At 67.0% G+C, this 111736-nt stretch carries 106 protein-coding genes, 2 tRNA genes and 1 pseudogene (2 of these 109 only partly in view); 58 read left to right on the top strand and 51 right to left on the bottom strand.

The window, feature by feature from the left end:
* The 5 genes from prfB to gyrA all read right to left on the bottom strand — a co-directional run.
* On the bottom strand, positions 1-694 hold the 5' portion of the coding sequence (gene prfB / locus G481_RS0102165; RefSeq protein ID WP_028028539.1) for a peptide chain release factor 2. It extends 434 nt beyond the left edge of the window; 694 of the gene's 1128 nt are visible here — the first part of the coding sequence; the start codon lies at positions 692-694; its stop codon lies beyond the left edge, outside the window.
* An 86-nt stretch (positions 695-780) separates the two neighbouring features.
* Positions 781-3327 carry a penicillin-binding protein 1A gene (locus tag G481_RS0102160; protein ID WP_028028538.1) on the bottom strand — a complete coding sequence of 849 codons (2547 nt, stop codon included), beginning with the start codon at positions 3325-3327 and terminating at the stop codon, positions 781-783.
* Between the two features lie 92 nt (positions 3328-3419).
* Complete coding sequence (locus tag G481_RS0102155) at positions 3420-4505, bottom strand: PA0069 family radical SAM protein (RefSeq protein ID WP_028028537.1); 1086 nt, start codon at positions 4503-4505, stop codon at positions 3420-3422.
* 342 nt (positions 4506-4847) lie between these two features.
* Positions 4848-5426 (bottom strand): retropepsin-like aspartic protease family protein, encoded by a 579-nt coding sequence (locus G481_RS0102150; protein WP_028028536.1) that lies wholly within the window; start codon positions 5424-5426, stop codon positions 4848-4850.
* Positions 5427-5490: 64 nt separating this feature from the next.
* Positions 5491-8220: a DNA gyrase subunit A gene (gene gyrA / locus G481_RS0102145; protein WP_028028535.1), complete on the bottom strand. Its 2730-nt coding sequence runs from the start codon at positions 8218-8220 to the stop codon at positions 5491-5493.
* A 204-nt stretch (positions 8221-8424) separates the two neighbouring features.
* Between gyrA and G481_RS0102140 the strand changes: the two genes are divergently transcribed.
* Positions 8425-8700 carry an usg protein gene (locus G481_RS0102140; protein ID WP_028028534.1) on the top strand — a complete coding sequence of 92 codons (276 nt, stop codon included), beginning with the start codon at positions 8425-8427 and terminating at the stop codon, positions 8698-8700.
* Between the two features lie 273 nt (positions 8701-8973).
* Here the strand turns inward: G481_RS0102140 and G481_RS0102135 are convergent, their stop codons facing one another.
* Entirely contained in the window at positions 8974-9537 is a 564-nt protein-coding gene (locus tag G481_RS0102135; RefSeq protein WP_051294243.1) for a lipid-binding SYLF domain-containing protein, read from the bottom strand.
* 109 nt (positions 9538-9646) lie between these two features.
* Positions 9647-10645, bottom strand: a complete 999-nt coding sequence (hemB, locus tag G481_RS0102130) for a porphobilinogen synthase (protein ID WP_028028532.1) — start codon at positions 10643-10645, stop codon at positions 9647-9649.
* Between the two features lie 124 nt (positions 10646-10769).
* Here hemB and G481_RS0102125 point away from each other — a divergent pair, with 124 nt between their 5' ends.
* Genes G481_RS0102125 through G481_RS22625 form a run of 3 tightly spaced genes read left to right on the top strand, consistent with a single transcriptional unit; the run spans position 10770 to position 15660 of the window.
* Entirely contained in the window at positions 10770-11297 is a 528-nt protein-coding gene (locus tag G481_RS0102125; RefSeq protein ID WP_028028531.1) for a hypothetical protein, read from the top strand.
* Positions 11298-11299: 2 nt separating this feature from the next.
* Positions 11300-14887 carry a transcription-repair coupling factor gene (mfd, locus tag G481_RS22630; protein ID WP_084450586.1) on the top strand — a complete coding sequence of 1196 codons (3588 nt, stop codon included), beginning with the start codon at positions 11300-11302 and terminating at the stop codon, positions 14885-14887.
* On the top strand, positions 14884-15660 hold the full coding sequence (locus G481_RS22625; RefSeq protein ID WP_051294242.1) for a heme-dependent oxidative N-demethylase family protein: 777 nt from the start codon (positions 14884-14886) through the stop codon (positions 15658-15660). The genes mfd and G481_RS22625 overlap by 4 nt, the downstream gene beginning before the upstream one ends.
* Here the strand turns inward: G481_RS22625 and dusA are convergent.
* Both dusA and G481_RS22620 read right to left on the bottom strand, forming a co-directional pair.
* Positions 15657-16667, bottom strand: a complete 1011-nt coding sequence (gene dusA, locus G481_RS0102110; protein ID WP_281171633.1) for a tRNA dihydrouridine(20/20a) synthase DusA — start codon at positions 16665-16667, stop codon at positions 15657-15659. The genes G481_RS22625 and dusA overlap by 4 nt on opposite strands.
* Positions 16668-17113: 446 nt before the next feature.
* Positions 17114-17488: pseudogene (locus G481_RS22620) on the bottom strand (transposase); the annotation flags it as partial.
* Between the two features lie 74 nt (positions 17489-17562).
* On the opposite strand from G481_RS22620, the gene G481_RS0102100 reads away from it, so the two are divergent.
* The gene (locus G481_RS0102100; RefSeq protein WP_051294241.1) at positions 17563-17868 is read left to right on the top strand and encodes a YciI family protein; all 306 of its coding nucleotides are present in this window, start codon (positions 17563-17565) and stop codon (positions 17866-17868) included.
* Positions 17869-18008: 140 nt separating this feature from the next.
* Here G481_RS0102100 and gstA read toward each other — a convergent pair whose 3' ends face one another.
* On the bottom strand, positions 18009-18623 hold the full coding sequence (gstA, locus tag G481_RS0102095) for a glutathione transferase GstA (protein WP_028028528.1): 615 nt from the start codon (positions 18621-18623) through the stop codon (positions 18009-18011).
* Between the two features lie 500 nt (positions 18624-19123).
* On the opposite strand from gstA, the gene G481_RS25805 reads away from it, so the two are divergent.
* Positions 19124-19288 (top strand): hypothetical protein, encoded by a 165-nt coding sequence (locus tag G481_RS25805; RefSeq protein ID WP_154664501.1) that lies wholly within the window; start codon positions 19124-19126, stop codon positions 19286-19288.
* 216 nt (positions 19289-19504) lie between these two features.
* Entirely contained in the window at positions 19505-19780 is a 276-nt protein-coding gene (locus G481_RS26610; protein WP_245594910.1) for a hypothetical protein, read from the top strand.
* Between the two features lie 602 nt (positions 19781-20382).
* On the opposite strand, the gene G481_RS0102075 is transcribed toward G481_RS26610, so the two are convergent.
* Together G481_RS0102075 and G481_RS0102070 are read right to left on the bottom strand one after the other, a co-directional pair.
* Positions 20383-20458 (bottom strand) — tRNA-Ala (locus tag G481_RS0102075).
* Positions 20459-20570: 112 nt separating this feature from the next.
* Positions 20571-20894, bottom strand: a complete 324-nt coding sequence (locus tag G481_RS0102070) for a TIGR02300 family protein (protein ID WP_028028527.1) — start codon at positions 20892-20894, stop codon at positions 20571-20573.
* 110 nt (positions 20895-21004) lie between these two features.
* Between G481_RS0102070 and G481_RS0102065 the strand changes: the two genes are divergently transcribed.
* Both G481_RS0102065 and G481_RS0102060 read left to right on the top strand, forming a co-directional pair.
* Positions 21005-21697, top strand: coding sequence for a M48 family metallopeptidase (locus tag G481_RS0102065; protein ID WP_028028526.1), 693 nt, complete (start codon positions 21005-21007; stop codon positions 21695-21697).
* Positions 21698-21727: 30 nt separating this feature from the next.
* Entirely contained in the window at positions 21728-22378 is a 651-nt protein-coding gene (locus tag G481_RS0102060; RefSeq protein ID WP_028028525.1) for a GntR family transcriptional regulator, read from the top strand.
* Positions 22379-22630: 252 nt separating this feature from the next.
* Here G481_RS0102060 and ruvB read toward each other — a convergent pair whose 3' ends face one another.
* The 4 genes from ruvB to meaB all read right to left on the bottom strand — a co-directional run bounded on the left by ruvB (position 22631) and on the right by meaB (position 27154).
* Entirely contained in the window at positions 22631-23659 is a 1029-nt protein-coding gene (ruvB, locus tag G481_RS0102055; protein ID WP_028028524.1) for a Holliday junction branch migration DNA helicase RuvB, read from the bottom strand.
* A gap of 174 nt (positions 23660-23833) precedes the next feature.
* Complete coding sequence (locus tag G481_RS0102050; protein WP_425402448.1) at positions 23834-24898, bottom strand: sensor histidine kinase; 1065 nt, start codon at positions 24896-24898, stop codon at positions 23834-23836.
* Between the two features lie 88 nt (positions 24899-24986).
* Positions 24987-26165, bottom strand: a complete 1179-nt coding sequence (locus G481_RS0102045) for a trans-sulfuration enzyme family protein (protein ID WP_154664499.1) — start codon at positions 26163-26165, stop codon at positions 24987-24989.
* Positions 26166-26176: 11 nt separating this feature from the next.
* The gene (meaB, locus tag G481_RS0102040; protein ID WP_028028521.1) at positions 26177-27154 is read right to left on the bottom strand and encodes a methylmalonyl Co-A mutase-associated GTPase MeaB; all 978 of its coding nucleotides are present in this window, start codon (positions 27152-27154) and stop codon (positions 26177-26179) included.
* A gap of 140 nt (positions 27155-27294) precedes the next feature.
* Between meaB and G481_RS0102035 the strand changes: the two genes are divergently transcribed.
* The 3 genes from G481_RS0102035 (at position 27295) to G481_RS0102025 (ending at position 31367) form a co-directional block, all read left to right on the top strand.
* On the top strand, positions 27295-28026 hold the full coding sequence (locus tag G481_RS0102035) for a DUF3108 domain-containing protein (protein WP_028028520.1): 732 nt from the start codon (positions 27295-27297) through the stop codon (positions 28024-28026).
* Between the two features lie 98 nt (positions 28027-28124).
* A complete protein-coding gene (locus tag G481_RS22605; RefSeq protein ID WP_084450581.1) occupies positions 28125-29915 on the top strand; it encodes a SulP family inorganic anion transporter in 1791 nt (596 codons plus the stop codon).
* Between the two features lie 33 nt (positions 29916-29948).
* Positions 29949-31367 carry an amidase gene (locus G481_RS0102025; protein ID WP_035024788.1) on the top strand — a complete coding sequence of 473 codons (1419 nt, stop codon included), beginning with the start codon at positions 29949-29951 and terminating at the stop codon, positions 31365-31367.
* 181 nt (positions 31368-31548) lie between these two features.
* Here G481_RS0102025 and G481_RS22600 read toward each other — a convergent pair whose 3' ends face one another.
* Genes G481_RS22600 through purM form a run of 3 tightly spaced genes read right to left on the bottom strand, consistent with a single transcriptional unit; the run spans position 31549 to position 34043 of the window.
* Positions 31549-32340, bottom strand: coding sequence for a serine hydrolase (locus G481_RS22600; protein ID WP_051294240.1), 792 nt, complete (start codon positions 32338-32340; stop codon positions 31549-31551).
* A gap of 60 nt (positions 32341-32400) precedes the next feature.
* Positions 32401-32988, bottom strand: a complete 588-nt coding sequence (gene purN, locus G481_RS0102015; protein WP_028028518.1) for a phosphoribosylglycinamide formyltransferase — start codon at positions 32986-32988, stop codon at positions 32401-32403.
* Positions 32985-34043, bottom strand: coding sequence for a phosphoribosylformylglycinamidine cyclo-ligase (gene purM / locus G481_RS0102010; RefSeq protein ID WP_035024916.1), 1059 nt, complete (start codon positions 34041-34043; stop codon positions 32985-32987). The genes purN and purM overlap by 4 nt, the downstream gene beginning before the upstream one ends.
* 253 nt (positions 34044-34296) lie before the next feature.
* Here purM and G481_RS0102005 point away from each other — a divergent pair, with 253 nt between their 5' ends.
* From G481_RS0102005 to rnd, 4 genes are all read left to right on the top strand, one after another.
* On the top strand, positions 34297-35442 hold the full coding sequence (locus tag G481_RS0102005) for a Ppx/GppA phosphatase family protein (protein ID WP_028028516.1): 1146 nt from the start codon (positions 34297-34299) through the stop codon (positions 35440-35442).
* Positions 35439-36176: an RlmE family RNA methyltransferase gene (locus G481_RS0102000; RefSeq protein ID WP_028028515.1), complete on the top strand. Its 738-nt coding sequence runs from the start codon at positions 35439-35441 to the stop codon at positions 36174-36176. Before G481_RS0102005 ends, G481_RS0102000 begins: the two co-directional genes overlap by 4 nt.
* Positions 36177-36263: 87 nt before the next feature.
* Positions 36264-37115 carry a methylenetetrahydrofolate reductase gene (locus G481_RS22595; protein ID WP_035024787.1) on the top strand — a complete coding sequence of 284 codons (852 nt, stop codon included), beginning with the start codon at positions 36264-36266 and terminating at the stop codon, positions 37113-37115.
* A 190-nt stretch (positions 37116-37305) separates the two neighbouring features.
* Positions 37306-38463, top strand: a complete 1158-nt coding sequence (gene rnd, locus G481_RS0101990; protein ID WP_028028514.1) for a ribonuclease D — start codon at positions 37306-37308, stop codon at positions 38461-38463.
* 81 nt (positions 38464-38544) lie between these two features.
* On the opposite strand, the gene G481_RS0101985 is transcribed toward rnd, so the two are convergent.
* Positions 38545-38997: a type II toxin-antitoxin system RatA family toxin gene (locus tag G481_RS0101985; protein WP_028028513.1), complete on the bottom strand. Its 453-nt coding sequence runs from the start codon at positions 38995-38997 to the stop codon at positions 38545-38547.
* Positions 38998-39071: 74 nt separating this feature from the next.
* Between G481_RS0101985 and hpt the strand changes: the two genes are divergently transcribed.
* The 4 genes from hpt to G481_RS0101965 all read left to right on the top strand — a co-directional run bounded on the left by hpt (position 39072) and on the right by G481_RS0101965 (position 41325).
* Complete coding sequence (hpt, locus tag G481_RS0101980) at positions 39072-39614, top strand: hypoxanthine phosphoribosyltransferase (protein ID WP_028028512.1); 543 nt, start codon at positions 39072-39074, stop codon at positions 39612-39614.
* 27 nt (positions 39615-39641) lie between these two features.
* A complete protein-coding gene (locus G481_RS0101975; protein WP_245594908.1) occupies positions 39642-39800 on the top strand; it encodes a hypothetical protein in 159 nt (52 codons plus the stop codon).
* A gap of 99 nt (positions 39801-39899) precedes the next feature.
* Positions 39900-40796, top strand: a complete 897-nt coding sequence (locus G481_RS0101970; protein WP_051294270.1) for a c-type cytochrome — start codon at positions 39900-39902, stop codon at positions 40794-40796.
* Positions 40797-40929: 133 nt separating this feature from the next.
* Positions 40930-41325, top strand: coding sequence for a (R)-mandelonitrile lyase (locus G481_RS0101965; protein ID WP_028028509.1), 396 nt, complete (start codon positions 40930-40932; stop codon positions 41323-41325).
* A 36-nt stretch (positions 41326-41361) separates the two neighbouring features.
* On the opposite strand, the gene G481_RS0101960 is transcribed toward G481_RS0101965, so the two are convergent.
* Both G481_RS0101960 and G481_RS0101955 read right to left on the bottom strand, forming a co-directional pair.
* On the bottom strand, positions 41362-42222 hold the full coding sequence (locus G481_RS0101960; RefSeq protein WP_245594907.1) for an SDR family NAD(P)-dependent oxidoreductase: 861 nt from the start codon (positions 42220-42222) through the stop codon (positions 41362-41364).
* Positions 42215-43411: an acyl-CoA dehydrogenase family protein gene (locus G481_RS0101955; protein ID WP_028028507.1), complete on the bottom strand. Its 1197-nt coding sequence runs from the start codon at positions 43409-43411 to the stop codon at positions 42215-42217. The genes G481_RS0101960 and G481_RS0101955 overlap by 8 nt, the downstream gene beginning before the upstream one ends.
* Before the next feature lie 235 nt (positions 43412-43646).
* On the opposite strand from G481_RS0101955, the gene G481_RS0101950 reads away from it, so the two are divergent.
* Genes G481_RS0101950 through G481_RS0101920 form a run of 7 tightly spaced genes read left to right on the top strand, consistent with a single transcriptional unit; the run spans position 43647 to position 51216 of the window.
* A complete protein-coding gene (locus tag G481_RS0101950; RefSeq protein ID WP_051294239.1) occupies positions 43647-44426 on the top strand; it encodes an enoyl-CoA hydratase-related protein in 780 nt (259 codons plus the stop codon).
* A 2-nt stretch (positions 44427-44428) separates the two neighbouring features.
* The gene (locus G481_RS22590; RefSeq protein WP_035024913.1) at positions 44429-46231 is read left to right on the top strand and encodes an acyclic terpene utilization AtuA family protein; all 1803 of its coding nucleotides are present in this window, start codon (positions 44429-44431) and stop codon (positions 46229-46231) included.
* Positions 46228-47709, top strand: coding sequence for an acetyl-CoA carboxylase biotin carboxylase subunit (locus G481_RS0101940; RefSeq protein ID WP_028028505.1), 1482 nt, complete (start codon positions 46228-46230; stop codon positions 47707-47709). Before G481_RS22590 ends, G481_RS0101940 begins: the two co-directional genes overlap by 4 nt.
* Positions 47709-48170 carry an acyl-CoA carboxylase biotin carboxyl carrier protein subunit gene (locus G481_RS24960; RefSeq protein WP_051294238.1) on the top strand — a complete coding sequence of 154 codons (462 nt, stop codon included), beginning with the start codon at positions 47709-47711 and terminating at the stop codon, positions 48168-48170. The genes G481_RS0101940 and G481_RS24960 overlap by 1 nt, the downstream gene beginning before the upstream one ends.
* A complete protein-coding gene (locus tag G481_RS0101930) occupies positions 48167-49771 on the top strand; it encodes an acyl-CoA carboxylase subunit beta (protein ID WP_028028504.1) in 1605 nt (534 codons plus the stop codon). The genes G481_RS24960 and G481_RS0101930 overlap by 4 nt, the downstream gene beginning before the upstream one ends.
* Positions 49772-49783: 12 nt before the next feature.
* Complete coding sequence (locus tag G481_RS0101925; protein WP_028028503.1) at positions 49784-50554, top strand: enoyl-CoA hydratase-related protein; 771 nt, start codon at positions 49784-49786, stop codon at positions 50552-50554.
* Positions 50554-51216: a transglutaminase domain-containing protein gene (locus G481_RS0101920; RefSeq protein WP_028028502.1), complete on the top strand. Its 663-nt coding sequence runs from the start codon at positions 50554-50556 to the stop codon at positions 51214-51216. Before G481_RS0101925 ends, G481_RS0101920 begins: the two co-directional genes overlap by 1 nt.
* Positions 51217-51368: 152 nt before the next feature.
* Here G481_RS0101920 and G481_RS0101915 read toward each other — a convergent pair whose 3' ends face one another.
* Positions 51369-52247 (bottom strand): NAD(P)-dependent oxidoreductase, encoded by an 879-nt coding sequence (locus G481_RS0101915; protein WP_028028501.1) that lies wholly within the window; start codon positions 52245-52247, stop codon positions 51369-51371.
* A gap of 75 nt (positions 52248-52322) precedes the next feature.
* On the opposite strand from G481_RS0101915, the gene G481_RS0101910 reads away from it, so the two are divergent.
* A complete protein-coding gene (locus G481_RS0101910; protein WP_028028500.1) occupies positions 52323-54782 on the top strand; it encodes a penicillin acylase family protein in 2460 nt (819 codons plus the stop codon).
* A gap of 174 nt (positions 54783-54956) precedes the next feature.
* On the opposite strand, the gene G481_RS0101905 is transcribed toward G481_RS0101910, so the two are convergent.
* Complete coding sequence (locus G481_RS0101905) at positions 54957-57485, bottom strand: ABC transporter permease (RefSeq protein WP_028028499.1); 2529 nt, start codon at positions 57483-57485, stop codon at positions 54957-54959.
* Positions 57486-57723: 238 nt separating this feature from the next.
* Here G481_RS0101905 and G481_RS0101900 point away from each other — a divergent pair, with 238 nt between their 5' ends.
* The 3 genes from G481_RS0101900 (at position 57724) to G481_RS0101890 (ending at position 60693) form a co-directional block, all read left to right on the top strand.
* Complete coding sequence (locus G481_RS0101900) at positions 57724-58581, top strand: hypothetical protein (protein WP_028028498.1); 858 nt, start codon at positions 57724-57726, stop codon at positions 58579-58581.
* 142 nt (positions 58582-58723) lie between these two features.
* Entirely contained in the window at positions 58724-59572 is an 849-nt protein-coding gene (locus G481_RS0101895; RefSeq protein ID WP_028028497.1) for a glucosamine kinase nucleotide-binding domain-containing protein, read from the top strand.
* Positions 59569-60693 (top strand): N-acetylglucosamine-6-phosphate deacetylase, encoded by a 1125-nt coding sequence (locus G481_RS0101890; RefSeq protein WP_028028496.1) that lies wholly within the window; start codon positions 59569-59571, stop codon positions 60691-60693. Before G481_RS0101895 ends, G481_RS0101890 begins: the two co-directional genes overlap by 4 nt.
* Positions 60694-60803: 110 nt before the next feature.
* Here the strand turns inward: G481_RS0101890 and ygfZ are convergent, their stop codons facing one another.
* From ygfZ to G481_RS0101875, 3 genes are read right to left on the bottom strand one after another with little or no spacing between them, the layout of a single operon-like run.
* On the bottom strand, positions 60804-61559 hold the full coding sequence (ygfZ, locus tag G481_RS0101885) for a CAF17-like 4Fe-4S cluster assembly/insertion protein YgfZ (RefSeq protein ID WP_028028495.1): 756 nt from the start codon (positions 61557-61559) through the stop codon (positions 60804-60806).
* A gap of 37 nt (positions 61560-61596) precedes the next feature.
* A complete protein-coding gene (thpR, locus tag G481_RS0101880) occupies positions 61597-62139 on the bottom strand; it encodes an RNA 2',3'-cyclic phosphodiesterase (RefSeq protein ID WP_028028494.1) in 543 nt (180 codons plus the stop codon).
* Positions 62136-63242 (bottom strand): acetoin utilization protein AcuC, encoded by a 1107-nt coding sequence (locus tag G481_RS0101875; protein ID WP_028028493.1) that lies wholly within the window; start codon positions 63240-63242, stop codon positions 62136-62138. Before G481_RS0101875 ends, thpR begins: the two co-directional genes overlap by 4 nt.
* Before the next feature lie 153 nt (positions 63243-63395).
* On the opposite strand from G481_RS0101875, the gene G481_RS22580 reads away from it, so the two are divergent.
* Positions 63396-63908, top strand: a complete 513-nt coding sequence (locus G481_RS22580; protein WP_154664498.1) for an NUDIX hydrolase — start codon at positions 63396-63398, stop codon at positions 63906-63908.
* A complete protein-coding gene (locus G481_RS0101865; RefSeq protein ID WP_028028492.1) occupies positions 63905-64312 on the top strand; it encodes a DUF1178 family protein in 408 nt (135 codons plus the stop codon). Before G481_RS22580 ends, G481_RS0101865 begins: the two co-directional genes overlap by 4 nt.
* A gap of 314 nt (positions 64313-64626) precedes the next feature.
* Here G481_RS0101865 and G481_RS0101860 read toward each other — a convergent pair whose 3' ends face one another.
* The gene (locus tag G481_RS0101860) at positions 64627-65844 is read right to left on the bottom strand and encodes a glycosyltransferase (protein ID WP_028028491.1); all 1218 of its coding nucleotides are present in this window, start codon (positions 65842-65844) and stop codon (positions 64627-64629) included.
* Between the two features lie 125 nt (positions 65845-65969).
* Here G481_RS0101860 and G481_RS0101855 point away from each other — a divergent pair, with 125 nt between their 5' ends.
* Together G481_RS0101855 and G481_RS25800 are read left to right on the top strand one after the other, a co-directional pair.
* The gene (locus G481_RS0101855; protein WP_028028490.1) at positions 65970-66941 is read left to right on the top strand and encodes a phosphoribosylaminoimidazolesuccinocarboxamide synthase; all 972 of its coding nucleotides are present in this window, start codon (positions 65970-65972) and stop codon (positions 66939-66941) included.
* A gap of 51 nt (positions 66942-66992) precedes the next feature.
* Positions 66993-67136, top strand: a complete 144-nt coding sequence (locus G481_RS25800; RefSeq protein WP_154664497.1) for a hypothetical protein — start codon at positions 66993-66995, stop codon at positions 67134-67136.
* Positions 67137-67211: 75 nt separating this feature from the next.
* Here the strand turns inward: G481_RS25800 and G481_RS22575 are convergent, their stop codons facing one another.
* Positions 67212-68426 (bottom strand): aminotransferase-like domain-containing protein, encoded by a 1215-nt coding sequence (locus tag G481_RS22575; protein WP_035024781.1) that lies wholly within the window; start codon positions 68424-68426, stop codon positions 67212-67214.
* A gap of 65 nt (positions 68427-68491) precedes the next feature.
* Complete coding sequence (locus G481_RS0101840; protein WP_028028489.1) at positions 68492-69667, bottom strand: phenylacetate--CoA ligase family protein; 1176 nt, start codon at positions 69665-69667, stop codon at positions 68492-68494.
* Positions 69668-69947: 280 nt separating this feature from the next.
* On the opposite strand from G481_RS0101840, the gene G481_RS0101835 reads away from it, so the two are divergent.
* From G481_RS0101835 to G481_RS22570, 8 genes are read left to right on the top strand one after another with little or no spacing between them, the layout of a single operon-like run.
* Positions 69948-70760, top strand: coding sequence for an ABC transporter ATP-binding protein (locus G481_RS0101835; protein WP_028028488.1), 813 nt, complete (start codon positions 69948-69950; stop codon positions 70758-70760).
* A complete protein-coding gene (locus tag G481_RS0101830) occupies positions 70757-72694 on the top strand; it encodes an AMP-binding protein (RefSeq protein ID WP_051294236.1) in 1938 nt (645 codons plus the stop codon). Before G481_RS0101835 ends, G481_RS0101830 begins: the two co-directional genes overlap by 4 nt.
* A gap of 3 nt (positions 72695-72697) precedes the next feature.
* On the top strand, positions 72698-73585 hold the full coding sequence (locus tag G481_RS0101825) for a branched-chain amino acid ABC transporter permease (protein WP_028028486.1): 888 nt from the start codon (positions 72698-72700) through the stop codon (positions 73583-73585).
* A gap of 1 nt (position 73586) precedes the next feature.
* The gene (locus G481_RS0101820) at positions 73587-74660 is read left to right on the top strand and encodes a branched-chain amino acid ABC transporter permease (RefSeq protein ID WP_028028485.1); all 1074 of its coding nucleotides are present in this window, start codon (positions 73587-73589) and stop codon (positions 74658-74660) included.
* Positions 74661-74684: 24 nt separating this feature from the next.
* Positions 74685-75953 carry an ABC transporter substrate-binding protein gene (locus G481_RS0101815; protein WP_028028484.1) on the top strand — a complete coding sequence of 423 codons (1269 nt, stop codon included), beginning with the start codon at positions 74685-74687 and terminating at the stop codon, positions 75951-75953.
* Between the two features lie 56 nt (positions 75954-76009).
* Complete coding sequence (locus G481_RS0101810; protein ID WP_028028483.1) at positions 76010-76804, top strand: ABC transporter ATP-binding protein; 795 nt, start codon at positions 76010-76012, stop codon at positions 76802-76804.
* Positions 76805-76813: 9 nt separating this feature from the next.
* The gene (locus G481_RS0101805; protein ID WP_028028482.1) at positions 76814-77599 is read left to right on the top strand and encodes a DUF169 domain-containing protein; all 786 of its coding nucleotides are present in this window, start codon (positions 76814-76816) and stop codon (positions 77597-77599) included.
* Positions 77600-77628: 29 nt separating this feature from the next.
* Positions 77629-78339, top strand: a complete 711-nt coding sequence (locus G481_RS22570) for a TetR/AcrR family transcriptional regulator (protein ID WP_051294235.1) — start codon at positions 77629-77631, stop codon at positions 78337-78339.
* Between the two features lie 153 nt (positions 78340-78492).
* Here the strand turns inward: G481_RS22570 and G481_RS0101795 are convergent, their stop codons facing one another.
* Entirely contained in the window at positions 78493-79272 is a 780-nt protein-coding gene (locus tag G481_RS0101795; protein ID WP_028028481.1) for an SDR family oxidoreductase, read from the bottom strand.
* Between the two features lie 123 nt (positions 79273-79395).
* Between G481_RS0101795 and G481_RS22565 the strand changes: the two genes are divergently transcribed.
* The gene (locus tag G481_RS22565) at positions 79396-80436 is read left to right on the top strand and encodes a Hint domain-containing protein (RefSeq protein ID WP_084450578.1); all 1041 of its coding nucleotides are present in this window, start codon (positions 79396-79398) and stop codon (positions 80434-80436) included.
* Here the strand turns inward: G481_RS22565 and G481_RS0101785 are convergent.
* The 4 genes from G481_RS0101785 to G481_RS0101770 are packed head-to-tail and all read right to left on the bottom strand — an operon-like array spanning position 80433 to position 83057.
* Complete coding sequence (locus G481_RS0101785) at positions 80433-80960, bottom strand: GNAT family N-acetyltransferase (protein ID WP_028028480.1); 528 nt, start codon at positions 80958-80960, stop codon at positions 80433-80435. The two genes, G481_RS22565 and G481_RS0101785, sit on opposite strands and share 4 nt — an antisense overlap.
* A complete protein-coding gene (locus G481_RS0101780) occupies positions 80957-81430 on the bottom strand; it encodes a CinA family protein (protein WP_028028479.1) in 474 nt (157 codons plus the stop codon). Before G481_RS0101780 ends, G481_RS0101785 begins: the two co-directional genes overlap by 4 nt.
* Positions 81427-81924 carry a phosphatidylglycerophosphatase A family protein gene (locus G481_RS0101775; RefSeq protein WP_211235171.1) on the bottom strand — a complete coding sequence of 166 codons (498 nt, stop codon included), beginning with the start codon at positions 81922-81924 and terminating at the stop codon, positions 81427-81429. The genes G481_RS0101780 and G481_RS0101775 overlap by 4 nt, the downstream gene beginning before the upstream one ends.
* The gene (locus G481_RS0101770; RefSeq protein WP_028028477.1) at positions 81921-83057 is read right to left on the bottom strand and encodes a bifunctional 2-C-methyl-D-erythritol 4-phosphate cytidylyltransferase/2-C-methyl-D-erythritol 2,4-cyclodiphosphate synthase; all 1137 of its coding nucleotides are present in this window, start codon (positions 83055-83057) and stop codon (positions 81921-81923) included. The genes G481_RS0101775 and G481_RS0101770 overlap by 4 nt, the downstream gene beginning before the upstream one ends.
* A gap of 206 nt (positions 83058-83263) precedes the next feature.
* Here G481_RS0101770 and dusB point away from each other — a divergent pair, with 206 nt between their 5' ends.
* From dusB to ntrX, 5 genes are all read left to right on the top strand, one after another.
* Positions 83264-84274 carry a tRNA dihydrouridine synthase DusB gene (dusB, locus tag G481_RS0101765; protein WP_028028476.1) on the top strand — a complete coding sequence of 337 codons (1011 nt, stop codon included), beginning with the start codon at positions 83264-83266 and terminating at the stop codon, positions 84272-84274.
* The gene (locus G481_RS0101760; protein WP_028028475.1) at positions 84271-85350 is read left to right on the top strand and encodes a two-component system sensor histidine kinase NtrB; all 1080 of its coding nucleotides are present in this window, start codon (positions 84271-84273) and stop codon (positions 85348-85350) included. The genes dusB and G481_RS0101760 overlap by 4 nt, the downstream gene beginning before the upstream one ends.
* Positions 85350-86729, top strand: a complete 1380-nt coding sequence (locus G481_RS0101755) for a sigma-54-dependent Fis family transcriptional regulator (RefSeq protein WP_028028474.1) — start codon at positions 85350-85352, stop codon at positions 86727-86729. Before G481_RS0101760 ends, G481_RS0101755 begins: the two co-directional genes overlap by 1 nt.
* 134 nt (positions 86730-86863) lie before the next feature.
* Positions 86864-89122 carry a sensor histidine kinase NtrY-like gene (locus G481_RS0101750; RefSeq protein ID WP_028028473.1) on the top strand — a complete coding sequence of 753 codons (2259 nt, stop codon included), beginning with the start codon at positions 86864-86866 and terminating at the stop codon, positions 89120-89122.
* A gap of 11 nt (positions 89123-89133) precedes the next feature.
* The gene (gene ntrX / locus G481_RS0101745; RefSeq protein WP_028028472.1) at positions 89134-90510 is read left to right on the top strand and encodes a nitrogen assimilation response regulator NtrX; all 1377 of its coding nucleotides are present in this window, start codon (positions 89134-89136) and stop codon (positions 90508-90510) included.
* Between the two features lie 2 nt (positions 90511-90512).
* Here the strand turns inward: ntrX and G481_RS0101740 are convergent, their stop codons facing one another.
* The 5 genes from G481_RS0101740 to G481_RS22555 all read right to left on the bottom strand — a co-directional run bounded on the left by G481_RS0101740 (position 90513) and on the right by G481_RS22555 (position 95133).
* Positions 90513-91691: an MFS transporter gene (locus G481_RS0101740; RefSeq protein ID WP_028028471.1), complete on the bottom strand. Its 1179-nt coding sequence runs from the start codon at positions 91689-91691 to the stop codon at positions 90513-90515.
* Positions 91692-91753: 62 nt separating this feature from the next.
* Positions 91754-92113 (bottom strand): CopM family metallochaperone, encoded by a 360-nt coding sequence (gene copM, locus G481_RS0101735; protein WP_028028470.1) that lies wholly within the window; start codon positions 92111-92113, stop codon positions 91754-91756.
* Positions 92114-92179: 66 nt separating this feature from the next.
* Entirely contained in the window at positions 92180-93286 is a 1107-nt protein-coding gene (locus tag G481_RS0101730) for a pyridoxal phosphate-dependent aminotransferase (RefSeq protein WP_028028469.1), read from the bottom strand.
* 46 nt (positions 93287-93332) lie between these two features.
* Positions 93333-94220: a lysophospholipid acyltransferase family protein gene (locus G481_RS22560; protein ID WP_245594906.1), complete on the bottom strand. Its 888-nt coding sequence runs from the start codon at positions 94218-94220 to the stop codon at positions 93333-93335.
* Between the two features lie 16 nt (positions 94221-94236).
* Positions 94237-95133 (bottom strand): DMT family transporter, encoded by an 897-nt coding sequence (locus G481_RS22555; protein ID WP_035024774.1) that lies wholly within the window; start codon positions 95131-95133, stop codon positions 94237-94239.
* 182 nt (positions 95134-95315) lie between these two features.
* On the opposite strand from G481_RS22555, the gene G481_RS0101715 reads away from it, so the two are divergent.
* Both G481_RS0101715 and G481_RS0101710 read left to right on the top strand, forming a co-directional pair.
* Positions 95316-95951 (top strand): hypothetical protein, encoded by a 636-nt coding sequence (locus G481_RS0101715; RefSeq protein WP_154664495.1) that lies wholly within the window; start codon positions 95316-95318, stop codon positions 95949-95951.
* Positions 95952-96008: 57 nt separating this feature from the next.
* Complete coding sequence (locus G481_RS0101710) at positions 96009-96476, top strand: hypothetical protein (RefSeq protein WP_028028467.1); 468 nt, start codon at positions 96009-96011, stop codon at positions 96474-96476.
* Positions 96477-96495: 19 nt separating this feature from the next.
* Here the strand turns inward: G481_RS0101710 and ilvN are convergent, their stop codons facing one another.
* The 5 genes from ilvN to G481_RS0101685 all read right to left on the bottom strand — a co-directional run bounded on the left by ilvN (position 96496) and on the right by G481_RS0101685 (position 102735).
* Complete coding sequence (gene ilvN, locus G481_RS0101705) at positions 96496-97056, bottom strand: acetolactate synthase small subunit (protein WP_028028466.1); 561 nt, start codon at positions 97054-97056, stop codon at positions 96496-96498.
* 70 nt (positions 97057-97126) lie between these two features.
* A complete protein-coding gene (locus tag G481_RS0101700) occupies positions 97127-98875 on the bottom strand; it encodes an acetolactate synthase 3 large subunit (RefSeq protein ID WP_028028465.1) in 1749 nt (582 codons plus the stop codon).
* 340 nt (positions 98876-99215) lie between these two features.
* On the bottom strand, positions 99216-100778 hold the full coding sequence (locus tag G481_RS24955) for a calcium-binding protein (protein WP_051294234.1): 1563 nt from the start codon (positions 100776-100778) through the stop codon (positions 99216-99218).
* Positions 100779-101109: 331 nt separating this feature from the next.
* A tRNA-Leu gene (locus G481_RS0101690) sits at positions 101110-101196 on the bottom strand.
* Positions 101197-101283: 87 nt separating this feature from the next.
* Positions 101284-102735 (bottom strand): peptidoglycan-binding domain-containing protein, encoded by a 1452-nt coding sequence (locus tag G481_RS0101685; RefSeq protein WP_028028464.1) that lies wholly within the window; start codon positions 102733-102735, stop codon positions 101284-101286.
* A 97-nt stretch (positions 102736-102832) separates the two neighbouring features.
* Between G481_RS0101685 and lipB the strand changes: the two genes are divergently transcribed.
* Together lipB and G481_RS0101675 are read left to right on the top strand one after the other, a co-directional pair.
* A complete protein-coding gene (lipB, locus tag G481_RS22545) occupies positions 102833-103531 on the top strand; it encodes a lipoyl(octanoyl) transferase LipB (protein WP_051294268.1) in 699 nt (232 codons plus the stop codon).
* Between the two features lie 86 nt (positions 103532-103617).
* On the top strand, positions 103618-104028 hold the full coding sequence (locus tag G481_RS0101675; protein WP_028028463.1) for a c-type cytochrome: 411 nt from the start codon (positions 103618-103620) through the stop codon (positions 104026-104028).
* Positions 104029-104080: 52 nt separating this feature from the next.
* Here the strand turns inward: G481_RS0101675 and G481_RS0101670 are convergent, their stop codons facing one another.
* The 3 genes from G481_RS0101670 to G481_RS0101660 are packed head-to-tail and all read right to left on the bottom strand — an operon-like array spanning position 104081 to position 105293.
* The gene (locus G481_RS0101670; RefSeq protein ID WP_028028462.1) at positions 104081-104437 is read right to left on the bottom strand and encodes a DUF1428 domain-containing protein; all 357 of its coding nucleotides are present in this window, start codon (positions 104435-104437) and stop codon (positions 104081-104083) included.
* A 3-nt stretch (positions 104438-104440) separates the two neighbouring features.
* On the bottom strand, positions 104441-104902 hold the full coding sequence (locus tag G481_RS0101665) for a VOC family protein (RefSeq protein ID WP_028028461.1): 462 nt from the start codon (positions 104900-104902) through the stop codon (positions 104441-104443).
* Positions 104895-105293: a VOC family protein gene (locus G481_RS0101660; protein WP_035024771.1), complete on the bottom strand. Its 399-nt coding sequence runs from the start codon at positions 105291-105293 to the stop codon at positions 104895-104897. The genes G481_RS0101665 and G481_RS0101660 overlap by 8 nt, the downstream gene beginning before the upstream one ends.
* A gap of 162 nt (positions 105294-105455) precedes the next feature.
* On the opposite strand from G481_RS0101660, the gene G481_RS0101655 reads away from it, so the two are divergent.
* From G481_RS0101655 to G481_RS0101635, 5 genes are all read left to right on the top strand, one after another.
* Positions 105456-105929 (top strand): Rid family hydrolase, encoded by a 474-nt coding sequence (locus G481_RS0101655; protein ID WP_028028459.1) that lies wholly within the window; start codon positions 105456-105458, stop codon positions 105927-105929.
* A gap of 38 nt (positions 105930-105967) precedes the next feature.
* The gene (locus G481_RS0101650) at positions 105968-106393 is read left to right on the top strand and encodes a MarR family winged helix-turn-helix transcriptional regulator (RefSeq protein ID WP_051294267.1); all 426 of its coding nucleotides are present in this window, start codon (positions 105968-105970) and stop codon (positions 106391-106393) included.
* 154 nt (positions 106394-106547) lie between these two features.
* Positions 106548-108224 carry a cytochrome c oxidase subunit I gene (gene ctaD / locus G481_RS0101645; RefSeq protein ID WP_028028457.1) on the top strand — a complete coding sequence of 559 codons (1677 nt, stop codon included), beginning with the start codon at positions 106548-106550 and terminating at the stop codon, positions 108222-108224.
* A gap of 48 nt (positions 108225-108272) precedes the next feature.
* On the top strand, positions 108273-108692 hold the full coding sequence (locus tag G481_RS0101640; RefSeq protein WP_028028456.1) for a bleomycin resistance protein: 420 nt from the start codon (positions 108273-108275) through the stop codon (positions 108690-108692).
* 21 nt (positions 108693-108713) lie between these two features.
* Positions 108714-109202 (top strand): DUF2244 domain-containing protein, encoded by a 489-nt coding sequence (locus G481_RS0101635; protein WP_028028455.1) that lies wholly within the window; start codon positions 108714-108716, stop codon positions 109200-109202.
* 103 nt (positions 109203-109305) lie between these two features.
* On the opposite strand, the gene G481_RS0101630 is transcribed toward G481_RS0101635, so the two are convergent.
* The 3 genes in view from G481_RS0101630 to G481_RS0101620 are tightly spaced (at most 59 nt apart) and all read right to left on the bottom strand, a layout consistent with a single transcriptional unit that may run on beyond the window.
* Positions 109306-110565: a vWA domain-containing protein gene (locus G481_RS0101630; RefSeq protein WP_028028454.1), complete on the bottom strand. Its 1260-nt coding sequence runs from the start codon at positions 110563-110565 to the stop codon at positions 109306-109308.
* Positions 110566-110624: 59 nt separating this feature from the next.
* Positions 110625-111434, bottom strand: coding sequence for a F0F1 ATP synthase subunit gamma (locus G481_RS0101625; protein WP_028028453.1), 810 nt, complete (start codon positions 111432-111434; stop codon positions 110625-110627).
* Positions 111431-111736: the 3' end of a F0F1 ATP synthase subunit alpha gene (locus G481_RS0101620; RefSeq protein WP_028028452.1), read on the bottom strand. 1188 nt of this gene lie beyond the right edge of the window; only the last 306 of its 1494 coding nucleotides appear in the window; the start codon falls outside the window, past its right edge; its stop codon occupies positions 111431-111433. The genes G481_RS0101625 and G481_RS0101620 overlap by 4 nt, the downstream gene beginning before the upstream one ends.

The following is a 111736-nucleotide window of genomic DNA, read 5'->3' as shown; positions in this document are numbered from 1 at the left end:
TCTCGATCTCGATATTGTCATCGACCACCGGATAGACCCAGACCGAGGCAAACGAGGTCTGCCGCTTGTCGCCCGAGCCGAAGGGGCTGATGCGCACCAGGCGGTGGACGCCCGATTCCGATTTCAGCCAGCCATAGGCATTGAGGCCCGAGACCCGATAGGACACCGACTTGATCCCCGCCTCTTCGCCCGGCGTTTCGGATTGCAGTTCGACCTTGTAGCCCTTGCGCTCGGCCCAGCGGGTATACATCCGCGCCAGCATCTCGGCCCAGTCCTGGCTTTCGGTGCCGCCGGCGCCGGCGTTGATTTCCAGAAACGTATCGTTGGCGTCTGCCTCGCCATCGAGCAGCGCCTCGAGTTCCTTTTCGGCGGCGTCCTTGACCAGATCCTTGATCGCGCTTTCGGCTTCGGAGACGATCTCGTCATCGCCCTCCATCTCGCCCAGCTCGATCAGTTCGACATTGTCCTTGAGACCTTGCGCGATGCGCTTGTAGGTCGCCACGGCGTCGATCAGGGCCTGACGTTCACGCATCAGCTTTTGCGCCTTGGCCGGATCGTTCCACAGATCTGGCGCCTCGATGAGGGCGTCGAATTCCTCCAGCCGGTGCGGTGCGGTTTCCCAGTCCATCCGCTGGGCGAGCAGCTTCAACGACTTTTCGATCGCTGCGACATTGTTCAGAGTTTCAGCGCGCACGGGACTATCCAGACTGTTCAGATCCGGCCCCTAGATACTCATTCGCAGCGAAAGGACAAGGGCCGACGGGGAACCAGGGGCGGGCTCTAGTAGAGCCCACCCGATGAAACGGTGCCAAAGTCGGCCTTTTTCGGGATGGCCTTGGTCTTGCCGCTGGCGGTGGTGACGGTTGTCGTCGCCTCGGACCCGTCGGTTTCGCCATAGGCGAACAGCGGCAGGTTAGATCCCATGGCGAAGCCGCCATCGACCATCACGCCAAAGCCATAGATGTCTTCCTGGCCTTCGCGGAAATATTCGGCGACGACATTGTCGCCCGAGGCGGTATCGGGCAGCCGAGAGCCGCTGAAACGGTCGACCTTGACCCAATAGCCCCCCGGCGGGACCTTGAATTTGGTTCCACCGTATTTCTTGACGGCCTCTTGCATGAAGCTTTGGAACACCGGGCCGCACATGCCGCCACCCGAGGCGCGGCCAAGGCTGCGCGGCTGGTCATAGCCGATGTAGCACCCCGCAACGATGTTCGAGGTATAGCCGATGAACCACACGTCCTTGGCATCGTTCGTGGTGCCGGTCTTTCCGGCCACCGGGGCGCCCACGGAAATGCCCCGCGCGGTGCCGCGCTGAACGACGCCTTCCATCATCGAGGTCAGCTGATAGGCGGTGATCGGGTCCATCACCTGTTCACGCTTGGCCACGATCCGCGGCGCGGCGCCCGGATCAAGGCTGGCCAGCCGGCAATCGCGGCACTCGCGCTGGTCATGGCGATAGATCGTCTTGCCCCAGCGGTCCTGCACCCGGTCGACCAGCGTGGGTTCCACCCGCTCGCCACCATTGGCGAACATGGCATAGGCGGCAACCATCTTGAACAGCGTGGTTTCCTCGGACCCCAGCGCATTGGCCAGGAAGGCGCCCATGCGGTCATAGACGCCAAAGCGTTCGGCATAGGCGGCGACCGTATCCATGCCGATTTCCTGCGCGATCCGCACGGTCATCAGGTTCCGCGACTGTTCGATCCCGGTGCGCACGGGCGTCGGGCCATAGAACTTGTTCGACGCGTTCTTGGGCTTCCACAGGCCTTGCGGGGTGTTCACCTCGATCGGGGCGTCGACGACGATGGTGGCCGGGCTGAAGCCATTGTCCAGCGCCGCCGCATAGACGAAAGGCTTGAAGCTGGATCCGGGCTGGCGCTGCGCCTGGGTCGCACGGTTGAACACCGTGTCCTGATAGGAAAAGCCCCCCTGCATCGAGATCACGCGGCCGGTGTTCACGTCCATCGCCATGAAGGCGCCTTGAATTTCGGGCACCTGGCGCAAGGACCAGCGCTGGAACTGGCCCTTGTTGTCAGTGACGGCGCGCACCAGCACCACATCGCCAACCTCCAGCAGATCCGACGGCACGCGCGCCTTGTCGCCCAGCCGGCCATTGGCCAGCCGCTTGCGGGCCCAGGTCACGTCATTGGCGGGAATTTCGTGGTCGGTGCCGTCCAGCCCCTCGATCCCGATGCGGGCGGTGGACTTGGTGGTTTCCAGAACGACCGCCGGATACCAGCCCTCGACATCGCGGGGCAGTTCCAGATTGGCCAGCGCCTCGCGCCAGCTGGCGTCCTTGGCCAGCAGCGCAGGGTCGATGGTCTTGCGGGTGCCGCGCCAGATGCCAAGGCCGCGGTCATATTTTTCCAGCCCGTCGCGCAGCGCCTTGGCGGCGATCTGCTGCATCTCGGGGTCGATGGTCGCGCGAATGGTCAGACCGCCGCCAAAGAATTCCTGCTCGCCAAAGCTCGAGGACAGCTGGCGGCGGATTTCATCGGTGAAATAGTCGCGCGGCGGCATGACGGACCGGAACGAGGCATAATCCCCGCCCTGCACCGTCTTGAGGGGCGAGGCGGTGGCGGTCTCCATCTGCTCGCGGCTGATGTAGCCATCCTCGAACATCCGGCGCAGCACATAGGCGCGGCGTTCCAGCAGCCGGTCACGGTTGCGCACCGGGTGAAAGTTCGACGGCTGGGTCGGCAGGCTGGCCAAAACGGCGGCCTCTTCGATCTTCAGCTCGTGCAGCGGCTTGTTGAAATAGGTCTGCGCCGCAGCAGTCACGCCATAGGAATTCTGGCCAAGGAAAATCTCGTTCAGATACAGCTCGAGGATCTTGTCCTTGGGCAGCGTTTCCTCGATCCGCGTGGCAAGGATGATCTCCTTGATCTTGCGCTCGCCCGTCCGCTCGCCGCCCAGCAGGAAGTTCTTCATCACCTGCTGCGTGATGGTCGAGGCCCCGCGCACCCGCTGCCCGCGCGAGCGCACCGCCTCGACAAAGGCCGAGACCATGCCTTTGGCGTCATAGCCATGGTGGGTGTAGAAATTCTGATCCTCGGCCGCGATGAAGGCCTGCTTGACGATGGCCGGCACATCCTCGATCGGGGTATAAAGGCGCCGCTCATGAGCGAATTCGTCGATGATCCGGCCTTCGGCCGAATAGATCCGGCTGATCGTCGGCGGCGTATATTGCGCCAGCGAGTCATGGCTGGGCAGATCGCGGGAATAGAACCACAAAACGCCGCCCACCATCAGCGCGCCAGCCAGCGCGCCAAGGGTGACGAAGGTGAAGATGGCCCCGAAGAAAGAGCCGACAAACCGGATCACGCGCCAAAACCCCCGAATGGCCTGAGGGTTTTCCATACAACGCACGGGCTGCCGGGTCAAAGCCCGAGGCAGGATGCGCTTTCACATCCCGTTCACCTGAGGTCGAACAGGCCCAGCTGATCGCCCGGCCGCGGTGGCGGGCGAAAGAGGTCGGTGCGAAAGGCGGTGCGCGGCGCCTCAAGGCCAAGGCGGCGGACAGCCGCGGCAAAGCGGCGGGCCAGCAGATCGGCCCACAGCCCCTGCCCCTTCATCCGGGTGCCGAAATTCGCGTCATAGTCCTTGCCGCCGTGCCATTCGCGGACCCGGCCCATGACATGGGCGGCCTTGCCGGGCGCGTGGGTCAACAGCCAGTCGCGGAACAGATCCGCCACCTCCAGCGGCAAGCGCAGGCCGATGTAGCTGGCATTGCGCGCGCCGGCCTCGCGCGCGGCCTGCATCAGCGATTCCAGTTCGTGATCGGTCAGGCCGGGAATCACCGGGGCTATCATGGCGCGCACCGGAATGCCGGCGGCGCTGAGGCGGCGGATGGTTTCCAGCCGCCGTTCGGGCACGGGCGCGCGCGGCTCCAGCCGGCGGGACAGGGCGCCGTCCAGTGTGGTCAGCGACACGCCTACCCCGACCAGCCCTTGCGCGGCCATGGGTGCCAGCAGATCAAGATCGCGTTCGACCAGGGTGCCCTTGGTGGTGATGCCGACCGGGTGGCGAAAGGCGGCCAGAACCTCGATCACCTCGCGCATCACGCGGTGGTCCCGCTCGCAGGGTTGATAGGGGTCGGTGTTGGTGCCGATGCCGATGGGCGCCGGGACATAGCCCTTGCGCCGCAGCTCGCGGTCAAGAACCTTGCCGATGCCGGGCCGCGCGATCAGCCGGGTTTCGAAATCAAGGCCAGGCGAAAGGCCAAGATAGGCATGGGTCGGCCGGGCGAAACAGTAGATGCAGCCATGCTCGCACCCGCGATAGGGATTGATCGAGCGGTCGAAATAGAGATCGGGCGAGCGGTTCCACACCAGCGCCGAGCGCGGGGTTTCCAGCCGCACATCGGTGGTCAGGCGCCGCTCTTCCTCGGGGATGTCCCAGCCGTCATCGAAGGCCGCGCGCGTTTCCCGCTCGAACCGGCCCGAGGCGTTCGAGCCGGCACCACGGGCGCGCAGGCGCAGATGTGGGGGTATGGTGGACATGATCCAGCATACGAACAAATGTGGAACACTTGCAAGTGGCGTTGGGGCGCGAGGGGGCGCTGCCCCCTGTTGCTGTCCCGCCCGTGACCCGCGTGCACTTGCCCCCGGGATATTTTTATCAAGGCGAAAGGGGGGCCGGGATTTTCGCACCCAGACTGTCCACCAACGGCGCCGGATCCGGCAATGTTCGCAGCGGACCGCGGGGGGTTCATCTGTCCGAAAGTATCCACTGGATTTTCAAGGGGTGTGCCCCCTTGAAGCGGGGGGGCGCCATTGGTGCGCCATTGGTTCGAGACCCATTGGCGCCGGGCGGCCTCCCCCGCCACCCTAAGCCAATGTCGATCAGCGCGTCAGGACAAGCCGGTCGCGCGACATTTCGACCTTTTCGAAGCGGTTCAGGAAGTCCATTCCCAGCAGCGAGATGCCAAGCGGCCCATCGCCCACCGAGGCCGGCAGATCGCCCAGCGGCTCGCCGTCCAGGCGCACGTCCCTGAGCGTGATGCGGGCGGTGCGGATGGTGCCGTTCGCCGTCTGGGCCGAGCCGAAGAACGCAAGGCCGCGCCGGTCGATGCCCAGCCGGTCGGTATCGCGGTCCGACAGAACGACGGTGCTTGCGCCGGTATCGACCATGAAGCGCACCGGCGTGCCGTCAATGTCCAGCGTGAGATAGAAGTGATCGTCGGGCGCGCGGGCCACGACGATCTGGCCATCTTGCCGCAGCACCGCCTGATCGGGGGCGCGCAGGCTGAAATCCTTCCAAAGCCCGTATCCGGCCGCCAGCCCGACGACGATCAGCAGCCAGGCCAGTGACTGACGCGCCATCTGGCCCAGGCGGCCCCGGCTTTCGACGACCAGCCAGCCGATCACCGCCGAGCCCAGAACGACCAGATAGGCCAGCCTTGCGAAATCGTCACCGCTCATGCGCGCACCTCCTGTGTTTCCCCTAGATGGGAAGCCCAAGGGGCGCGCGCCAGTTGCCGATGGATCATTCCTCGGCGTCGTCCTCGGCCGCCTCGGCGATGCGGGCGACCGAGGCCACCTCTTCGCCCGATCCGTTGAGGTTGAGCACCCGCACCCCGCCGCCCGAGCGGGCCATGAAGCGGATCCCATCGACCGGAATGCGGATCGACTGGCCCGAGGAGGTTGCAAGCATCACCTGATCCGACATCTCGACCGGGAAGGCCGCGACCAGCGGGCCGCCGCGCATCGCCGCATCCGAGGCCCGCACGCCCATGCCGCCGCGCCCGCGCACCGGGTAGTCGTGGCTGGAGGTCAGCTTGCCAAGGCCCCCGGCGGTGATGGTCAGGATCAGATCCTCGGCCGCCGACATTTCGGCATAGCGTTCGGGCGACAGCTGGCCGGCCTCGACCGCCTCGTCCTCGTCGTCTGCGGTTTCATCCTCGAGAGCGCCAGCGATCAGGCGGCGCTGCTTGAGATAGGCCGCACGTTCCTCGGCGCTGGCGTCGAAGTGGCGCACCACGGCCATGGACACCACACGATCGCCCGTCGCCAGCCGAACGCCGCGAACCCCGGTCGAATCGCGGCCCTTGAAGACCCGCACGTCGGTCGTCTGGAACCGGATCGCCCGGCCCAGCGAGGTGACCAGCAGCACATCGTCGCCTTCATCGGCGATCCGGGCATTCACCAGGCTGACGCCATCCGGCAGCTTCATGGCGATCTTGCCGTTGCGCATGATGTTGGTGAAATCCGACAGCGCATTGCGGCGCACATCGCCATCCGAGGTGGCAAAGACGATCTGCAGATTGTCCCATTCCACCTCGGGCGCATCCACCGGCATCAGGGCGGCGATGGAAACCCCTGGCTGGATCGGCAGGATGTTGACGATGGCCTTGCCCTTGGCGGTGCGCCCCGCCAGCGGCAGGCGCCAGCATTTCAGCTGATAGACCATCCCGTCGGTGGTGAAGAACAACAGCGCCGTATGGGTGTTGGCCACGAACAGCGTCGTGACGACATCGTCTTCCTTAGTCTGCATCGAGGCCAGGCCCTTGCCACCCCGGCGCTGCGCGCGGAATTCGGCCAGCGGCGTGCGCTTGATGTAGCCGCCCGAGGTGATGGTGACGACCATGTCCTCGCGCTCGATCAGATCCTCGTCTTCCAGATCGCCGCCCCAATCGACGATCTCGGTGCGGCGCGGCACGGCGAACTGGTCTTTGACGTCGCGCAGCTCGTCCGAGATGATCGCCATGATCCGCTCGCGCGAGCCGAGGATGGCCAGGAAATCCTTGATCTTGGCGGCCAGCTCTTCCAGCTCGTCGGTGACTTCCTTGACGCCCAGTTGGGTCAGGCGTTGCAGGCGCAGCTCCAGGATGGCGCGAGCCTGGGTTTCCGACAGGTTGTAGGTGCCGTCGTCGTTCATCTTGTGGGTCGGATCATCGACCAGACGGATGTAATCGGCGATCTCGGCGGCCGGCCAGCGGCGCGTCATCAGGCGGTCGCGCGCCTCGGCGGCATCGGCGCTGGCGCGGATGGTGCGCACAACCTCGTCGACGTTCGACACGGCCACGGCCAGACCGCACAGGATATGGCTGCGATCGCGCGCCTTGTTCAGTTCAAACGCAGTGCGGCGCACCACGACTTCCTCGCGGAAGGTGATGAAATGCGTCAGGAAATCGCGCAAGGCCAGCGTTTCGGGCCGCCCGCCGTTCAGCGCCAGCATGTTGCAGCCAAAGCTGACCTGCAGCGGCGTGAAGCGGAACAGCTGGTTCAGCACGACATCGGGCGTTGCATCGCGCTTGAGTTCGACCACCACCCGCACGCCGATCCGGTCGGATTCGTCGGCCACCCCGGCGATGCCTTCGAGCTTCTTTTCGCGCACAAGTTCCGCGATCTTCTCGATCATCGCGGCCTTGTTGACCTGATAGGGGATTTCATCGACCACGATGGCAAAGCGGTCCTTGCGGACTTCCTCGACATGGGTTTTCGCCCGGATCAGCACCGAGCCGCGCCCCTCAAGATAGGCCTTGCGCGCACCGGACCGGCCAAGGATCTGCCCGCCGGTCGGGAAATCGGGGGCCGGAATGATCTCCATCAAGCGTTCGCTGGACAGATCGGGGTTTTCGATCAGGGCCAGCGTGCCGTCGATCACCTCGCCCAGATTGTGCGGCGGAATGCGGGTGGCCATGCCGACGGCGATCCCTTCGGCACCGTTGACCAGCATGTTGGGATAGCGCGCCGGCAGGACCACCGGCTCGCGGTCCTTGCCATCGTAGTTGTCCTGGAAATCGACCGTGTCCTTGTCGATATCGGCCAGGAGGAAGGCGGCGGGCTTGTCCATCCGCACTTCGGTATAGCGCATCGCGGCGGCCTGATCGCCATCCATCGAGCCAAAGTTGCCCTGCCCGTCCAAGAGCTTGAGCGACATGGAAAACGGCTGTGCCATGCGCACCAGCGCGTCATAGATCGCGCTGTCGCCATGGGGGTGGTATTTCCCCATCGTATCGCCCACCGGACGCGCCGACTTGCGATAGGGTTTGTCGTGGGTGTTGTTCGTCTCGTGCATCGAGAACAGGATGCGCCGGTGCACGGGCTTGAGCCCGTCGCGCAGATCGGGGATCGCGCGGCTGACGATCACCGACATCGCATAGTCGAGATAGGCCGAACGCATCTCGGCCGAGATATCGACCTGCGGGCCGGAATGGGTGGGGCGCTCCGGCATTTCCGGTGCGGTATCAAGGTCTTCCGGGCGGTCGCTCACGTTCGCTCGATCTCTGGCTGGAAGGGGGCCTTGCGGCCCCAGATTTGGTTGCGCGGACTATAGACCATGCAAGGGCTTGGGTGCAAGGCAAGGTGCCCCGGCCATGCTGGCAGCCACGGCGCGTGAGTGACAACATATTGTTTTCATTGATTAACAACCCGAATCTGGCAATCTGGAAGCAGGAGGACAGATACGGAGACAGGAATGCGAGACAGTGCAAGCGAGACGGAGCTGATGCTGAAGGGCTATGGGCTGACAACGGCAGAGTTCTTTTACCGGATGCCGGATTACCAGAGGGTGCTGAACAGCTATATCTGGCAAGAGTACGATCTGGCCCCCGATCACCCCCGGCTGTTCGCCTTTATCGAGTTCTGGCAGAAGAACATCGAAGGACCGCTGCATTCCGTGCGCTTCACCCATCGCAAGCTGATCTCGCCGGGGGAATGGCGCAATGTGACGGGGGAATTCACGTTGCATTGAGCGAGGCGAGGGGGCGCGCCCCCTCGCGCTCCCTGCCCAAGGGGGCTGTCTGCCCCCTTGGAACCCCCGAGGGTATTTGGAAAAAGGCAAAGTTGGACAGTGAGTTCACAGTCCCTGCGCCGCGCCCGATGTTTCGGGCACAGCAGCCATCCGGGCGGGGCACGGGGGGCTATTCGCCTTGATCCAAATATCCCCGCCGGAGGCTTCGGCCCCAACCATCCGCGCCAGCGCCTGGCAGAAGAGCCGCCCGCCCGAAAGCGGGTTCTGGCAAGGTCAGGGAATGATGCGGGTATATTTGATCCCGGCCAGCGTGGCCCCGGCGATCAGGCCCGACTGACCAAAGACCAGCGCCACGACCGGCGCGTTCTCGGTGGTTTCCTTGCCGATGCTGGCGCCCTGTTCGGGCAGTGCATAGCGGGCATCTGCCCCGACCGCCCAGCCATCGGCGCGGCGGAACTGGCCAAGTGCCTCTTCGGTCATGAAGAACAGCGCATGGGCATATTGCTGGGCGCCGATCTGAAAGCCGATCGTGGCGCGCACGGCGGCATAGTAATCCACCGTCACGTTATTGATCCGCAGCGCGCCGCGCCCGAAGCCGCCACCGATGCCCAGCCCGGCCTCGGTCACCAGAGGGATGAACAGCACGCCCGCGGCCTTGGCCGCCAGATCGCGTGTGCCGGGGTAGCGGCTGAACAGGAAATCGCGGGTCGCATCGACGCGGGCGTCGATCGTCTCGCCGCCGCGCGAGCCAAGGCCGTTGCCGCAGGCTGCCAGGGCAAGACTGGCGCCAAAGCCCGTCAGAAGGCCGCGCCGGGGAAGGCTGGTGAAATGGGTCATCGGGTGCTCCGCCTCTGGTTGGGGCTTTGATGCCCCTTGAGCGGCACAGTAACAAGCCTGCGCGGCCCTGTCATCGGTTCCGTGCGGCGCTGCGCGGCAAGTTGCCGCGTCAGCCTTGCAACATGCGCGCCATGGCCGGGGCGAAATAGGTCAGGATGCCATCACAGCCGGCGCGCTTGAAGCACAGCAGGCTTTCGGCCATCGCCTTGTCGCCATCGATCCAGCCGTTCTGCGCCGCCGCGCGGATCATCGCATATTCGCCCGACACCTGATAGGCATAGGTCGGCGCGCCGAAGGCATCCTTGACCCTGCGGCAGATGTCCAGATAGGGCATGCCCGGCTTGACCATGACCATGTCGGCACCTTCGGACAGATCGCGGGCCACAAGGCGCAGCGCCTCGTCGGAATTGCCGGGGTTCATCTGGTAGGTCTTCTTGTCGCCCACCAGCCGGCCCGAGGCGCCGACCGCATCGCGGAACGGGCCATAGAAGCAGCTGGCGTATTTCGCGGCATAGGACATGATCGTCACATCCTTGTGGCCCGCGGCCTCCAGCGCCGCGCGCATCGCACCGATCCGCCCGTCCATCATGTCGGACGGGCCCAGGATATCGGCCCCCGCCTCGGCCTGAGCCAGGGCCATCTTGACCAGCGCCTCGACCGATTCATCGTTGAGGATGATGCCATCGCGGACCAGCCCGTCATGCCCGTTGGCATTATAGGGGTCGAGCGCGATATCGGTCATCACGGCCAGATCGGGCAATTCGGCCTTGAGCGCGCGGATCGCCCGGTTGGTCAGGTTCTCGGGGCTCCAGGCCTCGGCGCAGTCTTCGGTGCGCAGGGCAGCGTCGGTATAGGGAAAGAGGCAGATCGCCGGGATCCCCAGCGCATGGGCCTCGGCGGCACGCACAAGCAGGCGGTCCAGCGACAGGCGCGCGACGCCAGGCATCGAGGGGATCGGCTCTTCGATCCCCTGCCCGTCGCGGATGAACACCGGCCAGATCAGGTCGGCCACCGACAGCCGGTGTTCCTGCACCAGATCGCGCAGCGCAGGCGTGCGGCGCAGGCGGCGGAAGCGGGTGGTGGGATAGGGCGCAAAGGTCGGGGTCATGGCAGGTATCCGGCGTGACGGGCAACACTGCCTGCCTGCCACACATGCCCGCGCATCTCAAGGCTGGGAATCCCCGGGCGAGGGGGCTAGAACGATCCCCGTATCAGCCAGCCAGAGGTCACAGGTGGATCTGACCCGGACTATCATCGAAACCATCGACATGCGGTCGTTCTCGAACCTGTGGTTCTGGATCGCGTTGGCGGTGATGTGGTCGACCGCAAGCCACTGGGTGATCGGCGTTCCATGGGACATGGTGCTGCGCGCCCGCCGCAAGGGCGGCGCGGTGCAGCAAGAGGTCGAGGATCTGGCCCGCATCTATACCAGCCGGCTGCTGTATATCGGCCGGGTCTCCGGGACATGGCTGATGGTGCTTGTCACCTCTGGCCTGTCGGGTCTGTGTGTCCTGGGCTTCTGGTACGGGATCCAGTTCTGCCAGGCGGTCTTTCTGCTGGCCTGCCCCATGAGCCTGGTCGGCCTGATGTCGCTGCGCGTCGCGCGGCGGATCGAGGCGGGCGAAAATGCGGGCGATGCGCTCTATCGTCGGCTGCGGCTGCATCGGTTCAATGTCCAGGCGGTCGGCATTGCGTCGATCTTCTTCACGGCGCTGTGGGGGATGTTCCAGAACCTCTCGGCCTCGGTGCTGGGGAACTAGGGATGGCGCGGATCGTTGCCGGGGGCGCGCCCGAGGGATTCGATGCCACTTTGGTGCTGCGCGAGGCGGCCAAGGCGCCGGTGATCCATGTCGCGCGCGACGACAAGCGCGCCGAGGCGATGCGCGCGGCTCTCGCCGTGCTGGCGCCCGATCGGCTGGTGCTGGCCTTTCCGGCCTGGGACTGCCTGCCCTATGACCGCATCTCGCCCAACCCCGAGGTGTCGGCGGCGCGCATGGCGGTGCTGGCGGGCCTGGCCCATGGGCTGCCGGTGCCGCCCATCGTGATCACGACGCTGTCGGCGGCCACCCAGCGCGTGCCCGCGCGGGACACCGTGCGATCGGCCAGCTTTGCGGCCCGTGTGGGTGATCGGGTGGACGAGGGCGCCTTGCGCGCGTTTCTGGTGCGCGCGGGGTTCGTGCAATCCCCCACCGTGGCCGAGCCCGGCGATTGCGCCTTGCGCGGCGGGATTGTCGATGTCTGGCCGCCCGGGATGGATGCGCCCTTGCGGCTGGATTTCTTTGGCGACCAGCTGGATGCGATCCGCCGCTTTGACCCGGCAACACAGCGTTCCGGCGATCGGCTGACCCATGTCGATCTGGCGCCAGTGTCCGAGGTCATTCTGGACGATGCCGCGATCACCCGGTTCCGCCAGACCTATCGGCTGGAATTCGGCGCGGGCGGCAATGACGATCCGCTGTATGAATCCGTCAGCGCGGGGCGCAAGCACGCCGGGATGGAACATTGGCTGCCGTTCTTTCAGGACCGGCTGGAGACATTGTTCGACTATCTGCCCGGCGCGACCATCACGCTGGACGATCAGTCCGACGCCATGCGCGCCGCCCGCTGGGAGGCGATTGCCGATCAATACGATGCCCGGCGCGAGGCGATGGCGGCCAAGGGGCGGATGGATTCGGTCTACAAGCCCTGCCCGCCGGACCTGCTGTATCTGGACGATGCTGCATGGGATGCCGCGCTGGCCGGTTCCCGCACCGTCCAGTTCCACGGCGCGCCCCAGCCCCCCGGCCCCGGCGTCATCGACGCAGGCGCCCGGCGCGGGCGCAGCTTTGCCGCGGAACGTCAGGCCGAAGGGATCAACCTGTTCGCCGCCGTCGCCGACCATATCCGCACGCGCAAGGGCGCGGGCCATGTCGTGCTGACCCACTATTCCGAAGGCTCGCGCGAGCGGATGGCCGGCCTTCTGGCCGATCAGGGCATGACGGGGGCGGAACTTGTCGACGATCTGCGCGCCCTGCCCGCAGCGCAGCCCGGCAAGGGGCGGCTTTATCTGGTCATCTGGCCGCTGGAGGAAGGGTTCGAGGCGCCCGGACTGACCGTGGTGTCCGAACAGGACATCCTGGGCGACCGCATGGTCGGCCGCCCCCGCCGCAAGCGCAAGGCCGAGAACTTCCTCAACGAGGCCTCCAGCCTGTCGCCCGGCGATCTGGTGGTGCATGTCGAACATGGTATCGGCCGCTTCAAGGGGCTGGAGACGATCACCGCACTGGGCGCGCCGCATGATTGCCTGGCGCTGGAATATGCTGGCGGTGACCGCCTCTATCTGCCGGTCGAGAATATCGAGCTTCTCAGCCGTTACGGGCATGAGGAAGGCCTGCTGGACAAGCTGGGCGGCGGGGCCTGGCAGGCGCGCAAGGCGCGGCTGAAGGAACGCATCCGCGAGATTGCCGACCGCCTGATGCGCGTCGCGGCCGAGCGCCACCTGCGCGCGGCGCCCGTCCTGATCCCGCCGGATGGCATGTGGGATGCGTTCTGCGCCCGCTTTCCCTATGTGGAAACCGATGACCAGCTGGGCGCCATTGCCTCGGTGCTGGACGATCTGGCCAATGGCTCGCCCATGGACCGGCTGGTCGTGGGCGATGTCGGCTTTGGCAAGACCGAGGTCGCGATGCGCGCGGCCTTTGTGGCCGCCATGGCGGGGCTGCAGGTCGCAGTGATCGCGCCTACCACGCTGCTGGCGCGTCAGCATTATCGGTCCTTTGCCGAAAGGTTCCGGGGGTTTCCCTTGAACGTCAGGCCACTATCGCGCTTTGTTACCGCAAAGGAGGCATCGGCCACCCGCGCAGGCCTTGCCGATGGCACCGTCGATATCGTGGTCGGCACCCATGCGGTTCTGGCCCAGGCGGTCAAGTTCATGCGCCTTGGCCTGCTGATCATCGACGAGGAACAGCACTTTGGCGTCGCCCACAAGGAACGGCTGAAGGAACTGCGATCCGATGTCCATGTCCTGACCCTGACCGCAACGCCGATCCCGCGCACGCTGCAACTGTCGCTGTCCGGGGTGCGCGATCTGTCGATCATCGCAACGCCCCCTGTCGACCGTCTGGCGATCCGCACCTATGTGTCGGAATTCGACACCGTGACGATCCGCGAGGCCCTGCTGCGGGAAAAATACCGTGGTGGCCAGAGCTTCTTCGTCGTTCCTCGCATCTCGGATCTGCCGGATATCGAGGACTTCCTGCGCGAGAACGTGCCCGAAGTGTCGGTCATCACCGCCAATGGTCAGCTTGCGGCCGGCGATCTGGATCAGAGAATGAACGATTTCTACGATGGCAAGGCCGATGTTCTGCTGGCCACCACCATCGTCGAAAGCGGTCTGGATATTCCCACCGCCAACACGATGATCGTGCATCGGGCCGACATGTTCGGCCTGTCGCAGCTTTACCAGATCCGCGGCCGTGTCGGCCGGTCCAAGACCCGCGCCTATTGCTATCTGACAACAAAGCCGCGTATGCCCTTGACGCCGCAGGCAGAAAAGCGGCTGAAACTTCTGGCCAGCTTTGACAGCCTGGGCGCCGGGTTTACGCTTGCCTCGCACGATCTGGACCAGCGCGGCGCAGGGAACCTTCTGGGCGAGGAACAATCCGGCCATATCAAGGAGGTCGGGTTCGAACTTTACCAGCACATGCTGGAAGAGACGATCGCCAAGATCAAATCCGGCGAGATCGAAGGGCCGCAAGCGCTGGACAGCGACTGGTCGCCGCAGATCAACCTGGGCGTTCCTGTCATGATCCCCGAGGATTACGTCCCGGATCTGGATGTCCGCCTTGGGCTTTACCGCCGCCTGTCGGGCCTTTCGGGCAAGGTGGAGCTGGAGGGCTTTGCCGCCGAGCTGATCGACCGCTTCGGACCCGTCCCGCGCGAGGTGAACACCCTTCTGCTGGTCATGCGCATCAAGGCGATGTGCAAGAAGGCCGGCATTGCGCGGCTGGACGGCGGGCCCAAGGGCGCCACCGTCCAGTTCCACGGCGATAAATACCCCAATCCTGCAGGGTTGGTGGAATATCTTCAGGCCGATCCGCAGCACACCAGGATCAAGGACAACAAGCTGGTCATCGCCCGCGACTGGTCGTCGGAAGCCGACAAGATCAAGGGCGCCTTTGCCATCGCCCGCGATCTGGCCGAACGCGCCAAGCCGGGCGCGGCGCCCAGACAGCCGCCGCGCCCCAGCGGTCCGGCCCCCAAGCCGCCACCACCGCCGCCGCCAGTCAAACCGATGCCGCGCGCCGTGCCGGTGGAACGGCGCAAGCTGGGGCCGCGCGACAAGCCGATCTTCCCCGGACGGCGCAAGTGACCCCGATCCTGCAACGCCGCCTGCCGCAGATGCCCTGGATGCAGCCGGCCACCGCGCGGCTGCCCGGCATCCAGCCCGTCGCGCCCGGCGACTGGCTGCGCCTGGACGAGGCCTTTTCCGGCCAGATGGCCGAACGTGACCGGCTGATTCGGGAAATCCCGCATGCCATCCATGCCTTGCACCCCGAAGCTGAACCTGCGGCGCAAGAGTTGCTGGATCTGGTGCTGACGGCCCTTCCGGCGCTTGGCCATGTGATCAAGGGCGATCGCGTGCAGCGCCCCGATGGCGTCACCGTCCTGCTGGACCGCAGCGCCCCTTTGCTGACCCTGGGCCGGCTGGTGCAGGAAGATTTCTGCATCCACCTTGCCAGCGGCCCCGAACACGCGCTGATGGGCGCCATCCTGTGCTTTCCGGCCAGCTGGACATTGGCGGAAAAGATCGGCCGCCCGCTGACCGGCATTCACACCCCGGTCGAGGTGTATGACGATGCGCTGGCCGCCCGCGTGCAGCGCCTGTTCGATGCCGTGCGTCCCGAACAGCCGCTGTGGCGCGCCAATGCCTTGCTGTATGAGGACCCGGCGCTTTACCAGCCGCGCCGCGAGGGCGAGCGCCGCCCGAGGCCCCAGTCCAGAAACCACCTGAGGTCTGAGCGCCAATGCCTTGTCAGACTTCCGAAAACCCGCGCCGTGGTGTTTTCCATCCACACCACTGTTGTCCATGTCGATGACGTGGACCCGGCCGCGCTTGAGGCCTTTCGCGCGCTCCACCCCTAGGCTGCGTGCGCCACCACCGAGGCGAGCGCCGCATCATAGTCCGCCAGCCCTGATCCGGGCCGCCCGCCTGCCTCGGACAGCAGCCGCCGCCAGGACCGTGCGCCGGGCCGCCCGGTGAACAGGCCCAGCATGTGCCGCGTCACCTGATGCAGCCGCCCGCCGCGTTCCAGATGCCGCGCGATATAGGGGCGCATCGCCTCGGCGGCCTGCTGCGGGGTGGCAACGGGATCATCCGCCCCCCACAGCGCGCTATCGGCCCCCAAGAGCACCGAGGACGGGTCATGATAGGCCGCCCGCCCGAACATCGCCCCGTCCAGCCCCCGCGCCAGCAGATCCGGCACCTGACCCAGCGAGGTCAGCCCCCCGTTGAGGCAAATCTCCAGATGCGGAAAGGCGCACTTCATCTCGACCACCAGCGGGTGGTTCAAGGGCGGGATCTCGCGGTTTTCCTTGGGGCTGAGGCCTTGCAGCCAAGCCTTGCGGGCATGGATCACGAAATGCCGCACACCGGCGGCCGCGACGGTTTCCAGAAAGGCGGGCAAGACCTCCTCGGGCACCTGATCGTCAACCCCGATCCGGCATTTCACCGTCACCGGGCGCGGCTGGGCTGCGATCATCGCCGCCACACATTCGGCCACCAGCGCAGGACGCTCCATCAGCACGGCGCCAAAGCACCCCGACTGCACCCGATCCGACGGACAGCCGCAATTGAGGTTGATCTCGTCATAGCCGAAATCCGCCCCGATCGCCGCCGCCTGCGCCAGCTGCGCGGGGTCCGATCCGCCCAGTTGCAGCACCACGGGATGCTCGGCCGCATCGAACCCCAGCAGCCGCGCACGATCGCCATGAATCACCGCCGGCGCGGTGACCATCTCTGTCCACAGCTGCGCGCGCCGCGACAGGGTGCGGTGAAAGGCGCGGCAGTGCCGATCCGTCCAGTCCATCATAGGCGCGACGGACAGGCGGGCGGCCGTTGATAAATCATGTTCTTTAATTTTATCAGCCACTTATCTTCGCCTTACCTTTGTCTCGTTCTGGCCTGTTCTGTCCCGGATACGCCGATTTCGACGCTGAACTTGGCACAATGTACCAGATAGGATTCCCATGTACCAAGTCAGCAGGTGTTCATGGGCTCGATCAATCGACGCAAGCGAACGGATGGCCGCAGCTATCTTGCGCGCGTGCGAGGGATGCGAGACGGAAGCTCCTATCATGGCACGACGACCTTTGACAGGCGGCCTGCCGCAACCGACCTGATAAAGGAAGCGCGAGAAAGCGCGCAAAACCAGGTGCCTTGGAGGAGCTGAACGTAGCTGATCCTCCGCTGTCCAAAGCGATCGAACGCTACACCTGGGAACCGCTGGCCATCTGGGCTGCTACGCGATCTTTGGACAGATTTCCGGGTGATTCAAGCTACTGCCTGCACCTGCTGATCGTTGAAGCAGACCACGGCGGGCGGTTGGCCTCCATGGGCGGTGTGGGGGCGATGATGGCTACAGAAGGTGACCCAGCGCCCGATCCCGGCCTTGGCCTGCGATTCGGTTTCCCAAGCGTGCAGGTAGACGCATTCATACTTCAAGGACCGCCATAGGCGTTCGATGAAGATGTTGTCGATGCAGCGACCCTTGCCGTCCATCGAGATCCGAGTGCCGATCCGTTTCAGCCGGTCGGTCCATGCGAAGGACGTGAACTGGCTGCCCTGATCGGTGTTCATGATCTCGGGCGGGCCGAAGCGGTGGATCGCCTCGTTCAGCGCCTCGACGCAGAAGTCGGCCTCGAGTGTGTTCCATACCCGCAAGGCTAGCCCCGTCCGGGTGTGCCAGTCCATGCCGGGGGTTGAGCCTCGCAGGTCGATCTGACAGGACCTGACCTCGGAAAATGACCCATCGACAGGAGACGCCCATGGCACGCTGGTTGGCAATTTTTGAGGACCAACCCGAAGAACAATCGTCGTTGGTGCGCAAGCAATTCGCCAAGGATCACCTCGACTACCTCTCGTCGAATGAGCACGGCATCTTGTTGGCCGGGGCGCTGCGCGACGAACCCGAGGGCGGCACTTGCGGCGGTGCCTGGGTTCTGGAGGCCTCATCCCGCGCGGATGCGGCTGCGCTGTGCGAAAACGACCCCTTCTACCGCCACGGGGTAAGGAAATCCTATCGGCTGTATGCATGGGGCAAGGCGCCGGTCTTTGGTGCTGTCAGCCTGTAGGACGCGCCCGGCTGGTCGCAGCGGCGCCTCAGCCATGCCGCGATTTGCAGGCAGTCCTGAGGCAACCACGCCGGACGCACGGTCGGGGCGGTCAACCTGTCCGGGCAAGGGCACCCTTGGAGGGTGCCCTTTTTCGGCGCTCAGGCGGCGTCCTTCAGCAGGCCCTCGGCCTTCATCGCTGCGATCACGGCGGGGCGGGCGGCAATGCGGGCCCGCAGCGCGTTGAGGTGCGGATAGGCCGACAGATCGTGCTGGATATAGGCCGACCAGTTGGTCACCGTGAACAGATAGGCATCTGCAGGCGAATAGGCGGCGCCCATCACCCAGTCGCGCCCGTCAGCCAGACGCGCCTCGACCAGGGCCAGGCGCTGGTTCAGAAGGGCGATCTGTGCCTCGCGTGCCGCGCCCTCGAGGCCGCGGAAGAAGGGGCCATAGGTCTTGTGAACCTCGGTGGCGATGAAGTTCAGCGTCTCCTGCAGGCGTGCGCGTTCCAGCGTGCCCTGAGCGGGCAGCGCGCCCGGCGTCAGGTTGTCGGTCACGAACTGCATGATCGCAACGCCTTCGGTCAGAACCTCGCCCGAATCAAGCTCCAGCGCCGGGACGGCGCCGCGCGGGGTGATCGCGGCAAAATCGGCACCCGTCTCGGTGGTCTTGCTGCGCAGGTCGGCGCGTTCGATCGCAAAGGGCTTCCCGGTTTCGGCCAGCGTGATGTGGCAGGCCAGCGAACAGGCGCCGGGGGAATAGTAAAGTTTCATGACGTCTCCGTTGACAACGGGCAGGCCGTGTATCCCGCCGGTGGGCGACGCTAGCACTTCGGCTGGAGGATGCCAGCCGTCACCAGCCGCGCAATCATGCGCAGTCGCTGTGCATGATTGCGCGGCGCAGAGCAGGGGGGCGCCCCTCTGACGCAGGCGAGGATCTGATGGCGGCCCTTTCGGTCGGAGCCAAGGCGGACGCCCGGACTTACGAACCCGACGACAGTCAGGACGCCGAGGTGGTTCTTGCACTGGCCTGATATGCGATCAGAGCGGCGCAGCAGGTTGGCGAAAGACATCCTCAATCACAAAGCGCCCTTGCCTCCTTGTGCCAGAACTATCGCGGGCGTCCGGTCTTGTCTGTCGCCCGCGCACCAATCCCGGGGCATCATGAAGTCCCCTGGCCCACAGCCCCAGCTCGCGGGCCTCGGCTTCGGGGGCCACATAATCCCGCCCATGGCGTTGACAGGACAGCCCCTGCCCTGCAAGCCTCCCGCCTGATGCGCCTGCTGCTGGGTCCGCGGCGTGTCACCATCCTGATGGACATGGACGCGGCCTGGCTTGCGGGCGCGCAGCGGGCCAAGGTGCCCGAAGGCGTCGCAACCCTGCCGCCGGTCAGCATTCACGCGATCAGCGCCGCACTGTCCGACCTGGTGACCGGATGAACGCGACCGCCCGCGACTTCAAGCGCGCGCGGCGCAAACGGGACGCCCTGCGCGGGCGACCCGGGCCCGGGCGGTTCGAGGCGCTGGTGAAAGGGCTGGCCGGCTGGCCGTCGAGGCGGCGCCACCGCCACGCTGTTCGGGCTGGAAGGCCCGCTGCGCCATACGATCCGGTCTGACCTGTGCCTGCAGGGCTGGCGCTGGCCCGATGCCAACGCCATGGCGCGCGATCTGATGGACGATGCTTTCCGCCGGGTGAACGCCACCCGGCCGACCTGGAACGAGGGGCAACTGGAATGGACCGTGGAAGCCGGAACCCTGATCGAGCGGACCCGCTGCGTTCGCTGTCACAAGCCATTGCCCGAGGGGCATCACAAGTTCTGCGGGGAACTGTGCGCGGATGCCCACAACAAGAACCTCAACAGGATCAAGGAGGCCAACGAGGACCATCTGTTCGATCACATAGTGAAGAAGCGCGGGTATCACTGGATCTGACTGCGCGCTGCGAACATTGCGGCTGCGAACTCGGCAACGTGAGGGCCAATCGTTCGTTCTGCGGCAAGCGTTGCCAGAGGGCATACTTCAACAGCCTGACATCGCAAGCTTTACTTGATGAGAAGGCTGGCCGAACCTGTGCAACCTGCGGGGTGGAGATTTCACCCCATCGGCGGGCAGATGCCGCTTATTGTTCCGCGTCCTGTCGCCCGCGATTGCTGGCGGCCAACAAGACATGCCCGCACTGCGCCACCACCTTCAGGCCAACACGCCATTCGCAGGTTCACTGCTGCCGGGACTGCAAGACTGCAGCGAAGCGGATGCGCGCCCGTCGAAACTGCGCGTGGTGCGGCGTCAACTTTCAGGGAAAGAGCCACCGCGACAAGTTCTGCTGCATGTCGTGCGCGGGAAAGGCGGCATACGCAGCCGGCAGGCTGGCAATCGGCAAGTGCAGGCCGCCCCTGCCCGCTTTGACAGGCTGTTCGGACAGGACCCGAGTCCGGGTCGTTCCCCGGCGGGTTGTCCTGTTCCCCGGCTGGTCCCCCAAAGCAAAAACCCCGCCGGTGGGCGGGGTCTTTTGCATCGTAAGTCTTAGTTTTGTTTGGTGGAGCCAAGGGGAGTCGAACCCCTGACCTCTTGAATGCCATTCAAGCGCTCTCCCAACTGAGCTATGGCCCCACCGGAGGTCCGAAGCTGCGATCCGTTTCCGTTACCGTCGCCTCGTGAGGGGGTGTTTAGGCGGTTCGCCGGGGGGCTGCAAGAGGAAAAATGCACCCCCCGTAACGATTTCTCAGACGTCGTCCTCGCCGCCGGCAACATCGGCAAGATCGTCCAGCGAGACGGTCTCGTCGTCGTCGTCTTCCAGCAGCTCTTCGTCCAGATCCGCGTCATCGGAATCGGATTCGATCAGATCATCCGCATCCAGATCGTCGTCCATGATGGCCGACGATTTCGCCTCCTGCGCGATGATGGCGCCGGCGGCCTTGCGGCGGACGATCTCGATATCGACGATCTCGCCAGTATAGGGGCTGACGATCGGGGTGCGGTTGAGGTCGTAGAAGCGTTTCCCGGTGGTCGGGCAAATGCGCTTCGTGCCCCATTCTGCCTTGGGCATGGTCTTTCCCTTGCAAGAGATGGATGGGCTAGAGTCGCGATCCCTTGTCACAACCCCCGCCGCCTGTCAAATCCCTAGATGGTGAAATTCAGGGAAGACCCATGGCACGCATTCCCGGCCCACCCGGCGGGCCGCCCCAGATCGACATCGCGCTGCGCCGATCGGCGCAGGCGCGGCGAATCTCGCTTCGGGTTTCGGGGCTGGATGGCCAGGTCACGCTGACGCTGCCGCCCCGGGTGCGCGAATCGGAAGGTCTGGCCTTTGCCCGCTCGCGCGCCGAATGGATCGCGGCGGCGCTTGCCAGGGTTCCGCAGGCCGCGCGTGTGGCCCCCGGCGCCCTGCTGCCGGTCGAGGGAATCGCGCGTCCGATCGTGCAAGGCCCTGCGCGCGGGGCCGTGCGCCTGTCCGCCGATGGGCTCATCGTGCCAGGCGATCCGGCGCAGACCGGGGTGCGCGTCGCGACCTTCCTGCGCGTTCTGGCGCGCAGCCGCATCGAATCGTCGGTTGCGCGCCATACGGCCACGCTGGGGCGGCGCCATAGCGGGATCACCTTGCGCGATACCCGGTCGCGCTGGGGGTCCTGCACGGCGGCAGGCGGGCTGATGTTCAGCTGGCGCCTGATCATGGCCCCGCCCGAAGTGCTGGACTATGTCGCGGCCCATGAGGTCGCGCATCTGGCCGAGATGAACCATTCGCCGCGCTACTGGGCGGTGGTCTCGGGGCTGCTGCCGGGCTACGAGGCACCGCGGCGCTGGCTCAAGACCCATGGATCGGCGCTGCACGGCTGGCGCTTTCAGGATTGACCGCCCCCGCGCCGGTCCGACAATGGCATCATGGTGATCCGAGCCCGCCCATCCGATTCCGCCCTCTCTGCGCATGACCGCCTGTATCGCGTCTTGCGCAGCCAGGTGATGCACGGCGAAATCGCGCCCGGTCAGGCGCTGACCCTGCGCGGACTGGCCGAACAGCACGGCATTTCCGTCACCCCGGTGCGCGAGGCGCTGCAACGGCTGGTGGCTGAAGGGGCGCTGACGCTGTCCTCTTCGGGCCGGGTCTCGACGCCGGAACTGACCCCCGAGCGAATCGAGGAGCTGGCCGCGATTCGCGCGCTGATCGAACCCGAGATGGCCGCCCGCGCCCTGCCCCGCGCCCATTTCGCGCTGATCGACCGGCTGGCCGCGATCAACACCCTCAATGCCGAGGCGGTGGCCCGGCAGGATGCGGTCGCCTATATCCGCACCAACCTGGAATTCCACCGCACACTTTATCTGCGCGCCCAGGCCCCGGCGATGCTGGCGATCTGCGAGACGGTCTGGCTGCAACTGGGGCCGACGATGCGCGCGCTTTACGCCAGACTGCGCCGCAACGAGCCGCCGCAGCACCATCGCCACATCCTTGCCGCCCTGCGCGCGGGCGATGAACCTGGGCTCCGGCTGGCGGTGCGCACGGATGTGACGCAAGGATTGCGGCATCTGGCAGCGTGAGGCCGCCCGCGCCAGACGCCTTTCCGCTTCAGGCGCGCATTTCGCCTTGATCCAAATATCCCCGCCGGAGGCTTCCGCAGCCGGGGCCAGGGACATGACAGAGGTTAGCAAGCCTCGGGTGCCGCCGGGCCTGTGACAGCATCGGGCCCCAACTTCCGGCCGCTCTCTGGTGGAAAGGTCAGAGCCTCCGGCGGGGATATTTGGATCAAGGCGAAACATGAGGGCGCCGCGCGCTTGCCCATCCGGCGCGCGTCAGCCGTCGAACAGATCGCTCTGCCCTGGTCCGCGCGGCGCAGCAAGGCCCAGGTGGCGCCAGGCCTTGGCTGCCAGCATCCGGCCGCGCGGGGTGCGCTGGATCAGGCCCTGTTGCAGCAGATAGGGCTCGATCACCTCTTCGATCGCATCGCGCGATTCGGAAAGGGCAGCCGCGATGGTTTCCACCCCGACCGGACCGCCGCCATAATTTTCGGCCAGCAGCAGCAGATAGCGCCGGTCGGCGCCATCAAGCCCCAGATCATCCACCCCCAGCCGGGTCAGCGCGCGATCGGCAATCGCTTGGGTCAGTCGCCCGTCGCCTTCGACCAGCGCAAAATCGACCACCCGGCGCAGCAGCCGGCCGGCGATGCGCGGGGTGCCGCGGGCGCGGCGGGCGATTTCCCAGGTGCCCTCGGGGTCCGAGGGCACACCCAGAAGGCGCGCGCCGCGGGTGACGATCAGGTCCAGCTCGTCGATGGTGTAGAATTGCAGCCGGGTCGGAATGCCGAAGCGGTCGCGCAGCGGCGTCGTCAGCAGGCCCAGCCGCGTCGTCGCCCCGACCAGCGTGAAGGGTTGCAGATCGATCCGCACCGTCCGCGCCGCCGGCCCTTCACCGATGACCAGATCCAGCGCGAAATCCTCCATCGCAGGATAGAGCACTTCCTCGACGACGGGTGACAGGCGGTGGATTTCGTCGATGAACAGCACATCGCGAGGTTCAAGGTTGGTCAGGATCGCGGCCAGATCGCCCGCCTTGGCCAGAACCGGCCCCGAGGTCATGCGAAACCCCACGCCCAGTTCGCGCGCCATGATCTGCGCCAGCGTGGTCTTGCCCAGACCGGGGGGGCCGTGAAACAGCGTGTGGTCCATCGCCTCGCCCCGCATCCGGGCCGATTCGATGAACACCCGCAGGTTTGCCCGCGCCTCTTGCTGACCGATGAAATCCTCCAGCCGCTCGGGCCGCAGGGCGCGGTCCTGGTCTTCGGGCTGGCGGTCTGGGCGAAGGGTAGGGTCGGGCTGCGTCATGGCCGGAACAATCGCGGAACGCCGGGGGTTTTACAAGGGCTGTCAGACGGGGGCTGTCAGACGGAACCGGCCGCCGTGACGCGCTGCGAGCTGTCGGCCGGCGTGTGCGTCCAGGGGCGCCGCTGGCAGACGCGCCGCGGTTGGTCGGCGCAGGACGCCGCAGCCCTTGCCGCGTCAGTGGACGGGCAGGACAATCTCGAACCGGCTGCCCTTGCCCTTTTCGCTTTCGACCTTCAGCCGCCCGCGATGGCGGTTGACGATGTGCTTGACGATGGCCAGCCCCAGCCCCGTGCCGCCCTTCTCGCGCGAGCGGTGGCTGTCGACGCGGTAGAACCGTTCGGTCAGGCGCGGCAGGTGCATCGGGTCGATCCCCTCGCCCTGGTCGATCACTGCAACCGACACGCCCGGCCCGCGCAATTGCGGATGCTGGGACACAGCGCGCAGCTCGACCCGGACCTTGCCGCCGCTTGCGCCATATTTCACCGCGTTTTCAACCAGGTTGTGCAGCACCTGGGTAATCTGGTCGCCGTCCCCCGGCACCGTGGGCAGCCCTGGCGCCACGTCGAGTTCCAGCGCGACGCCCGCGCCCTCGGCCACGCCGCGCAGCGTGGCAAGCACCGAGGACGCCAGCCCCGCCAGATCGATCTGCGCGGTCGGGCGCACCCGTTCCTCGGCCTCGACCCGGCTGAGCGACAGCAGGTCGGCGACCAGCCGGTTCATGCGCAGCGCCTCGCGCTCCATGATGCCCAGGAACCGCTCGCGCGCGGCAGGATCGTCCTTGGCCGCGCCGCGCAGGGTTTCGATGAAGCCCAGAAGGGCGGTCAGCGGGGTGCGCAGCTCGTGGCTGACATTGGCCACGAAATCGCGGCGCATGTCGGCGGCCTGTTCCAGTTCCGAAATGTCCTCGAAGGCCAGCGTGACGCCCAGCCCCGTCACCCGCGACACCGTTCCGCGATAGATCGTATCGCGCCCCGGACCAGTGGCGCGCCAGCGCACCGCGCCGCCCTCGCCCCCGGCCAGAACCCGTTCAAGCGCCGCCACAGGTTCGGGCTGGCGGATGACGATCAGGTAATGCGTGCCGATACATTCGCCCAGCACCGCCCGCGCCGGCGCGTTCAGCATCAGGATGCGGGCATCCGGCCCGATCGCGACCATCGGCATCGGCACCGCCGCCAGCAGGTCGGACATCGTGCGGTCGTCGATCGGGCTGTCCATGTCGTCCCCCAGTTCACGCGGCATTCGGGCCCGTGTCCGGCCCCAGGCTTGTCAGCTCCGCTGTATTGCAACCCGATGGTAACAGGCCCATGACGGGCCTGTCTGTCCGGGTTCAGACCGCCGCGGCGGCCGCGATGCCGCGGGTGAAGTCGGCCTTGAGCATCTCGACATCCTCGATCCCGACCGACACGCGGAAGAACCCTTCCGAGATGCCGATGGCCGTGCGGGCTTCGGGGCTCAGCGCCCGGTGCGACGAGGACGGCGGATGCGACAGCGTGGTCGCCACATCGCCCAGCGTGGGCGCAAAGGGCACCTCGGGCATGGCGGCGGTCAGCGCATTGGCGGCAGCCCGCCCGCCGATCAGTTCAAAGGACAGCATGTTGCCCGTGCGCTCGCCCAGCAAGGCGCTGGCGCGGTTGTGGTCAGGGTGGTCGGCCCGGCCCGGATAGATCACCCGCGCAACCCCCGGCAGACCGGCAATGTGATCGGCCAGCGCCCGCGCGTTGCGTTCCGCCGCATCATAGCGCAGGGCAAAGGTAAAGAGGCCCCGTTCCGCCAGCCAGCAATCGAACGGGCTGGGCGTCAGGCCCATGGTCACCGCCAGGGTGCGGATCGCCGCCATCCGCGCCGGATCGCGGGCCAGCACATAGCCCAGCGTCACATCGGAATGGCCCGCCAGCAGCTTGGTCACAGACTGGATGACGATATCGGCCCCCAGATCCAGCGCCCGCACCGCGCGGGGGGTGGAAAAGGTTGAATCGACCAGCAGCAGGATGCCGCGGTCCTTCGCCAGCGCGGCAATGCCCGCCACATCCGCCACCCGCAGCGTCGGGTTCGACACCGTTTCGATCAGGATGGCGCGGGTATTGGGGCGCAGGCCCCGCGCAAAGGCCGCCGCATCGGTCGGATCGGCCAGCGAGGTCTCGATCCCCATCGCGGGCAGCGTCTCGGCCATCAGCCGCAAGGACCGGCCATACAGCTGATCGCCCCCCAGCACATGATCGCCGGCCTTCAGACAGCCCAGCAGCGCCGCCGTGACGGCCGCCATGCCCGATCCGGTCACCAGACCGCCCTGCCCGCCTTCCAGCGCATCCAGCCGCCGGGCCAGCGCCTCGGCGTTCGGGTGGGCTTCGCGGGCATAGGTGAAGCCGGTGCCGGGATTTTCATAGATATTGTCCAGCTGGTCCGGGGTATCGGCCGCCCAGACGACCGTCGGGTGAATGGGCGAGGCCACGGGGCGCGAGCGGCCCTCGGGGAATGGCTGGCGGCGGATCAGGTTGGGATCGGTCATGCGTGGATCTTTCATGGCGTCATGTGGGAAAGGATGTCCTGCGCCGCAGCAGCAGGCGACAGCGCACCGGCGGAGACGCGCCGGCCCGCGCTTTCCATCCGGGCGCGCAGGGCGGGATCTTCGGTCAGTCGGGCCAGCAGGGCCTGGCGCACCTCGTCCTCGAACCAGCGGCGGGCCTGTTCGGCGCGGCGGCGGGCCCAGTGACCTTGCGCGCGGCGCCAGTCGGCCAGGGCGGTCATCTCTTCCCAGGCCTTGGCGATGCCGCCACCTTCGACGGCGGAAACCGTCAGAACCTTGGGAAAGCCCTCGGGGTCTTGCGGGCGCTTGCGCAGCAGGCGCAGGGCGCCCGCGTAATCGGCGGCGGTGCGGGTGGCGACGGGTTTCAGATCGCCATCGGCCTTGTTGACCAGGATGATGTCGGCCATCTCCATGATGCCGCGCTTGACGCCTTGAAGTTCGTCCCCGCCGGCCGGGGCCAGCAGCAGGATGAACAGGTCGGTCATTTCGGCCACCATGGTTTCGGATTGCCCGACGCCCACGGTTTCCACCAGCACCACATCGAACCCTGCCGCCTCGCACAGCGCGACCGATTCGCGGCTGCGGCGGGCAACGCCGCCCAGATGCGCCTGGCTGGGCGAGGGGCGGATATAGGCGTTCGGATCGCGGCTGAGGTATTCCATCCGCGTCTTGTCGCCCAGGATCGAGCCGCCCGACCGCGCGGAACTCGGATCGACCGCCAGCACCGCGACCCGCAGGCCAAGGCCGGTCAGATGCAGCCCGAACGCCTCGATGAAGGTGGATTTCCCCACCCCCGGCGTGCCCGATAACCCGATCCGCAGCGCCTGACGGCCAAGGCCCGCCAGCCGGTCCAGCAAGGCGGCGGCCTGCGCGCGGTGATCTGCGCGCGAACTTTCCACCAGCGTGATCGCGCGGGCCAGGGCCCGCCGGTCGCCTGCGGCAAGCCGCTCTGCCAGCACATCAAGCTCCATCACGCCACCTTTCCCTTCTGGCAAACCCTTGCCGATGGCGGGCGCGTGACGCAGATGTCATGTGCCCCCTGCCATTTCCGGGGGTATCTGTGCCCAAGCGACGCGCCATGTCCAGAGGTGCGCCCCAAACCGGAGTGCCCATGCGCCCTGCCCTGACCCTTGCCGCCCCGCTGGCCGTGCTGCTGCTGGCGGCCGCCCAACCCGCGCCTGCCCAGGAAAAGCGGCAAGATGCGCTGTTCACGCTGGAAATCCGCGGCATTGCGGTGGGCGAGCTGGTCTTTGCCGGGGTCGAGACCGACAGCGCCTATGCCGTCTCGGGGACGGTGCGCACCACGGGCCTGGCCGGGATGCTGCGCAAGCTGCACTACGATGCCAAGGTGCAGGGCACGCGGTCCTCGGGCCGGCTGTCGCCTGCCCGCTATGAACAATCGGGCGGCATCGGGTCGAAATATTCCGAAGAGGTCGTGGTCTGGTCCGGCGGCCTGCCCCGGATCGAACGGCAGGACCCGCCCAAGCCCGCCCGCGACACCGATGCCGACCCGGGCAAGCAACGCGGCACCATCGACACGCTGACTGCGATCTATGCCACGCTGCGCGATGTGCCCCCCGGGCAGGAATGCCAGTCCGACCTGACGCTGTATGACGGGCGCTATCGCATGCAGGTGCGCACCCTGACGCCGCGGCCAGCCGGGGACGGCGTGATCTGCGATGGCGAATATATCCGCGTGGCAGGCTTCAGCCCCAAGGAAATGGCCGAGCGCACGAATTTCCCGTTCCAGCTGCAGTACAGCCCGGCGTCCAACGGCACCATGCGGGTGGTCAAGGTGACGATGGACAGCCTTTATGGCAGCGCGCGCCTGGTGCGGCGCTAGGCGCAGAACCTTCCCGGCGCTGCGATTTACACATTCAAGACTTGTAATATGTGATCCCCACCCTCTATATGATGGCGCGACAGGACGGAGTTTGACCGATGCGCCGCTATTTCCCGATCCTCGACTGGGGCCGAACCTACAGCCGAGACACGCTGATCAGCGATCTGCTGGCCGCCCTGATCGTGACGATCATGCTGATCCCGCAATCGCTGGCCTATGCGCTGCTCGCCGGCCTGCCGCCCGAGGTGGGGCTGTATGCCTCGATCGCGCCCCTGGTGGTCTATGCGGTGTTCGGCACCTCGCGCGCGCTGGCGGTGGGGCCGGTGGCTGTGGTCTCGCTGATGACGGCGGCCTCGGTCGGGCAGCTGGCCCAGCAAGGCACCCCGGAATATCTGGGTGCGGCGATTGCCATGGCCTTCCTGTCAGGCCTGATGCTGCTGGGCATGGGGTTGCTGCGGCTGGGGTTCATCGCGAATTTCCTGTCGCATCCGGTGATTTCGGGGTTCATCACCGCCTCGGGCCTGCTGATCGCCGCCGGACAGGTGCCGCATCTGCTGGGCATCAAGGCCAGCGGACACAATCTGGTGGATACGCTGATGGCCATTGGCGGCGCGCTGGGCAAGGTCAATCCGGTGACGATGGCGATTGCCTTGCCGGCGCTGGCCTTCCTGTTCTGGTCGCGCAGCCGGCTCAAGCCCTTCCTGAAATCGCGCGGCATGGCGGAGTTGCCGGCCAATATCATCGCCCGCGCGGCCCCCGTTGTCGCGGTGGCGGCCACCACGCTGGCCACCTGGGGCCTTGGCCTGGGCGGGCAAGGCGTCGCGATTGTGGGCGATGTGCCGCGCGGCCTGCCCATGCCGACGCTGCCGCCCTTTGATCTGGCGATGTGGTCGCAGATCGCCGTGCCGGCGCTGCTGATTTCCATCGTGGGCTATGTGGAAACCGTCTCGGTTGCCTCGACGCTGGCGGCCAAACGGCGCCAGCGCATCGACCCCGATCAGGAACTGGTGGCGCTGGGCGCCTCGAACATCGGCGCGGCCATTTCGGGCGGCTTTCCGGTCACGGGGGGCTTTGCCCGGTCGGTGGTGAACTTTGACGCCGGGGCCGAAACGCCGGCCGCCGGGGCCTTTACCGCCGTCGGCATGGCGGCGGCCACCATGTTCCTCACGCCCCTTCTGTTCTTCCTGCCCAAGGCGACGCTGGCCGCGACCATCATCGTCGCCGTGCTCAGCCTTGTGGATTTTGGCGCCTTGCGCCGGACCTGGTCCTATGACCGCGCCGATTTTGCCGCAATGGCGGCGACGATCCTTGTCACTCTGGGCGTCGGGGTCGAGGCCGGGATCACCGCAGGCGTCATCCTGTCGCTGATGCTGCATCTGTACCGCACCTCGCGCCCGCATGTCGCCATCGTCGGCCAGGTGCCGGGAACCGAGCATTTCCGCAATGTCGAGCGGCACGATGTCGTCACCGCCCCGGACGTTCTGTCGATCCGGGTGGATGAAAGCCTCTATTTCCCCAATGCCCGCTTCCTGGAAGACACGATCTATGGCGCCGTCTCGGCCAATCCGGCGCTGCGCCATGTGGTGCTGATGTTCCCGGCGGTCAACGCCGTCGATGCCTCGGCGCTCGAGACGCTGGAATCGATCGTCTCGCGGCTCAAGGATGCCGGCATCCGGCTGCACCTCTCCGAGGTGAAGGGCCCGGTGATGGACCGGCTGCAACGCTCGCACTTCCTCGACGATCTGACCGGACAGGTGTTCCTGACCCATTGCGATGCGATGCGCACGCTGGCGCCCGACCTGACGGCCAGCACCCTTGCCGCCGACCGGCGCGAGACACAGCGCAAGCCAGGCGCCCCCAAGGGGCTGGACGCCGCCGCGGGCCTGTGAAACGCTGCCCCCCGGACACGTGCGGGGGGCAGGATGAGCGGGCTGATCGATCTGGGCGCAACAGAACTTCTGGCCGCCATGGCAAGCGGGTACACCTCGGCCGCCGAGGTGATGGCCGCCGTCCTTGACCGGATCGCGGCGGTGAACGGGCCTGTGAATGCGATCATCGCCTTGCAGGACCGCGATGCGCTGATGGCCGCGGCGCGCGCCGCCGATGCAGAGCCGATGGACCAGCGCGGCCCGCTGCATGGCCTGCCGATGGCGGTCAAAGATCTGGCCGGGGTCAAGGGGATCCGCTCCACCTGGGGCTCGCCGATCCTGGCGGACAACGTGCCGGACAAGGACGACATGCTGCCCCGCCGCCTGCGCGCGGCGGGCGCAATCCTGATCGGCAAGACCAACACGCCTGAATTCGGCCTTGGCTCGCATTCCTACAACCCGGTCCATGGCGTGACCGCCACCCCCTATGACCTGACGCGCACGGCGGGCGGATCGTCCGGCGGGGCGGCGGCGGCGCTGGCGGCGCGAATGCTGCCATTGGCCGACGGGTCGGACATGATGGGGTCGCTGCGCAACCCGGCCGGGTTTTGCAACGTCTATGGCTTTCGCCCGACCTGGGGCCGGGTGCCGGTCGATCCGGTGGGCGACACCTTCCTGCACCAGCTGGCAACCGATGGCCCGATGGCGCGAAATATTTTCGACCTCGCCTTGCTGCTTCAGGTGCTGGCAGTGCCCGACCCGCGCCTGCCCCATGGCCGGCCGGTGGAACCCTTTGCCCAGGGCCTCGACACCGACATCAAGGGGCTGCGCATCGGCTGGCTGGGCGACTGGGGCGGCGCCTATCCTGTCGAGCCGGGGATTCTCGATCTATGCCAGACCGCACTGGCAACCTTTGCCGATCTGGGCTGCACGGTCGACCCGCTGCCCGCGCCCTATCCGGCCGCGAAACTATGGGACGCCTGGACCACCCTGCGCAGCTGGGCGGTTGCGGCAAAGCTCGCACCGCTTCACGCCAATCCGAAAACCCGCGCCCAGCTCAAGCCCGAGGCGATCTGGGAGATCGAGCGCGGCCTTGCCCTGTCCGCGATGGAAGTGCACCGCGCCTCGGTCATCCGCTCGGACTGGAACGCCGTCGCGGCCGGGCTCTTCGATCGGTTCGACGTGCTGGCCCTGCCGGTCGCGCAGGTCTGGCCGTTCCCCAAGGGCTGGGACTGGCCCAAGGACATCGCTGGCACCGCGATGGATACCTATCACCGCTGGATGGAGGTCGTGGTCCCCGCAAGCCTGCTGGGTCTGCCCGCCCTTGCCGCCCCGGCAGGCTTTGGCACCAACGGGCTGCCGATGGGCTTCCAGCTCATCGGCCCGCGCGGCGCCGACCGGCGCGTCCTGCAGATCGGCCAGGCCTTTCACCGCGCGACCGACTGGCCAGCCCGCCGCCCCCCACCGATGTGACCGCGCGACGATAAACCCTCGGGGCCCGAGACCGCCGCCACTTGCTGTCGGGCCCGGTGTTTCATCTGTCCGAAAATATCCTCGGGGTGAATTGGCCGGCACGGCCAAGAGGGGCAGACAGCCCCTCTGCCCCCTCTCCGTCCAACGCCCAGACCAGCCGGAAGGCCCCCTTGCGCCGCTTTCAGTCCAGCACACACGCCAGACGGAACGCAGCCTGCGCCAGATCGCCCAGCACCGCCTCGGCATCGACCATGCGCTCGAACCCTTCGGTAAACATGCTCAGCACCGCCGTCCCTTTGGCCGTGCGCAGGAAACCGGCGTCGTTCACCACGCCTTCGACCGTTCCGGTCTTGGACCCCCAATCCGCCCCCTTGGGCAGAAACCGGGCCAGGCGGCGTTCGTTCTGCTGGCCGCGCAGCAGGTCCATCATCTCGGCGCAGGCCGGGGCGGAGGCCGCGGTGCCGTTCACGATGGCCCCGATCAGCCGATCATAATCGGCGGGAACGGCGATGTTCTCGGCCTCGCCCGCGATGGCCCGGCGACCACGCATCTTGCGCCCCAGCACCGAGCCGGACATCCCCAGCGCCTGCATGGTCGCGTTGATGCGGTCCATGCCGGCCATGTCGATCAGGATATTGGTCGCCGTATTGTCGCTGATCGACATCATCAGATACAGCACATCGCGCAGCTGCAGCGTGTATCCCGGCGCCAGATGGTTCATGATGCCGCTGCCTGGCGCCATCATGTCAGCCGTCACCGTGACCGGCTGATCCAGCCGCAAGACCCCGGCATCCGCCGCGCGGAACACCTCGGCCATGATGGCAATCTTGACCACGCTGGCGGAAATGAACCGCTCGTCCGCGCGGTGGGCGAACAGCATCTTGCCATCCAGCGACAGCGCAAGCCCGATGCGCGCGCCCCCGGCTTCGCCCTTGCGCAGCAGATCGGCCAGCGCGGTTTCGGTCTGGGTCATGGCAGCACCTCCTGTGAACGGGCCGAGCCTAGGCCGCCAGGACAGGGGCCGCAAGCCGCCTTACAGGATCACCGGGGTCCGGTCGCCCGCCGCGAACCGGCGCAGAACGGCCGGATACAGCTGATGTTCCTTGACCAGCACGCGGGCCGCCAGCGTCTCGGCAGTATCGCCCGCCAGCACCGGCACCCGCGCCTGTCCAAGGATCGGGCCATCGTCCAGCACCGCCGTCACCTCGTGGACCGTGCAACCGGCCTCGGTGTCGCCTGCCTCCAGCGCGCGCTGATGGGTGTGCAGGCCGGGGTATTTCGGCAACAGCGAGGGGTGGATGTTCAAAAGCCGCCCCTCGAAGCGCTGCACGAACTCGGGTGTCAGCACCCGCATGAAGCCGGCAAGGCACAAGATGTCAGGCTGCGCCGCCTCGATATGCTGCAAGAGCGCGGCCTCGAATCCCGGCCGGTCGCCCTTGAAATCGCGGTGGCTGACGGCGGCAACCGGAATGCCCATGGCGCGGGCCTTGTCCAGCCCGCTGGCGGCCGGGTCGTTCGAGGCCACCAGAACCGCCCGCGCCGGGTGATCGCCGGTCATGCTCTCGACCAGGCGGACCATGTTGGATCCGCCGCCCGAGATCAGGATGGCGACCCGTTTCACAGCAGCTTGCCGGAATAGATCACCCCTTCGCCCGGCACGATGGTGCCAAGGCGCGCGACCGTCTCGCCCATCCCGGACAACAGGGCAGCCAGATCGTCGGCCCGATCAGCGGCCACGACAAGGATCATGCCGATGCCGCAGTTGAAGGTTTTCAGCAACTCGGGTTCCGACATGTTCGCGGTCTGCGCCAGCCAGCGAAACACCGGGGGCAGATCCCAGGCCGAAAGGTCGATGGCGCAGGCCAGCCCTTCGGGCAGCACGCGGGGCGGGTTTTCCGTCAGCCCGCCGCCGGTGATATGCGCCAGCCCATGCACCCCGCCTGCCCGGATCGCCGCCAGCGCCTGCTTGACATAAAGCCGCGTCGGCGCCAGCAGAGCCTCGCCCAGCATGCCGTCCGAGAATGGCGAAGGCGCATCCCAGCCAAGGCCCGACAGTTCCACCACCTTGCGCACGAAGCTGTAGCCGTTGGAATGCACCCCGTTCGAGCCAAGGCCCAGCAGCACATCGCCCGCGGCCACCCCTGCGGGCAGTTCGGTGCCGCGTTCCATGGCGCCAACGGCGAACCCGGCCAGGTCGAAATCGCCCTTGTGATACATGCCCGGCATCTCGGCGGTCTCGCCGCCGATCAGCGCGCAGCCACTGGCCTCGCAGCCCGCGGCGATCCCCTCGACGATGCGGGCCGCCTGATCGACATCCAGCTTGCCGGTGGCAAAATAGTCCAGGAAGAACAGCGGCTCCGCCCCTTGGCAGACCAGATCGTTGACGCACATTGCCACCAGATCAATGCCGATCGTGTCGACATTGCCGGTGTCGATCGCAATGCGCAGCTTGGTGCCCACGCCATCGGTTGCCGCGACCAGAACGGGATCGGTGTAGCCCGCACCCTTGAGGTCGAACAGCGCCCCGAAACCGCCCAGGCCCCCCATCACGCCCGGACGCGCCGTGCGCTTGGCGGCCGGCTTGATGCGGTCGACCAGTGCATTGCCGGCGTCGATGTCGACACCCGCATCGGCATAGGTCAGGCCGTTGTGTCCGGTGCTGCTGGTGCTGGTCATGGCGCTCTCCATCACGGGTTGCTGCGCGCCATAGCCCATCATGCGCGCTGGCGCAACGCGAGGGTGCGGCCCAAGCGGTGTTTTGCGCCCGGACTCTGGCCCCCGGCAGACGCGCACCCGCCCCCGTGGCAAGGCGCGCATCGCCCTTTGCCGCACCCGCCGCGCCCGGCGGCACACATGCGCGCAGCACCGGCCCTTGCGCCAGCGGGTTCCGGGGGTTACTTTGGTCTCAACCAGATATCGGAGGGCGGAAATGACGCCCCAGCGTCCCCAGGGTGCGGACGCGTTCCCGCTTGAGCGGGCGGCACCAGCGGGTGCTGCCCGGCCGGTCGAATCGTCCGGCACCCACAAGACCGCCGACCCGGCGCCGCTCTATGCGGCGCTGGATCTCGGCACCAACAGTTGCAGGATGCTGATCGCCCGTCCGCGCGGCGGTCAGTTTCATGTTGTCGACAGCTTCTCCAAGACGGTGCAGCTGGGGGTCGGGCTGGAAAGCTCGGGCCGGCTCTCGCGCGCCTCGATGGGGCGCACGGTGCAGGCGCTGCGCATCTGCCAGAAGAAGCTGGAGGTGCATGGCGTCGACCGGATGCGCCTTGTCGCGACCGAGGCCTGCCGGCGTGCCAGCAACTCGCGCGATTTCATGCGCGCGATCCGGCGCGAGACCGGTCTTTCGCTGGAAATCATCCCCCCCGAGGAAGAGGCGCGGCTGGCCGTCGTCTCTTGTGCGCCGCTGGTGCAGACGCGCACGGAACAGCTGCTGGTCGTCGATATCGGCGGCGGATCGACGGAACTTGTCTGGCTGGATCTGACCGGCGTTCCTGCCCATGACCGGCCCAAGGCGCTGATGCGCTTTCATGCCGGCTTCAAGACCCATGGCGAAGGGCCGCAGGCGCGGGTGGTCGACTGGATCTCGGTCCCGCTTGGGGTTGCGACGCTGCGCGAGCAGTTCAGCGATGTCGAAAGCGATTCCGCCCGCTTTGCCCTGATGAGCTGGTATTTCGAGGAACAGCTGGCGAATTTCTCGCCCTATAATTCCGACAACCCGCGCGAAGGGTTCCAGATCATCGGCACCTCGGGCACCATCACCACGGTCGCAGCCAGCTTTCTGGGCCTGCGCCGCTATGACCGCACCAAGGTTGACGGGCTGACCATGACCTCGGCGCAGATCGACACGGTGATTCAGGATTATCTCTCGCTTGGCCCCGAGGGCCGGCGCAGCGATCCGCGCATCGGGCGCGACCGGCATACGCTGATCATGTCGGGCGCCGCGATCCTTCAGGCTCTCATGCGCTGCTGGCCGACCGACCGCCTGTCGGTCGCCGACCGCGGCCTGCGCGAGGGGCTGCTTTACGCACAGATGAGCGCCGATGGCGTTCTTGGAGACGGGCCGTACAAATGAGCGAAAAAAACACTTCCGGCCGGGGCCAGCGCGATCTGCGCGTCCGCGTCAAGACCGCCAAGGGGCGCAAGCTGTCCTCCACCCTCTGGCTGGAGCGGCAGTTGAACGACCCCTATGTCCAGCGGGCGAAGAAAGAGGGCTTTCGCGGCCGCGCCGCCTTCAAGATCATGGAACTGGACGACCGCTACGGCTTTCTCAAACCCGGCGCCCGCGTCGTCGATCTGGGTTGCGCGCCGGGCGGCTGGTGTCAGGTGGCGGTGCCGCGCATCAACGCGCTGGGGGAACGCAAGGGCAAGCCGGTGGGCCGCATCATCGGCGTCGACCTGCAAGAGGTGGAACCGATCTCGGGGGTGGAACTGCACCAGCTGGATTTCCTCGCCGACGATGCCGAGGATCTGGTCAAGGGCTGGCTGGGCGGCAAGGCCGATGTGGTGATGTCCGACATGGCTGCCGCGGCCTCGGGCAACCGTCAGGTCGATCACCTGCGCATCATCGCGCTGTGCGAGGCGGCGGCGGAATTCGCCTTTGACGTGCTGGAAGAGGGCGGCACCTTCGTCGCCAAGGTTCTGGCCGGCGGGGCGGAAAACGAATTGCAGGCAACCTTGAAGCGCAACTTCACCAAGGTGGCGAACGTCAAGCCACCCGCCTCGCGGTCGGATTCGTCCGAGAAATTCGTGATCGCCCAGGGCTTTCGTGGCCGCTGGCAGGACCGCGAGGCCCGCGAACAGGACTGACGGGGGGATCCGTGCGGTCCTTCCGAAGGGGGCGGAGGGCCGGTTGTTCATCGCGGGCACATCGCCCGCCCCAAGCCAAGACGCGCCATGCCCCGCGATCTGCCACCCCCTGCCCTTGCCGCCCTGCTGGATGGCTTTTCCATCGAAGTGACCCCGCGCAGCGCCGCCACCGTGGCCGATTTCCGCGCCCTGCTGCCTCAGGGCACGCGGGTCTGTATTGCCCATATTGACGGCACGCCCATCGCGGACATGCTGGCCACCGCCAGCCGCCTGCGGCGCGACGGGTTCGAGCCGATGCCGCATTTCCCCGCCCGCTCGATCCCCGACCGCACGACGCTGGCCGACTGGCTGGCGCGCTACCGCGATCAGGCCGGCGTGCGGCAGGCGCTGGTGCTGGGCGGCGGCATCGCCCGGCCGCGCGGCGATTTCCATGCCGCGATGCAACTGCTGGAAACCGGCCTGTTCGACGGCTTCACCGATCTGCATGTGGCCGGCCACCCTGAAGGCAGCCGCGATCTTGACCCCGACGGATCGGACCGCGCGGCCATGGCCGCGCTGCGCCTGAAACAGGACTTCGCCAATCGCAGCGATGCGCGGATGGCCATCGTCACCCAGTTCTGCTTTGACGCCGCGCCGGTGCTGGACTGGGCCGCCCGCATCGCGGCAGCCGGGATCGACCTGCCGATCCGCCTGGGCGCCGCGGGGCCTGGCCGGCTGGGCACGCTGATGCGCTATGCGCTGGCCTGCGGAATCGGGCCAAGCCTTCAGGTGCTCAAGCGCCGCCCCTATGACCTGCGCCGCCTTGTGCAGCGCCACGAACCGACCGCGATGCTGCACACCATCGCCAGCCAGCCGCGCCACGGGATCGCCGGGGTTCACCTTTTCCCGCTTGGCGGCATTGCCGCGACCTGCGCCTGGGCGGCCCGCCACCGCGCCTGAGCGTCTGCCGTTTCACCTTCCCCAAATACCCTCGGGGGGCGATGCCGGTGCAACCGGCATCGGTGGGGGGCAGACAGCCCCCCTGCGACGCCGCCACCCCGATCACGGGCTTTTCATTTGTCCCGCACCCGTCTAAGTCTTGACAACCAGCCGCCGGGCCAAGCGGGATATCCCCGCGCCACGAGGACAGATGCAGACCATCACCACGACCGAAGCCCTTGCCGAGTTCTGCGAATTGGCCAAGGCGCAACCCTATGTCACCATAGACACCGAATTCCTGCGCGAGCGGACCTATTGGGCCAAGCTCTGCCTGATCCAGCTGGCGCTGCCCGGCAAGGATGGGCTGGCGGTTCTGGTCGACCCGATCGTCGGGACCGACATGTCGCTGGAGCCGCTTTATGACCTGATGCGCCACGAGGCGACGGTCAAGGTGTTCCACGCCGCGCGGCAGGATCTGGAAATCTTCTTCGTCGAAGGCGGCGTCTTTCCGACCCCCCTGTTTGACACCCAGGTCGCCGCCATGGTCTGCGGCTTTGGCGAGCAGGCCGGCTATGAGACGCTGGTGAAAAAGATCACCCGCGCCGATCTGGACAAGACCAGCCGCTTCACCGACTGGTCCCGCCGCCCGCTGACCAAGGCGCAAAGCGAATATGCGCTGGCCGATGTCACCCATCTGCGGCAGATCTACGAAAGCCTCTCGGCGCAGCTGAAAAAGACCGGCCGCACCCATTGGGTCGAAGAAGAACTGGCAACGCTGACCGATCCCGCGACCTATACCGTCACGCCGGAAGATGCCTGGATGCGGGTCAAGACGCGCACGACCTCAGGCCGTTTTCTGGCCGTGGTCAAGGAACTTGCCCGCTTTCGCGAGGCCTATGCCCAAAGCCGCAACATCCCGCGCTCGCGCATCTTCAAGGACGATGCGCTGCTGGAACTGGCCTCGACCCGCCCCACGACGATCGAGGAGCTGAACCGCGCCCGCCTTCTGCTGCGCGAGGCGCGCAAGGGCGAGATTGCCGATGGCATCCTGGCCGCCGTCAAGGCCGGCACCGAGATGCGCCCCGAGGACATGCCCCGCCCCGACACCAGCCGCGATCAGTTGCAGGTGAACCCGGCGCTGGCCGATCTGCTGCGCGTGCTGCTCAAGGCGAAATCCGAGGACTCGGGCGTTGCCGCCAAGCTGATCGCGCCGACCTCGGATCTGGATGCCATCGCGGCGGGGGAACGTGACGTTCCGGCCCTGCGCGGCTGGCGGGCCGAGGTGTTCGGCCAGGACGCGCTGCGCCTGTGCCGGGGGGAAATCGCGCTGTCTGCCGTTGGCCAGACGGTGCGCGTGATCCGCCTTTAGGCGGATCGCGCCCGTCGGGGCAAGGCACGCGTCAAGCAGCGGCAGGGCGCCGGGTGCGCTTGCCTGCGGCGGCCCATCACGTCAGCCGCCGTAAAGCACCTTTGCCCGGTCCTCGAAGGCGCGCACGATGCGCAACATCGCCTCGTTGAACACGACGCCGATCACCTTTTGCAAGATCGCGTTGCGGAATTCGAAATCGACAAAGAATTCCACCTCGCAGCCGCCCTCGGGGCGGTCGCGAAAGGCCCAGGTGGATTTCATGTGCCTGAACGGGCCGTCCAGATATTCCGTGTCCACCGTCATCGCGCCCGGATCCAGCACCACGCGGCTGCCAAAGCGTTCGCGGAACACCTTGAAGCTGATGATCAGATCGGCCTCCATCCTCTCGCGGCCACCCTCCAGCGGGGTGCGGCTGCGGATGCGGGCCGCGGCATTCCAGGGCAGGAATTCGGGATACCGCGCGACATCGGCCACCAGATCATACATCTGGCGGGCGGTATAGGGCAGGCGGCGGGTCTCGTGATGGGTGGGCATCGGCCTCGGGTCTGTTGCGGAAGGCTGCGCCCTGCCCTATGGGGGAAAGAAGGCACGGAAATCAAGGGGCGGCCATGTCGCAAAAGCCTTATGTGATCGACCAGATGATCTCGGCCAAGGCCATTGCGGCCAGGGTCGAGGAACTGGCGCGCGAGATCACCGCGCATTTCCACGATACCGACAAGCTGGTCGTGGTCGGCCTGCTGCGCGGATCCTTCGTGTTCATCGCCGATCTGGTGCGCGAGATCGACCTGCCCGTCGAGGTCGATTTCCTCGAGGCATCCAGCTATGGCAATGCCATGGAATCCAGCCGCGAGGTGCGGATCCTCAAAGACCTGCGCGGCGAGATCGCGGGCCGCGACGTGCTGGTCGTCGAGGATATCGTCGACACCGGCTTTACGCTGCATCATGTCAAGAACCTGCTGCTCTCGCGCGAGCCGCGGCGGCTGGAGATCTGCGCCCTGCTGGACAAGCCCAGCCGGCGCGAGGTGAACATGAAGGCCACCTGGACCGGGTTCGAGATCCCCGACGAATTCGTCGTGGGCTATGGAATCGACTTTGCACAGCGCAACCGCAACCTGCCCTACATCGGCAAGGTGCGCTTCCTGCCGTCCTGACGCATGTGGCCGGTCTGGTTCCTGCGCATGGCCCGCTGGGTGCGCCGGCCGCCATCGGTGCGGCAGGTGGTGCTGGTGGTCGTGGTGATCGCCCTGTGCCTGGCCATCGCCGGGTTCGAATGGCTGTTCGGCTGGCCCGAGGCGCTGACCCCGAATTCGGGCGGCGTGCCGCGTATCCGACCATAGGCCGGGCCGGGTCAGGACGCTGGACAGACCTTGCGGTTCGGGGCACAGTTCAAGGGGCGTGATCCAGGCCGCGCCGCGGCGCCTTGGGAGGACAGCAGCTTGACCCGCCTGCGCTATTTCCTGATCGGAGCCCTTCTTGTCGGCGGTGCCGCCTTCTGGGTGCTGACGCGTCCGAACCAGATCGACCCCGACCTGTTCGCCGGGCTGGACCCGTCTGTGGACCATGGCCAGCAGGTGTTCACGGCGGCCGGCTGTGCCTCGTGCCACATGGCGCCAGGGGCCGAGGGCGAGGGCAAACTGGTGCTGTCGGGGGGCCAGCGGTTCGAAACCCCGTTCGGCACCTTCCTTGCGCCGAATATATCGCCCGATCCGGTCGCAGGCATTGGCGGCTGGTCGGTGACGGCGCTGGCCGATGCGGTGATGCGGGGCGTCTCGCCCGAAGGGCAGCATTACTACCCCGCCTTCCCTTGGGACAGCTATCGCGGGATGGCGCCGCAGGACATGGTCGATCTTCATGCCTATCTGGCCACCCTGCCCCTGTCGCCCGTCGCCAGCCAGCCGCACGAGCTGCCCCTGCCGCTGAAATTCCGGCGCGGCATCGGGCTGTGGAAGCTGGCCTTTGGCCGCAGTGGCTGGGTGGTGCCGGATGACGGGCTGACCGAGGCCGAGATGCGTGGCCGCTATCTGGCCGAGGTGCTGGGCCATTGCGGCGAATGCCATACGCCGCGCAACGCGCTGACCGGCGCACCGGACCGGGCGCGCTGGCTGGGCGGCGGGCCGGATGCCAGCGGCAAGGGGCGGGTGCCCAACATCACCCCCGGCGGGCTGGACTGGTCCGAAGCCGAGATCGTCGAATACCTGACCAGCGGCTTTACCCCCGATTTCGACAGCGCAGGCGGACATATGGCGCTGGTGGTCGGCAATTTCTCGCAATTGCCCGAGGAAGATCGTGCCGCCGTTGCCGCCTATCTCAAGAAGGTGCCTGCCGTGCGCTGACTGGCGCAACCTGAAGATGTGACCGAATGCGCGGATCGCGCTGGCACCCCACCGCCCCTTGTGCAAGGTTGGACCCTGTGGGCGCGCCCCGCCCGCAGCCACATGTCCAGGATCCCAGTTCAAGGAGAGTGCCATGAAGATCACCCGCGCCGGCAGCAGGTCTTCGCGTCCAGGACCGGAGGAATATTTCACCGGCACGGTGCGGATCGACCCGTTGTTTCAGGCCGAGGATCCGGGCCGCGCTGCCGGGGCGCATGTCACCTTTGAACCCGGCGCGCGCACAGCCTGGCACACCCATCCGGCCGGGCAGACGCTGATCGTGACCTTCGGGCGCGGCTTTGTTCAGCGCGAAGGCGGGCCCGTCAAGGAAATCGCCCAAGGCGACGTGATCTGGTTTCCCGCAGGCGAAAAGCACTGGCACGGCGCCGCGCCCGACACCGCCATGAGCCATATCGCCATTCACGAAGCCATCGACGGCGTCACCGTCGACTGGATGGAAAAGGTGACCGACCGCGAATATGCCGGCTGACAGGGGGGCGGGGGCGTGACCTGCCCCCCGCCAGGATCAGGCCGGGCGGAACCAGTCGGGCCGTCCGGTCGTCCAGGTTTCCCCCCACAGCTGCGATCCGCCTGCGACATTCACCGTCTCGCCCGTGACAAAGCTGCCCGAGGGGCCACCGATCCAGATCACCGATTCGGCGATTTCCCAGGTGGTCCCGGCGCGCATCATCGGATTGGACCGCGCATAGGTCGCCCGCGCCTCGGGGGAATAGACCCGCCAGCCCGGGGTCTCGATCGCCCCCGGCGCGATGCAGTTGACGCGGATGCCCAGCGGTGCCCATTCCACCGCGACCGCGCGCGACAGCCCGATCACCCCCGATCGCGCCGCGATGGTATGGGCGACCCCATAAAGCCCGTGGTCCACCACCACCACGATGTTGACGATGCTGCCGGGCCGGGCCGCATCGCGCCAGTGCCGGGCGGCGGCCTGCATCATGTGCCAGGTGCCGTTGAGGTTGTTGTCGATGACCGCGTTCCAGCCCTTGAGCGAGAAGTCGATGGCCGCCTGCGGAAACTGACCGCCAGCCGAATTGACCAGCAGATCGATGCCTCCCGCCTCGGCCACCGGGCCGGTGAACAGGTCGGCCACCGTCTCGGGCTTGCGGATATCGACGACATGGCCCTGCACGCGCAGCCCTGCCGCTGTCATGGCGGCCACCGCGCCATCCAGCTTGGCGCGGTCGCGCCCCGTGATGATCACCTCGGCCCCGCAGCGGCCCGCAAGCCAGGCCACCGCCCGGCCAATGCCGCCTGCCCCGCCCGACACCAGCAGCCGCTTGCCTGCCAGCGCATCGCTTGCAAACACCGTCGGTTGACCGGCCAGCGCCACATCGTCCAGCCCCAGCGCCATCGGGTCGTCAGTCACGCCCCATCCCCCGCAGCAATTCGCCCGCGATGATCATCTTGCGCACCTCGGTCGTGCCTGCGCCGATCTCCAGCAGCTTGGTGGACCGGAACAGCCGGTTGATTTCTGACTCCCAGATATAGCCGGCCCCGCCATGCACCTGCACCGCCAGATCCAGCACCCGGTGCAGCTGATCGGCCACGAACATCACCGCCGAGGCGGTCAGCATGTGGATATAGCCGCGACCGCCGCCGCCCTGTTCCATGGGGCCCGCCTCGGCCAGCACGCGATAGGTATAGGCCCGCATCGCCTCGACGGCCGTATACATCTCGGCCAGGTGCGATTGCACCATCTGGAAGGTGCCGATCGGCTTGCCGAACTGCTTGCGGGTCTTGGCAAATTCGACCGACAGATCCAGCGCGCGTTCGGCAACCCCAAGGCACAGCGGCGTGATCATGGCGCGTTCCAGATCAAGCCCGCTCATCACCACGGCCACGCCGCGGTTTTCCCCGCCGACCAGATTTTCGGCCGGAACGCGGCAATCCTCGAACACCAATTCGCCCGTCGGGCTGCCACGATAGCCCATCTTCACCAGCTTTTGCGCAACCCGGAACCCCGGCATGCCCTTTTCGACGATGAAGGCGGAAATGCCATGCGCGCCGGCTTCCTTGTCGGTCTTGGCATAGACCAGCAGCACATCGGCCACCGGGCCGTTGGTGATATACAGCTTCTGGCCGTTCAGCACATAGTGATCGCCGTCACGCCGCGCCGTGGTGCGCATGGATCCCAGCGCATCCGACCCCGCCCCCGGCTCGGTCAGCCCCAGCGCGCCGACCAGCTTGCCCGAACATAGCCCCGGCAGATACTTGCGCCGCTGTGCCTCGGTTCCGTTGCGATAGATGTTGTTGGCGCACAGGTTGTCATGCGCGACCCAGGAAAGCGCCAGCGCATGGTTCCAGCGCCCCATCGCCTGCAAGGTCAGCCCCGAGGACAGCAGATCCATGTTGGTGCCGCCGAATTCCTCGGGAATGGTCGCGCCGAACATGCCCATCTCGCCGATGCGGGGAAAGATGTGGTCGGGCCACCATTCCTCGGCGTCCATGCGGGGGGCCAGCGGGTAAAGCTCGGCCTTGGAAAAGCGGTCCACCTGATCCAGCAGCTGCTGCTGATCGGGCGTCAGGCCGAACGGGTTCTGATCATTCTGGGTCATGCAAGGTTTCCTCCCCCTGGCGGTGAGTATCGTTATTGAGATTGGCTCATCTGTAACACCGCGCATTCCGGCCGGTCAATCGCCGCAACTGCAGCGAGACCCCGCGTCATTTGCCAAATCCATTGTGCTTATGCAGCAAAACAAGGGGTGCCCGCCGGGGCGGTTGACAGGTTACTGAATGTTACTCATTTATAGGGGCAGGATGAGGCCGACTCATTCCGAGGGAGGACTTGCCATGAATCCGGTGGAAACCGTCCGCGACGGCGCGGTGCTGACGATCCGCATCAACCGCCCCGAGCTGCGCAATGCGCTGAACGAGGCCGTGGCGCTGGGGATCGAGGCGGCGCTGGATGCGGCCGAGGCGGACCCCGGCATCCGGGCCGTCGTGCTGACCGGCGCCGGGGACAAGGCCTTCTGCGCGGGCGGCGATCTGCGCCCGGCGGCAGATGGCACGCCCTTTACCATCGACGTGGCCGACCCCCGCCATTACGTCGCGCGCCTGCTGCGGCGGATGGAGGCCTGCCGCCTGCCGCTGATCGCGCGGGTCAATGGCCATGCGCTGGCGGGCGGCATGGGCCTAGTCTGCGCCTGCGATCTGGCGGTGATGGTGGACAGTGCGATGATCGGCGTGACCGAGGTGCGGGTGGGCCTGTTCCCCGCCATGATCCTGCCGTTCCTTTTGCGCGTCGTCCCGCCCCGCCGCATGATGGAGCTGTGCATCACAGGCGAGCCTGTGACCGGGGCCGAAGCCGCCGCCGAGCGCTGGGTGAACTATGCCGTCCCGGCCGATCAGCTGGATGACAAGATGGCCTGGCTGCTGGGCCGCATCACCGACAAGTCTCCCACCGGCATCCGGCTTGGCAAGCAGGGCCTGCGCAAGGTGCGGGAAATGACGACCGATGCGGCGCTGGAATATGCCCAGTTCATGCTGGCCAACATGGCCCGCACCGAGGATGCGCGCGAAGGGTTCAAGGCCTTTGCCGAAAAGCGCAAACCCGAGTGGACGGGGCGCTGATCATGGACCGTATCGTTCGTATCGGCTGCGGGGCGGGGTTCTGGGGCGATACGCCCGAAGGGCCGGCACAGCTCGTCCGCTCGGGCGGGATCGACTATCTGGTCATGGATTACCTGGCCGAGATCACCATGTCGATCCTGGCCCGGATGAAGGCACGCGATCCGGCCGCAGGCTATGCCACCGATTTCGTCTCGCTGGTGATGCGCCCGCTGGCGGCCGAGATCGCGGCCGGGAAAATCCGCGTCGTCACCAATGCCGGCGGTGTCAATCCCGCCGCCTGCCGCGATGCGCTGGTGGCGCTGTTTGCAGAACTGGGCGTGCCGCTGAAGGTCGCGCTGGTCGAGGGCGATGACCTGTCCCCGCAGATCGAGGAGATGCGCCCCGGCATCACCGAGATGTTCAGCGGTGCCCCCCTGCCGGGCAAGCTGGCCAGCGTGAATGCCTATCTCGGCGCCTTTCCCATCGCGCAGGCGCTGGCGCGCGGGGCCGATGTGGTGGTCACGGGGCGCTGCGTCGACTCGGCGCTGGTGCTAGGGCCGCTGATCCACGAATTCGGCTGGGGCCCGCAGGATTATGACCAGCTGTCGGGCGGCTCGCTGGCCGGTCACGTCATCGAATGCGGCACGCAATGCACGGGCGGCGTGTTCACCGACTGGCGGCAGGTGCCGGGCTGGGACGACATGGGCTTTCCCATCGCGCTCTGCGCCGCCGATGGCAGCTTTGAAATCGTCAAGCCCGAAGGCACCGGCGGGCTGATCACGCCCGCAAGCATTGCCGAACAGGTGGTCTACGAGGTGGGCGACCCCGGCGCCTATGTCCTTCCCGATGTCACCTGCGACTGGCGCGATCTGCGCATCACGGCGACGGGGGAAAACCGCGTGCGCGTGTCTGGTGCGCGGGGGCGGGCGCCAACGGGCAGCCTGAAGGTTTCCGCCACGTTCAGCGATGGCTGGCGCAGTTCCATCACCATGATGATCGCCGGCCGCGATGCGGTGGCCAAGGCCGAGGCAGTGGGCGCCGCGATCCTTGCCCGCGCGGCCCGCCTGATCGCAGCTGCGGGCCTGCCGGGGCTTCGTGAAACCTCGGTCGAGGTGCTGGGCGCGGAATCGGCCTATGGCGCGCAATCGCAGGCCCGCGGGGCGCGTGAGGTCGTGCTGAAGATCGCCGTGCGCAGCCCGTCGAAAGATGCGCTGGAGATTTTCGGGCGCGAGATTTTCCCCGCCGCCACCGCGATGGTGCAAAGCCTGACCGGCTTTGCCGGGGGGCGCCCGAAACCGCAGCCCGTGGTGCGGCTGTTCAGCTTTCTGGCCGACAAGGCCCGCATCACCCCGATGATCGAGGATGACGCGGGCCGCATTGCCGTGCCCTTTGTGCTGGCGCGGGATGCCGCGCCTTATTCCCCCGATCCGGTGGACAGTGCCCCGATCACCGGGCCACGGGTGCCGCTGATCGCGCTGGCGCATGGCCGCTCGGGCGACAAGGGCGACATTGCCAATATCGGCATCATCGCCCGCGATCCGGCCTTTCTGCCCGCCATTCTGGCCGCCGTCACACCGCAGGCGGTCGCGGACTGGTTCGCCCATCATGCGCCCGCGCGGGTCGAACGCTTTGGCTGGCCGGGCCTGCCGGGGATCAACCTGATGCTGCACAGCGCGCTGGGGGGGGGCGGCGTTGCCTCGTTGCGCCACGACCCGCAGGGCAAGGCGCTGGCGCAGGTGCTGCTGGACATGCCGGTTCCCGTTCCCGCCGCCTGGCTGGCCCCCGATGGCCCGCTGGAACCCTGGGCAAAGGAGGCCCGCGCATGACCGCCAGGATCACCAAGGTGCTGATCGCCAACCGGGGCGAGATTGCCGCCCGGATCATCCGCACGCTGGACAGGCTGGGCATCGCCTCGGTCGCTGTCCATCACGCGGCCGAAGCGCGCGCCGCCCATGTCCGCATGGCCGGTCAGGCGGTGGAGCTGCGCGGCGACACGCCGGTCGCCGCCCATCTGGATGGCGCCCAGATCATCGCCGCCGCGCGGGCGACGGGGGCCGATGCCATCCATCCCGGCTATGGCTTCCTGTCGGAAAATGCCCGCTTTGCCAAGGCGGTGGAAGATGCGGGGCTGATCTTCATCGGTCCTTCGGCCGAGGTGATCGAGCTGATGGGCGACAAGATTTCCGCCCGCACCTTTGCCGAACGGCACGGGGTGCCGGTGGCCCCTTCTGTCATGCCGACCGACGATCTGGAGGCCTTTGCGCGCGACGCCGAAAGGATCGGCTTTCCGCTGCTGATCAAGGCCGCCGCCGGGGGCGGTGGCAAGGGCATGTCCATCGTCCATTCGGCCAGCGAGATGCGCGAGGCTGCCCGCATCGCCTCGGGCGAGGCGCTGCGCTATTTCGGCGACGGCCGCGTCTATGCCGAGCTGTTCGTCGAAAACCCCCGCCACATCGAGGTGCAGGTTCTGGGCGATGGCGCGGGGGCTGCGATCCACCTGTGGGAACGCGAATGTTCCGTCCAGCGCCGGTTCCAGAAGATCATCGAGGAAGCCCCAGCCGCCAACCTGCCCCCTGCCCTGCGGGATGAAATCTGCGGCTCGGCCGTGCGGCTGGCGGCGGCGGCGCAGTATCGCAATGCCGGGACGGTGGAATATATCCTGGGCGCCGACGGGCGGTTCTTCTTTCTGGAAATGAACACGCGGCTGCAGGTCGAACATCCCGTCACCGAGGAAATCACCGGCCTTGATCTTGTGGAAACACAGCTGGCCATTGCCGAAGGGCGCGGCCTGCCGATGCCGCAGGCCGAGGTGCCGCTGCATGGCAATGCCATCGAATGCCGGATCTGCGCCGAAGATCCCGAAAACAACTTCCTGCCCGAAACCGGGACCATCCGCCGGCTGGACGTGCCACAGGCCGATTGGCTGCGGTTTGAAAACGCGCTGGACCCCGGCCAGAAGGTCACATCGGATTTCGACCCGATGCTGGCCAAGCTGGTGGTGCATGGCGATAGCCGCGCTCAGGCGGTGGACCGGTCCATCGCCGCGCTGAAGGATCTGGCGCTGCTGGGGGTGGGCACGAACATCGACTATCTGGCGCGGGTGCTGGACCATCCGGCCTTTCGCGCGGGCGATCTGTCCACCGCATTCGTCGCCCGGCACGCCGCCGATCTGGCACCGCCCGCGCCCGACCCGGCCACGTTGGACCGGGTGCTGATCGCCGCAGCTCTGGCCGATCACCATTTCGCGCAGCTGATCGACAATGTGCCCGAGCCCTACGCCAGCATGGGACAGTGGAGGAACTGATGGCGGTGAAATTCACCCTTGGCGAGACCCAGCACGAGATTGCGGTGATCGCCCGCAACCCGCTGACCCTGTCGGTCGACGGGCGTATCCATGTCATCGACCGCACCGCCCCCCGCCCGGTTCTGGCCGGCGATGACAGCGAAACCATGGTGCGCCACATGGGCCGCACCTTCCGCCTGCGCCGCATCGACCCGCGCGCCGAGGCTGCCGGCCAGGGCGCTGCCGAAGACGAGCTGCGCGCCCCCATGCCGGGCGCCGTCGTGTCTGTCCATGCGGCGCCCGGCGATGCGGTGACCGCCGGTCAGACGCTGGTGACCATCGAAAGCATGAAGCTGCAAACCGCGCTGAAAGCGCCGCGCGACGGGGTGGTGGCGGACATCGCCTTTGCCGAAGGTGCCACCTTTGACAAGGACGCCGTGATCGCGCGGCTGGAGACGCTGTCCAAGGGGGACGCGGCATGAGAAAGATCGTCTCGCGCATCAACACCGCCTCGGCCGAGTTCCGGCACTATGCCGCGCACAACCGCGCGCTGGTCGCCGAATTCCGCGCAAGGCAAGAGGCCGCCCGCCACGCCCGCCCGGCCCGCGATCTGGAAAGGCTGGCCAGACAGGGCAAGATGCGCCCGCGCGAGCGGATCGAAAAGCTGATCGACCCTGGCACGCCGTTCCTCGAACTGTCCTCGCTGGCGGCCAACATGGACTATGACGGCGAAAGCCCCTCGGCCAGCGGCATCGTCGGCATCGGCGTGGTTTCCGGGCGCGAGGTGATCATCCGCGCCGACGATCCCACGGTCAAGGGCGGCGCCTGGTATCCGCTGACCATCAAGAAATTTGTCCGCGCGCTGGACATTGCCATCGAAAACCGCTTGCCCATGGTCCACCTGTGCGACAGCGCGGGCGGCAATCTGACGCTGCAATCGGATCTGTTCCCAGACAAGCACATGGCCGGGCGCATGTTCCGCAACCAGGCGATCCTGTCCAAGATGGGGGTCAAGCAGCTGTCGCTGGTCTTTGGCCATTGCACGGCGGGCGGCGCCTATATTCCGGCGCTGTCGGACTATTCGGTGATCGTTCAGGGCACCGGCGCGGTGTTCTTGGGCGGCCCGCCGCTGGTCAAGGCAGCCACCGGCGAGATCGTCAGCACCGAAGACCTGGGCGGCGCGCGGATGCATACCTCGGTATCCGGCACCTGCGACTATCCGGCCGCGACCGAGGACGAGGCCATCCTGATCGGCCGCGAGATCGTCGCGCAATGGGAACATCCGCAGAAATGGGCCATCCAGCGCGAGATGCCCGAGCCCCCGGCCTATGACCCCGAAGAGCTTTACGGCATCATCCCAGACAACATCAAAACCCAGTTCGACATGCGCGAGGTCATCGCCCGCATCGTCGATGGCAGCCGGTTTCACGAATACCAGCCGGATTACGGCACCACCCTGATCTGCGGCTTTGCCAATATCTGGGGCTACAAGGTGGGGATCCTTGGCAACAACGGGGTGCTGTTCAACGATTCCAGCCTGAAGGGCGCGCATTTCATCGAACTGTGCAACCAGAACAACACCCCGCTGGTCTTCTTGCAGAACATCACCGGCTACATGATCGGCCAGGACTATGAGCGGCGCGGCATCACCAAGGACGGCGCCAAGATGATCATGGCGCAAAGCTGCTCGCACGTTCCCAAGTTCACCGTGATGGTAAACGGCAGCTTTGGCGCGGGCAATTATGGCATGTGCGGCCGGGCCTTTGACGCGCGGCTGCTGTTCGCCTGGCCGAACCACCAGATCGGCGTCATGGGCGGCGATCAGGCCGCCAACACCCTGATGGAGGTCAAGGCCAACCAGATGAAGCGCGCAGGCACCTTTGACCAGGCGGAACTGGACCAGCTGTGGGAAACCACCCGCGCGGCCTATCAGGAACAGCTGTCGGCCTATTATTCCACCTCGCAGATCTGGGACGACGGGATGATCGACCCGGTGGACACGCGAAATGCGCTTGGCATTTCCATTTCGGCCGCCTTGAATGCACCGCCGGGCCCGCAAGGCTATGGCGTGTTCCGGTTCTAGGGAGGGATCACCATGGCATGGGACGATGTGCGGCTGGAGATGGCGGACGGTATCGCCCGCATCACCGTGACGCGGCCTGACAAGCTGAACGCGATGCGCGACCAGACGGCGGACGAGCTGCTGGCCGCCCTGCGCGCGGCGGAAACCGGCGGCGCACGGACCGTCCTGCTGACCGGCGAGGGGCGGGCCTTTGGCGCGGGCTATGACCTTGCCACCCTTGACCCGGCAGCGGTGCCCGATCTGGCCCGCGTGCTGGACCTTCATTTCAACCCGCTTGTGCGGGCGATGCGCAGCTCCCCCCTGCCGATCGTGGCGGCGGTGAACGGCGCCTGTGCCGGGGCCTCGGTGGGCCTTGCGCTGGCGGCGGATATCGTCATCGCGGCGCGGTCGGCCTTTTTCTACGAACCCTTCGTCGGCATCGCGCTGGTGCCGGACGCGGGCAACACGCTGTTCCTGCCCCGGATCGCCGGGCGCATCCGCGCCTCGGCCGCGATGCTGCTGGGCGACCGGATCACGGCGGATCAGGCCGAACGCTGGGGCCTTGTATGGAAGGTGGTCGACCCCGAGGCGCTGTTGTCCGAAGCTGGCGCCATCTGCGCCCGGCTTGCCGAACGCGCGCCCTCGGCGGTGTCGATGACCAAGCGGTTGATCGCCCAGGCATCGGACCCCGACCTTGCCCCGATGCTCGATCTTGAACGCGACCTGCAAGGCGAGGCTGGACGCAGCCCGGCCATGCGCGCCGCGGTCGATGCCTTCTTCGCGGCACGCGGGGCCAAGGGCTGATGGACCCGGCGCTTGCCCCCACCCGCTTCATCGACAGCGATCACCCTGACATTCGCGCCTTTGCCGATGCCCATGCCGGCACCGGCAGCCCGCGCGACAAGGCGGTCGCGCTGGCGGCAGCGGTGCGCGATGCCGTGCCCTATGATCTTTATGCCTTCCGGCTGGAACCGGAGACGCTGATCGCCTCGAACGTGCTGGCCGCGCCCTCCGCCTTTTGCGTGCCCAAGGCGGTGCTGCTGGCTGCCGTCGCCCGCGCCGCCGGTATTCCTGCGCGCGTCGGGTTCGCCGATGTGCGAAACCACCTGACCTCGCCCCGATTCAGCGCGATGATGGACGATCCCGACTTCCGCTGGCACGCCTATACCGCCCTGAACATTGATGGCCAGTGGCTCAAGGCCACCCCGGCCTTTGACCGCGCGATGTGCGAGAAACAGGGCGTTGCGGTGCTGACCTTTGATGGCCGCACGGATTCGATCTTCCAGCCCTTCGATGCCACTGGACGCAAGGCGATGGACTACATCGCCTTTCACGGCGAATTCGACGATCTGCCCTTTGATCTGTTCACCTCCGAGATGCGCCGCATCTACCCGCGCCTGCTGGTCGGCGTGGCCGAGGTGCGCGCGGCCCGCGCAGCAAGGCAGCATCGACGCCTGGGCGACTGATCCAGCATCATCTTGCCCAAAATACCCTCGGGGGTTTCCAAAGGGGGCAGACGGCCCCCTTTGGCGGGGGGCGTCATTGGGTCTGGACCCAATGACGACGGGGGGCTGGCCCCCCGCTTGCCGCTCGGCTCCAGCCGCTCAACCCCGGCCGCTCAACCCTTGTCCATCACCCGCAGCCTGGCGATCAGGCTCGAGGTATCCCACCGCCCCCCGCCCATACGCTGGACGTCCTTGTAATATTGGTCGATCAAGGCCGTGCCCGGCAGGCTGGCGCCGATCTGGTCGGCCGTATCAAGGCAGATCCCCAGGTCCTTGCGCATCCAGTCGACCGCGAACCCGAAATCGAAGCGGTTTTCCAGCATGGTCTTGTGGCGGTTCACCATCTGCCAGCTGCCGGCCGCGCCGCCCTGGATCACCTCGACCACCGCAGCGCCGTCAAGGCCAGCCTTTTCGGCGAAATGCAGCGCCTCGGCCAGTCCCTGCACCAGCCCGGCGATGCAGATCTGGTTGACCATCTTGGCCAACTGCCCCGCGCCGCTGTCACCGATGCGCTTCACGGTGCGGCCATAGGCGGTCATCACCGGCTCGGCCGCATCATACTGCGCCTGATCGCCGCCGCACATGATGGACAGAACGCCATTCTCGGCCCCTGCCTGCCCACCCGAGACCGGCGCATCGACAAAGCCAAGGCCCGCGGCCGCTGCCGCCTCGGCCATCTCGCGCGTGACCTGCGCCGATACCGTGGTATGATCGACAAAGATCGCCCCCGCCGCCATGCCCGCAAAGGCGCCGTCCGGCCCGGTGCAGACCTGCCGCAGATCGTCGTCATTGCCGACGCAGGCCATCACGAAATCGGCACCCGCCGCGGCCTCGCGCGCGCTCGGTGCGGCCTTGCCACCATGGCGGGCGACCCACGCCTCGGCCTTGGACCCCGTGCGATTCCACACCGTGACCTCATGCCCCTTGGCAGCCAGATGCCCGGCCATGGGAAAGCCCATCACCCCCAGCCCCAGAAACGCGACCCGTGCCATGCCTTCCCCCTGCCTGTGCTTTCGTCTACCGTCAGCCCATCCGTTACCCTGCCCTGACGCCCGAGCAAAGCCCAAATGCCCACCACCTTCCGCTGGCTTCTCCGCATCTTTACCGCCCTGGTGGGGATCGTCATCCTGACGCTTGTCTTCCTGTGGACGGTCCTCAGCCGCTCGATCCCCGACTATGACACCACCTGGCAGGTCGAGGGGATCTCGGGCCCGATGGAGATCGTGCGCAACAATGCCAATGTGCCGCATATCTTCGGCCCGACGGATGAGGATGTGTTCTTCGGCCTTGGCTTTGCCCATGCGCAGGACCGGCTCTGGCAGATGACGCTGATGCGCCGCACGGCGCAGGGGCGGCTGTCGGAAATCTTCGGCGCGCGCACCGCCCGCATCGACGAGCTGCTGCGCCGGTTCGATCTGTATGGTCTTGCGACCCAATCGGTCGCGGCGCAAGATCCCGAAACGCTGAAGGCGCTCGAGGCCTATTCGCGCGGGGTCAACGCCTGGCTGGCCCAGGTGAACGAAGGCGCGCTGGGGCGCGGGGCGCCGGAATTCTTCCTGTTTGATCCGCAGATCGCCGTCTGGCAGCCCGCCGATTCCATCGCCATCATGAAGCTGATGGGCCTGCAGCTGTCCGGCCATCTGGAATCCGAGGTGCTGCGTGCCCGCGTCTCGATGCTGCTGGGCAACGATCGCCTGCATGATCTTTTGCCCGACGATCCGGGCAAGGGGGTCGCGGCGCTGCCCGATTTCGCCAGCCTGTTTCCCGGCGTGCCCGCCAGCCATGCCGCGCTGAACATCCCCGCCGATCCGTTGAACCCCTTTCCGCGCCTGCCCTTTGCCGGGGCCTCGAACGCCTGGGCGGCGGCGCCCAAACGCGCGGCGGCGGGCGGATCGCTGCTGGCCAACGATCCGCATCTGGGCTTCACCGCCCCCAGCATCTGGTATCTGGCGCGGCTGGAACTGAAATCGGGCGGCATCATCGGCGGCACGATCCCCGGCATGCCCGTCCTGCTGGCCGGGCGGTCCGAAGGCTTTGGCTGGGCGCTGACCTCCAGCTATCTCGATGATCAGGACGTGTTCATCGAAAAGCTGAACCCCGACAATCCGCAGGAATACCTGACGCCCGAAGGGTGGAAACCTTTCGAGACGCGCCGGTCCATCGTCACCATCAAGGATGCCGAGCCGCTGACCCTGACCCTGCGCTGGACCGAAAATGGCCCGGTCCTGCCAGGGACGCATTACGATCTGGCCTCGGTCACGCCGCCCGGCCATGTCGCCTCGGTGTCATGGACGGTGCTCGACCCGGCCGATCGGTCCATGAGCGCGGCCCTGCGGCTGATGCACGCGCAATCCGTCGCCGAAGGGCTCGCGGCAGGCGCCGATTTCACCGCGCCCTCGCAAAACGTCACCATGGCCGACCGCGATGGCATTGCCATGGTCACCATCGGCAAGATGCCAAGGCGCGATCCGCGGCACCAGACCCAGGGGCGCATGCCCTCGCCGGGATGGCTGGCTGAAAACCGCTGGCAAGGCATGCTGCCCTATGACAGCAATCCCCGCTTTGTCGATCCGTCCAGCGGCATTCTGGGCAATACCAACAACAAGACCGTCGACCGCCCCTTCCCCGACCATGTCAGCTTTGACTGGGGCGATACCCAGCGCATCCAGCGCTGGCTGCGGCTGATGAAAATGCGCGATGTCCACACCCGCGAAAGCTTCATCGAGGCCCAGCTTGATACCGTCAGCCCGGCCGCCCGCACCCTGTTGCCGCTGATCGGGGCCGAGCTGTGGTTCACGGGCGAACCTGCCGCCGCAGGCACACCGGAACGGCGCCGCCAGCAGGCGCTGGCCATGCTGGCCGAATGGAACGGCGAGATGAACGAGCACCTGCCCGAGCCGCTGATCGCCATGATGTGGCTGCGCGTCCTTCAAGACAAGCTGATCCGCGACGAACTTGGCCCGCTGGCCGACGAGTTCAGCCATGTCGAGCCGGTGTTCATCGAGCGGGTGTTCACCAATGCCAGCGGCGCGGCCAAGTGGTGCGACATCATCCAGTCCTCGCCGGTCGAGACCTGCGCCGACATTGCCCGCATCGCGCTGGACGAGGCGCTTTTGCGCCTGAGCGAACGCTATGGCAGCAATCTGGAAAGCTGGCGCTGGGGCGATGCGCACCAAGCCACCCACGACCACCCGACGCTGGGCGAGGTTCCGGTGCTGAAATACCTGGTCAACATCCGGCAATCCACCTCGGGCGGCGATTTCACCTTGCTGCGCGGGCGCACCTCGGGCAAGGACCCCGACCCGTTCCTGAACGTCCATGGCGCCGGCTATCGCGGGGTCTATGATTTCGCCGATCCGGACAGCTCGGTCTTCATCACCTCGACCGGTCAGTCGGGCCACCCGCTCAGCCGGTTCTATGACAACCTTGGCGAACTGTGGCGCCGCGGGGAATATATCCCGATGTCGCTGGACACCGGCCTTGCCAAAGCCGCCGCGGTCGGCATCACGAAACTTCAGCCGCGCTAGTCGATGGCAGGCGGGGCAATGGGGGCCAGCCCCCATCGCGTTCCGCGATTCCCCCGGGATACTTTTTGACAGATGAAAGGCAAGACCCGTGCGCACCTTTTCATCTGTCCCCAAATATCCCGGGGGGAGTCCGGCTGCCAAGCCGGACCGGGGGGCTGGCCCCCCGCCCCGCCCTCAATCCTGGGCGCGCAATATCCGTGCCGGGCGCGCGGCCAGCGGGCGCAGCGCAAAGGCCAGCCCGGCCAGCAGCACCGCGATCACCCCGCCTGCCACGATGGCCAGGGCCGAGACCGGTTCAAACCGATAGGGCACGTCCATCACCAGCCGCATCACCGCCCAGCCGGCCATCCCGCCGGCCAGCACCGCAACCGCACCAGCCGCCGCCCCCATCAGGGCCGATCGCAGCGCAAAGGACGCCAGAATCCGCCCCCGCGTCGCACCCAGGGTTTTCAGCACGGCAGATTCGAAGAGGCGCGAGCGCTCTCCCGCCGCGGCCGCGCCGATCAGCACCATGAAGCCGGTCAGCAGCGTGGCCCCGGCCGCCCAGGCCGTGGCCGTGGCAATGGCGTCCAGCGCATCGGTCACCTGCGCCACCGCATCGCGGATGCGGATCGCGGTGATGTTCGGATAGGCCTGCGCCAGCTCGCGCAGGATGCGTGCCTCGTGTTCCGGGCCGGTATAGACCGTGGCGATATGGGTATGCGGCGCGCCGCGCACCGCGTTCGGGGACATCGACATGACGAACCCGATCCCGCCCGAGGAAAAATCCACCTCGCGAAAGCTGGTGATCTCGGCCTCGATATCGCGGCCAAGGATGTTGACGGTGATCCGGTCACCCAGCTTGAGCCCGATCTCCTGCGCTTCCTCAAGGCCAAAGGACACCTGCGGCGGCCCGTCATGGCCGCTGGGCCACCACTCGCCGGCAACCACCTTGGTGCCGGCCGGGGGCTGGTCGGCATAGGTGATCCCGCGATCGCCCCGCACCACCCAGTGATCGCCGGCCACCTCGGTTGCCGGGCGCCCGTTGATCCGCGTCAGCACCCCGCGCAGCATCGGCGCCGTCTCGACGCGCGAGACCGCAGGATCGTTGGTCAGCCGGTCAAGAAACCCGGCGATCTGGTCGTTCTGGATATCGACAAAGAAATAGGCCGGCGCGCGGTCCGGCAGATCGCGCGCGATGGCGGAGCGCAGGTTGGCGTCGATCTGCCCGACCGCCGCCAGCACCGTCAGCCCCAGCCCCAGCGACAGCACGACCGAGGCAGTTTCCTGACCCGGCCCGCCGATGGCCGACACCGCCAGCCGCAGCGCCGGACGGCCCTGCATCAGCCGGCTGCGCGCCAGCCGCCGGGCCAGCCAGCGCAACCCCTGCGCCGCCAGCACCAGCACCAGCAGCGCCCCGGCCACCCCGACCGCCGCCCACAGCGCCAGCAGCGCCGCGCCGGAAAACGCCATTGCGCCCGCGACCAGCGCCACTGCCAGCCCCGCCGTCACCGCCCACCAGACCGGCGCAGGCCAGCCCGTGACCCGCCCCGACGCGGCCCGGTAAAGCGCCGCCGCCCGGGTCGAGGACGCCCGCGCCAGCGGCCAGACCGTGAACAGCAGCGAGACGGTGATCCCGTAGAACGCCGCCTCGGCCAAGGGCAGCGGATAGGGCGCAAACACCGCCGGCACCGGCAGCAGCGCGTTGATCACCGGCGCCAGCGCCAGCGGCACCCCGGCCCCCAGCACCAGCCCGATCACCACGCCCAAGACGCTCAGCGCGCCGATCTGCACCAGATAGGTGCGAAACAACAGCCCCTGCCCGGCGCCCAGCGTGCGCAGCGTGGCGATGGTGGCGGTCTTGCCATCCAGATAGGCCCGCACCGCCGCAGAAATGCCGACCCCGCCCACCGCCAGCCCCGCCAGCCCGACCAGCACCAGGAACGCGCCCATCTGTTCGACGAAACGTTCCACCCCCGGCGCCGCGCGGGTGCGATCCTGCCAGCGCATCCCGGTATCGCGGAACCGCTCCAGCGCCTCGGCCTTCAGCGCGGCCAGATCGGCCCCCGGCGGCAGGACCATGCGGTATTCGGTTTCAAACAGCGTGCCCGGCCCGATCAGACCCGACTCCTTCAAATCCGCGCTGCGCACCAGGGTGCGCGGGCCAAGGCCAAAGCCGCCGCTTGCGCTGTCGGGTTCCTTTGTCAGCCGCGCGGTCAGCCGGAACTCCTGCAACCCCAGCCGGAAGGTGCCGCCCACCGCCAGCCCCAGCCGGTCCATCAGCACGCCATCCATCACCGCGCCCGGCAGACCGCCCACAGGCGCCAGCGCCTGATCCACGCTCATCGCCGGCTCCAGCTGCGCCTGGCCCAGCAATGGCCAGCCCTCGTCAATCGCCTTGACCTGCGTCAGCCCGCGCTCGGCGCTGGCGCCCTGGCCGACCACGGCCATGGACCGGAAATCGACCACCTCGGACACCCGATCCGCCACCCGCGCCATAAAGGCCCGCTCCTCGTCCGAGGCATAGCGGTAGGTGAACCTCATCTGCGCATCGCCCCCCAGCAGCACCGCCCCCTGAACGGCAAGGCCCTGCTGGATCGCCGCCCGCACGATGCCCACGGCCGCAATCGCCGCGACACCCAGCACCAGACAGGCCAGGAACACCCGAAACCCGCGCAGCCCGCCGCGCAATTCGCGCCGCGCCAGCCGCATTGCCAAGCCCATGCCCTGTCCTGCCATCACACCTTCCCCCACCTGTCAAACCCGGCCGAGCCTAGCGCAGCCCCGATACCGTCTCCACCCGCTTTCGCCGCAGGGCAGCACGTGGTCGCGGGAACGTGAGCGGTCAATGCAGCGCCTGCGATTTTTCCGCCCAAGGTTGCCTTGGCGCACCGCCTCGCCCATCTTGCGCCGGGGCCGGTCGCGGATCGGCCGGCTTCCCCTACCGAATGCAGGCGCTGACATGAGGTTCGACCGTATCGCGATGCTGGACTGGTCCTCGGCGCGGGGGCCCAGGCGGGGCAAGGATTCGATCTGGCTGGGTCTGGCCGGGGCCGGGGCTGCGCCGCCCGTCAATCTGCCCACCCGCGCCCTGGCCGAAACCGCGCTGATCGACCTTGCCCGCCAGCCCGGGCGGCTGCTGATCGGGGTGGATATCGGCTTTGCCTGGCCTGCAGGTTTTGCCCAAGGGTTGACAGGACGGCCCAGGGCGCTGGCGGTCTGGGACTGGCTTGCCGCCCGCATCATTGACCCCCCCGAGGGCCCGAACCACCGTCTTGTGGCGGCCGAGGCGAACCGCGCCTTCCCCGGCGGCGGGCCGTTCTGGGGCGATGGCACCCGCGCGGGAACCCCGGGGCTGATGCGCACCCGCCCCGATCTGCCGCCCGGCATGGGCTGGCACCGGGGGATCGAGCTGGCCGCCCGCTTTGGCCGTGTTGCGCCGAAATCCATGTTCCAGCTGGCAGGGATCGGCGCAGTGGGGGCCCAGGCGCTGACCTGCATCCCGGTGCTCCAGCGCCTGCGCGCGGCCTTGCCGGGCAAGGTGGCCGTCTGGCCCTTCGAGCCGGTGGACCATGCTGAAATCGTCCTGACCGAGGTCTATTTCTCAATGCTGGACCAACGATTGGCCGAAGCCCTGCCGCGCTATCCCTGCCTTGATGCCGCGCAGGTGGATCTGCTGGCTCAGGCAGTGATGCGCCTGTCGGATCAGGGCGCGCTGGCCACCATCATGGCGCCGCGCGCCCCGCTGGAACAGGTGATGGAAGAGGGCTGGATCCTGGGCGCCGGGCACCATGCGCTGTTGCAAGAGGTGCTGGTCTAGGCCGCCCCCCGGCGCCCCGGTCCCGCCACCTTCGCAGGCGTTTGCGCTTTTGCCTTTTTCCAAATACCCTCCACGGCCGGGGCCGGGCGCTCTGGCAAGGCAAACTCGACCCGGCCCCATGCGCCGGACAAGCGGAGGCGCGATGCGGCTGTTTCTGGGGGTGGATGGCGGCGGCAGCGGCTGCCGGGTGCGGCTGACGGATGCCGATGGCCATGTGCTGGCCGAGGCGGCGTCAGGACCAGCCAACATCGCGCTCGACCCCGAAGGGGCCTGCGCCAATATCCTTGCCGCCAGCACCAGGGCCGTGGTTGCAGCCTTTCCCGGCCAGTCGCCTGCCGATGTCATGGCCCGGACCACCGCCGGCCTAGGCCTTGCGGGCACTGTCGCGGCCGGGGCGGGCGCGTGGCTGGCCGCCCGGCTGCCCTTTGCCCGGGCGGTGATCGAGTCGGACGCCTATACCAGCACGCTGGGCGCTCTTGGGGGGCAGGACGGCATTGTCGCGGCCATGGGCACCGGATCGGTGTTTGCGGCCCTGCGGGGCGGCGCCTATCGCCAGATCGGTGGCTGGGGCTTCCTTTTGGGCGATGAGGGCAGCGGCGCGGTTCTGGGGCGGCGCCTTGTCGCGCTGGCCCTGCGCGCAGGCGACGGGTTGGCCGCGATGACCCCGCTGCTGGCCGGGGTGCTGGATCGCCATGGCGGGGCGCATGGCACGGTGGCCTGGGCCATTGCCGCAAGGCCCGCCGATTTCGCGGCGCTGGCGCCGGATCTGTTCACCTCGGACGATCCCGCGGCAACCGCGCTGCTGGAGGTCGCGGGCGAGGAAGTCGCGGCCAGCATCGCCCATCTGCAGGGCCCCGGCGCCCTGCCCGTCGCCTGGACCGGCGGCCTTGGCCCGCTTTGGGCCGCGCGGCTGGGGGATCGCTGGCCTTGCGTCGCGCCGATCGGCTCGGCACTGGACGGGGCACTTTTGCTTGCACGGAGATCGGCATGACACGCCTTGCCCTGACCGGCGCCACTGTCTTTGACGGCACCCGGATGCACCCCGATGCCGTGCTGGTGCTGGACGGCCCAAGGATCGAGGCGCTGCGCAGCGATGTGCCGCAGGGCGTCGCGGCGCATCCCCTGCCCGGCGGGGTGCTGGCGCCGGGCTGCATTGATCTTCAGGTCAATGGCGGGGGCGGGGTGATGGTCGGCCCCGCAACCGATGCCGCGCAGCTGGCGCGGATTTGCGCCGCCCATGCCCGGCTGGGCGCCACGGGCATCTTGCCGACCCTGATCACCGACCGCCCCGAGGTTACCGCGCGGGTGATCGCGGCGGGTATCGCTTGTGCCGGGGTGCCGGGGTTTCTGGGCCTGCATCTCGAAGGCCCGCATCTCGACCCGCGCCGCGCGGGTGCCCATGACCCCGCGCTGATCCGCCCGATGGAAGAGGCCGACTGTCAGGCACTGTGTAAGGCCGCCCGCCGGTTGCCCGCGCTGATGGTGACGCTGGCGCCCTGCGCGGTGACGCCGGGGCAGATTTCCCGGCTGGCGCAGGCCGGGGTGATCGTCAGCCTTGGCCATGCCGAGGCCAGCCGGGCCGAGGCGCAGGCCGCCTTTGCCGCCGGCGCCCGCTGCGCGACGCATCTTTTCAACGCCATGAGCCCGCTTGGCCACCGCGAACCCGGCCTGCCCGGCGCGGTTCTGGCGGGCACGGCCTGTGCCGGGATCATCGCCGATGGCGTTCATGTGGCGCCCGAAGTGTTGCAGATCGCGCTTGCCGCACGGCCCGAGGGGCTGTTCCTGGTATCGGACGCCATGGCGGTGGCCGGAACCGATGCAAGCGAATTCCTGTTGAACGATCGCCGCGTGCTGCGCCGGGGCGGGCGGCTGGTGCTGGAAAACGGCACGCTGGCCGGGGCGGATCTGAGCTTGCCGCAGGCGGTCGCCTTTCTGATCCGGCGGCTGGGGATTGCACCGGACCGGTCGCTGGCCATGGCGGGGCGCGTGCCGGCCGGCCTGGTTGGCGCGGATGCAGGGTATCTGGCGCCTGGCGGGCCGGCCGATCTGATCCATCTGGACGGGGATTGGACCTTGCAGGGCGTGTGGCAGGCGGGGGCGCGGCTTGCCTGAGCGGGCGCGGTCTGGCCGGCGGTGAATGGGTATTTGGAAAAAGGCAAAGCCAAAGCGCGCGCAAGCGGCCGGGCCGGGCGCGATTGGCCCATCATGGACGCGTCACCGGGTCAGAGCGTGACCACCGCCTCGCCGGCCATCATCGGCGCATCGGTGCGGTCAAGGCGCAGATAGGCAATGGCGCGGTTGCCCGAGCGGGTGAACAGCGTGCCGGCCTCGCGTCCGTTGGCAAGGATCGGGGTGCCCGGTGGTGCGTCACCGCTTACGGAAACGGTGACAAACCCTTTGCGCAGCTCGGTTTTATGTTTCATGCGGGCGGTGACTTCCTGCCCGACGTAGCAGCCCTTGCGGAAATCGACGCCGTTCAGACGCTCGAACCCGGCTTCAAGGATATAGGTCTCGTTGGGGATCAGTTCGATCCCGGTTTCGGGAATGCAGTGATCGACGCGGATCGCGTCCCAGTCGATGCTGGACGGGCCGCCCGCCGCGTCGCCATAGGCGCGCCAGCCAAGCGCCGGGTGGCGCGGATCGGCAATGGCGTCAGATGGTGCCGGGCCCAAGCCCCGGCGCACCTGGAGCGCCGTGCGGTCGATCCCGACCCTGGCCCGCAGGCGATACATGGTCAGACGTTTCAGCAGATCGTCGGCCAAGGTATTGGCCACATCCAGCCAGATCGTGCCATCGGGCCCCGGCACCAGCAGGAAATCGGCCAGATATTTGCCTTGCGGCGTCAGAATCGCTGCATAGACAGGGCCTTGCGCGATTTTCCGGATGTCGTTTGTCACCAGCCCTTGCAAGAAGCTCTCGCGGTCATCGCCGCTGATGGCAAGCACGGTTCGGGTCGGATCGGTTTCGCCAAGCGTCATTCGGGGCCTCCTGCGGGGCGAATATAGGCGCGGGGGATCAGCCTGTCAGGGGGTAGGCCGCAAGTTCGCTATAATGCGCCCCGTCATGGCCATGGTCCGAGCGGTAGAGCACAAGGCGATCGGCCACCCAGGGCCCCGCGCGGAACCCGCCCCCTTCAGCGACCGCCCGTTCCAGTCGCATCGCCTCGGCCGGATCGGCGCGAAACCGGCCCAGGGTGACATGGGGCACAAAGCGGCGCCCGTCGGCCGGGGCGCCGGCCATGGTGCAGGCCCGCGCGATCCGCGCCTGCATCTGGCCCAGCTCTGGCCCGGACGCCACCTGCGCGTGCAGGCTGCGCGGCCGCGCGCCGCCGAAAAGGCCGAAGCCGTGCAGCCGCAGCGTGACCGGCGGCAGACCCAGCGCCGACAGCGCCAGATGCACATCTGCCAGCACCGGATCCGCAACCTCGCCCAGAAAGGCCAGGGTGATGTGCAGATTTTCAGCGGGCACCTTGCGCGGCAAGGGCAACAGGAATTGCGCCACCGCCAGTTTGCTGCGGATCTCCTCGGGCAATGGCAGGGCGACAAACGCGCGGGTCATGGCGTGTTGCGTGCGGCCAGCGCGGCAAGGCGGGCGCGGATCTCGGGCCGCACATCGCCGTCGCGCGGGGCGTCGCGCAAGGTGGTGAACCAGTGCGGCTGCACCGGCTTGCGCTTGGGGGCATCGTGCCAGACCAGCGCGCGCAGCACGGACTCGGCCGTATCCGGCAGGCGGTCGGGGATCTCGGCCCCCACCAGCGTGGCCCAGACCCCGGCCCAGCACCGCCCCACCGACCACGGATTGTAGCCGCCGCCCCCCAGCACCAGATAGCGCGGCGCAATCGTGCGCAGCGCCGCCACCACCGACCAATGGGCATTGTTCGACAGCGACAGGCGCGAGAGCGGATCCTCCTCGACCGCATCCGATCCACATTGCAACACAATGGCATCGGGGCGAAAGCTTTCAATCCGTGGCAAGATCAGCTCGTAAAGCACCGCCCGCATTTCGGAATCGTTGAAACCCGCTGGCACAGGCAGATTGAAGACATTGCCCGACCCGCCATCTTCCAGCGCGCCGGTAAAGGGCCAGCGGCGTTCCTCGTGGACCGAAATCAGCAGGGTGTCGGGATCATCGCGAAAGGCCAGATCCACCCCGTCGCAATGATGGGCGTCGATATCGACATAGGCGATGCGCGCCGCCCCAAGCCGGCGCAGCGCCAGCATGGCCAGCACCGGATCGTTCAGATAGCAAAACCCGTTCGCCCGGTCCGGCAGGCCATGATGCGTACCCCCTGCCGGCACATAGACCGTGCCGCCATCGCGCAGCATCTCGGCCGCCAGCAGCACCCCGCCGGCCGATGTGGCCGGGCGACGCCAGACCTCGGGAAAGACCGGGTTGGCATGGGTGCCAAGACCAAAGGCCTTGAGGTGTTCCGACGGCCCCAACTCTTCGGCCTCCTGCAAGGCGGCAATATAGGCCGGGTGATGCCAGTGGGTCAGCGCCGAAGGCCGCGCGCGCGGGCTGCGGCGAAAGGCACGGTCCGGCAGCCAGCCCATGGCGCGCGACAGATCCATGACCGTCGAGACGCGCGGCACCCGCAGCGGATGGCGCATCCCGTAGCTCGACCCGCGATAGATCTCGTGCCCGATGAATACCGGCTCCATGCGATCCCCCTGTTTCCCGTCCCAGCCCATCACGGCGCAACCCGCACTGCAAGGGGCAGCGTTGCACATCATCCACACTGCCCGCCTGCCCGGTCCACAACCTGTAGCCTACGGTGACAACCATGTTATGGTTCACGGAAAAAGGAACAGTCGTTGAAACAGGCAGATCCCGCACTCTTTGACCGCGCGCAACGGGCCTATACGCAATATGCGGCCCTGTGCTGGCGTGTACGCAAGGACAAGGTCGAGGTGCTGCTGATCACCGCCCGCGATACGGGCCGCTGGATGATCCCGCGCGGCTGGCCGATGAAGGGACGCAGCCCCCATCAGGCCGCCCTGACCGAGGCCTGGGAAGAGGCCGGTGTGCGCGGCACCGCCGGGCCGGGCTGCATCGGCGCCTATGCCTATGCCAAGGGCCGCGCCCCGGAAACGCTGCGCATCTGCATGGTCGAGGTCTATCCGGTCGCCGTCGACAAGCTGTCGGGCAGCTACCCCGAGGCAGGCCAGCGCCGGCGCAAATGGTTCAGCCCGGCCAAGGCGGCGGCCAAGGTCGCCGACCCCGGCCTTGCCGCCCTGCTGGCCCGGTTCGATCCGCGCACGGCAGCCCTTGAATCCGCGCCCGTGCGGGGGCATCTCTCAGGGCAGACTGACGGGGCGAGCAGATGATCCGCTACGATCTGAAATGCGACAAGGGCCACACTTTCGACAGCTGGTTCGCCGGCGCCGCTGCCTATGACCGGCTGGCGGCGGCTGGCCATGTCGCTTGCCCCGATTGCGGATCGACCCGCGTGGAAAAGGCGCTGATGGCCCCTTCGCTCACCAAGGACAAGGCTCTGAGCGCGCCGCGCGATCCTCGCGAAGAGGCGCTGGCCGATCTGCGCCGCCAGGTCGAGGAAAATTCCGATTACGTCGGCCTCTCCTTTGCCGCCGAGGCCCGCGCCATGCACGAAGGCCGCATCCCGGAACGCGCAATCCACGGTGAGGCGAAACTCGACGAGGCCCGCAAGCTCATCGAGGATGGCGTGCCGGTGGCGCCGCTGCCCTTCATGCCCGCGCGCAAGACGAACTGACGCCCGCCCACCCGACCTGACGCATCAGCAAGGGCCTGTCCCCAAGGACCGCACAGCCGCGGTTCCCAGAACTCGCCCATGCGCGAAATCCCCCCGGCCTCCGGCGTCGGGCCGCCAAAGACCCAGGGCGCCATGTCGCCCGACACGCTCGCGCCCCCGGACGCATCCGCCAGAATCGGCACCGATACCACCCACCTGCCCTGCTTCACCTTCCCCAAATACCCTCGGGGGGCGATGCCGGTGCAACCGGCATCGGCGGGGGGCAGACAGCCCCCGGGGCGCCTTGGCCCCCTCGACGGGGGCCAGGGCGCCAGCTACCCGCCACGCGCCGGATTGCCTGCGGCCATGGCGCGGCGGAACAGCGCCATGAACTTCGGCGCAATCTTCGCGATGTGATATTCGGCCCCCGTGACGGCCGCCGCAGCCCCTAGCCGCGCCCGTTCGGCCGGATCATCGCGCAGCCGCCGGATCTCGCGCAGCCACAGACCGTCATCGTCGGGCAGCAACAGGCCGTTCTCGCCGTGCCGCACCAGTTCCGGGATGAAATTGCGCGCCGAGGCGATCACCGGGCGCCCGCGCGCCATGATCTCCATCAGGCCCCAGTTCGCCACCCCGTAGCGCAGCGGATAGAGGAACAGGTCGATCCGGTTCACCAGCGCGGCATAGTCCTCATAGGGCAGCTTGCCGGGAAACTCGATGACACGGGCGGCGGGGTAGCGGTCCAGCAGATAATCGCGGAAGGTCTTCGACGGGTCGTCATAGTGGCGGTGCACGAACTGCTGTTCATAGCCATAGGTCGGCGCGGCCGGATCGCCGATGGCGACAAAGCGCATCTCCTCGCCGTCCTGAACAAGCCGATCGACCAGACGCACAAAGACCTCGAGCCCCTTGGCGCTGGACAGATCGCGGGCGGCGAACCCAACGGTGAACGGCCCCTCCGGGGCGGCAGCAGGCTCGGGGCGCACGTCGAACCCTTCGAACTGCACGGCGATGCGCGGCTGCAATTCGGGCGGGAACAGGCTGCGGGCATAGGCGCTGGGAACGATGGTCAGCGCCGATCGCAGCACCTGGTGAAAGGCGACCATCTCGGCATTGCGGTCGGTCAGGCGCTGGCCAGGGTCGGGCGGATAGGCCGGATCCCAGCCATGGGCGTGATAGCTGGGAAATTCGATATAGCTGACGACGGGCACGTCCACCTCGTCGAACAGGAATTGCGGCGGCGCCCAGTTGGAATGGCACACGATCAGATCGGGCCGCCCGCGATCCGCGATGAACTGCTGCACGGCCTTGAGCAGCCCGCGCGACAGCCGCGCCGAGCGTTCGGTCCGCGCCGCATAGTAATAGCCCGGCTTGTTGATGTCGCCATCGGGGTCAAAGGCCAGCAGGTTGCTGTAACGCCCCTCGTTGCGCGCCTTGTTGCCCGGCATGGTCATGTAATAGGCCTCGGCCTGGCCGGTATCGTTCAGATGCTGGCACAGCAGGCTGAACTGCCCCGGACAGACCGCCGAGGCGAACAGGATCACAGGTTTCATCGCAGTCCCCGACCAATTCCGTGGTCCCGTGGTGCCATGCGCGCCGCCCCAAGGGCAAGCCGCCTTGACAGATGCCACCCATGGCGCGATAGCCCCGCCACGCCCGCAGCCCCCCGGAGGCCCCCATGACCGTTTCGCCCCGCACCCTGACCGAAGCCGTCATCCCCGAACTGCCGAACTATTACCGCGGCAAGGTGCGCGATTGCTACGACCTGCCCGATACCGGCGTGGGCGAGCGGCGGATCCTGATCGCCTCGGACCGGCTGTCGGCCTTTGACCGCATCCTTGCCTGCATTCCGTGGAAGGGTCAGGTGCTGACCCAGATCGCCCGCCACTGGTTCGACCGCACCGGCGATATCTGCCCCAACCATGTGCTGGCCTATCCCGACCCCAATGTCGTGATCGGCCGCAAGCTGGAGATCCTGCCGGTCGAGGTGGTGGTGCGCGGCTATCTGGCAGGCACCACCGGCACCTCGGTGCTGACGATGTACAAGCAGGGCGTGCGGCAGATGTATGGCCATACCCTGCCCGAGGGCCTGCGCGACAATCAGGCGCTGCCGGCGCCGATCATCACGCCGACCTCCAAGGCCTTTGACGGCGGCCATGACGAGCCGCTGACCGCCGCCGAAATCGTCGGTCAGGGCCTGCTGCCCAAGGCGCTGTGGGATCAGGTGGCCGAGGTGGCGCTGGCCCTGTTCGAGCGCGGCCAGACAGCGGCGGCCGAGCGCGGGCTGATCCTGGTGGACACCAAATACGAATTCGGTCTGGATGCCGAGGGCAAGCTGCGCATCGCGGATGAAATCCACACCCCCGATTCCAGCCGCTACTGGAAGGCCGATGGCTATGCCGCGGCGTTCGAGGTCGGAGCGCGGCCGCCGAGCTTTGACAAGGATGTGATCCGCGCCTGGGTCGCGGCGCGCTGCGATCCCTACAAGGACGATATTCCCGAGATCCCCGGCGACATGATCGCCCAGACCTCGGCCGTCTATATGGATGCGTTCGAGGCGATCACCGGCCAGACCTTCGTGCCCGACGAAAGCGGCGACAGCGTGCTGGAGCGGATCCGGGCGAACCTGTCGCCCTGGTTCACCCGCTAAGGCTTGGCGCCAGCGCCCATCGTTCCCATCTGAGGGGAAAGGGGGCGAACGATGCCGGTCGGTCTTTATCTGAAACTGCTGGCGCTGGTGATCCTGGCGGGCGGTGCCACGGTGGGCGCGATCATGCTTGCCGGGCCTTGGGCGATGGCTTTGGCGGGGCTGGTCTTGCCGCTTGCCGCCCTGTTGGTGCGATAGCGGTAAGGGCGCAAAGGGGGGCTGTCTGCCCCCCTCGTGGCCAGTCGGCCACTTCACCCCCCGAGGATATTTGGATCAAGGCGAAATGCTGGACGCGGTCTGGCCATCTGCAAGCGTGGAAGCGATGGCCTTGGCAAGGCGGCGGGTTCCCTCGGCAAGGCGGTCCTGGGGGTTGAGGGTAAAGTTGATGCGGACCGAGCGGCGATCCTGACCCATCGGGTCAAAGGTGCTGCCGGGGGTGATGCAGACGCCATGATCGAGGGCTGCGCGCAGCAGCCGGTCGGTATCGAGCCGGGGATCACGGGCGGTGGCCCAGACGAACATGCCGCCTTGCGGGATTTGCCAGTCAAGGAATGGGGCAAGGTGGCGGTCCATCGCGGCACAGAGCGCATCGCGGCGCTGGCGGTAGGTGTCCAGCACCCGGGGCAGGATCTGTTCGGTCAGGCCGGTCTGGAAGGCGCGCAGGGCGATCATCTGGCAAAGGCCGCTGGTGCACATGTCGGACCCTTGTTTCGCCGTGGTCAGGGCGGCGATCATCCGGGGCGCTGCGATCACCCAGCCGATGCGAAAGCCGGGCGCGAGTTCCTTGGACAGCGTGCCAAGATAGATCACCGGGCCATCATAGGCGCCCCCCGTCGCTGCCAGATCAAGGATGCGCGGCAGCGGCGGGCCGTCATAACAAAGCGTGCCGTAGGGGTCGTCCTCGACCAGCCAGGTGCCGGTGCCGCGCGCCGCATCCAGCAGCGCCTGACGTTCGCCCACCGGAACCAGCCGCCCGGTGGGGTTGGAGAAATTCGGCACCGTATAGGCGAATTGCGCGCCTTGCAGCGCCGCAAGCGGGTCGAACCCGTTGGCGCCAAGGTGCATCGGCCGGTAGCTGGGCGCGCGCGGGCGCCAGGCATCGAGCGCGCCCAGATAGGTCGGGGATTGCGCCGCGATGATCCCGCCGGGGTTCAGCAGCACCTTGCCCAGCAGATCGAGCGCCTGCATCCCGCCTGTGGTGATCAGCACATTGTCGCGCCTTAGCGCCAGCCCCGGCCGCGAGAAGCGCGCGGCGATCGCATCGCGCAGCTCGGGCAGGCCTTCGATGGGGCTATAGCCAAGCGCCTGCGCCGGATGGTCGCGGATGATCCGGTCGGTCAGGCCGGCAATCTGATCCACCGGCCAGAGCGCGGGGTCGGGCAGACCGCCTGCCATGTTGATCAGATCGGGGATCTGACCGGCGGCCAGAAAGACCTGGGTCACATCGTTGGTCTGCGACAGCCAGTCGGCAAGGGCGGGTCGGGTCATGGGCGTTTCCGGCGGGTTGCGACGCGTGCAGGCTATGCGCGCAGCCCGCCGGGGACCAGAGGGGATCAGCGCAGATCGACCATCGCAGACCCTTGCGGCAGGGAGCCGGGCGGGCACCAGCGCAGATCGCAGCCCAGCCGGGTGACGCGGCGCACGGCGTCGTGCAGTGCCGTGGACTGCGCGGGGGTCTCGGTGCCCTCGACCTCGAGGGTCAGGCGGTCGCGTTCATCCAGGCGGTCGATCACGAAGCGGGCGCGGGGGATCGGGACGGCGGCCAGCACCTCGGCCAGCATGCCGGGGCGCAAGAACATGCCCTTGACCTTGACCGCATCGTCCGCGCGCCCCAGCCAGCCGCGCAGGCGCGCGGTCCCGTCGGGCGCGGGCACGATCGCCGTCAGGTCGCCGGTGGCAAAGCGGATCAGCGGATAGCCGCTGCGATAGGGGGTGACGATCAGCTCGCCCACCTCGCCCTCTGGCAAGGGATCGCCGGTGCCGGGGGTGACGATCTCGGGCCAGAAGCCATCATTCACCACCATGCCGTCATGGGCCGGGGTCTCATAGGCCAGGATGCCAAGTTCGGCCGTGCCATAAAGCTCGAACACCTCGATGCGGCGGGCCGCAAAGGCCGCCCGCAGGCTGGCCGGCAGCGCAGCACCCGTCAGGAAGGCGCGGCTTAGCGCCACCGGCACATCGGCAGCATCCGCCGCCTTGAGCAGGATGTTCAGGTAATCCGGCGTGCCCGCATAGGCCGTGGGGCGATAGGCGCGCATCGCCGTGACGATCTGATCGGTATTGCCGCCGCCGGCGGGGATCACCGCCGCCCCGGCCGCGCGTGCCGCGTCGTCAAACATCAGCCCCGCCGGGGTCAGGTGATAGCCGAAGGTGTTCAGCAAGATGTCCCCTGCCCCGAACCCCGCCGCCTGCAAGGCACGGGCGGCGCCCGAATCGGCGCCCTCGCCCGGCTCGCAGATCGGCCCGGGCGACAGGAACAGCCGCGCAAACCCCGACGCCGGCCGGGCCGCGAGGCCGCCAAAGGGCGGCTCGCCCGCCTGCAGCGCCGGAAGATCGGCCTTGCGCAGCAGGGGCAAGCGGGCCAGCGCCTCGGGCGTCATCGGCCCTGGCCCCGGATCGGGCAGCCGCTTGGCCCACCAGGGCACCCCTGCCCGCGCGGCCCGAATCGTCTGGGCCAGCGCCGCCATCCCGGCCTCGTTGCGCGCGGTTGCATTGCCCCCTGTCGTCATGGTCCCCTCCTGATCGGAAAGGCACTTGAGACGCGCCTTCCTGAAGCATGTTCATCAATATCGCGGCGAACACTGGCGAAATGACGTCAATTCTGCAAGTGAAAACGCCGGTTTCTGCGCTTGCATTGCTGGGAAACAAGCCGCTTGACAGAAATAAATGAAACGGGTTCAAATAAGCGCAAGACGGCCCAGGGCCGCACCCGACACCACGATTTCAGGGAGGAGAACGTGGTTCTCACGACAATCGCCAAATCCGGCGCCTCGCGCGCCATGATCGCTCATGGCTGAGCGCAGATCCGACGCGCCGGTGCTGCGCTGCACCGGGATCGAACGCTCGTTCGGTGGCCTCAAGGCGCTGAAAGGGGTCGATGTCGAGGTGCATCAGGGCCAGATCTTCGGCCTTGTCGGCCCGAACGGATCGGGCAAGACGACGATGGTCAATGTGATGACCGGGTTTTACCCGCCGAATGCCGGTCAGGTGGACCTGTTCGGCGAACGCATCACCGGCCTTGCCCCGCACAAGGTGGCGAAAAAGGGCGTGGCGCGCACCTTTCAGAACCTTGCGCTGTTCAAGGGCATGAGCGTGCTGGACAACATCCTGGTCGGGCGCCACACGCATATGCACCCCTCCTCGCTGGCGACGCTGTTCTACTGGGTCTGGGCGCAGCGCGAAGAGCTGGCCCATCGCCGCGTGGTCGAGGAAATCATCGACTTCATGCAGCTTCAGGACATCCGGGACGAACCTGTCGACGTGATCCCCATGGGGCTGCAAAAGCGCGTGGAACTGGCGCGCGCGCTGGTGGCCGAGCCGCGGTTCCTGATCCTGGACGAGCCGATGGCCGGCATGAACCAGGAAGAAAAGGAATACATCGCCCGCTTCATCCTGGATGCGCGGGATGAACGCGACGTGACCATCTTGCTGATCGAGCATCACATGGATGTGGTGACGGCGCTGTGCGACCATGTGACGGTGCTGTCCTATGGCGAGGTGATCGCGCAGGGCGAGCCGAAATCGACCATCGCGGATCCGGCCGTGATCACCGCCTATCTGGGCGCGCGTGCGGCTGCCCGCCATGCGGGGGGCACGGCATGAGCGTGCAGGGCAAGATCACCGGCTGGCCCGTGAACGAGCGTGGCGCGCCGGCCACGCTGGTGGCTGCGCTGGCCGCCAATGCGGCGCAGGCGGGCGGCAAACCGGGGTTTCGCGAACGCGAATATGGCATCTGGCGCGAATGGACCTGGGTTCAGGTGCTGGACGAGGTGCTGGCCCTGGCCGCCGGTTTCGAAAGCATCGGCCTTGCGCCTGGTCATGCGCTGACCGTGGTGGGCGACAACCGTGCGGCGATCTATTTCGCCATGCTGGCCGCGAATGCGCTGCGCGCCTATCCCTCGCCGGTCTATCCCGATGTGCCGGTTGAAGAATTCAGGAACTTCGTCCGCTTTGGCGATCCCGATATTGCGCTGGCCGAGGATCAGGAACAGGTGGACAAGCTGCTGGAGCTGCGCGGGCGGATCGGGCGGCCGAAAACCATCGTCTATGACGATCCGCGCGGGATGGCACATTACACCGATCCGGGGCTGGTCGCGCTGACCGACATTGCCGCCAGGGGCCGCGCGCGGCTGGCGGCGGAACCGGGGCTGGCGGCCGATCTGGTCGGCCGCGCCGGGGCCGATGACATTGCGGTGCTGCTGTATTCGTCGGGCACCACGGGGCTGGCCAAGGGCATTCCCTTGCGCCATTCCAACATCACCGGCGGCATCGCCAATGCCGAGGCAGGGGGATATTTCCGCAAGGGCGAGACGCTTTTTGCCTATCTGCCAACGGCCTGGGTCGGGGACTTCGTGTTCTCGCTGGCGGCCGGGGTGCTGTTGCAAGCGGTGATCAACATTCCCGAACGCGCCGAAACCGCGCTGCATGACCTGCGCGAGGTGGCGCCGACGTTTTATCTTGCCGCACCAAGGGCCTGGGATGCGATGCTTACACGCATTCAGGTCGGCATGGCGGATTCGACGCCCTTGAAACGCCGCCTGTTCGACTGGTTCATCCCCCGCGCCATCGAGCTGGAGCGCAAGCGCCTGAAGGGTCATCGCCCGACCGCGCTGGAATCGGCACGCGAATGGGTCGGCAACCTGCTGATCTATGCCCCGCTCAAGGACTGGCTGGGCCTGTCGCGGGCCGAACGCGCCTTTACCGGCGGCGAGGCGATGGGCGAGGATACATTTCTGTTCTTTCGCGCGCTGGGGATCCGACTCAAGCAGTTCTATGGCCAGACCGAAACCTGCGCCCTGACCGCCGCCCAGGTCGAAGGCCATGTGCGCATCGACACCGTCGGCCGCGCCATGCCGGGGGTCGAGGTCCGGATCGACGACAATGGCGAGATCCTGATCCGCTCGGCCTCGGTGTTCCATGGCTATGCCGACAACCCCGAGGCGACGGCCGAGGCGCTGACCCCCGACCGTTTCCTGCGCACCGGCGATGCGGGCCGGCTGGATGCCAATGGCGATCTGGTGGTGCTGGGCCGCGTCAGTGAACTGGTCCAGACCGCGCAGGGCGAGCGGTTCATCCCGACCTTCATCGAGAACCGGCTGAAATTCTCGCCCTATATCCGCAATGTGGCCGTGCTGGGCGCCGGGCGCGACCAGCTGACCGCCATCGTCTGCATCGACTACGAGGCGACGGGCCACTGGGCCGAACAGCGCGCGCTGTCCTATTCCAGCTATGCCGAACTGTCGCAAAAGCCCGAGGTGATCGCCCTGATCACCGCCGAGATCGCCCGCGTCAACGAATTGCAACCCGAGGGCCTGCGCATTCGCCGATTTGTCAACCTGCACAAGGATTTTGACGCCGATGATGGCGAAATCACCCGCACCCGCAAGCTGCGCCGCAAGGTGATCGAGCAGACCTATGCGCGGCTTGTGGACGCGCTTTACGATGGATCGCGGGACGTCACCTTTGACGCGAAGATCACCTATGAAGATGGCCGGCAGGGCACGCTGAGCCGCAACCTGAGCATCCGGGAGGTCTGAGCGATGGACATGATCCTGCTTGCGGAACTGGCGGTGAACGGCGTGTTCGTCGGGCTGATGTATGCCCTGCTCGCCGCCGGTATCGTGCTGATCTACAAGACATCGGGCATTGCCAACATGGCGCAGGGCGCGCTGGCGATGATGGGGGCCTATGTGGTCGTCATCCTGGCCGGCAGCCTTGGCCTGCCGATGTGGGCGGCAATCCCGCTGGCCATTGCGATCATGTTCGCCTTTGGCGCCGCCATCGAGCGTGTGGCGCTGCGGCGCATGATCGGCCAGCCGGTGATCATGGTGATCATGCTGACCATCGGGCTGGAGATTCTGCTGCGCGGCGTGATGCCCGGCCTCTTTGGCGCGGCGGTCAAGCGGCTGAACCTTGGGATCCCGAACGCACCGGTCTTTCTGGGCGATCTGTTCCTGAACCGGGCGATCCTGATCGGGGGCGGCGTGTCGCTGGGGCTGATCTTGCTGTCGATCCTGTTCTTCAACTCGCGCTTTGGCATCATCATGCGGGCGGTCAGCGACAACCAGACCGCGAGCTGGTCGGTGGGCATCAAGGTCGAACAGGCGATTGCGGTGGCCTGGGGCATGTCGGCCACCATGGCGACCACCTCGGGCGTGCTGTGGGGCGCGACGCAGGGCGTGGACTGGTCGCTGTCGCTGCTGCTGATCAAGGCGCTGGCGATTGCCATTCTGGGCGGGCTGGACAGCATCGTGGGCGTTCTGGTCGCGGGGGTCATCGTGGGCCTCGCCGAAAGCATGGCGACCGGCATTCTGGACCCCATCGTCGGCGGCGGCACGCGCGATGTCGTGGCCTCGGTCATCATCCTGATGACGCTGCTGTTCCGTCCTCATGGCCTCTTTGGCCGCGAACATATCGAAAGGGTGTGACATGTTCTTCCGCAAGGCCGGGATCAGCTTCACCCGCTATCAGGACGAACGCCGGATCTGGCGTCTGCCGGCGGATCGCTGGACGGTCGCGGTCATCCTGGCCCTGCTGATCGCGGCGCCCTTCCTGATCGACCGGCTCTATATCATCAGCTACCTGTTGCCGCTGATCATCTGGTCGATGGCCGCCATGGGGCTGAACCTGCTGATGGGGGGCGCGGGGCAGATTCACCTGGGCTATGGCGCGGTGATCGGGATCGGCGCCTATGCCTCGGTCCATGCGATGCGCGCCGGGGTGCCGTTCGAGCTGGCGATGATCCTTGGCGGGGTCGCGGCGGCGGCGGTTGGCGTGATCTTCGGGGCGGCTGCCCTGCGGGTCAAGGGCCTGTATCTGGCGATGGCGACACTGGCCATGCAGTATATCGTCGATTTCGTCATCGTGCAGTTTCCGGCCATCTCGGGTGGCAGCCAGGCGGCGCTGGCGGTGCCCCGTGTCAGCTTTCTTGGCATTGCGGTCGAGGGGGACAACGCCCCCTATTATGTCGCGCTGGCGATCTGCACCGTGCTGACGCTGTTCATGCTGAACGTGCGCCGCACCTCGTTCGGGCGGGCGCTGGCCGCGGTGCGGGAAAAGGACTATGCCGCCTCGATCATCGGGGTCGATCCGTTCCGCTACAAGCTGCTGGCCTTCTGGGTATCGTCGTTCATTGGCGGCATGACGGGGGCGGTGCTGGCGGTGTGCTACTATCGCACCATCTCGCCCGACCAGTTCCATCTGGATCTGTCGATCCAGCTGGTCGCCATGGTGATCGTCGGCGGGCTGGGCAGCGTTCTGGGCGTCTTCCTGGGGGTCGGGCTGATCCTGTTCGCGCCGATCGTGCTGAACCAGCTGATCAGCTGGGGCGCCGATCAGTTCGGACTGGCCATCCCGATCGACCTGCGCGCCCATCTGCCGCTGATGCTGTATGGCGCGCTGATCATGGGCTTCTTGCTGATCGAGCCGCTGGGGCTGGCGAAAATCTACAACAACATACGGAATTACTTCCTGGTCTGGCCCTTCCGCCACGCCCGGCAGTGATGAACGACAATGGGAGGAACTGACATGAGCCTGACACGACGCACCATGCTGACCGGCGCAGCCGTCGCAGCGCTTGCCAGCCAGCTCGGCGCCCGCGTGGCCCTTGCGCAAGGCAGCAAGACGATCAAATTCGCCTTCCCGCAAGATTTCACCAAGATCTACACCTTCGTCACCTCGGAATACAGCCAGGGGCAGCGCGACTACATCAGCCTGATCAATGGCCGTGGCGGGATCGGCGGCTACATGATCGAACCTGACGTCAGCGATCACGCCAACGACCAGCCCCGCGCCATCGAGGCCTATGAGCGCGCCAAGGCCCAGGGCGCCGTGCTGATCGACCCGCTGTCCACCCCGGTCGCCCGTGCACTGGTCCCGCGCGCGCTGGAAGACAAGATCAACCTGATCACCGCCTTCTCGGGCCGCTCGGACGCGGCGGACGGTACGGCCTTTCCCTATGTGCTGCCGATGTCGCCCAACTACTGGACCCAGGCGGGCCTGCTGATCGACTTCTTCAAGCAGCAAGATGGCGGCTCGCTTCAGGGCAAGACGATCTGCTTCGTCCATATCGACACGCCCTTTGGCAAGGAGCCGCTGCCGATCCTTGAAAAGCTGGCGGCAAAAGAGGGCTTCAAGCTGCAAGCCTTCCCCTATACCCCGCCGGGCAACGATCAGTCGGCGATCTGGCCGCAGGTCCGCCGCGCGCGGCCTGACTGGACGATGTTCTGGGGGGCTGCGGTCGGGCAGACCGTCGCGCTGACCGAAGCCGTGCGCAACGGGCTGGACATGAACCGCGTCTCGTCCTCGGTCTGGCTGTCGGAATCCGACATGCAGGTCGTGGGCGCCGACCAGACGGTCGGGGTCATCAAGGTGGAACCCTGCGCCTCGGGCCGCGATCCCAAGATCATCCAGGACATCCTCAAGGAGGTCGTGGGCGCCGGCAAGGGCGCGGGCCCCGAGGACAAGGTGGGCACCAGCTATTACAACTATGGCGTGATGCTGGCCGCCCTGATGCTGGAAGGCGTGCGCCGTGCGGTCGAAATCGCGCCGAACGGCCCGGTGACGGGGGAATGGCTGAACGCGGGCCTGACCTCGATCAAGGAGTTCACCGCCGAAGGCATGATCCCGCCCACGACCATCACGCCCGAGGACCATCAGGGCGGCGGCCGCGCCCGCATCGCACGCTGGGACGGCGCCAGGTTCGTGCCTGCCACCGACTGGTTCAGCGCCAACCAGGACGTGGTCTGGGAAGAGGTCCGCAAATACTCGGAAGAGTTCAAGAAGACCGGCAAGTGACACCCAGCCCCGCCCCCTGTTGCGGGGGGCGGGGCCAACTGACGACGGGATGAACCATGGCCCTGCTTTCGGTCAACAGTGTCGAAGTGGTCTACGACCAGGTCTCGCTTGCGGTAAAGGGCGCCTCGCTGGATGTGCCCGAGGCAGGGCTTGTCGCCCTGCTGGGCGCGAATGGCGCCGGAAAAAGCACGATCCTGAAATCCATCAGCGGCCTTCTGGCCCCCGAACGCGGGCTGGTCACGCGCGGCTCGATCACCTTTCAGGGCGAGGATATCCTGGCGCTCGACCCGCCCGCCCGGGTGCGACGCGGCATCGTGCATGTGCTCGAAGGGCGCAAGGTCTTTGAACACCTGACCCCCGAGGAAAACCTGATCGCCGCCACCACCATGCACGCGGATCGTGGCAAGGTGGGGCAGATGGTCGAGCACATGTTCGACCTCTTTCCCCGGCTCAAGACCCGCGCCAAGGCCAAGGCGGGCTATCTGTCTGGGGGGGAACAGCAGATGCTGGCCATTGCCCGCGCGCTGATGACCCGGCCCAAACTGCTGATGATGGACGAGCCCAGCCTTGGCCTTGCGCCGCTGCTGGTGGACGAGATCTTCGACATCATCACCCGCATCAACCGCGAGGAAGGCGTGGCCGTCCTGCTGGTCGAACAGAATGCGGTGGCGGCGCTGGATGTGGTGCAGCATGCCTATCTGATCGAACAGGGCCGCATCGTGATGTCCGGCCCGGCCGAGGTGCTGCGCGAAAACCCCGACATCAAGGAAGCCTATCTTGGCGGCGGCACGACACATGTGGATTATCACGCCGTCAAGCATTACCGCCGCCGCAAGCGCTGGCTGGCCTGAGGAGACGTCATGGACATTGCCAAAGCCGAGGGCCTCGATGCCCGCGCCATTGCCGCCGCGCTGGAGCGGTTGCTGAAACTGCGCAGCCTGCCCTTTGGCATGAAGCTGTTCACCGACCGCGCCGAGATGGAGGCGATCCCCCGCATCCGCCGGCCCAAGGCGATCCATACGCTGGATCAGGTGGTCGCGCAGGCCGCGCGGCTGGGCTGGACGGTCGGGGTGACGGCCGAGGATCTGGTGGGCGATCAGTGCCGCGCCGTGGTCGGTCTTGGCCGGGCGCAAAGCGCCAAATGGCAATCGGGCGAACATATGGTCGGGGTCTGGTTTCAGGACCAGCCCGGCGCCGCCGCCCATCAGGCCGCCATGCATTGCGTCCCCGACGGGCAGTATGATGCGCTGGCCATCGCGCCGCTGGCCTCGGGGCGGCTGGATCCGCCCGACATCGCGCTGTTCTATGCCACGCCCGGCGCGATGATCTATTTCATCAACGGCCTGCAATGGCAGGGCTACAAGCGGTTCGACTGGTCGGTCGTCGGCGAAAGCGCCTGCGCCGACAGCTGGGGCCGCGCGCTGGTCAAGCGCGAGCCGTCGCTGTCGATCCCCTGCTTTGCCGAACGCCGCTATGGCGGGGTGCTGGATGATGAGATGCTGATGGCCGCCCCCCTGGCCGACATGGCCAAGGCCGTCGAAGGGATGGAGGCCCTGGCCAGAAACGGCTTTCGCTATCCCTTTCCGCAATATGGCATTCAGCAAGATGCCCGCGCAGGGCTGGGATTCAGCTACGGCGAGCGATAAAAGGGGCCGCGTCGGCCGTCGGGGGTATCATGGTGCAGCGCAAGACGAAACGGACGGTCAACCGTCTTCCCCCCGAACGGCGCATCTCCGACATCATGGCCGCCGCCCGCGAGGTGTTCACCGAAAAGGGCTATTCGGAATCGCTCATCTCGGACATCGCGGAACGCGCCGGGGTGGTCGAAGGCACGATCTACCGCTTCTTCACCAACAAGCGCGACCTGCTGCTGCGCGTGGCCGAAGAATGGTATGTCGAGATGATTTCCAAGGATGCCGCCGGGTTCGAGGCCGTCAAGGGCGAATGGAACCGGCTGCATTACCTGATCTATCATCACCTTCTGTCGATCAAGCGTGATCCGGGTCTGTCGCGCCTCGTGTTCCTGGAATTGCGCCCCGATCCGCATTACCGCGAAACCCGGCTGTTTGCGCTGAACCGCGACTATACCCGGCGCATCGCCGATGTGGTGCGCGAAGGGATGGCGAATGGCGTCTTTCGCCCCGATGCCTCGCCCTCGCTGGTGCGCGACATGGTGTTCGGCGCGGTCGAACATCGCACCTGGTGGTTCCTGCGCGGCGAAGGGGATTTCGACCCCGAGGACACCGCCCGCGCCCTGACCGATATGGTCTATGCCGGCCTCACGCCCCAGATCACCGCCAACCGCGATACCCTGCTGGCCCGGCTGGATGTGCTGGCCAACCGGCTCGAGCGCGCGGCCGACCGGCTGGACGCCCCCCCTGCCTGACCGCCCGCAAGCGGCACGCGTCGCATGGGTATTTGCAGCAAGGTGATAGGGCAAGGGCGCGCCCGGCCCCCTTTCATCTGTCCCCAAATATCCCGGGGGAGTCCGGCTGCAAAGCCGGACGGGGGGCTGGCCCCCCGCCCCGCCTGTCCCCCGTCAGAGCGTGCTGTTCATCGCGCCGCCATCGAGCAGGATGTTCTGCCCGATGATGAAGCCCGCATATTGCGAACACAGGAAGGCGCAGGCCGCGCCGAATTCCTCGGGCGTGCCATAGCGGCCGGCGGGAATGTTGGCGATGCGCTGCGCCTTGGCCTCATCCATGGTGATGCCCTGCGCCTTGGCCGCGCCGCTATCAAGCGAGGCGGCCCGATCGGTCGCGTGAAGCCCCGGAAGCAGGTTGTTGATCACCACGCCTTTCGGTGCCACCTGCCGGGCAGTTCCGGCAACAAAGCCGGTCAGCCCTGCCCGCGCCGAATTCGACAGGCCCAGAACGCCGATCGGCGCCTTGACCGACTGGCTGGTGATGTTGACCACCCGGCCCCAGCCCTGCGCCATCATGCCCGGCAGCATGGCCTGCATCAGCGCGATCGGCGTCAGCATGTTGGTATCGAGCGCCTTGATGAAATCGTCCCGGCTCCAGTCCGACCACATGCCGGGGGGCGGGCCGCCGGCGTTGGTGACCAGGATGTCCACTTGCCCGGCCGCCTCCAGCACGCGGGCGCGGCCGTCCTCGGCGGTGATGTCGGCAGCGATCGCCGTCACCTTGACGCCATGGGCCTTGCGGATCGCCTCGGCCGTCGCCTCGAGCGCATCAGCACCGCGCGCGTTCAGCACCAGATCGACGCCCGCGGCCGCCAGCGCCTCGGCGCAGCCCCGCCCCAGCCCTTTCGAGCTTGCGCAGACCAGTGCCGTCTTTCCCTTGATTCCCAGATCCATATCCCGCCCCTTTGCTGTCAATCGCCCCCATCCTGCCATGTTCATGACATGGAAAGGGCCGACGCAAGTCCTATACATGCCTGACGCCAAGGCCAACCACCTTGCCCCTTGCCAGAGACCCGCATGACTGACCCTGCCGCCCAGCCCATCGCCGCCCATATGGCCCGCGTCTTTGCCGCAGCCGATCTGTTCGTCACCTCGGGCGCCAATCTGGGTGACGGGCTGGCCGAAGCAGCCGATCTGTGCCCGGGCGATGTCTATGAGCTCGACGCGCTGGCCCAGCCGCTGCGGCTGGCGCTGGCCCGGCCGCGCGCAGGCGGTCCGCCAGCCCGCCAGCAGGTGATCGCGCCGGGATCCGATGTCGGTGCACCAGGCGATCCGGTCACCCTGTCGGCGCAGCTGACGCTGATGGCGCCCGATGGGCAAAAGGTGGACCTGCTGCTGCTGCGCCACCGCGCTGCGGGCCGCGCCAGCCAGAGCACGCTTTATGTCCTGCCGCTGACGCCGATTGCCCCGCGGGTGGAATATACCCTGCTGACGGCCGAGGATCCGCCGGACGAGTTGCGCCTGTCCGACGTGATCTGCCTGTCCTTTCACCGTGGAACCCGGATCACCCTGGCCTCGGGCGCACAACTGCCGATCGAGCAGCTGACGCCCGGCACGCGCGTTCTGACCCGCGATCATGGCCCCCAGCCCGTGCGCTGGATCGGCCGCACCACTCTGCGCGCGCGCGGATCCTTTGCGCCGGTGGTGATTTCCAGCGGCACGATGGGCAATGATGGCGATCTGATCGTCGGCCCGCATCACCGCCTGTTCCTTTACCAGCGCGAGCGGTTGCCAGGGCTGACAGTCGCCGAACTGCTGGTCCAGGCCCAGCATCTGGTCGATGACGAGACGGTGTTTCGCCGCGAAGGCGGTTACGCGGAATATTTCTCGCTGGTCTTTGACCGGCACGAGATCATCTATGCCGAAGGGATCCCGGTCGAAAGCCTGATGGTGAATGACGCGACCGTGGCGGCCCTGCCCCCCGAACTGGCCGAGGCGGTGCGCACGCAGTTGCCAGGGCTCAGCCAGAACCAGCATTTCGGGATCGAGCCGGATGAGGCCCAGATCAGCGCCCTGCGCCCCCGCACGGCCCGCCGCCCGCGCGGGCGCACGCACTAGCCGCCCCGGGGGCGTTCCATCATCAGGGTCGGATGGCCGTTATAGCGGGTCGTGCGGCCGAACACGAAGCCCAGCTTGCGCGCCACGGCCTGCGAGGCAACATGATCGGGCGAGAAGATCGCCGTGACCTTGCTTGCGGCCAGATTGGCATCCGACCAGGCCAGCGCCGCCTGCATGGCCTCGACGGCGATGCCTTGACCCTGGGCCTCGACGGCCAGAACCCAGCCGGCTTCGGGGCCGATCTCTTCGGGCGGCTGAAAGGTGCGGTGATAATCGGCAAGCCCGGCCTCGCCCAGAAAGGCGCCGGTCTGCCGGCATTCCAGCGCCCAGTAGCCAAAGCCCAGCATCTGCCAGTGCCCGGCATAGCGCAGCAGGCGCGACCAGGTGGTTTCCGGCGTGGCCGGCGTATCAAGAATGAACCGGGTGACCCGTTCGTCCCCCCACATCGCCGCCATGGCCGGAAAATCGTCAACCCGGTGCGGGCGCAGGATCAGGCGATCTGTCTCCAGCCGTGGCGCGATCATGGTGCCAGCCCCCTTTGCAACAGCCTGAGCGCATGGTCGCGGGCCGCAGCCCGCACCAATCCACGGCCAAGCGCGCCGAACTCGACCGTTTCGGTCCAGACGCCCGAGGGGCTGGCAAGCCCGAAACAGACCCGCCCTTCGGGCTTGAACTCGGACCCGCCGGGACCGGCGATCCCGGTGATCGACACGGCCAGCCCGGCGCGCGAGTGCGCCAGCGCGCCGGCGGCCATTTCGGCCGCGACCTCTTCGGACACGGCACCATGGGCGGCCAGCGTCTGGGCGCCGACGCCCAGCATATCCTGTTTTGCCGCATTGGAATAGGTGACGAAGCCGCGATCCACCACATCGGACGATCCCGGCACATCGGTCAGCGCCGCCGCCACCATGCCGCCAGTGCAGCTTTCGGCGGTGGCGATCATCACCCCGGCCTTGCGCGCCAGATCCAGCAGGCTGGCCACGTCGATGGTCATAGCATCGGCTCCACGACGCCATGATAGACCCCGGCCAGGATCATCGAGACGATCCCGGCGAACAGCCCGGCCCACAGATCGTCCAGCATCACCCCTGCCGCATCGCCGCGCCGGTCGGCCCGGCCGACCAGCCAGGGCTTCCAGATGTCGAACAGCCGGAACAGCAGGAACGGCGCCAGCCATGCCGGCCAGGCATCCAGGATCGACACCCCGTGCCGCGCCAGCGGGATGACGGTGAAGCACATCGCCAGCCACTGGCCCGTCACCTCGTCGATGACGATTTCGGACGGGTCCTTGTTCGCGCTGCCCGCAATCACCCTCGGCACGGCGATGAACCCGGCCAGCGTTGCCAGCACGAAACCCGCAGGCACCAGCCACCAGGCCCCCAGCTCATAGGCCGCCACCGCCAGCACAACGGCCGCCGCCGACCCCCAGGTTCCCGGCGCGGGCCGCAGGTGGCCGACAAAGCCGAAGGTTGCGATCACCTTCATCATGCGCGCACCAGAAGGGCGGTGGCCTGCGCCGCGATCCCCTCCTCGCGTCCGGTGAAGCCCAGCTTCTCGGATGTGGTCGCCTTGACCGAGATGCGGTCCATCTCTACCCCCATGATGGTTGCCAGCGCCGCGCGCATCGCGGCCTGATGCGGGCCGATCTTGGGCCGCTCGCAGATGATCGTCACGTCGCAATTGGCCAGAGCGTAGCCCCGCGCGCGCAAGCGGTCCATCGCGTGGCGCAGGAAGATATGGCTTTCGGCGCCTTTCCACCGGGGATCCGAGGGCGGGAAATGCACGCCGATATCGCCTTCGGCCAGCGCGCCATAGATCGCATCGGTCAGCGCATGCATCGCCACATCGGCATCGGAATGGCCCAGCAGCGCGCGGGTATGTGGCAGCTTCACCCCGCACAGCCAGACATGATCGCCGTCGGTGAAGGCGTGAACGTCAAAGCCGTTGCCCATGCGGATATCCATGGCGCGCCCTTTCCAGATACGTTCGGCCCGGTCGAAATCGGCCGGGAATGTCAGTTTCAGATTGTCCTCGTCGCCCTCGACGATGGCAACGTCAAGCCCGGCGGCGCGGGCCACCTCGACATCATCCGCTGCGCCGCCAGGATGGGCGGCATGGGCGGCGGCAATCGCGCCATAGCGAAAGGCCTGCGGTGTCTGGGCCCGGTAAAGCGCGCTGCGGTCCTGAACGCCGGCCACCAGACCGCCCTGCCCGCGCCACAGCGCATCGGTAACGGCCAGCGCCGGGGCCGCGCCCGGGTGATCGGCCAGCGCCGCGATCAGGCGGGCCACCATCGCGGGGCCGGGAAACGGGCGGGCGCCATCGTGGATCAGCACATGATCGGGCGGGTCATCCGCCAGCGCGGCCAGCCCGCTGCGCACCGAATCCTGCCGGCTGTCGCCCCCGTTCAGCGCCACGGCCTGCACGCCTGCGGGGATTTGCGGGTGATCCATGTCCTCGGGCCGAAGCACGACGACGATTCGCCCGATGCCTGCTGCCTTCAGCGCCTCCACCGCATGGTGCAGCACCGGCTTGCCCGCCAGGCTGCGCCACTGTTTCGCGACGCCCTCGCCCATCCGGGTGCCGCGCCCTGCCGCCACGATGATCGCTGCCGAGGTCATGGTGCCATTTCCTTGTTGCGTCCCCGTGCTACGCGCAAAGCACCCCTGCTGTCCATCACGGCATCTGCCCAATATTTCATCAATACACGGCCGCAAGCGCCCACTTGATCGGCATATGCGGTCACGCTATCGCGAAGACAAGTCATCGGATGGACGCGCGCCATCCTGTTGCTTACCTAGAAACCAATCGCACAAGGAACAGGCATGTGACGATCGCTCTGGCAGACCTTCGTCTGGACCCGCCGGTGTTTCTTGCACCGCTTGCGGGTATCACTGACCTTCCGTTTCGCCGCGTGGTTGCGGGTTTCGGGGCAGGACTGGTCGTGTCCGAGATGATCGCCAGCCAGGAGGTGGTCCAGGGCCGCCCGCTGGCCCGCGCCAAGGCCGAACTTGGCTTTGGCGAGGCGGCAACCTCGGTCCAGCTGGCGGGCCGCGATCCCTGGTGGCTGGCCGAGGCCGCCCGCTGGTGCGAGGGTCAGGGCGCGCGGATCATCGACATCAACATGGGCTGCCCGGCCAAGAAGGTCACATCCTCCAGCGGCAACGGCGCCTGCGGGTCGGCCCTGATGCGCGAGCCCGACCTTGCGCTGCGGCTGATCGAGGCGGTGACCGGGGCGGTTTCGGTGCCGGTGACGCTGAAGATGCGCCTTGGCTGGGACGATGACAGCCACAACGCGCCCGAGATTGCGGCCAGGGCCGAAGCGGCCGGGGTGCGCATGGTGGTCATTCACGGCCGCACGCGGTGCCAGTTCTACAAGGGGCAGGCGAACTGGGCAGCGATCCGTCCGGTGGTACAGGCGGTGTCCATCCCGGTGATCGCCAATGGCGACATTGTCGATGCCGCCAGCGCGCGCGCGGCGCTGGCCCAAAGCGGCGCGGCCGGTGTCATGGTCGGGCGCGGCGCCCAAGGCCGCCCTTGGGCGCTGGCAGAAATCGCCGCGGATCTGGTCGCAGCACCGGCCCCGCAGGTGCCCAAAGGCGCCGCGCTGGCTGATCTGGTCGAGGGGCATTATCAGGCCATGCTGGGCTTTTACGGCGCCGATCTGGGGCTGCGCGTCGCGCGCAAACACCTTGGCTGGTATCTGGACGAGGCGGGCGCCGACCCGGCCGCCCGCGCCCGCATCCTGACGCTGACCGATCCGGCCGCCGTCATCGCCGCCCTGCGCCCCGCCCTTGGCGATGCGCCGGGCCCGTCCGATGAAAGGCGCGCGGCATGATCTTGCCAGCCCCCGGCATCATCTGGGCCTCGCTGCCGATCCCGGCGGTGCTTGTCACGCCCGACAACCTGATCGACGAGATCAACCCGGCGGCGGAGCTGTTTCTCAACACCTCGGCCCGGTCGCTGCGCGGCTTGCCGGTGCTGGACGTGCTGGCCGTCGATGCCCCGCTGGACGAGGGGTTTACCCGCGTGCGGGCCAATCAGGCGGCGCTGTTCATCAATGATGTCGATGTGACCAGCGGCGAAAAGCCCCCGGTCCAGTGCACGATCCAGGTCGCCCCGCTGCAGGACGAGCCCGACACCTTGCTGCTGCTGATCTCCCCGCGCGAGCTGGCCGACCGGCTTGGGCGCGGCACCGGGGTCAAGGCGGCGGCGAAATCCGCCATCGGCATGGCCGAGATGCTGGCGCATGAAATCAAGAACCCGCTGGCCGGCATTTCCGGCGCCGCACAGCTGCTGTCGATGGGCCTGTCGGCCGAGGACCGCGAGCTGACCGACCTGATCGTCGAGGAAACCCGCCGCGTGGTGAAGCTGCTCGAACAGGTCGAGCAGTTCGGCAACACCCGCCCGCCGGAAAAGCAGCCGGTCAACCTGCATGATCTGCTGGACCGTGCGCGCCGTTCCGCCCTGGTCAGCTTTGGCAGCCACATGACCTTTGTCGAGGATTACGACCCCTCGCTGCCGCCGGCCTGGGCCGACCCCGACCAGTTGCAGCAGGTGTTCCTGAACCTGGTCAAGAATGCCTCCGAGGCGGCAGGGCCCGACGGCGGCACGATCCGGCTGCGCAGCTTTTACGACCATGGCCTGCGCCTGCGCCGGGCGGACGGCAGCGGGCCTGCGCTGCCGCTGAATGTGGAAATCATCGACGATGGTCCGGGCATCCCCCCGGAAATCGCCGGCGAGGTGTTCGAGCCCTTCGTCTCGGGGCGCACGAACGGAACGGGACTTGGCCTTGCGCTGGTCTCCAAGATCATATCCGACCATGACGGCTGGATCGCGCTTGACTCGGTGCCCGGGCGCACCGTGTTCCGCATCTCGCTGCCAATGGTTCCGAAGGAACGGAGAAAAGGCTGATGGATGGCACGGTTCTGGTCGCCGATGACGACCGCACGATCCGCACGGTGCTGACCCAGGCGCTGACGCGGGCAGGCTGCAAGGTTCACGCGACATCCTCGCTGATCACGCTTTTGCGCTGGGTCGAGGAAGGCAAGGGCGATCTGGTGATCACCGATGTCATCATGCCCGATGGCAACGGAATCGAGGCGCTGCCCAAGATCTCGCAGATGCGGCCTGGCCTGCCGGTGATCGTGATTTCGGCGCAAAACACCATCATGACGGCAATCCAGGCGACCGAGGCCGATGCCTGGGACTATCTGCCGAAACCGTTTGACCTGCCCGATCTGATGAAACGCGCCGCCCGCGCGCTGGATGCCAAGAAAAAGGCCCCCTCGCGCCCGGTCGCCGCCGCCCTTGCCCCCGCGCGCGAGATGGCCGACGATCTGCCGCTGGTCGGGCGCACTGCGGCCATGCAGGCGCTGTATCGGCTGGTCGCGCGGGTGATGAACACCGATCTGCCCGTGCTGATCACCGGCGAATCCGGCACCGGAAAATCGCTGATCGCCCGCGCGATCCACGATTTTTCCGACCGCCGCACGCAGCCCTTCGTAGTGGCCCAGGCCGCCGATCTGTCGACGCCCGAAGGGATCGCCGCGCTGAAATCGCGCGCGCGCGGCGGCACGCTGGTCTTTGACGAGGTGGCCGACTACGACGAGGAAACCCAGGCCCGGCTGGTCCGGCTGATCGACGGGCTGGGCGATGGTGCCCCGCGGCTGATGGCGACCAGCCAGGTCGATCTGAGCCGCCGGATCGAGGATGGCCGCTTCCGCCAGGATCTTTACTATCGTCTGGGGGGCGTGACGATCCCGGTGCCTGCCCTGCGCGAGCGGGTCGAGGATATCTTGCTGCTGGCCGAACATTTCCTGTCGCGCACCGGGCGCGATGGCCTGCCGCCCCGCCGCCTGTCGACCGAGGCGCGCGAGCTGATGCGCGTCTATTCCTGGCCCGGCAACGTGCGGCAGCTGGAAAATGCCATCCGCCGCCTTGCGATCACCGCCACGGGCGAGGAAATCGGTCGGCTGGATGTGGAAATGGTGCTGGGCAACCAGCCGGCGGCCGAACCCCTGCGCGGGGGCGGCGATGGCGAAAAGCTGTCGGCCTCGGTCGCGCGGCATTTGCAACGCTATTTCGATCTGCATGGTGGCGCCCTGCCCCCGCCCGGCGTCTACCAGCGCATCCTGCGCGAGGTCGAGGCCCCGCTGATCGAGATCGCTCTGGATGCGACCGGCGGAAATCAGGCCAAATGTGCCGATCTGCTGGGCATCAACCGCAATACCTTGCGCAAGAAGATCACCGATCTGGATATCCGCGTGACACGGCGCCGGAAGTTGATGTAAAACCGCAACACAGGGCGTGGCCCGGCTGCCAAGGGCCGGCCACCGCCACGAGATGTTGAGGTTTGCGCGCGGCACCGCCCCCAGACCTGTCGATGATTGCAGGCCGCACTGTGGCCGTAACGAAAGGGTTTGCGGTGCAGGGGACCGCGCTTCTGGGCTTCTGGGACCGGCTTTACAGCCTGCGCCGGTCCCGTGCGGTGCAGACCGGCGCCCGGCTGGGACTGGTCGTTCTTGGCCCGCTGCTTGCGCTGGCGACCTTTCTGTTCCTGGGACCGTTCCGCCCCGAAACTTCGCCCAGCGTGCTGCGAATCGTGCTGCTGGCCGATCTGGTCTATGTGCTGGTGGTGGCGGCGCTGGTGCTGGCCACCGTCATGCGCGTGCTTGCGGCGCGGCGCGCCCAAAGTTCGGGCTCGCGCCTGCACCTGCGGCTGTCGGGTCTGTTCGCGGCCGTGGCGCTGGTGCCCACGGTGCTGGTCGCGATCTTTGCCGTCCTGACCATCAACGTCGGGATGGAGGGCTGGTTTTCCGACCGCGTGCGCAATGTGGTCGGCGCCTCGCGTGCGGCGGCCGAGGCCTATGAGTTCGAGCAGCGCCGCGATCTGACCACCGATGCCGAGGCACTGGCGGGGCGCATCAGCCTGGCCTATCAGGCGGGCCTCGTGGGCGATGATGGCGAGATGCGCCAGATGCTGACCGCCGAACAGGCCCAGGTTCAGCGCGGCCTGCGCGAGGCCTTCGTGATCGACGGCACCGGAGAGATCCGCGCGCGGGGCGAGCGGTCCTATCTGTTCGATTTCGAAAAGCCCGAGGCGGCCGATCTGGCCCGCGCCGCGACCGGCGAGACGGTGGTGATCCGCGACTGGGCGAACAACGAATTTCGCGCGCTGATCGCGCTGCGCGCCTATCCGGACCGGCTGCTCTATGTCAGCCGCACGGTTGACGGATCCATCCTGCAGCTGCTGGACGAGACGCAGGAAAGCGTGCGGCTTTACACCCAGCTTGAGGCGGATCGCGGCACGCAGCTGTTCCAGTTCGGCCTGCTGTATCTGGGCTTTGCACTGATCCTGATCCTGGCTGCGGTCTGGATGGGGCTGTGGATCGCCGAACGCCTGGCGCAGCCGGTGGGCGATCTGGCAGGGGCCGTGGCCCGTGTGGGGCAAGGCGATTTCGACGTGCGGGTCAAACCTGCCGACACCGGGGATGAAATTGCAACGCTGGGGCAGGCCTTCAACCGCATGACGCGCCAGCTCAAGGGCCAGCGCGATGCGCTGGTCGCCGGCCACCGCGAGACCGAGGTGCAGCGCCGGCTGTTCGATTCCGTGCTGTCCTCTGTCACTGCGGGGGTGATCGGCCTTGATGCCGACGGACAGGTGGTGTTTCTCAACCGCTCGGCCCGTCGCCTTCTGGACCTGGCCTCGGACGGGGCGGATGCGGGCCAGCCGCTGGTGCTGGTGGTGCCCGAATTCTCGCATCTGCTGGACCGCGCCCGCGACAGCGGTCAGGCCGCGCAAGAGGAAATCCGCCTGACCCGCAAGGGCCGGATGGAAAGCCTGCTGGTGCGCATTGCCGCCCGCGCCTCGGAAGATGGCGCGCGCGAGGGGTTCGTGGTCGCCTTCGACGATGTGACCGAACTGGTCAGCGCGCAGCGCATGGCCGCCTGGGGCGATGTCGCCCGCCGCATCGCACATGAAATCAAGAACCCGCTGACCCCGATCCAGCTGTCGGCCGAACGGATCCGCCGCCGCTTTGGCCCGCGTCTGGCCGAGGAAGACCACGAGGCGCTGGAAAACCTGGTCGATGTGATCGTCCGCCAGACAGGCGACCTGCGCCGGATCGTCGACGAGTTTTCCAAATTCGCCCGGATGCCCGAACCCGAAACCCGGGACGAAGATTTCGTCAAGCTGGTGCGCGACGCCGTGCTGCTGCAAGAGGCCGGTCAGCCCGATGTGACCTTTGCAACCGACCTGCCCACAGGTCCGATGGTGCTGGCACTGGACGCCACGATGATCGGCCAGGCATTGACAAACCTGTTGAAGAACGCCGGCGAAGCCATTGAAACGCTGAAGGAACGCGGCGCACCCGATGGACATGTGCCGGAAATTCGCGTGACGCTGAGCACCGAGGGCGCATCGGCCGTGCTGCGCATCGCCGACAATGGCATCGGCCTGCCCGAAGACCGCGCCCGCCTGTTCGAGCCCTATGTCACCACGCGCGACAAGGGCACCGGGCTGGGCCTGCCCATCGTTCGCAAGATCATCGAGGAACACGGCGGCACGCTGGCACTGCTGGATGGGCCGGTATTTGGCGGCGCGGGCCGCCCCGGCGCGATGGCAGAGATCCACCTGCCGCTGGCGTCACCCGCACCCGCCCGCCGGGCGCGCAAGGGACAGTAAGGGGGAACATCATGTCCGATATCCTGATCGTGGACGACGAGCGCGACATTCGCGAGCTGATTTCCGACATCCTCAAGGACGAGGGCTATTCCACCCGGCTGGCTGCCAATTCCGACGAGTGCATGGAGGCGGTGAACACCGAACCGCCCGCGCTGATGATCCTGGACATCTGGCTGAAAGACAGCCGGATGGACGGCATCGACATTCTGAAAACCATCAAGCGCGACAATCCCGGCATTCCGGTCGTCATCATCTCGGGCCATGGCAATATCGAACTGGCGGTCGCGGCGATCAAGCAAGGCGCCTATGACTTCATCGAAAAGCCCTTCAACATCGACCAGCTGATGGTCGTGGTGGGCCGGGCGATGGAAACCAGCCGCCTGCGGCGCGAGAATGTGGAACTGCGGCGGCGCGATCTGACCACCTCGGATCTGATCGGCACATCGGCCGCCTTCCGCGGGCTGAAATCGCAGCTCGACAAGGTGACGAAATCGAATGGCCGCGTCATGCTGACCGGCCCGTCTGGCGCGGGCAAAGAGGTTGCGGCCCGCTATATCCACGCCAATTCCAACCGGGCTGCGGCGCCTTTCGTGTCGGTCTCGGCCGCAACCATCGAACCCGATCGGATGGAAGAGGTGCTGTTCGGCCGCGAAACGCCCGGGCGCGGGGTGGACAAGGGGCTGCTGGAACAGGCCCATGGCGGCGTTGTCTATCTGGACGAGGTGGCCGACATGCCCCCTGGCACCCAGTCGAAAATCCTGCGGGTGCTGGTCGACCAGACTTTCCTGCGCGTTGGCGGCACCGACAAGGTGCGGGTGGATCTGCGGGTCATCTCCTCGACCACGCGCGATCTGAGGACCGAGATTTCGGCCGGCCGGTTCCGGCAGGAACTCTATGACCGGCTGAACGTCGTGCCGATTGCCGTTCCCGGCCTGACCGAACGGCGCGAGGATATTCCCCTGCTGGCCCGCCATTTCATCGACGGATTCCACAAGGCGCAGGGCCTGCCGCTGCGCGAGATCGGATCCGAGGCCGAGGCAATGCTGCAGACCATGACCTGGCCCGGCAACGTGCGCCAGCTGCGCAACCTGATCGAGCGGGTGCTGATCCTGGGCGAAAGCGCCGAGCCGATCGGCGTGCGCGAATTGCAAGGCGAATCCGAGCCGGGCAGTGACGAAGGGCGGCTGGTGCTGGGCGGCCAGCTGGCCACCCTGCCCCTGCGCGAGGCGCGCGAGCTGTTCGAGCGGGAATATCTGCTGACCCAGATCCAGCGCTTTGGCGGCAATATCAGCCGCACCGCGAATTTCGTCGGGATGGAGCGCAGCGCCCTCCATCGCAAGCTGAAATCGCTGGGCGTCGTCACCGGCAAGGGCAAGGACGACGAATAGCCTCAGTCGGTGCGGTCCTGCGAAAACGCATAGGCCCCGCAGCCGATCGCGATGACCACGGCGAAAAAGCCGAACAGCGCGCCATAGGCCGCCACCGGCTCGCCCCCCGCCGATGCAGCAGTGAACACCCGCCCCGAGGCCACCTGCATCAGCCCGACGCCGCCGATGCCGAACAGGTTCAGAACGGTCACGCCGCGCCCCACCAGATGCGGCGGAAAGAACGCCCGCCCATGTGCCATCATCAGCGGGAAGGACATGCCAAAGAACCCGACCGCCGCAATCAGCGCGACCGCCGCCCACCAGCCCGGTGCCGGCGCCAGCCACAAGAGCGCCAAAGCCGCCGCGCCGCACAGATTGCCGATCAGATTGGGCCATTTGCGCGACCCGAACAGCCGGTCCATCGGGCCATAGGCAAAGTTGCCCGCGACCATGGCAAAGCCCATGATCAGCGTCACGGTGCCGATCTGCGCCGCGCTGGCCGCCATCACATCGCTGAAATAGGGGCCGACCCACAGCCCGCGGATTGCCGCCGACGGGGCATAGCCGGCCGCCATCAGGATGAAGATCGCCCAGATCGACGGGTTGCGCAGCACCTGCCCCATCCCGCCCTGCCCTTCTGCGGCAGGCACCACAGGCGGATCCTGAATGAACCGCCACATGGCCAGCGCCACCACCAGCGTCACCACGGCCAGCGCCGCCACCGTCTCGCGCCAGCCAAAGGCCTCGACCGCCAGCGACAGCGGCAGCGCGGCGCCCAGATTGCCCAGGTTGCCCACCCCGATCAACAGCCCCGCGAGCGTTCCGAACACCGCCGGCGAATAGGTCCGCGCAAAGATGTAGAACGACGACATCAGCACGGGCGAGCATCCCACACCGATGAGCGCCATCGCCGCGACAATCGCCCCCGGCCCCTGCGCCATGGCAAACAGCGCCGTCCCGCCTGCCCCGGCCAGCCCCAGAATGCTGGCCACCGTGCGGCGTGGCCCGATCCGGTCCAGCGCAATGCCGACGGGGATCTGCATGGCGGCAAAGACCAGGAACCACAGCCCCGAGGCATCGGCCAGTTGCGCCGGGCTGGCGCCCAGATCGCTTTGCAACACTGGCGCCAGAACGGCCAGAAACGCCCGGTAGAACTGGCTGAGCACATAGCCCACCACCAGCGCCGCAATCCCCAGTTTCATGCGATCCTCCCTGATCCCGGCGCGACTTTGGCGGCGGGACCGGGAAGATGCAAGGGCACCCGTCAGTGGCCGTTCTTCGCCAGCCAGTCCTTCATCCAGGCGATTTCAGCCTCTTGCGCGGCGATCACGCCTTCGGCCAGCTTGCGCACCTCGGGGTCCGACCCGTGGTCCAGCACGATGCGCGCCATGGCGACCGCGCCTTCGTGATGCGGGATCATGCCGCGGATGAAATCGACATCGGCATTGCCGGTGAACTCGATATCCATGCCGCCATGCATCCGGGCATTGGCCTCGCGAAAGGCCTGGACGGCCGCGCTGTCGGACGGGCTGGCCATGTGGCCGGAATGGCCGACATGCTGGGCCGCCACCGGACCGGCGGCCGCAAGGAACATCAGCGCAAGAGTGGTGGTTCTGATCGACATGACAAGGGTCTCCTTCCACGGCTGCCCTGCAGGCTTCCTGCAACGGGAAGGCAAGTCACGAAACCGTCAGCCCCGCGCCTCGGCCAGCGCCTCGGGCAAGGCGGCGGCGAACAGATCCAGATCCGCCCCGGTGCCGCAGCTGACCCGGATGCAGCGATCATGCGGGGCGACAAAGGGCATCCGCACAAAGATCCCGCGCCGCCCCAGCGCCTGCACCACCGCCCGCGCCAAGGCGCCATCGCCGCCACAATCCATCGTCACGAAATTGGTGGCCGAAGGCAGCGGCTCCAGCCCGCTTTCCCGCGCAATCGCGGCCAGCCGCTCGCGCGAGGCCGCAACCTTGGCCCGCACCTCGTCCAGCCAGCCCTGGTCTTGCAACGCCGCCAGCGCCCCGGCCTGCGCGATGCGGCCCATGCCGAAATGGTTGCGCACCTTGTCAAAGGCCGAAATCAGCCCCGGCGCCGCCAGCGCATAGCCCACCCGCAGCCCGGCCAGCCCATGCCCCTTGGAAAAGGTCCGCAGCCGGATCACCCGGGGATCATCGGCCGCCACCTCGGCTGCCGTCCCCTCGGGGGCCAGTTCCACATAGGCCTCGTCCAGCGCCAGCAGGCAGCCCTCGGGCAAGGCCTCGATCATCGCCTCGATCGCCGCGCGGCCATGCCAGCTGGCCATCGGATTGTCAGGATTGGCAATATAGACCAGCTTGGCCCCGACCTCGGCCGCCTTGGCCACCAGCGCCGCCGGATCCTCGTGGTTCCCGGCATAGGGCACCTTGTGCAGCACCCCGCCAAAGCCCGCGACATGGAAATTGAACGTCGGATAGGCCCCGTCCGAGGTGACGACCGCATCCCCCGGCGCGATCAGCAGCCGCACCAGATTGCCAAGGATCCCGTCAATCCCCTCGCCCACCAGCACATGGGCACGCGTCACGCCATGATGGGCCGCAATCGCCTCGCGCAGCTCATAGGCCTCGGGGTCGCCATACATCCAGGCCTCGCCTGCAGCTGCGGACATCGCGGCCACCGCCCGGGGCGACGGGCCAAAGCGGCTTTCATTCGCGCCCAGCCGGGCGGCAAACCCCGCCCCCCGCGCCCGCTCCTGCGCCTCGGGTCCCACAAAGGGCACCGACGAGGGCAACCCTGCCACCAGTTCCGTATATCGCGGCCCCATCAGCCCTCTCCCCGTGCTTTGCCTTTTCAGAAATACCCTCGGGTGGTTCTCAGGAGGGCAGACCGCCCTCCTGAGCGGGGGGCGCGGGGGGCTGGCCCCCCGCCTTGCGCCCGCCGCCACCCTTCCAGCGCCGATGCACCCAGAACCACTGCCCCGGATGCTGGCGCACCAGCGCCTCGAGCGAATCGTTCAGCGCCTGGGTCATCGCCTCGGGCGTCGAATGCGGGATCGGCGCCTCGACCACGATCTCGAACCCCAACCCGTCCGGCTGGCGAATGCCATAGGTCGGCACCAGCAGCGCATCGTATTTCAGCGCAAGTTCCGCCGCCGACAGCGCCGTCAGCGCCTCGACGCCAAAGAACCCCAGCGGGGCGCCATGGCTCATGTTGTGATCGACCAGCATCCCCAGCATCTTGCCAGCCCGCAGATGCCGCACCATTGCCGCCAGCCCCGGCTTGCCACGCGGAAAGATGGGCGATGCAATGGCCGAGATCGCCGCCTCGTAATGCGCGTTGAAGGCCGCGTTCTTCATCGGCATATACAGCGAGCCGATCGGGAACCCACGCGCCGACAGCGCCGCGCGGCTGGCATCGTAATTGCCAAAATGCCCTGTCACCAGGATCACTGGCCGCCTCGCGGCATGGGCTGCATCCAGCGCCGCCACCCCCGGCCCCGTCGGCGCCGTGGCCGCCGCGCGGGCAATGAACTCGGGGCCCGAATAGATCTCGATCACCGTGCGGCCCACATTGTCGGGCACCTCGCGGCACAGCCTTCGCACCTCGGCCTCGGGCAGATCGGGCCAGACCAGCGCCAGATTGGCCCGGATCCGTCGGTGCCAGCCAGCCAGCGGCGCCACCACACGCGACACCAGCCAGCCAAACAGCGGCACCCGAACACGATAGGGCAAGGCCAGCGCCAGGCCGATCAGGCCGCGCATGACCGCATTTTCCGCCCTATGCTTCAGACTGACCTGCATTGCCCTCTGCCGCCCGCGCCGCGCGGGTTTCGCGGTGCCAGACATAAAGTCCCGCCAGCACGATCACAAGCGCACCAAGGCCGGTCATCGCATCGGGCACCTCGCCAAAGAACAGAAAGCCCCACAGCGTCGCAAAGAGCAGCCCCGTATAGCTGAAGGGCGCAATGGCCGAGGCCTCGGCCAGCGAAAAGGCCCGGATCATGCACAGCTGCGCTGCCGCCCCCAGCAGCCCCACCGCAGCAAACGGCAACCAATGTTCCATCGCCACCGGCTCCCAGTGAAACGGCACGATGGCCGAGGTGATCGCCGTGCCCACCAGCGCGGTATAGATCAGCGAGGTCCAGACCGGCTCGGTCGCGCCCAGCTTGCGCGTCACCAGCGCATAGCCCGAATAACAGACCGCCGTCCCCAGCGGCAGCAGCGCCGCCCAGCTGAACACCCCAAGGCCGGGCCGGATGATGATCAGCGCCCCGACCAGCGAGACAAACACCCCCGCCAGCCGCCGCGGCCCCAGCCGCTCGCCCAGGAACAGAGCCGCCCCCAGCGTGATCAGCACCGGATTGAGATCGGCAATCGCGGTGGCCTCGGCCAGACCGATCTGACCAAGGGCTGCAAAGAAACAGGCCGTCGCCCCGAACTGGAACACAGACCGCAGCATATGCGCCCCAAGGTTGCGCGTGCGCATCAACGGCAACAGGCGCGGCGCCAGCAGCACCAGCACGATCACCGTCTGCCCGGTATAGCGCGACCATACCACCTGCAGCGGCGAGTAATGCTGGGTCATCCATTTGGCCAGCGTGTCCATGACCGTGAAGATCAGCACGGCGCCCAGCATCAGCCCGATGGCGGTTCCGGTCTGGTTCGCGCCCTTCATGACCGACCCTTCGGATCAGGGGCCGACAAGGGCTCTGGCGGGGCGCTGGAAAACGGCATGCAACACTCCTTGTCGGCAACCCGGTCTTCCTAGCGACAACCAGGGCGGGCCGAAAGGCGTATTCGCACATGCCCTTGCATCACCCTGACCTTGCACAAGGTCTGTGACGGACGGCTTGCCAGATGGGCCCGCGCAGCCTAACCTTTGGACTCAAGGGGGAATTTGACAGATCATCACGTTTCGGATGCACCTTTGATGACGCACTGGATGGCCTGAGTGCGCCTGGCCACCGGGTCTTGCGTGCCTGTTCTGGCACCCAGCCCGCATTGCCCCGATCCCGGGCGATCATGACCATGAACAAGGATTTTGCGATTTTGAAGACGACATGGATTTGCGCCACCTTGCTTGCCGCCGGTCTTGCCGCTTCCCAGCCGGCCAGCGCCCAGGACTTCACCATGCCGATCAAGCCGAATGACGGCTGGCACATGTCCACGATCACCTATCACGGTGCTGGACAGATCGCCCTGATCTTCAAGCCTGTCGCCTGGCAAGGGCGTGTCGGGCTGTGCGGCGTCGCGGTGCCCGATGGCAATGCGGTCGTGCGGCTGATCCACGCGACGATCCAGGACACGCGTTTCACGCTTGGCTCGAAACAGCTGATCCCGGATGCTGATCATTTTCGAGTGTTGAAACCGACGATCGGCAAGGACATTATCGGAACACAGGCGGGATGCACGCTGACCAGGGTGCCTGCCAGCCCTGACCTCTTGCGCCAGCCGATGAAAGCCGAACTTCGCAAGGGGTACGTTCAGGATTGAACAGCCGCGCCGGATCCGCGAACCGGCGCGGCACCGATTGGACAAGGTCGCACAGAGATGTCGAACATCATCGCACAGCCCCGATCCCGCGCCGCACGCTGGCTTCTGGTTCTTGGCCTTGCCTGGGCCCAGCCGGCCGCGGCCCAGGATTTCACCGTTGCCTTCAAGCCCAATGACGGCTGGTCGATCTTTACCGCCGATCTGATCGGCCGCGGAGAAATCTCGCTGGTGCTCAAGCCTGTCGCCCGTCAGGGCCGTGTGGGCATCTGCGGCTTTGTCCTGCCCCAGCCGGGCCGCAATGCCGTCGTGGAATTCATCTACGACACGATCCAGAACACACGAATCCGCCTGGGGCCGACCGAGCTGATCCCGGACGCCGACCATTTCCCCGTGGTGCGCCTTGCGCCGGGTGCAGCCATTCCGCCTGTGACGGCCGGATGCACCTTGACCCATGTGCCCGCCACCGCCGAAATCATGCAAAAGCCCCTGATCACCGAAGCACGCAGGGGCTTTCTGGTCGAATGACCTGCACGCTCGCGCGGGCCTAAAGCCCCCGCGCCAGCGCGGCAACGCCGGTGCGCGCAATCTCGCGCAGGCCCAGCGGGCGCATCAGCTCGGCAAAGGCGTCGATCTTTTCCGGCGCGCCGGTCATCTCGAACACAAAGCTTTCCAGCGTGCTGTCCACCACATTGGCGCGGAAAATCTCGGCCAGGCGCAGCGCCTCGATCCGGTGATCGCCCTTGCCCGCCACCTTCAGCAGCGCAAGCTCCCGTTCCACCGAAGGGCCGTCGACCGTCAGGTCGTGCACCTCGTGCACCGGCACCATCCGCGCCAGCTGCGCCTTGATCTGGTCGATCACCTGGGGCGTGCCGCGCGTGACGATGGTGATCCGGCTGCGGTGCCCGGTGTGGTCCACCTCGGCCACGGTGAGGCTGTCGATATTGTAGCCCCGGCCGGAAAACAGCCCGATGACGCGCGCCAGCACACCGGATTCGTTGTCCACGATCACGGCCAGCGTATGGCTCTCGATCACCTCGGTATAGGGATCGCGCAGGTCATAGGCGGAATGGCTGGTCGAGCCTTGCTTGATATTCAGCGGCGACATGTCGTCCCCTTCATCTGTCCAGAAATATCCTGCGGGGGTCCGGGGGTGCAAAACCCCCGGTCCCGCGATCTCACACCAGCACGGCGCCCGACTTGAAGGCGCTGGCATCGGCCGCAAGCAGCATCTCGTTATGCGGCTTGCCCGACGGGATCATGGGGAAGCAGTTTTCATGCTTTTCCACCAGGCAATCAAAGATCACCGGCCCGTCATAGGCCAGCATCTCGCGGATCGCGTCATCCAGATCGGCCGGATCGCTGCACTTGATGCCCTTGCAGCCAAAGGCCTCGGCCAGCTTGACGAAATCGGGCAGGCTTTCGGACCAGGACGACGAATACCGCTCGCCATGCAGCAGCTCTTGCCACTGGCGCACCATGCCCAGCCGTTCGTTGTTCAGGATGAACTGCTTGACCGGGGCGCGGAACTGCATGGCCGTGCCCATTTCCTGCATGTTCATCAGCCAGCTCGCCTCGCCCGCGACGTTGATCACCAGCGCATCGGGATGGGCCACCTGCACGCCGATGCTGGCCGGCAGGCCATAGCCCATCGTGCCCAGCCCGCCACTGGTCATCCAGCGGTTCGGCTGGTCAAAGTGCAGGAACTGCGCGGCCCACATCTGGTGCTGCCCCACCTCGGTGGTGATGTAGCGCTTGGGGTGGTCCTTGGTCAGCTCTTGCAGGCGTTGCAGCGCGTATTGCGGCTTGATCGAGCTGGCCGAGGGCTTGAACGCCAGGCAGTTGATCTTCTTCCACTCGTTGATCTGGTCCCACCAGCGCGCGAGCGCCTCGCGGTTGACCTTGCGGCCACGCGCCTTCCACAGGCGCAGCGCATCTTCCAGCACATGGCCGACATCGCCCACGATCGGCACATCCACCCGGATCACCTTGTTGATGCTCGAGGCATCGATGTCGATATGCACCTTGGCCGAGTTCGGGCTGAAATCCGCCACCCGGCCGGTGATGCGGTCGTCGAACCGCGCGCCCACGTTGATCATCAGATCGCAGCCGTGCATCGCCAGGTTGGCCTCGTAAAGGCCGTGCATCCCCAGCATCCCCAGCCAGTGCTTGCCGCTGGCCGGATAGGCGCCCAGGCCCATCAGGGTCGAGGTGATCGGCACACCCGCCGCATCCACCCATTCGCGCAGCAGCTGCGCCGCACCGGGGCCCGAGTTGATCACGCCGCCGCCGGTATAGAACACCGGGCGCTCTGCCGTCTCCAGCAGCTCGACCATGCGGGTGATCGCCTCGATATCGCCCTTCACCTTGGGCTGATAATGCGAGGTGCGTGCCTTTTGCGGCTCGGTATAGGCGGCTTCGGCGAATTGCACATCCTTGGGGATGTCGATCAGCACCGGACCAGGGCGGCCCGAGGTGGCAACGTGGAACGCCTGATGGATGGTTTCCGACAGTTTCGCCGTGTCCTTCACCAGCCAGTTCATCTTGGTCACCGGGCGGGTGATGCCCACGGTGTCGGCTTCCTGAAAGCCGTCGGTCCCGATCATGAAGGTCGGCACCTGCCCCGACAGCACCACCAGCGGGATCGAATCCATCAGCGCATCGACGATGCCCGTCACCGCATTGGTCGCCCCCGGACCCGAGGTCACCAGCACCACCCCCGGCTTGCCGGTCGAGCGGGCATAGCCTTCGGCCATGTGCACCGCGCCCTGTTCGTGGCGCACCAGGACGTGACGAATGTCGTTCTGCTGGAAGATCTCGTCGTAAATCGGAAGGACGGCCCCGCCAGGATAGCCGAATACGACTTCGACCCCCTGATCCCTCAGGGCCTGCACCACCATCTTCGCACCCGTCATCATCCGCGACATGTCATCCTCGCTTGTCCGAACCGCGCAACAAAAAGCCCCCGGGTTTTCCGGGGGCGCATGGGAGTAAGGTCTGGCGTCCGTTACCGGCCCATGCGCCAAGATCCCCGAATTACAACAAGACCCGTCATCCCTTGCCCCTTTCGTGCGGCTGGCCGGACATTAGGGCCCGCCGCAAGCAGCGTCAACCGCAAAGGTCGTGAAAAAGTGTCGCACAGACGCAGTTTCGCGATATTTTCTTTCCAATGATGGCAGCAGCGGGAAACTTCGCGAAAGAGGGCCCGCAAATGGAAAGGGCAGAGGCTTGCGCCCCCGCCCTTTGTGCCGCCATCGCGATCCGGGATCAAAGATACGGAACGTCGTCCGACCAGATTTGCAGATACTGCTCGACATGTTCCAGCGTCGACTTGGCCACGGTCAGCGACCCGGCCAAACCGAAGTCGAACACGACCGAGGTGCCATCCTGCGTCGCCAGATCCATCGCGGCAGTGACATCGGCCGCCAAGTCGGCATGGATATACAGCAGATCGCCATAATCGCCGCGGAAGTCGGTGATCAGATCGTGGCCGGTCACGGATTCGATCACGAAGCTGTCGGCGCCGGTCAGGCCGATCATGGTATCATCACCAAGGCCCGACATGATGGTGTCGTTGCCATAGCCTCCACGCATCCAGTCATTTTCGTCGCCACCGTCGATGTAATCATCGCCGACGCCACCTTCGATCGTATCAAGGCCCGTGCCACCGAAAATGGAGTCGTTGCCGGTATCGCCGAGGATCTTGTCATTGCCCGAGCCACCGAAGATCTGATCAGCGCCCGAACCACCCTTGATCAGGTCTGCACCGCTGTCACCATAGATGGTATCGTTGAACGAGCCGCCACTCATGGTGTCGTTGCCGTTGCCACCATACATCAGGTCTTCGTTCTTGCCGCCGTCCATGCTGTCAGCACCGTCGCCTCCGAACATCACGTCCTGGCCATTATCGCCACGCATCACGTCGTCGCCCGCTTCGCCTTCCATCTCGTCGTGGCCGCTGCCGCCATAGATGGTGTCGTTGTCGAGCCCGCCGAACAGACGGTCGTGGCCGACCTCGCCGTTCAGGCGGTCGGCGCCGTTGCCGCCAAAGATCGTGTCGTTGTAGTCGCCGCCGCTCACGCTGTCGTTGCCGTCGCCGCCTTCAACGTAATCGCGGCCATAGCCCCCATAAAGGCTATCGTTGCCCAGGCCACCATACAGCGCATCATTTCCGAACTCGCCATACAGACGGTCGTCTCCGTCCAGACCCGACAGAAAGTCGTTGCCGTCGCCGCCACGAACCCAGTCGGTCGCCGAGGTGCCATAGACGGTATCGTTGCCGTCAAAGGTTTCCAGCGGCACAAGCGTCCACAGATCGACGCCGTCGACGCCGGCCAGGAAGTCATCTTCGCTGGTGGCAACATAGGACGGGCTGCGGGTCACGTTCTGGAGCGTGCTGTGACCGAACTGCGACAGGCCCGTCGGCAGGTCCGAGGTCAGCGACGTGAGCGAGAGCATGAAGTTCGCATAGTCCTCGGCATCGGCGAAAGTCGGCAGTTCGTCACCCGCAAGGTTGAACAGGCTGAACTGGTTCAACCCGGTCTGGACGATCATCACCGTAGCAGCACTGGTGCCCCAGCCGATCCGGCCGATCACCGCCGCATCGTCCAGATAGACACGATTGCCATTTACCGTGCTCGCATGCAGCTTCGAGGGCGACGCCAGAGCCATGGTGATCGACGAGAACTCATTCGCTTGCGGGTCATCCAGCGTGTAGCGGAAACGAAAATAGGTCGAGGTCGTCCAGGCCATCGTGCTTGCCGACACACTGACCGGAGTGCCGAAGTTGTCGGTAGTGATCTGGATGCCGCTGAAATACTGCGTGCTCATATGAAGTCCTTTCTTGCGATAGGGGCCTCCCGACCGGACGAGAGGGGCTGCACTCGTTGCATGACCGCTTTTCTTGCCGCCAAATGTGTTGGCAATCGGGCGGCCTCGCGGTGATTTTCCGTATTTGGTTAATCAATCGTGGCGCATATGTGGACAATCGCCCGCGCATCGCGCCCTGCCCCAAGGGTCGCAATTGTGGCGCCTTTGTCATTTGCGATCGGATGGGCGCGGCTGGCCCGCCCTGCAGCGCGGTCCGGTCTGGCCAGTCATCGGGAAACAGGGGGATCAAATGCGAAAAGCCCCGGAGTTACCGGGGCTTGTTCGATCAGAATGGTGCGGTTGAGAAGACTCGAACTTCCACGGGAGTTACCCCACAGCGACCTCAACGCTGCGCGTCTACCAATTCCGCCACAACCGCATGTTCTGGCTTGGTGATGCGGCTTCTAGCGAAGCGCCGCGGCATTGAAAAGGGGGATTTTCACCCCCCCTGCCGTATTTTGCGACATTACTGTCCAAACACCATGAACGGCAGCCGCGCCGCCAGCGGCAGGGCCGCAACGCCGGTGCGGGTGGGCGCCGCCGGGGCTGCGGCGTCCTGGGCCGCCGGGGCCGTCGCGGCAATCTGGGCCGGCGCGGCGGCGGGCTGGGTCGGCACCGCGAACACCGGCACGGCGGGCGCCGCAGGCTCCAGCGAGGCCTTGCCGCCCAGCGTATAGGCCGCCTTGCGGATCAGCGCCGCACGGTCTGGCATGCCGGGGGCAAAGACCAGCGTGGTGCCGCTCGCAGCGGCATCAAGGCTCATGTCATACCAGGGCAGCGCCAGATCGGTGCGCTGGCTGGCCCCGAACCCCTGGCTGAGATGATGCCCCAGCAGCTCGGCATAGCCCTTTTCGCCCAGCACGGTCAGCAGCAACGCCGATCCGATGGCAATCTTCATGTCGTCGGTCGTATAGCCCGACCCAAGGCAGATGCGCGCGGTGGCCGCCATCTGCGCCGGGGCCATGCCCGACGACAGCACGAATCCCGACACGCCCTGCAGGACCGTATCGCGGTCCTGCAAGGACAGGGCGGTGACGTAATCCTCCATCGCCGGGCCAAGGCCTGCGCATTGCTCGGCCACCTGCTGCGGCGTGGTGCCCGGCATCTTGGCGACCAGATCCTCGCCCTGCGCCATCGCATAGGTGCGGGCCAGGCAGAACTGTTCCGACAAGGCAAAGGTCGGGTCGGTCATGCTGGCCGCAGTGACAAAGCCACCGTTGGTGTTGGTCAACAGGCTGACCTTGTTGCAATGCGAGGCAAGCGAGGCCATCACCGCCGTGCCGCCAAAGAAATTCGGCAGGGCCGGTGCGGCCGGCGCTGCAGGGGCGGGCGCCGGTGCGGCAAAGGTCGGAACCGTGGGCGCTTGCGGCACCTGCTGGGGCGCCATCGTTCCGGCGGCGGCCATGGTGCCGGACCCGAATCCGCCCGCCGGCAGGCCGGCCATCTGGTCGCGCTGCATCAGCAACAGCCCGCGCGTGCCCTGCGGATGGCTGGCGGCCACCTGCATCGTCGCCGGCCCGCCGATGATGGCCCGCTGATAGGCGGTTACAAGGATGGTGCGCTCGAAGTCGGTCAGCTGGCCGGTCGGCGGATAGCCCATCAGCGCCTGATACTGCGCGATCCCCGTGCGCGAGCGCGGTCCGATCGAGCCATCCGGCGTGCCCACGTTATAGCCGAAATAGTTCAGCGCGGTCTGCACTTCGCGGTTGGCCTCGCGCGTGCTGGTCGTCGATGTCGAGGTCGATCGGCGCACCGTCGTCGCTTGGCGGGCCTTGTTCTTGTGCATCTCGTTGACGATCAGACCGCCGATCACCGCACCCACGAGTCCCCCGGCCAGCGCGTCCCCGGCGCTGGACTGCACCGGACCAAGCGCCACGCCTGCCGCAACAAGCGCCGTCGCGATACGCTTTGCCTTCATGGTGGAAACCCTTCAATGACTGGAATACCTGTTGGTGCCAGTCTAACACGACACAGCGCGCAACAAAGTCAAAACTGGCCGGGGTCGGGAATCCATGATGCAGGACGGTGTGGAATGGCAGGTCTGGCCCGGGCTTGTCCCCTATGAAACGGCCCTTGCCGCCATGGAGGCCCGGGTCGAGGCGATTCGCGCCGGCACCGCCCCCGAGGCCGTCTGGCTGCTGGAACATCCGCCGCTGTATACCGCCGGAACCTCGGCCAATCCGGCCGACCTGACGGCGCCGGGGCGCTTTCCGGTTCATGCGGCCGGGCGGGGCGGGCAATATACCTACCACGGCCCCGGCCAGCGCGTGATCTATGTCATGCTGGATGTCGCCGCGCGCGGGCGCGATGTGCGCTGTTTTGTCCGTGCGCTCGAGGCCTGGGTGATCGCCGCGCTGGCCGAGTTCAACGTGCGGGGCGAGATTCGCGATGGCCGGGTCGGTGTCTGGGTCACGCGCCCCGACAAGGCCCCCGGCCCCGACGGCCAGCCGCGCGAGGACAAGATCGCCGCCATCGGCATCAAGCTGCGCCGCTGGGTCAGCTTTCATGGCATCTCGATCAATGTCGAGCCCGATCTGGACCATTTCAGCGGCATCGTGCCTTGTGGCATCCGCGACCACGGCGTCACCTCGCTGGTGGATCTGGGGCTGCCGGTTGACATGGGCGATCTGGATGCGGCCTTGATGCGCACCTTCGGCCCGGCGATGGGGGCGCCAACCACCTGTTCCCGGCCGGAAGTCGCCGGCAAAGGATGATGTGACACTCTTACCCATGCCGATCGTGCAAGACTGATGTATGATTTGCGCGACCAGCATCAATCCGAAAGGGCTGCCAGATGAAAATGACACGTATTGCCACTGCACTCGCCGCATTCGCGCTGGCGACACCGGCGCTTGCCGAAGGGGATATCGCCAAGGGCGAGAAGGAATTCGGCAAGTGCAAGGCCTGCCACACGGTCGAGGCGGCAGACGGCACGGTCATCGTCAAGGGCGGCAAGACCGGCCCGAACCTTTACGGCGTCATCGGCCGCGCGGCCGGCTCGACCGATTTCAAATATGGCCCCGGCCTGAAGGAAGCGGGCGAAAAGGGTCTGGTCTGGGATGCCGAGACCTTCGAGAAATACGTCGAGGATCCGAGCAAGTTCATCAAGGAATATACCGGCGACAACGCCGTGAAATCCAACATGACCTTCAAGCTCAAGAAGGGCGGCGAGGATATCGCGGCCTGGCTCGTCTCGGTCTCGGCCAACTGACCCGCAGGCAAGGGATTGTCGGGCGGCGCCGCAGGGCGCCGCCCGTTCGCGTTCAGTGGCAATCGAGCAGCGGTGCGAACCCGCCCCAGGTCATGCGCCGCGCATCGCAGGGCATCTGCTGCATCATGGCGCCAAAGGCCTCGTCGGCCATCAGCGCCGCCCAGGCCTTGTCACGCGTTGCGCGGTCGGGCCATTCGATCCAGGAAAACACCACCGTCTCGCCCGGCTCCAGCCTGACCGCCATGGGCATGGAGGTCACCTGACCCTCGGGCAGATCCTCGCCCCAGCATTCGCGCATCGCCAGCGCGCCGGCCTTCTGGAACAGCGGCCAGCTTTTTTCGGAATGCGCGCGATAGGCATCCTTGTTGGCCGCAGGAACCGGCAAGATCATTCCGTCGATGAAACTCATGGCTTATGTCCCCTGTGCTGCGGCCGCGATTGCGGCCAGGTCGATGCGCATCTGCCCCTGAAGGCAGGCATAGGCGCGGGCATTGGCCTCCGGGTCCGGGCCGAACAACAGATCATGCAGCCCCGCAGGCACGATCTGCCACGACAGGCCCCAGCGGTCGGTCATCCAGCCGCATCGCACCACGGACGATCCGGCGGCCAGATGCGCCTGCCACAGCGCATCGGCCGAGGCCTGGTCAGGCAGCGTCACCACGATCGAGGCGGCCGGACTGTGCCGCACCTGCGGCCCACCGTTCAGCGCGACATAGGGCACCCCGGCCAGCGAGAATTCGACGATCACCGCCGGGGCATCCGCTGCGGGGCGCCGGATGCGCCCCAGACGGCTGCCCGGCACCAGCCCGACATAGCAGCGCGCGGCCTCTTCGGCGGCGGTGTCGAACCACAGGCAGGTGGCGATCTCAGCCATTGGCGGCCCCCCCGGGGTTCATCCAGAAGGGTTCCCAGATATGGCCATCCGGGTCGGCAAACGCGTGGCCATACATGAAGCCGTGATCCTCGGGCGGGCGGACAGCGGCGCCGCCCGTGGCCAGCGCGCGGGCCACCATGGCATCCACCGCCGCGCGGCTTTCGCATTGCACGGCAACCAGAACCTCGGTCGTGCTGCCATCGTTCAACGGGCGCGGGGTGAAGGTCTGAAAGAACTCGCGCCTGAGCAGCATGACGCTGGCCGCGTCGGACAGCTTCATGGCGACGGCCTTGTCGTCGCTGAAGGTGTCGTCAAAGCCGAACCCCAGCCCCGCAAAGAACTGCCGCGTGCGGTCCAGATCGGCGACGGGCAGATTGATGAAGACATTCATGGCGCTTCCTCCTTGCCGGAAAAGCATCCGGGGCATATATGTTGATGTCAACATATATCTGTGACACCGTCACATGGCCGCCGATTTCCGCCAGCGCCCCCTTTGCGCCGCGGTGGGGGATGGCCCATAAGCCATGGGCATTCGAGACACAGGGACCACGCCATGACCCGAGACGCCATCATCCCCCCTGCCCTGCGCGCGGTGCATGACCAGTGGCACTTTGCCCCCGCGGTGCGGGCGGGGAACCTGCTGTTCTGCTCGGGCATCATCGGGACCAGCCCGGATGGCAACCCGCCCCCGACCGGCCTTGCCGGGGCCGAGGCGACGACGGCGGACCCGGATGCCCCGCTAACCGCGCTGGTCGCGGTGCGCGATCCGGCCGCCCAGTTCGCCACCGCCTTCGAGGCGCTGGCGGCCATTCTGGCTGCCGCGGGCGCCGGGCTGGACGATGTGGTCGAACTGACCACCTATCACGTCGACATGGCCCGGCACATGGACACCTTCATGCAGGTCCGGGCACGCTATCTGACGGCGCCCTACCCGGCCTGGACAGCGGTCGAGGTCGCGGGCCTGATCGTGCCCGGCGGTCTGGTCGAGCTGCGCGCGGTGGCCAGCCTGTCTGCGGGACCGGCGTGAGCGGCGCATGCGCGACACTGCCCTTTGCCGCCACCCAGATGGTGCGCGACCGTTGCCTGTGCCTTGCAGCGCAGCGTGCCGCAAGGGCCCTGGCGCGCCGCTTTGACGCGGCCTTGCGCCCGGTCGGGCTGACCAACGGGCAGTTCTCGCTGCTGATGGCGCTGAACCGGCCCGAGCCGCCGCGCATCTCGGATCTGGCGCCCTTTCTGGCGATGGACCGCACCACGCTGACCGCCGCGCTCAAGGTGCTGGAACGCGAGGGTCTGGCCCGGACCGCCCCCGACGCCGCCGACCGGCGCAACCGGCGCGTGACGCTGACGGATGCGGGCCATGCCAGGCTGATCGCCGCACTGCCGCTCTGGCAGGCCGCCCATGACGCGCTGGACGCGGCCATGCCGGGGGCCGACCTTGCCGCGCTGGCTGACGGCCTTGGCCGCGCCGCGCGCGCCCCTGCGACGGAATGACGCAAGCAATTCCGTGTGTTGCCCCTTCAAACTTGACCTGAGTCAAAGTCCGGCATTGCCCCGGCTGCGGCCACATTCTAAAACCGGACAGAGACCGGCACGCGCGGGAGGGGATTCTGCCTGCGCGCCACCCAACAAGGAACGGGAGACGAGCATGGCCGACGCCGCCATCCATGGCCATGGTGAGCACGACACCCGCGGGTTCTTTACCCGCTGGTTCATGTCCACCAACCACAAGGACATCGGGATACTTTATCTTTTCACCTCAGGCCTCGTCGGCCTGATTTCGGTGGCCTTCACCGTCTACATGCGCATGGAACTGATGGAGCCTGGCGTCCAGTACATGTGCATGGAAGGTGCGCGCGTGCTGACCCCGGCGGCAACGTCGGACTGCACCCCGAACGGGCACCTGTGGAACGTGATGATCACCGCCCACGGCATCCTGATGATGTTCTTCGTCGTCATTCCCGCGCTGTTCGGCGGCTTCGGCAACTTCTTCATGCCTCTGCAGATCGGCGCGCCGGACATGGCGTTCCCGCGCCTGAACAACCTGTCCTACTGGCTGTATTTCGCCGGCACCTCGCTGGCCGTCGCCTCGCTGTTCGCGCCGGGCGGCAACGAACAGCCGGGCTCGGGCATCGGCTGGGTCCTGTATCCGCCGCTGTCGGTGCGTGAAGGCGGCTTCTCGACCGACCTTGCGATCTTTGCGGTGCACGTCTCGGGCGCCTCGTCGATCCTGGGGGCGATCAACATCATCACCACCTTCCTGAACATGCGCGCGCCGGGGATGACCCTGCACAAGGTGCCGCTGTTCGCCTGGTCGGTGTTCGTGACCGCGTGGCTGATCCTGCTGTCGCTGCCCGTGCTGGCCGGCGCCATCACCATGCTGCTGACGGACCGCAACTTCGGCACCACCTTCTTCGATCCCGCAGGTGGCGGCGACCCGATCCTTTACCAGCACATCCTGTGGTTCTTCGGCCACCCGGAAGTGTACATCATCATCCTGCCGGGCTTTGGCATCATCAGCCACGTCATCGCGACCTTCAGCCGCAAGCCGGTGTTCGGCTACCTGCCGATGGTCTATGCGATGGTTGCCATCGGCGTGCTGGGCTTTGTCGTGTGGGCGCACCACATGTACACGGTCGGCATGTCGCTGACCCAGCAGTCCTACTTCATGCTGGCCACCATGGTCATCGCGGTGCCGACGGGCGTCAAGGTGTTCAGCTGGATCGCCACCATGTGGCGCGGCTCGATCAGCTTCGAGGCACCGATGCTCTGGGCCTTCGGCTTCCTGTTCCTGTTCACCGTGGGTGGCGTGACCGGGATCGTGCTGTCGCAAGCGGCCATCGACCGGGCCTACCACGACACCTATTACGTCGTGGCGCACTTCCACTACGTCATGTCGCTGGGCGCGGTCTTCGCGATCTTCGCCGGCATCTACTACTGGTTCGGCAAGATGTCGGGCAAGCAGTACTGGGAATTCGGTGCCAAGATCCACTTCTGGATGATGTTCATCGGTGCGAACCTGACCTTCTTCCCGCAGCACTTCCTGGGCCGTCAGGGCATGCCGCGCCGCTACATCGACTACCCCGAGGCTTTCGCCTACTGGAACCACATCTCCTCGATCGGCGCGTTCATTTCCTTCGCCTCGTTCCTGCTGTTCATCGGCATCGTGTTCTATGCCCTGCTCTGGGGCAAACGCGAAAGCCGCGCCAACTACTGGAACGAATACGCCGACACCCTGGAATGGACCCTGCCGTCGCCCCCGCCGGAACACACCTTCGAGCAGCTGCCGAAGCAGTCCGACTGGGACAAGGGCCACGCCCACTGATCCGAAAGGCCCCGGGAAACCGGGGCCTTTTTCTTGCCGGAACCCCCGATGTCCACCGCGATGGTCCCCGAACTTTGCGTCACCGATATTGGCACCAGCCTGCGGTTCTATTGCGACCTCCTGGGCTTTGCCCCCCGCTATGCCCGCCCCGAAGAGGGCTTTGCCTATCTGGAGCGCGAGGGGGCCGAACTGATGCTGGACCAGCTGGGGCTCGGGCGCGACTTCGACCCAAGCCTGCGCGCAAGCGACCGCCCCTTTGGCCGCGGGGTGAACCTGCAAATCCGCACCCGCTCGGTCGCGCCCCTGCTGGCGGCGCTGGCGGCGGCCAATGTCCCCCTGCATCTGCCACCCGAGGATCGCTGGTATCGCGTCGATGATCGCGAAACCGGCAACCGGCAATTCATCGTCGCAGATCCCGACGGCTATCTCTTGCGCTTCTACGAGGATCTGGGCGAACGTCCGCTCTGACAGTTCCAAGTGACCGCGATCATGCCCTATTCCTGGACCCCGACAAACGCCGACGACGCCGATACCCTGCACCTGTGGCCGCACCGCTCGCTTGGGCCACACGGCTTCGTCTGGTTCGTCGGCGGCACCGCCGTTCTGATCGCAACGCCGCTGATGGCCGTGCTGGCAACGCCGATCTTCTGGGGCCTGCTGCCCTTCCTTGCCGCAGCCATGGCCGCGCTCTGGTGGGCGCTGCGCCGGTCCTGGGCCGACCGCGAGATCGTCGAGGAACTTACCCTGACGCCTGATCGCATCACCCTGACCCGCACCGGCCCGCGCAAGCAGCACCAGACATGGGAGGCGAACCCGCATTGGGTGCGCGTCAACCGCCATGAAACCGGCGGGCCGGTGCCGCATTACCTGACCCTGTCCGGCGGCCCGCGCGAAGTAGAACTGGGCGCCTTTCTGACCCCCGAGGAACGCATGACCCTGGAATGGGATCTGCGCCAGCGGCTGCGATCGCGTCGCTAGGCCCGCCCCCTTTGCCTTTTTCCAAATACCCCGCGGGGTGGTCTGGAGGGGCGCGAAGCCCCTCCAGCGGTCCGACCGGGCGCCAGCTGTCCGGCAGGGGCGCTCAGCCTTGCAGCAGCGCCATCAGCCGATCCTTTTCGCCATGATCCGACGGGTCGGACACCGACTGCGCCAGCGCGGCAAGCGAGGCAACGGAATGCGCGGCGCGAAAGGCATCGACATGGGGCAGCATCGCGGCAATGCCGCGCGCGCGCGGGGCAAAGCCGTCCCAGCGCAGCAAGGGGTTCAGCCAGATCAACCGCCGGGCAGACAGGTGCAACCGCTCCATCTCGCGCCCCAGCAGGGTGGTATCGTCGCGATCCAGCCCATCGGTGATCAGCAGCACCACCGCCCCGCGCGACAAGACGCGCCGTGACCAGTCGCGGTTGAAGGCATGCAGACAGGCGCCGATCCGGGTGCCGCCCTGCCAGTCCTGCGCCTCGGCCCCCGCGGCGCGCAAGGCGGCATCCACATCGCGCTGTTTCAGATGGCGGGTGATGTTGGTCAGCCGCGTGCCAAAGGTAAAGGCATGGACCCGCGCCCAACCTTGCCCCTGCCGGTTCGCCACCGCATGGACGAAATGCAGCACCATGCGGGAATATTGCGACATGGACCCGGAAATGTCGCAGATCACCACCAGATCGGGCCAGCGCGTGGCGCGGTTGCGCCGGGCGATGCGCGGGATTTCCCCGCCATGGCGCACCGCCGCCCGCAAGCTGCGCCGCCAGTCGGGATAGCGCCCTGCCGCATCGGCCCGCAACCGCCGGGTGGGCAGCGGCTTGACCGGCAAGGCAAGGCGGGCCAGCATCCGCCGCGCCTCGGCAACTTCAGCGGTGGTCATCTGCTCGAAGTCCAGCGTCCGCAGCCGCTCGGCGGCCGAGGCGGTCTGGCTGGCATCCACCTCGATGCGAACCTCTTCGTCGGCCTCGGGGCTTTCGGGGCGCGCGGGTGGCTCGGCCCCATCCAGCAGCGCCTCGGCAGCGCGGCGGGCGGCGGCGGCTGCGGCGGTTTCCTCTTGCACACCGCGAATGGCGGGCAGCATCAGCGACATCATGTGTTCCATATAGCGCGGATCGCGCCAGAACAGCCGGAACACCTGATCGAACACCAGCCGCTGTTCGGGCCGGTTGACGAAAACCGCATGCAGCGCCCAGTAGAAATCGGCCTTGCGGGTGAAGCCGGCCGCCGCCACCGCCTCGATCGCGGTCAGCGTGCGACCCGGCCCGACGGGCAATCCCGCCTTGCGCAGGGCGCGGGCGAAATGGGTGATGTTGTGCGCCAGCTTGCCATCTTCGGGAATGTCGAACGGGACAGGATCGGGCATGGTCCGGCGCCTCGGGTCAAGGAAAGGACGGGCCAGTGTTTCCGCCGCCGCCCCGCCCGTCAAGCCAGAGGTTCCTGTCCGGCGGTCAGCTCGATCAACTCGGTCGTCATCTGTTCCTGCCGCGCCTGGCGGAACAGGTGCTGCATCTCGGCGCGGCGGTCCTTCAGATTGCTGCTCGCGCGCGCCATCGCCTCGACCCGCGCCTGATTTTCGGCGCGCAGCCCCTCCATCACCGTGCGGGCGAGGGTTGCGAACAGCCGCTCGGCCAGCAGGGCCTCGACCAGCCCGGCGCGGGGCAGCGTCGTCAGCGGCGCGGCAACGGCCTGCGGCTGGTCTGAGGGGTCCGGCGGCCAGATCCTGCGCAGCTGGACCGGCTGGCCCGGGCTGTCCTGCCCCGACAGCGTGCGGATCGGGCCGGGAAAGCGCGGCGCCTCGGCCAGCAGGCGATCGGTCAGACGGCTGGCAAGGTCCGGCACCTGCGCGGGCGAGGCGGGCAAGTCGGCGGTGAACAGCACCGTCAGCCCGACCCCGTCCAGCATGGCGACCGTGCGCTGCCCGACGACCAGCACCCCGGCGCCGGGGGCCAGCGCCTGCGCCGCCTCGGCCACCCGGGCCGGATAGCCACCGCAAAAGCCCTGCGCCGCGCCAATCACCACCACCAGCCCCGGCCCCTCGGCCGCCACCGGCCCCGCCACCGCCAGCCGGTCCAGCGCGGCGCCCACCTGCGACTCATAGGCCAGGATCGCCGCCAGCGCCCCGCGCGCGCCTGCCACATGACCCGAGGCGATGGCCCGCAGCGCGCCGACCACCTCGGTCAGATCCTCGATCCCGGACAGACGGCGCTGGATATCCTCGGGGCGCTGGGTCATGCGGCCCCCAGCCCGGCGCGCACCAGCGCAATGGCGGCAGCACGCGCGCCATCGTCCAGCCGCGCCGGTGTATCGCCAAGCGCCGACAGCACCGGATCGGCCGCGACCATCGACGGCAGCGCCTGGCGCAGCGCCAGCAGCCGCCCGCCATCGACCCCGTCCAGCACCCCCGCCTCGAGCCCGGCCAGCAGCGCGATCTGCGCCAGCACCGGCAGCGGCGCAAAACGGTCCTGGGCCAGCAGATGCGCAATCGCCGCGCCCCGCGCCAGCCGGGCTGCATCGCCAAAGCCGCCAAAGCGCGA

It is taken from the genome of Gemmobacter nectariphilus DSM 15620, from assembly GCF_000429765.1.
Classification (GTDB): domain Bacteria; phylum Pseudomonadota; class Alphaproteobacteria; order Rhodobacterales; family Rhodobacteraceae; genus Wagnerdoeblera; species Wagnerdoeblera nectariphila.
Note: the sequence above shows the minus strand (reverse complement) of the source record. Positions and strands in the feature narration are given on the sequence as shown.

Excerpts from the sequence above, each read along its gene's own strand:
- G481_RS0102155 (WP_028028537.1), bottom strand. The coding sequence starts at position 4,505 with ATGTCCACCATACCCCCACATCTGCGCCTGCGCGCCCGTGGTGCCGGC.
- G481_RS0102150 (WP_028028536.1), bottom strand. The coding sequence starts at position 5,426 with ATGAGCGGTGACGATTTCGCAAGGCTGGCCTATCTGGTCGTTCTGGGC.
- G481_RS0102140 (WP_028028534.1), top strand. The coding sequence starts at position 8,425 with ATGCGAGACAGTGCAAGCGAGACGGAGCTGATGCTGAAGGGCTATGGG.
- G481_RS0102135 (WP_051294243.1), bottom strand. The coding sequence starts at position 9,537 with ATGACCCATTTCACCAGCCTTCCCCGGCGCGGCCTTCTGACGGGCTTT.
- hemB (WP_028028532.1), bottom strand. The coding sequence starts at position 10,645 with ATGACCCCGACCTTTGCGCCCTATCCCACCACCCGCTTCCGCCGCCTG.
- mfd (WP_084450586.1), top strand. The coding sequence starts at position 11,300 with ATGGCGCGGATCGTTGCCGGGGGCGCGCCCGAGGGATTCGATGCCACT.
- G481_RS0102100 (WP_051294241.1), top strand. The coding sequence starts at position 17,563 with ATGGCACGCTGGTTGGCAATTTTTGAGGACCAACCCGAAGAACAATCG.
- gstA (WP_028028528.1), bottom strand. The coding sequence starts at position 18,623 with ATGAAACTTTACTATTCCCCCGGCGCCTGTTCGCTGGCCTGCCACATC.
- G481_RS25805 (WP_154664501.1), top strand. The coding sequence starts at position 19,124 with ATGCGCCTGCTGCTGGGTCCGCGGCGTGTCACCATCCTGATGGACATG.
- G481_RS26610 (WP_245594910.1), top strand. The coding sequence starts at position 19,505 with ATGGCGCGCGATCTGATGGACGATGCTTTCCGCCGGGTGAACGCCACC.
- G481_RS0102070 (WP_028028527.1), bottom strand. The coding sequence starts at position 20,894 with ATGCCCAAGGCAGAATGGGGCACGAAGCGCATTTGCCCGACCACCGGG.
- G481_RS0102060 (WP_028028525.1), top strand. The coding sequence starts at position 21,728 with ATGGTGATCCGAGCCCGCCCATCCGATTCCGCCCTCTCTGCGCATGAC.
- ruvB (WP_028028524.1), bottom strand. The coding sequence starts at position 23,659 with ATGACGCAGCCCGACCCTACCCTTCGCCCAGACCGCCAGCCCGAAGAC.
- G481_RS0102050 (WP_425402448.1), bottom strand. The coding sequence starts at position 24,898 with ATGCCGCGTGAACTGGGGGACGACATGGACAGCCCGATCGACGACCGC.
- G481_RS0102045 (WP_154664499.1), bottom strand. The coding sequence starts at position 26,165 with ATGACCGATCCCAACCTGATCCGCCGCCAGCCATTCCCCGAGGGCCGC.
- meaB (WP_028028521.1), bottom strand. The coding sequence starts at position 27,154 with ATGGAGCTTGATGTGCTGGCAGAGCGGCTTGCCGCAGGCGACCGGCGG.
- G481_RS0102035 (WP_028028520.1), top strand. The coding sequence starts at position 27,295 with ATGCGCCCTGCCCTGACCCTTGCCGCCCCGCTGGCCGTGCTGCTGCTG.
- G481_RS22605 (WP_084450581.1), top strand. The coding sequence starts at position 28,125 with ATGCGCCGCTATTTCCCGATCCTCGACTGGGGCCGAACCTACAGCCGA.
- G481_RS0102025 (WP_035024788.1), top strand. The coding sequence starts at position 29,949 with ATGAGCGGGCTGATCGATCTGGGCGCAACAGAACTTCTGGCCGCCATG.
- G481_RS22600 (WP_051294240.1), bottom strand. The coding sequence starts at position 32,340 with ATGACCCAGACCGAAACCGCGCTGGCCGATCTGCTGCGCAAGGGCGAA.
- purM (WP_035024916.1), bottom strand. The coding sequence starts at position 34,043 with ATGACCAGCACCAGCAGCACCGGACACAACGGCCTGACCTATGCCGAT.
- G481_RS0102005 (WP_028028516.1), top strand. The coding sequence starts at position 34,297 with ATGACGCCCCAGCGTCCCCAGGGTGCGGACGCGTTCCCGCTTGAGCGG.
- G481_RS0102000 (WP_028028515.1), top strand. The coding sequence starts at position 35,439 with ATGAGCGAAAAAAACACTTCCGGCCGGGGCCAGCGCGATCTGCGCGTC.
- G481_RS22595 (WP_035024787.1), top strand. The coding sequence starts at position 36,264 with ATGCCCCGCGATCTGCCACCCCCTGCCCTTGCCGCCCTGCTGGATGGC.
- rnd (WP_028028514.1), top strand. The coding sequence starts at position 37,306 with ATGCAGACCATCACCACGACCGAAGCCCTTGCCGAGTTCTGCGAATTG.
- G481_RS0101985 (WP_028028513.1), bottom strand. The coding sequence starts at position 38,997 with ATGCCCACCCATCACGAGACCCGCCGCCTGCCCTATACCGCCCGCCAG.
- hpt (WP_028028512.1), top strand. The coding sequence starts at position 39,072 with ATGTCGCAAAAGCCTTATGTGATCGACCAGATGATCTCGGCCAAGGCC.
- G481_RS0101975 (WP_245594908.1), top strand. The coding sequence starts at position 39,642 with ATGGCCCGCTGGGTGCGCCGGCCGCCATCGGTGCGGCAGGTGGTGCTG.
- G481_RS0101965 (WP_028028509.1), top strand. The coding sequence starts at position 40,930 with ATGAAGATCACCCGCGCCGGCAGCAGGTCTTCGCGTCCAGGACCGGAG.
- G481_RS0101955 (WP_028028507.1), bottom strand. The coding sequence starts at position 43,411 with ATGACCCAGAATGATCAGAACCCGTTCGGCCTGACGCCCGATCAGCAG.
- G481_RS0101950 (WP_051294239.1), top strand. The coding sequence starts at position 43,647 with ATGAATCCGGTGGAAACCGTCCGCGACGGCGCGGTGCTGACGATCCGC.
- G481_RS22590 (WP_035024913.1), top strand. The coding sequence starts at position 44,429 with ATGGACCGTATCGTTCGTATCGGCTGCGGGGCGGGGTTCTGGGGCGAT.
- G481_RS0101940 (WP_028028505.1), top strand. The coding sequence starts at position 46,228 with ATGACCGCCAGGATCACCAAGGTGCTGATCGCCAACCGGGGCGAGATT.
- G481_RS24960 (WP_051294238.1), top strand. The coding sequence starts at position 47,709 with ATGGCGGTGAAATTCACCCTTGGCGAGACCCAGCACGAGATTGCGGTG.
- G481_RS0101930 (WP_028028504.1), top strand. The coding sequence starts at position 48,167 with ATGAGAAAGATCGTCTCGCGCATCAACACCGCCTCGGCCGAGTTCCGG.
- G481_RS0101925 (WP_028028503.1), top strand. The coding sequence starts at position 49,784 with ATGGCATGGGACGATGTGCGGCTGGAGATGGCGGACGGTATCGCCCGC.
- G481_RS0101920 (WP_028028502.1), top strand. The coding sequence starts at position 50,554 with ATGGACCCGGCGCTTGCCCCCACCCGCTTCATCGACAGCGATCACCCT.
- G481_RS0101915 (WP_028028501.1), bottom strand. The coding sequence starts at position 52,247 with ATGGCACGGGTCGCGTTTCTGGGGCTGGGGGTGATGGGCTTTCCCATG.
- G481_RS0101910 (WP_028028500.1), top strand. The coding sequence starts at position 52,323 with ATGCCCACCACCTTCCGCTGGCTTCTCCGCATCTTTACCGCCCTGGTG.
- G481_RS0101905 (WP_028028499.1), bottom strand. The coding sequence starts at position 57,485 with ATGGGCTTGGCAATGCGGCTGGCGCGGCGCGAATTGCGCGGCGGGCTG.
- G481_RS0101900 (WP_028028498.1), top strand. The coding sequence starts at position 57,724 with ATGAGGTTCGACCGTATCGCGATGCTGGACTGGTCCTCGGCGCGGGGG.
- G481_RS0101895 (WP_028028497.1), top strand. The coding sequence starts at position 58,724 with ATGCGGCTGTTTCTGGGGGTGGATGGCGGCGGCAGCGGCTGCCGGGTG.
- G481_RS0101890 (WP_028028496.1), top strand. The coding sequence starts at position 59,569 with ATGACACGCCTTGCCCTGACCGGCGCCACTGTCTTTGACGGCACCCGG.
- ygfZ (WP_028028495.1), bottom strand. The coding sequence starts at position 61,559 with ATGACGCTTGGCGAAACCGATCCGACCCGAACCGTGCTTGCCATCAGC.
- thpR (WP_028028494.1), bottom strand. The coding sequence starts at position 62,139 with ATGACCCGCGCGTTTGTCGCCCTGCCATTGCCCGAGGAGATCCGCAGC.
- G481_RS0101875 (WP_028028493.1), bottom strand. The coding sequence starts at position 63,242 with ATGGAGCCGGTATTCATCGGGCACGAGATCTATCGCGGGTCGAGCTAC.
- G481_RS0101865 (WP_028028492.1), top strand. The coding sequence starts at position 63,905 with ATGATCCGCTACGATCTGAAATGCGACAAGGGCCACACTTTCGACAGC.
- G481_RS0101860 (WP_028028491.1), bottom strand. The coding sequence starts at position 65,844 with ATGAAACCTGTGATCCTGTTCGCCTCGGCGGTCTGTCCGGGGCAGTTC.
- G481_RS0101855 (WP_028028490.1), top strand. The coding sequence starts at position 65,970 with ATGACCGTTTCGCCCCGCACCCTGACCGAAGCCGTCATCCCCGAACTG.
- G481_RS25800 (WP_154664497.1), top strand. The coding sequence starts at position 66,993 with ATGCCGGTCGGTCTTTATCTGAAACTGCTGGCGCTGGTGATCCTGGCG.
- G481_RS22575 (WP_035024781.1), bottom strand. The coding sequence starts at position 68,426 with ATGACCCGACCCGCCCTTGCCGACTGGCTGTCGCAGACCAACGATGTG.
- G481_RS0101840 (WP_028028489.1), bottom strand. The coding sequence starts at position 69,667 with ATGACGACAGGGGGCAATGCAACCGCGCGCAACGAGGCCGGGATGGCG.
- G481_RS0101835 (WP_028028488.1), top strand. The coding sequence starts at position 69,948 with ATGGCTGAGCGCAGATCCGACGCGCCGGTGCTGCGCTGCACCGGGATC.
- G481_RS0101830 (WP_051294236.1), top strand. The coding sequence starts at position 70,757 with ATGAGCGTGCAGGGCAAGATCACCGGCTGGCCCGTGAACGAGCGTGGC.
- G481_RS0101825 (WP_028028486.1), top strand. The coding sequence starts at position 72,698 with ATGGACATGATCCTGCTTGCGGAACTGGCGGTGAACGGCGTGTTCGTC.
- G481_RS0101820 (WP_028028485.1), top strand. The coding sequence starts at position 73,587 with ATGTTCTTCCGCAAGGCCGGGATCAGCTTCACCCGCTATCAGGACGAA.
- G481_RS0101815 (WP_028028484.1), top strand. The coding sequence starts at position 74,685 with ATGAGCCTGACACGACGCACCATGCTGACCGGCGCAGCCGTCGCAGCG.
- G481_RS0101810 (WP_028028483.1), top strand. The coding sequence starts at position 76,010 with ATGGCCCTGCTTTCGGTCAACAGTGTCGAAGTGGTCTACGACCAGGTC.
- G481_RS0101805 (WP_028028482.1), top strand. The coding sequence starts at position 76,814 with ATGGACATTGCCAAAGCCGAGGGCCTCGATGCCCGCGCCATTGCCGCC.
- G481_RS22570 (WP_051294235.1), top strand. The coding sequence starts at position 77,629 with ATGGTGCAGCGCAAGACGAAACGGACGGTCAACCGTCTTCCCCCCGAA.
- G481_RS0101795 (WP_028028481.1), bottom strand. The coding sequence starts at position 79,272 with ATGGATCTGGGAATCAAGGGAAAGACGGCACTGGTCTGCGCAAGCTCG.
- G481_RS22565 (WP_084450578.1), top strand. The coding sequence starts at position 79,396 with ATGACTGACCCTGCCGCCCAGCCCATCGCCGCCCATATGGCCCGCGTC.
- G481_RS0101785 (WP_028028480.1), bottom strand. The coding sequence starts at position 80,960 with ATGATCGCGCCACGGCTGGAGACAGATCGCCTGATCCTGCGCCCGCAC.
- G481_RS0101780 (WP_028028479.1), bottom strand. The coding sequence starts at position 81,430 with ATGACCATCGACGTGGCCAGCCTGCTGGATCTGGCGCGCAAGGCCGGG.
- G481_RS0101775 (WP_211235171.1), bottom strand. The coding sequence starts at position 81,924 with ATGATGAAGGTGATCGCAACCTTCGGCTTTGTCGGCCACCTGCGGCCC.
- G481_RS0101770 (WP_028028477.1), bottom strand. The coding sequence starts at position 83,057 with ATGACCTCGGCAGCGATCATCGTGGCGGCAGGGCGCGGCACCCGGATG.
- G481_RS0101760 (WP_028028475.1), top strand. The coding sequence starts at position 84,271 with ATGATCTTGCCAGCCCCCGGCATCATCTGGGCCTCGCTGCCGATCCCG.
- G481_RS0101755 (WP_028028474.1), top strand. The coding sequence starts at position 85,350 with ATGGATGGCACGGTTCTGGTCGCCGATGACGACCGCACGATCCGCACG.
- ntrX (WP_028028472.1), top strand. The coding sequence starts at position 89,134 with ATGTCCGATATCCTGATCGTGGACGACGAGCGCGACATTCGCGAGCTG.
- G481_RS0101740 (WP_028028471.1), bottom strand. The coding sequence starts at position 91,691 with ATGAAACTGGGGATTGCGGCGCTGGTGGTGGGCTATGTGCTCAGCCAG.
- copM (WP_028028470.1), bottom strand. The coding sequence starts at position 92,113 with ATGTCGATCAGAACCACCACTCTTGCGCTGATGTTCCTTGCGGCCGCC.
- G481_RS22560 (WP_245594906.1), bottom strand. The coding sequence starts at position 94,220 with ATGCGCGGCCTGATCGGCCTGGCGCTGGCCTTGCCCTATCGTGTTCGG.
- G481_RS22555 (WP_035024774.1), bottom strand. The coding sequence starts at position 95,133 with ATGAAGGGCGCGAACCAGACCGGAACCGCCATCGGGCTGATGCTGGGC.
- G481_RS0101715 (WP_154664495.1), top strand. The coding sequence starts at position 95,316 with ATGGGCCCGCGCAGCCTAACCTTTGGACTCAAGGGGGAATTTGACAGA.
- G481_RS0101710 (WP_028028467.1), top strand. The coding sequence starts at position 96,009 with ATGTCGAACATCATCGCACAGCCCCGATCCCGCGCCGCACGCTGGCTT.
- ilvN (WP_028028466.1), bottom strand. The coding sequence starts at position 97,056 with ATGTCGCCGCTGAATATCAAGCAAGGCTCGACCAGCCATTCCGCCTAT.
- G481_RS0101700 (WP_028028465.1), bottom strand. The coding sequence starts at position 98,875 with ATGTCGCGGATGATGACGGGTGCGAAGATGGTGGTGCAGGCCCTGAGG.
- G481_RS24955 (WP_051294234.1), bottom strand. The coding sequence starts at position 100,778 with ATGAGCACGCAGTATTTCAGCGGCATCCAGATCACTACCGACAACTTC.
- G481_RS0101685 (WP_028028464.1), bottom strand. The coding sequence starts at position 102,735 with ATGAAGGCAAAGCGTATCGCGACGGCGCTTGTTGCGGCAGGCGTGGCG.
- lipB (WP_051294268.1), top strand. The coding sequence starts at position 102,833 with ATGCAGGACGGTGTGGAATGGCAGGTCTGGCCCGGGCTTGTCCCCTAT.
- G481_RS0101675 (WP_028028463.1), top strand. The coding sequence starts at position 103,618 with ATGACACGTATTGCCACTGCACTCGCCGCATTCGCGCTGGCGACACCG.
- G481_RS0101670 (WP_028028462.1), bottom strand. The coding sequence starts at position 104,437 with ATGAGTTTCATCGACGGAATGATCTTGCCGGTTCCTGCGGCCAACAAG.
- G481_RS0101665 (WP_028028461.1), bottom strand. The coding sequence starts at position 104,902 with ATGGCTGAGATCGCCACCTGCCTGTGGTTCGACACCGCCGCCGAAGAG.
- G481_RS0101660 (WP_035024771.1), bottom strand. The coding sequence starts at position 105,293 with ATGAATGTCTTCATCAATCTGCCCGTCGCCGATCTGGACCGCACGCGG.
- G481_RS0101655 (WP_028028459.1), top strand. The coding sequence starts at position 105,456 with ATGACCCGAGACGCCATCATCCCCCCTGCCCTGCGCGCGGTGCATGAC.
- G481_RS0101650 (WP_051294267.1), top strand. The coding sequence starts at position 105,968 with ATGGTGCGCGACCGTTGCCTGTGCCTTGCAGCGCAGCGTGCCGCAAGG.
- ctaD (WP_028028457.1), top strand. The coding sequence starts at position 106,548 with ATGGCCGACGCCGCCATCCATGGCCATGGTGAGCACGACACCCGCGGG.
- G481_RS0101640 (WP_028028456.1), top strand. The coding sequence starts at position 108,273 with ATGTCCACCGCGATGGTCCCCGAACTTTGCGTCACCGATATTGGCACC.
- G481_RS0101635 (WP_028028455.1), top strand. The coding sequence starts at position 108,714 with ATGCCCTATTCCTGGACCCCGACAAACGCCGACGACGCCGATACCCTG.
- G481_RS0101630 (WP_028028454.1), bottom strand. The coding sequence starts at position 110,565 with ATGCCCGATCCTGTCCCGTTCGACATTCCCGAAGATGGCAAGCTGGCG.
- G481_RS0101625 (WP_028028453.1), bottom strand. The coding sequence starts at position 111,434 with ATGACCCAGCGCCCCGAGGATATCCAGCGCCGTCTGTCCGGGATCGAG.